The sequence below is a fragment of the Zunongwangia atlantica 22II14-10F7 genome, from assembly GCF_002094855.1.
GTDB classification, from domain to species: Bacteria; Bacteroidota; Bacteroidia; order Flavobacteriales; family Flavobacteriaceae; genus Zunongwangia; species Zunongwangia atlantica.
This window is the reverse complement of sequence record NZ_ARYN01000010.1, coordinates 57672-173014: the sequence shown is the minus strand read 5'-3', so window position 1 is coordinate 173014 and position 115343 is coordinate 57672. Positions and strand designations below refer to the sequence as shown.

108 protein-coding genes and 1 tRNA gene (2 of these 109 cut by a window edge) are annotated in these 115343 nt (G+C 35.2%); 67 read left to right on the top strand and 42 right to left on the bottom strand.

All coding sequences use genetic code 11. The annotated features are described in order from the left end of the window. Positions 1-607 carry the 3' portion of an N-acetylmuramoyl-L-alanine amidase gene (locus tag IIF7_RS12420; protein ID WP_084842018.1) on the top strand. It extends 338 nt beyond the left edge of the window, so 607 of the gene's 945 nt are visible here — the last part of the coding sequence; its start codon lies off the left edge, out of view; the stop codon is at positions 605-607. 659 nt (positions 608-1266) lie between these two features. Here the strand turns inward: IIF7_RS12420 and IIF7_RS12415 are convergent. From IIF7_RS12415 to IIF7_RS12390, 6 genes are all read right to left on the bottom strand, one after another. Next, entirely contained in the window at positions 1267-2475 is a 1209-nt protein-coding gene (locus IIF7_RS12415) for a C40 family peptidase (protein ID WP_084842017.1), read from the bottom strand. A 100-nt stretch (positions 2476-2575) separates the two neighbouring features. Next, positions 2576-3595: a dipeptide epimerase gene (locus IIF7_RS12410; protein ID WP_084842016.1), complete on the bottom strand. Its 1020-nt coding sequence runs from the start codon at positions 3593-3595 to the stop codon at positions 2576-2578. Between the two features lie 9 nt (positions 3596-3604). After that, on the bottom strand, positions 3605-5266 hold the full coding sequence (locus IIF7_RS12405) for a glycoside hydrolase family 10 protein (RefSeq protein WP_084842015.1): 1662 nt from the start codon (positions 5264-5266) through the stop codon (positions 3605-3607). 88 nt (positions 5267-5354) lie between these two features. Then, entirely contained in the window at positions 5355-6146 is a 792-nt protein-coding gene (locus tag IIF7_RS12400; RefSeq protein WP_084842014.1) for a DUF4397 domain-containing protein, read from the bottom strand. A gap of 10 nt (positions 6147-6156) precedes the next feature. Then, entirely contained in the window at positions 6157-7782 is a 1626-nt protein-coding gene (locus tag IIF7_RS12395; protein WP_084842013.1) for a SusD/RagB family nutrient-binding outer membrane lipoprotein, read from the bottom strand. An 11-nt stretch (positions 7783-7793) separates the two neighbouring features. Further along, positions 7794-10892 carry a SusC/RagA family TonB-linked outer membrane protein gene (locus IIF7_RS12390; RefSeq protein WP_084842012.1) on the bottom strand — a complete coding sequence of 1033 codons (3099 nt, stop codon included), beginning with the start codon at positions 10890-10892 and terminating at the stop codon, positions 7794-7796. A 254-nt stretch (positions 10893-11146) separates the two neighbouring features. Here IIF7_RS12390 and IIF7_RS12385 point away from each other — a divergent pair, with 254 nt between their 5' ends. Then, positions 11147-11902, top strand: coding sequence for a DeoR/GlpR family DNA-binding transcription regulator (locus IIF7_RS12385; protein ID WP_084842011.1), 756 nt, complete (start codon positions 11147-11149; stop codon positions 11900-11902). 104 nt (positions 11903-12006) lie between these two features. On the opposite strand, the gene murQ is transcribed toward IIF7_RS12385, so the two are convergent. From murQ to IIF7_RS12370, 3 genes are read right to left on the bottom strand one after another with little or no spacing between them, the layout of a single operon-like run. After that, positions 12007-12822, bottom strand: coding sequence for an N-acetylmuramic acid 6-phosphate etherase (gene murQ / locus IIF7_RS12380; RefSeq protein WP_084842010.1), 816 nt, complete (start codon positions 12820-12822; stop codon positions 12007-12009). A 29-nt stretch (positions 12823-12851) separates the two neighbouring features. After that, positions 12852-14393: a beta-N-acetylhexosaminidase gene (locus tag IIF7_RS12375; RefSeq protein ID WP_084842009.1), complete on the bottom strand. Its 1542-nt coding sequence runs from the start codon at positions 14391-14393 to the stop codon at positions 12852-12854. Positions 14394-14446: 53 nt separating this feature from the next. After that, positions 14447-15706, bottom strand: a complete 1260-nt coding sequence (locus IIF7_RS12370; protein WP_084842008.1) for a sugar MFS transporter — start codon at positions 15704-15706, stop codon at positions 14447-14449. 492 nt (positions 15707-16198) lie between these two features. Here IIF7_RS12370 and lepA point away from each other — a divergent pair, with 492 nt between their 5' ends. Then, on the top strand, positions 16199-17995 hold the full coding sequence (gene lepA / locus IIF7_RS12365; protein WP_084842007.1) for a translation elongation factor 4: 1797 nt from the start codon (positions 16199-16201) through the stop codon (positions 17993-17995). A gap of 84 nt (positions 17996-18079) precedes the next feature. Here the strand turns inward: lepA and IIF7_RS12360 are convergent, their stop codons facing one another. After that, positions 18080-18589: a lipocalin-like domain-containing protein gene (locus IIF7_RS12360; RefSeq protein WP_084842006.1), complete on the bottom strand. Its 510-nt coding sequence runs from the start codon at positions 18587-18589 to the stop codon at positions 18080-18082. Positions 18590-18796: 207 nt separating this feature from the next. Here IIF7_RS12360 and IIF7_RS12355 point away from each other — a divergent pair, with 207 nt between their 5' ends. Then, entirely contained in the window at positions 18797-19555 is a 759-nt protein-coding gene (locus IIF7_RS12355; RefSeq protein ID WP_084842005.1) for a YebC/PmpR family DNA-binding transcriptional regulator, read from the top strand. Between the two features lie 83 nt (positions 19556-19638). Here the strand turns inward: IIF7_RS12355 and IIF7_RS12350 are convergent, their stop codons facing one another. Further along, a complete protein-coding gene (locus IIF7_RS12350) occupies positions 19639-21516 on the bottom strand; it encodes a cation:proton antiporter (RefSeq protein ID WP_084842004.1) in 1878 nt (625 codons plus the stop codon). Positions 21517-21682: 166 nt separating this feature from the next. Between IIF7_RS12350 and IIF7_RS12345 the strand changes: the two genes are divergently transcribed. The 6 genes from IIF7_RS12345 (at position 21683) to IIF7_RS12320 (ending at position 29696) form a co-directional block, all read left to right on the top strand. Further along, on the top strand, positions 21683-22546 hold the full coding sequence (locus tag IIF7_RS12345) for an MBL fold metallo-hydrolase (RefSeq protein ID WP_084842003.1): 864 nt from the start codon (positions 21683-21685) through the stop codon (positions 22544-22546). 1 nt (position 22547) lies between these two features. Continuing rightward, positions 22548-24227 carry a S8 family peptidase gene (locus IIF7_RS12340; protein ID WP_176218950.1) on the top strand — a complete coding sequence of 560 codons (1680 nt, stop codon included), beginning with the start codon at positions 22548-22550 and terminating at the stop codon, positions 24225-24227. A 12-nt stretch (positions 24228-24239) separates the two neighbouring features. Continuing rightward, positions 24240-26111, top strand: coding sequence for a M1 family metallopeptidase (locus IIF7_RS12335; RefSeq protein WP_084842002.1), 1872 nt, complete (start codon positions 24240-24242; stop codon positions 26109-26111). 380 nt (positions 26112-26491) lie between these two features. Beyond that, positions 26492-27481 (top strand): 2-hydroxyacid dehydrogenase, encoded by a 990-nt coding sequence (locus IIF7_RS12330; RefSeq protein WP_084842001.1) that lies wholly within the window; start codon positions 26492-26494, stop codon positions 27479-27481. A gap of 37 nt (positions 27482-27518) precedes the next feature. After that, complete coding sequence (gene rnpA, locus IIF7_RS12325) at positions 27519-27926, top strand: ribonuclease P protein component (RefSeq protein WP_084842000.1); 408 nt, start codon at positions 27519-27521, stop codon at positions 27924-27926. A 132-nt stretch (positions 27927-28058) separates the two neighbouring features. Further along, a complete protein-coding gene (locus tag IIF7_RS12320; RefSeq protein ID WP_084841999.1) occupies positions 28059-29696 on the top strand; it encodes a S41 family peptidase in 1638 nt (545 codons plus the stop codon). Between the two features lie 3 nt (positions 29697-29699). Here IIF7_RS12320 and IIF7_RS12315 read toward each other — a convergent pair whose 3' ends face one another. Then, the gene (locus tag IIF7_RS12315) at positions 29700-30137 is read right to left on the bottom strand and encodes a GNAT family N-acetyltransferase (protein ID WP_084841998.1); all 438 of its coding nucleotides are present in this window, start codon (positions 30135-30137) and stop codon (positions 29700-29702) included. 68 nt (positions 30138-30205) lie between these two features. Continuing rightward, positions 30206-30640 (bottom strand): RpiB/LacA/LacB family sugar-phosphate isomerase, encoded by a 435-nt coding sequence (locus tag IIF7_RS12310; RefSeq protein WP_084841997.1) that lies wholly within the window; start codon positions 30638-30640, stop codon positions 30206-30208. Positions 30641-31857: 1217 nt separating this feature from the next. Between IIF7_RS12310 and rnr the strand changes: the two genes are divergently transcribed. The 3 genes from rnr to IIF7_RS12290 are packed head-to-tail and all read left to right on the top strand — an operon-like array spanning position 31858 to position 35487. Next, positions 31858-34062, top strand: a complete 2205-nt coding sequence (rnr, locus tag IIF7_RS12300) for a ribonuclease R (protein WP_084842039.1) — start codon at positions 31858-31860, stop codon at positions 34060-34062. Positions 34063-34077: 15 nt separating this feature from the next. Further along, positions 34078-34752 carry a head GIN domain-containing protein gene (locus IIF7_RS12295; RefSeq protein ID WP_084841995.1) on the top strand — a complete coding sequence of 225 codons (675 nt, stop codon included), beginning with the start codon at positions 34078-34080 and terminating at the stop codon, positions 34750-34752. Positions 34753-34782: 30 nt separating this feature from the next. After that, positions 34783-35487, top strand: a complete 705-nt coding sequence (locus IIF7_RS12290; protein ID WP_084841994.1) for a LysE family translocator — start codon at positions 34783-34785, stop codon at positions 35485-35487. A 193-nt stretch (positions 35488-35680) separates the two neighbouring features. Here the strand turns inward: IIF7_RS12290 and IIF7_RS12285 are convergent. Together IIF7_RS12285 and folB are read right to left on the bottom strand one after the other, a co-directional pair. Next, positions 35681-35751: transfer RNA gene (locus IIF7_RS12285), tRNA-Cys, on the bottom strand. Between the two features lie 55 nt (positions 35752-35806). Then, complete coding sequence (gene folB, locus IIF7_RS12280) at positions 35807-36163, bottom strand: dihydroneopterin aldolase (RefSeq protein WP_084841993.1); 357 nt, start codon at positions 36161-36163, stop codon at positions 35807-35809. A 416-nt stretch (positions 36164-36579) separates the two neighbouring features. Here folB and IIF7_RS12275 point away from each other — a divergent pair, with 416 nt between their 5' ends. The 4 genes from IIF7_RS12275 (at position 36580) to IIF7_RS12260 (ending at position 39356) form a co-directional block, all read left to right on the top strand. Next, positions 36580-38259: a glutamine--tRNA ligase/YqeY domain fusion protein gene (locus tag IIF7_RS12275; protein WP_084841992.1), complete on the top strand. Its 1680-nt coding sequence runs from the start codon at positions 36580-36582 to the stop codon at positions 38257-38259. Positions 38260-38389: 130 nt separating this feature from the next. Next, positions 38390-38764 carry a YtxH domain-containing protein gene (locus tag IIF7_RS12270; protein ID WP_084841991.1) on the top strand — a complete coding sequence of 125 codons (375 nt, stop codon included), beginning with the start codon at positions 38390-38392 and terminating at the stop codon, positions 38762-38764. Between the two features lie 5 nt (positions 38765-38769). Continuing rightward, positions 38770-39126, top strand: a complete 357-nt coding sequence (locus IIF7_RS12265) for a phage holin family protein (RefSeq protein ID WP_084841990.1) — start codon at positions 38770-38772, stop codon at positions 39124-39126. Next, positions 39126-39356, top strand: coding sequence for a DUF6327 family protein (locus IIF7_RS12260; RefSeq protein ID WP_084841989.1), 231 nt, complete (start codon positions 39126-39128; stop codon positions 39354-39356). The genes IIF7_RS12265 and IIF7_RS12260 overlap by 1 nt, the downstream gene beginning before the upstream one ends. A gap of 76 nt (positions 39357-39432) precedes the next feature. Here the strand turns inward: IIF7_RS12260 and gltX are convergent, their stop codons facing one another. Continuing rightward, entirely contained in the window at positions 39433-40950 is a 1518-nt protein-coding gene (gene gltX / locus IIF7_RS12255; protein WP_084841988.1) for a glutamate--tRNA ligase, read from the bottom strand. A 245-nt stretch (positions 40951-41195) separates the two neighbouring features. Between gltX and IIF7_RS12250 the strand changes: the two genes are divergently transcribed. From IIF7_RS12250 to IIF7_RS12225, 6 genes are all read left to right on the top strand, one after another. Continuing rightward, entirely contained in the window at positions 41196-44372 is a 3177-nt protein-coding gene (locus IIF7_RS12250) for a ring-infected erythrocyte surface antigen domain-containing protein (RefSeq protein WP_084841987.1), read from the top strand. Further along, on the top strand, positions 44365-44805 hold the full coding sequence (gene ybeY / locus IIF7_RS12245) for an rRNA maturation RNase YbeY (RefSeq protein WP_084841986.1): 441 nt from the start codon (positions 44365-44367) through the stop codon (positions 44803-44805). The genes IIF7_RS12250 and ybeY overlap by 8 nt, the downstream gene beginning before the upstream one ends. A gap of 15 nt (positions 44806-44820) precedes the next feature. Then, positions 44821-46692, top strand: a complete 1872-nt coding sequence (gene mnmG, locus IIF7_RS12240) for a tRNA uridine-5-carboxymethylaminomethyl(34) synthesis enzyme MnmG (RefSeq protein ID WP_084841985.1) — start codon at positions 44821-44823, stop codon at positions 46690-46692. A 35-nt stretch (positions 46693-46727) separates the two neighbouring features. Further along, positions 46728-47285 carry a hypothetical protein gene (locus IIF7_RS12235; RefSeq protein WP_084841984.1) on the top strand — a complete coding sequence of 186 codons (558 nt, stop codon included), beginning with the start codon at positions 46728-46730 and terminating at the stop codon, positions 47283-47285. Next, complete coding sequence (locus tag IIF7_RS12230) at positions 47286-48113, top strand: class I SAM-dependent methyltransferase (RefSeq protein ID WP_084841983.1); 828 nt, start codon at positions 47286-47288, stop codon at positions 48111-48113. 298 nt (positions 48114-48411) lie between these two features. Next, positions 48412-48978: an OmpH family outer membrane protein gene (locus tag IIF7_RS12225; protein ID WP_084841982.1), complete on the top strand. Its 567-nt coding sequence runs from the start codon at positions 48412-48414 to the stop codon at positions 48976-48978. An 82-nt stretch (positions 48979-49060) separates the two neighbouring features. Here the strand turns inward: IIF7_RS12225 and IIF7_RS12220 are convergent, their stop codons facing one another. Then, positions 49061-49459 (bottom strand): DoxX family membrane protein, encoded by a 399-nt coding sequence (locus IIF7_RS12220; RefSeq protein ID WP_084841981.1) that lies wholly within the window; start codon positions 49457-49459, stop codon positions 49061-49063. A gap of 3 nt (positions 49460-49462) precedes the next feature. Then, on the bottom strand, positions 49463-50617 hold the full coding sequence (locus tag IIF7_RS12215; protein ID WP_084841980.1) for a DNA polymerase III subunit: 1155 nt from the start codon (positions 50615-50617) through the stop codon (positions 49463-49465). A 69-nt stretch (positions 50618-50686) separates the two neighbouring features. Here IIF7_RS12215 and IIF7_RS12210 point away from each other — a divergent pair, with 69 nt between their 5' ends. The 3 genes from IIF7_RS12210 to IIF7_RS12200 all read left to right on the top strand — a co-directional run bounded on the left by IIF7_RS12210 (position 50687) and on the right by IIF7_RS12200 (position 54660). After that, complete coding sequence (locus IIF7_RS12210; protein WP_084841979.1) at positions 50687-51871, top strand: phosphoglycerate kinase; 1185 nt, start codon at positions 50687-50689, stop codon at positions 51869-51871. A 177-nt stretch (positions 51872-52048) separates the two neighbouring features. Continuing rightward, complete coding sequence (locus tag IIF7_RS12205; protein ID WP_084841978.1) at positions 52049-53647, top strand: lytic transglycosylase domain-containing protein; 1599 nt, start codon at positions 52049-52051, stop codon at positions 53645-53647. Between the two features lie 29 nt (positions 53648-53676). Continuing rightward, entirely contained in the window at positions 53677-54660 is a 984-nt protein-coding gene (locus IIF7_RS12200) for a DUF4837 family protein (protein ID WP_084841977.1), read from the top strand. 77 nt (positions 54661-54737) lie between these two features. On the opposite strand, the gene tatA is transcribed toward IIF7_RS12200, so the two are convergent. Then, complete coding sequence (tatA, locus tag IIF7_RS12195) at positions 54738-54950, bottom strand: twin-arginine translocase TatA/TatE family subunit (RefSeq protein ID WP_084841976.1); 213 nt, start codon at positions 54948-54950, stop codon at positions 54738-54740. A gap of 276 nt (positions 54951-55226) precedes the next feature. On the opposite strand from tatA, the gene IIF7_RS12190 reads away from it, so the two are divergent. The 5 genes from IIF7_RS12190 to IIF7_RS12170 all read left to right on the top strand — a co-directional run bounded on the left by IIF7_RS12190 (position 55227) and on the right by IIF7_RS12170 (position 61127). Then, positions 55227-56096, top strand: coding sequence for a M23 family metallopeptidase (locus IIF7_RS12190; RefSeq protein ID WP_084841975.1), 870 nt, complete (start codon positions 55227-55229; stop codon positions 56094-56096). Between the two features lie 3 nt (positions 56097-56099). Next, positions 56100-57599 (top strand): GH3 auxin-responsive promoter family protein, encoded by a 1500-nt coding sequence (locus IIF7_RS12185; RefSeq protein ID WP_084841974.1) that lies wholly within the window; start codon positions 56100-56102, stop codon positions 57597-57599. A gap of 65 nt (positions 57600-57664) precedes the next feature. Next, positions 57665-59290 carry a DUF6909 family protein gene (locus IIF7_RS12180; protein ID WP_245801626.1) on the top strand — a complete coding sequence of 542 codons (1626 nt, stop codon included), beginning with the start codon at positions 57665-57667 and terminating at the stop codon, positions 59288-59290. A 70-nt stretch (positions 59291-59360) separates the two neighbouring features. Further along, entirely contained in the window at positions 59361-60350 is a 990-nt protein-coding gene (locus IIF7_RS12175; protein WP_084841972.1) for a UDP-glucuronic acid decarboxylase family protein, read from the top strand. A 3-nt stretch (positions 60351-60353) separates the two neighbouring features. Further along, positions 60354-61127, top strand: a complete 774-nt coding sequence (locus IIF7_RS12170; protein WP_084841971.1) for a glycosyltransferase family 2 protein — start codon at positions 60354-60356, stop codon at positions 61125-61127. On the opposite strand, the gene IIF7_RS12165 is transcribed toward IIF7_RS12170, so the two are convergent. Next, complete coding sequence (locus IIF7_RS12165; RefSeq protein WP_084841970.1) at positions 61116-62426, bottom strand: phenylacetate--CoA ligase family protein; 1311 nt, start codon at positions 62424-62426, stop codon at positions 61116-61118. The two genes, IIF7_RS12170 and IIF7_RS12165, sit on opposite strands and share 12 nt — an antisense overlap. An 88-nt stretch (positions 62427-62514) precedes the next feature. On the opposite strand from IIF7_RS12165, the gene purD reads away from it, so the two are divergent. Continuing rightward, a complete protein-coding gene (gene purD / locus IIF7_RS12160) occupies positions 62515-63789 on the top strand; it encodes a phosphoribosylamine--glycine ligase (protein ID WP_084841969.1) in 1275 nt (424 codons plus the stop codon). A 2-nt stretch (positions 63790-63791) separates the two neighbouring features. Here the strand turns inward: purD and IIF7_RS12155 are convergent, their stop codons facing one another. Then, a complete protein-coding gene (locus tag IIF7_RS12155; RefSeq protein WP_084841968.1) occupies positions 63792-64016 on the bottom strand; it encodes a DUF6341 family protein in 225 nt (74 codons plus the stop codon). 46 nt (positions 64017-64062) lie between these two features. Between IIF7_RS12155 and IIF7_RS12150 the strand changes: the two genes are divergently transcribed. The 3 genes from IIF7_RS12150 (at position 64063) to IIF7_RS12140 (ending at position 66859) form a co-directional block, all read left to right on the top strand. Next, positions 64063-64992, top strand: a complete 930-nt coding sequence (locus tag IIF7_RS12150; protein WP_084841967.1) for a DUF6427 family protein — start codon at positions 64063-64065, stop codon at positions 64990-64992. 180 nt (positions 64993-65172) lie between these two features. After that, complete coding sequence (locus tag IIF7_RS12145) at positions 65173-65778, top strand: DUF4254 domain-containing protein (protein ID WP_084841966.1); 606 nt, start codon at positions 65173-65175, stop codon at positions 65776-65778. A 7-nt stretch (positions 65779-65785) separates the two neighbouring features. Beyond that, positions 65786-66859 (top strand): glycosyltransferase family 9 protein, encoded by a 1074-nt coding sequence (locus IIF7_RS12140; protein WP_084841965.1) that lies wholly within the window; start codon positions 65786-65788, stop codon positions 66857-66859. Positions 66860-66925: 66 nt separating this feature from the next. Here the strand turns inward: IIF7_RS12140 and IIF7_RS12135 are convergent, their stop codons facing one another. Next, a complete protein-coding gene (locus IIF7_RS12135) occupies positions 66926-67972 on the bottom strand; it encodes a ferredoxin--NADP reductase (RefSeq protein WP_084841964.1) in 1047 nt (348 codons plus the stop codon). A gap of 92 nt (positions 67973-68064) precedes the next feature. Here IIF7_RS12135 and IIF7_RS12130 point away from each other — a divergent pair, with 92 nt between their 5' ends. From IIF7_RS12130 to IIF7_RS12030, 21 genes are all read left to right on the top strand, one after another. Further along, complete coding sequence (locus tag IIF7_RS12130; protein WP_245801625.1) at positions 68065-69549, top strand: DUF5687 family protein; 1485 nt, start codon at positions 68065-68067, stop codon at positions 69547-69549. A 78-nt stretch (positions 69550-69627) separates the two neighbouring features. Continuing rightward, positions 69628-70395: an ABC transporter ATP-binding protein gene (locus IIF7_RS12125; RefSeq protein ID WP_084841963.1), complete on the top strand. Its 768-nt coding sequence runs from the start codon at positions 69628-69630 to the stop codon at positions 70393-70395. Between the two features lie 118 nt (positions 70396-70513). Beyond that, positions 70514-73045 (top strand): type IX secretion system periplasmic lipoprotein PorW/SprE, encoded by a 2532-nt coding sequence (gene porW, locus IIF7_RS12120; RefSeq protein ID WP_084841962.1) that lies wholly within the window; start codon positions 70514-70516, stop codon positions 73043-73045. A 17-nt stretch (positions 73046-73062) separates the two neighbouring features. Continuing rightward, a complete protein-coding gene (locus IIF7_RS12115; RefSeq protein WP_084841961.1) occupies positions 73063-73458 on the top strand; it encodes a bactofilin family protein in 396 nt (131 codons plus the stop codon). Continuing rightward, positions 73439-73657 carry an AtpZ/AtpI family protein gene (locus tag IIF7_RS12110; protein ID WP_084841960.1) on the top strand — a complete coding sequence of 73 codons (219 nt, stop codon included), beginning with the start codon at positions 73439-73441 and terminating at the stop codon, positions 73655-73657. Before IIF7_RS12115 ends, IIF7_RS12110 begins: the two co-directional genes overlap by 20 nt. After that, positions 73658-74044, top strand: a complete 387-nt coding sequence (locus IIF7_RS12105) for a hypothetical protein (RefSeq protein ID WP_084841959.1) — start codon at positions 73658-73660, stop codon at positions 74042-74044. It abuts the gene before it with no gap. Between the two features lie 132 nt (positions 74045-74176). Then, positions 74177-75259 carry a F0F1 ATP synthase subunit A gene (atpB, locus tag IIF7_RS12100; protein ID WP_084841958.1) on the top strand — a complete coding sequence of 361 codons (1083 nt, stop codon included), beginning with the start codon at positions 74177-74179 and terminating at the stop codon, positions 75257-75259. Positions 75260-75283: 24 nt separating this feature from the next. Further along, the gene (gene atpE, locus IIF7_RS12095; RefSeq protein WP_084841957.1) at positions 75284-75505 is read left to right on the top strand and encodes an ATP synthase F0 subunit C; all 222 of its coding nucleotides are present in this window, start codon (positions 75284-75286) and stop codon (positions 75503-75505) included. A gap of 68 nt (positions 75506-75573) precedes the next feature. Beyond that, on the top strand, positions 75574-76068 hold the full coding sequence (locus IIF7_RS12090; RefSeq protein ID WP_084841956.1) for a F0F1 ATP synthase subunit B: 495 nt from the start codon (positions 75574-75576) through the stop codon (positions 76066-76068). 9 nt (positions 76069-76077) lie between these two features. Next, positions 76078-76635 carry an ATP synthase F1 subunit delta gene (atpH, locus tag IIF7_RS12085; RefSeq protein WP_084841955.1) on the top strand — a complete coding sequence of 186 codons (558 nt, stop codon included), beginning with the start codon at positions 76078-76080 and terminating at the stop codon, positions 76633-76635. 44 nt (positions 76636-76679) lie between these two features. Next, complete coding sequence (atpA, locus tag IIF7_RS12080) at positions 76680-78260, top strand: F0F1 ATP synthase subunit alpha (protein ID WP_084841954.1); 1581 nt, start codon at positions 76680-76682, stop codon at positions 78258-78260. 81 nt (positions 78261-78341) lie between these two features. Continuing rightward, positions 78342-79202 carry an ATP synthase F1 subunit gamma gene (gene atpG / locus IIF7_RS12075; protein ID WP_084841953.1) on the top strand — a complete coding sequence of 287 codons (861 nt, stop codon included), beginning with the start codon at positions 78342-78344 and terminating at the stop codon, positions 79200-79202. 156 nt (positions 79203-79358) lie between these two features. Further along, complete coding sequence (locus IIF7_RS12070) at positions 79359-79799, top strand: hypothetical protein (protein ID WP_084841952.1); 441 nt, start codon at positions 79359-79361, stop codon at positions 79797-79799. A gap of 27 nt (positions 79800-79826) precedes the next feature. Then, positions 79827-81293, top strand: coding sequence for an oligosaccharide flippase family protein (locus tag IIF7_RS12065; protein ID WP_084841951.1), 1467 nt, complete (start codon positions 79827-79829; stop codon positions 81291-81293). Then, positions 81290-81724, top strand: coding sequence for a dUTP diphosphatase (dut, locus tag IIF7_RS12060; protein ID WP_084841950.1), 435 nt, complete (start codon positions 81290-81292; stop codon positions 81722-81724). Before IIF7_RS12065 ends, dut begins: the two co-directional genes overlap by 4 nt. 47 nt (positions 81725-81771) lie before the next feature. Beyond that, positions 81772-82782, top strand: coding sequence for a sugar phosphate nucleotidyltransferase (locus IIF7_RS12055; protein WP_084841949.1), 1011 nt, complete (start codon positions 81772-81774; stop codon positions 82780-82782). Between the two features lie 26 nt (positions 82783-82808). Beyond that, the gene (locus tag IIF7_RS12050; RefSeq protein WP_245801624.1) at positions 82809-84194 is read left to right on the top strand and encodes a tetratricopeptide repeat protein; all 1386 of its coding nucleotides are present in this window, start codon (positions 82809-82811) and stop codon (positions 84192-84194) included. Next, positions 84191-84961: a DUF4292 domain-containing protein gene (locus IIF7_RS12045; protein ID WP_084841948.1), complete on the top strand. Its 771-nt coding sequence runs from the start codon at positions 84191-84193 to the stop codon at positions 84959-84961. Before IIF7_RS12050 ends, IIF7_RS12045 begins: the two co-directional genes overlap by 4 nt. Next, positions 84958-86175 carry a murein hydrolase activator EnvC family protein gene (locus tag IIF7_RS12040; RefSeq protein ID WP_084841947.1) on the top strand — a complete coding sequence of 406 codons (1218 nt, stop codon included), beginning with the start codon at positions 84958-84960 and terminating at the stop codon, positions 86173-86175. The genes IIF7_RS12045 and IIF7_RS12040 overlap by 4 nt, the downstream gene beginning before the upstream one ends. 60 nt (positions 86176-86235) lie before the next feature. Beyond that, on the top strand, positions 86236-86928 hold the full coding sequence (locus IIF7_RS12035; protein ID WP_084841946.1) for a hypothetical protein: 693 nt from the start codon (positions 86236-86238) through the stop codon (positions 86926-86928). 49 nt (positions 86929-86977) lie between these two features. After that, complete coding sequence (locus IIF7_RS12030; protein ID WP_084841945.1) at positions 86978-87616, top strand: hypothetical protein; 639 nt, start codon at positions 86978-86980, stop codon at positions 87614-87616. A gap of 2 nt (positions 87617-87618) precedes the next feature. On the opposite strand, the gene IIF7_RS12025 is transcribed toward IIF7_RS12030, so the two are convergent. Together IIF7_RS12025 and IIF7_RS12020 are read right to left on the bottom strand one after the other, a co-directional pair. Continuing rightward, entirely contained in the window at positions 87619-88131 is a 513-nt protein-coding gene (locus tag IIF7_RS12025; RefSeq protein WP_084841944.1) for an acyl-CoA thioesterase, read from the bottom strand. Positions 88132-88188: 57 nt separating this feature from the next. Further along, positions 88189-89124 (bottom strand): HU domain-containing protein, encoded by a 936-nt coding sequence (locus IIF7_RS12020; RefSeq protein ID WP_084841943.1) that lies wholly within the window; start codon positions 89122-89124, stop codon positions 88189-88191. 97 nt (positions 89125-89221) lie between these two features. Here IIF7_RS12020 and dprA point away from each other — a divergent pair, with 97 nt between their 5' ends. Continuing rightward, positions 89222-90322 (top strand): DNA-processing protein DprA, encoded by a 1101-nt coding sequence (gene dprA, locus IIF7_RS12015; protein ID WP_084841942.1) that lies wholly within the window; start codon positions 89222-89224, stop codon positions 90320-90322. A 7-nt stretch (positions 90323-90329) separates the two neighbouring features. Here dprA and trpS read toward each other — a convergent pair whose 3' ends face one another. Beyond that, positions 90330-91298, bottom strand: a complete 969-nt coding sequence (gene trpS, locus IIF7_RS12010; RefSeq protein ID WP_084841941.1) for a tryptophan--tRNA ligase — start codon at positions 91296-91298, stop codon at positions 90330-90332. A 75-nt stretch (positions 91299-91373) separates the two neighbouring features. On the opposite strand from trpS, the gene IIF7_RS12005 reads away from it, so the two are divergent. After that, a complete protein-coding gene (locus IIF7_RS12005) occupies positions 91374-92114 on the top strand; it encodes a lysophospholipid acyltransferase family protein (RefSeq protein WP_176218948.1) in 741 nt (246 codons plus the stop codon). 201 nt (positions 92115-92315) lie between these two features. Here IIF7_RS12005 and IIF7_RS12000 read toward each other — a convergent pair whose 3' ends face one another. The 6 genes from IIF7_RS12000 to recA form a co-directional block, all read right to left on the bottom strand. Next, a complete protein-coding gene (locus IIF7_RS12000; RefSeq protein WP_084841940.1) occupies positions 92316-93803 on the bottom strand; it encodes a hypothetical protein in 1488 nt (495 codons plus the stop codon). After that, positions 93800-94342 carry an RNA polymerase sigma factor gene (locus tag IIF7_RS11995; RefSeq protein WP_084841939.1) on the bottom strand — a complete coding sequence of 181 codons (543 nt, stop codon included), beginning with the start codon at positions 94340-94342 and terminating at the stop codon, positions 93800-93802. The genes IIF7_RS12000 and IIF7_RS11995 overlap by 4 nt, the downstream gene beginning before the upstream one ends. Before the next feature lie 71 nt (positions 94343-94413). Continuing rightward, entirely contained in the window at positions 94414-94869 is a 456-nt protein-coding gene (locus IIF7_RS11990) for a hypothetical protein (protein ID WP_084841938.1), read from the bottom strand. A 133-nt stretch (positions 94870-95002) separates the two neighbouring features. Beyond that, entirely contained in the window at positions 95003-95476 is a 474-nt protein-coding gene (locus IIF7_RS11985; RefSeq protein ID WP_084841937.1) for a hypothetical protein, read from the bottom strand. Positions 95477-95630: 154 nt separating this feature from the next. Then, entirely contained in the window at positions 95631-96122 is a 492-nt protein-coding gene (locus tag IIF7_RS11980) for a hypothetical protein (RefSeq protein ID WP_084841936.1), read from the bottom strand. Positions 96123-96238: 116 nt separating this feature from the next. Further along, complete coding sequence (gene recA / locus IIF7_RS11975; RefSeq protein WP_084841935.1) at positions 96239-97258, bottom strand: recombinase RecA; 1020 nt, start codon at positions 97256-97258, stop codon at positions 96239-96241. 309 nt (positions 97259-97567) lie between these two features. On the opposite strand from recA, the gene IIF7_RS11970 reads away from it, so the two are divergent. The 9 genes from IIF7_RS11970 (at position 97568) to IIF7_RS11930 (ending at position 106294) form a co-directional block, all read left to right on the top strand. Next, on the top strand, positions 97568-98809 hold the full coding sequence (locus tag IIF7_RS11970) for a peptidase U32 family protein (protein ID WP_084841934.1): 1242 nt from the start codon (positions 97568-97570) through the stop codon (positions 98807-98809). Continuing rightward, positions 98809-99039 (top strand): ferredoxin, encoded by a 231-nt coding sequence (locus IIF7_RS11965; RefSeq protein ID WP_084841933.1) that lies wholly within the window; start codon positions 98809-98811, stop codon positions 99037-99039. The genes IIF7_RS11970 and IIF7_RS11965 overlap by 1 nt, the downstream gene beginning before the upstream one ends. A 30-nt stretch (positions 99040-99069) precedes the next feature. Beyond that, positions 99070-100101: an oxygen-dependent tRNA uridine(34) hydroxylase TrhO gene (gene trhO / locus IIF7_RS11960; protein WP_084841932.1), complete on the top strand. Its 1032-nt coding sequence runs from the start codon at positions 99070-99072 to the stop codon at positions 100099-100101. A 216-nt stretch (positions 100102-100317) separates the two neighbouring features. Beyond that, entirely contained in the window at positions 100318-101487 is a 1170-nt protein-coding gene (locus tag IIF7_RS11955; protein WP_084841931.1) for a PSP1 domain-containing protein, read from the top strand. Then, positions 101477-101968, top strand: a complete 492-nt coding sequence (locus IIF7_RS11950; protein ID WP_084841930.1) for a gliding motility lipoprotein GldH — start codon at positions 101477-101479, stop codon at positions 101966-101968. The genes IIF7_RS11955 and IIF7_RS11950 overlap by 11 nt, the downstream gene beginning before the upstream one ends. A 5-nt stretch (positions 101969-101973) precedes the next feature. Then, a complete protein-coding gene (locus IIF7_RS11945; RefSeq protein WP_084841929.1) occupies positions 101974-104295 on the top strand; it encodes a penicillin-binding protein 1A in 2322 nt (773 codons plus the stop codon). A gap of 202 nt (positions 104296-104497) precedes the next feature. Continuing rightward, entirely contained in the window at positions 104498-105199 is a 702-nt protein-coding gene (locus tag IIF7_RS11940) for a CoA transferase subunit A (protein WP_084841928.1), read from the top strand. 40 nt (positions 105200-105239) lie between these two features. Beyond that, the gene (locus tag IIF7_RS11935) at positions 105240-105596 is read left to right on the top strand and encodes a four helix bundle protein (RefSeq protein WP_084841927.1); all 357 of its coding nucleotides are present in this window, start codon (positions 105240-105242) and stop codon (positions 105594-105596) included. A 44-nt stretch (positions 105597-105640) separates the two neighbouring features. After that, a complete protein-coding gene (locus IIF7_RS11930) occupies positions 105641-106294 on the top strand; it encodes a CoA transferase subunit B (protein ID WP_084841926.1) in 654 nt (217 codons plus the stop codon). Here IIF7_RS11930 and IIF7_RS11925 read toward each other — a convergent pair. The 11 genes from IIF7_RS11925 to hemF form a co-directional block, all read right to left on the bottom strand. Continuing rightward, positions 106289-107011: a 3'-5' exonuclease gene (locus IIF7_RS11925; protein WP_084841925.1), complete on the bottom strand. Its 723-nt coding sequence runs from the start codon at positions 107009-107011 to the stop codon at positions 106289-106291. The two genes, IIF7_RS11930 and IIF7_RS11925, sit on opposite strands and share 6 nt — an antisense overlap. Positions 107012-107115: 104 nt before the next feature. Beyond that, positions 107116-108828, bottom strand: a complete 1713-nt coding sequence (locus tag IIF7_RS11920; protein WP_084841924.1) for a DUF4153 domain-containing protein — start codon at positions 108826-108828, stop codon at positions 107116-107118. Continuing rightward, positions 108828-109976: a serine hydrolase domain-containing protein gene (locus IIF7_RS11915; RefSeq protein WP_084841923.1), complete on the bottom strand. Its 1149-nt coding sequence runs from the start codon at positions 109974-109976 to the stop codon at positions 108828-108830. The genes IIF7_RS11920 and IIF7_RS11915 overlap by 1 nt, the downstream gene beginning before the upstream one ends. A gap of 66 nt (positions 109977-110042) precedes the next feature. Next, on the bottom strand, positions 110043-110522 hold the full coding sequence (locus IIF7_RS11910; RefSeq protein WP_084841922.1) for a methylated-DNA--[protein]-cysteine S-methyltransferase: 480 nt from the start codon (positions 110520-110522) through the stop codon (positions 110043-110045). After that, positions 110470-111609 (bottom strand): CNNM domain-containing protein, encoded by a 1140-nt coding sequence (locus IIF7_RS11905; protein WP_084841921.1) that lies wholly within the window; start codon positions 111607-111609, stop codon positions 110470-110472. The genes IIF7_RS11910 and IIF7_RS11905 overlap by 53 nt, the downstream gene beginning before the upstream one ends. Positions 111610-111748: 139 nt before the next feature. Then, positions 111749-112231, bottom strand: a complete 483-nt coding sequence (locus tag IIF7_RS11900) for a hypothetical protein (protein WP_084841920.1) — start codon at positions 112229-112231, stop codon at positions 111749-111751. Between the two features lie 106 nt (positions 112232-112337). After that, the gene (locus tag IIF7_RS11895) at positions 112338-112691 is read right to left on the bottom strand and encodes a hypothetical protein (protein ID WP_139801319.1); all 354 of its coding nucleotides are present in this window, start codon (positions 112689-112691) and stop codon (positions 112338-112340) included. A gap of 241 nt (positions 112692-112932) precedes the next feature. Further along, on the bottom strand, positions 112933-113919 hold the full coding sequence (hemB, locus tag IIF7_RS11890; protein WP_084841918.1) for a porphobilinogen synthase: 987 nt from the start codon (positions 113917-113919) through the stop codon (positions 112933-112935). Positions 113920-113976: 57 nt separating this feature from the next. After that, positions 113977-114339: a four helix bundle protein gene (locus tag IIF7_RS11885; protein WP_084841917.1), complete on the bottom strand. Its 363-nt coding sequence runs from the start codon at positions 114337-114339 to the stop codon at positions 113977-113979. Positions 114340-114354: 15 nt separating this feature from the next. After that, positions 114355-115062 carry a hypothetical protein gene (locus IIF7_RS11880; RefSeq protein WP_084841916.1) on the bottom strand — a complete coding sequence of 236 codons (708 nt, stop codon included), beginning with the start codon at positions 115060-115062 and terminating at the stop codon, positions 114355-114357. Continuing rightward, positions 115053-115343 carry the end of an oxygen-dependent coproporphyrinogen oxidase gene (gene hemF / locus IIF7_RS11875; protein ID WP_084841915.1) on the bottom strand. The gene runs 612 nt beyond the window's last position, so 291 of the gene's 903 nt are visible here — the last part of the coding sequence; its start codon lies off the right edge, out of view; it ends in the stop codon at positions 115053-115055. The genes IIF7_RS11880 and hemF overlap by 10 nt, the downstream gene beginning before the upstream one ends.

Genomic DNA, 115343 nt, shown 5'->3' with positions numbered 1-115343 from the left:
TCATATGCTGAATAATTATTATCGCGCATGGCATGGCGGTATTGGCCAGTGGGGACACACTACAGATCTTAACTCTTCTTCTATTGGAATCGAACTGGATAATAATGGTAAAGAAGTCTTTTCTGAAGCTCAAATTTCAAGTCTGCTTGATGTTTTAAAACAATTAAAAGAGGACTATAAGATCCCTGCGGAAAACTTTATAGGACATCTTGATATTGCTCCTGGAAGAAAAGTAGATCCAAGTGCCGATTTCCCTTGGAAACGTTTAGCTGAAGAAGGCTACGGAATTTGGTATGATGAAGATAGTATCGAAAACATACAATATGAGCATGAGTTTTTTACAGAAAATCCGCTAAAAATCGATAATATCGACCCTGTTTTTAAACGGCGAATTGCCTTAATGGACAGGTATTTATTTCCCAACCTAATCCCGGACGATTTTAATATCGCAGAAGCACTAAGAATTATAGGTTACAACATCGACGATCTAGATGCCGCGATCAAAAGCTTTCAAATTCATTTCCTTCAGGAGAAAGAGAACGTAGAGGGTATTTTAAATGCTGACGAGATCAAAATTCTGTATAATTTATACCGAAAATCGCTTTAATTAGAAGTTAGAATTTAGATCGCTTCGCTGTTAGATGTAAGATTTATTTTGAACGCTTAATGTTCAATAAAATATATTGTCACTTCGAGTGATTTTAGTGAAGTGATAACGAAACTAAAAGTGTATCGAGAAGTGGATTGAAGTTAGAATTTAGATCCCTTACGCTATTAGAATATAGAGTCTAGAAAATAGACACCAGAATCAGGAGTAAGGATTTTGTAGCGCTTGTCATTTCGATCCTGCCAGCCGGCAGGCGGGTGAAGCGTAGCGAAACGGAGAAATCTATTTTATCAATTGAGATTTCTCGACTCCATTTCATTACGCTCGAAATGACAAATAACTGCAAATAAAAAAGACCAAAAATCAGGAGTCAAGATTATATAATTTAGAAGTTAATTTTTGCAGAAAGCTGACCGCTGATCGCTAACAAATAAAAACTGTTCACTGTAAACTTTTCGTCATCTCGACCAAGCCTAGCCCACAAGCAGGCGTAGTGGAGAGATCTGTTTCGAAACGTAAATAAGATTGAGATTTCTCCGTTTCGCTCCGCTCCAGTCGAAATGACAAATCGCTGTTGACAAAAAATCAGAAGTCAAATTTATACAATCTCAGCATCAATACTGCTAAAAGCTGTAAACTGTAAACCGTCAACTAAAAATCTACTCCGTAAAAATATCCTGTTCTTTTAAATACTGTAATCCTTTGTCTTTTTCGTTTAAGATTCGTTTAGATCGCAGGTAACGATTATAGTTGTATTCGTCGAAATCTTCAGCGGTGGTGTCCATCGTGCTTATGTGCACATCACCCATCGAATGAATAAATTTTTGATCGCCAATCCACATTCCAACATGAACAACTCGCTCTTTTGTAGAATCTGTAGCTGGTCTTCCGAAGAATAATAAATCTCCGGCAACAAGATTTTCAAAGTTCCTAGTAGAATCCACTAAAACTCCGGTGTGTACCTGTTGTGAAGCATCACGCGGAATCACCATTCCGTTTAAAAAGTAAACTGTTTTGGTAAAACCACTACAATCTACTCCTTTTGGCGAAGTTCCTCCCCATAAATATGGTAACCCCATTAATTTTTCACCTGTTGAAATTAGCGATTCTCCATCCACTTCTAAATCGGCTAACCAGGTTTTATAAGGTTTTGCGTCAGATTTTGGAACATAAGCAGTCCGGCCATCGGGATAAGAAATCTCGTAGAAATTTCCGTTTTCAGCAGTAAGTTCTAAAATATTACCGGCAACAAGATCTGAAACCACCTCAGCATCATTTTTAGCCGATTTTAGCGATTTTCCATAGGGATTTAAATAGATCAACTTTTCTTTAGATTTCCAGTCAGAAAACGCTTCTTTGGTCATATTCTGAATACCACCGTAATCTACCCAGGCTAGGTAACCATCTGGCGACTGAATATAATACCAACTTCCCTCCTTTTTATAAACTTTCACCGGCATCCCCAAAGTAGCTTGTGTCACTAACTGCGAAGCATGGCGTGGTTCTTCACGAAGATTCGCTACTGAAATTTTGATTACTCCCATCGTTTGATCTTCTAAACCTTCAGCATCAGGTAAAGTTTCGATATTCGACGTGAATTTTATTCCTTTTTGATTGAGTGTTTTTTCTAAATCTTCAGCAGCTTCAGGCATATTGGTTTCGCCTTCGATCGTAAACCCATCAGCATTTTTTTCAGCTTCAAAATCGAATAACGCCACTCTGCCATCAGGTGCATAAACATTTTCTAAACTATCGATAATAACTTGCGCTTCGTTCTTTTCTTCGGAAGCTGTTTCCGTTTTTTCATTACAGCTTAGCAAAACCGCGGTTAAAGCCAATGTCCAAAAACTATATTTTTTTATCTTCATTTTAAATATCATTAATCAATTCAATACTAAATCTCAAACCCTATAGGATGAGATCCTGAATCAAGCCCGCCTGCCGGCCGGACAGGTTCAGGATGACGTATTATTCAAATTTAAACAATTTTACACCGGTACCATTTTCTGTAGGATAAATCACTTTTTCTGAAGTAATTTTCACTCCGGTTGAAGTATCATTTTTCAACAACAAAGCACCGTCCATATCTACAAAATCGAGCATAGGAGCAAGTTGTGCAATCGCCGAAATCCCAACGGTCGATTCGGTCATACATCCCACCATCGTTTTTAAACCAAGAGATTTTGCTTTTGCGATCATTCGTAATGCCGGGGTAATTCCGCCACATTTGGTGAGTTTTATATTTACACCATGAAAACGATCGGTACACTTTTCAACATCGCTTTCTACAATGCAACTTTCGTCGGCAATCACCGGTAAACCTGATTTTTCATAAAGTATTTTTTGACCATCAAGATCATCTACCGGAAGCGGCTGCTCTAAAAATTCAACATTTAGTTCTTTTAAAATATGGCTGTTTTCGATCGCTTGTTTTGCATTCCACGCTACATTCGCATCGATCCTAAAAACAGAATTTGTATGTTTTCGAAGCTCTTTTATAATTTCGATATCATGATCTGTTCCTAACTTGATCTTATATAACGGCCACGGAAAATCCTTAATCTTACGAATCATTTCTTCTGTTGAAGCAATTCCTATCGTGTAACTGGTTTGAGGCGCTTCAGAAGGATCCAAATTCCACAATTTATAGAGCGGTTTTTGCTTTCTTTTTCCATAGAGATCGTGCAAGGCCATGTCTAAAGCACAAAGAGCGAAAGTTTCAGTCCTTAATTCAGGATAAAGCTTTTCCCAGATCACTTCGGGAGGTTCTTCAATATGATTTTCGACGATATTCTCTACTTTTTTCAACGACTCGATCATCCCTTCTACCGTTACTCCATAATACGAAGTTGCGGCTGCTTCGCCAAAACCGGTAAAACCATTATGAGATACAGAAACCACCAAACTTGGCTGCACATCACGCGAAGCATGACTAATCCTAAAGGTATCCTTTAACTGCAGCTGATATTGGTGATATTCGATCTTCATTTTATCGATTTATTCCAGAATAATTTCTTTAAAATCACTTTGATTCCCGGTGCGATCTACCGCTGTAATCCCGATTTTCGATAATTTCACCTTCTTTTCTCCAACCAAGTAAGAAAGCGTGGTTTTAAGCTCAGAAAGCTGATCGTTATTCAGAATCTTAAAATCCCATTTACTGCCTTCGTACTGAAAATATAACACCCATCTAAAAACATCATTTTCACTTGGATGTTCCCAAGAGATTCGTAGCGTATTTCCATCAAGATTAGTTGAAACTTCAGGTGATTTTGGTGCTTTATTATCCATCCAAGGGCTTGGTGGCACCAAAGCCGGTTTTCTGAAATAGTTTTCGGCTAAAGCTTTTTCAGCTTCTTTATCGTTCATCAACGCTTTAAGATTCCACAATACAGCCCCGGGATCTTTAGCTAACATTCCGCGAGTGATTAAAATCTGATTGAACAATTCATTTTCGTAACCTTCTTCTTCGATCAAACCGGCATTAATTCCCGGCCAAACATGTCGGTTTTTAGTATTTTCTTCTTCCCACCAGTTTAATAAAACCGGGAAACTTTGCGGAGTTTGATCGGTCTTCCAATACAACTGTGGCGTTAGATAATCTACCCAGCCTTCGTTTAGCCATTTTTTAGCGTCGGCGTATAACTTTTCGTATTGATCGTAACCGGCGATAGATTGCGGATAACCGGGACGCCAAATCCCAAACGGACTAATCCCGAATTTCACAAAATCCTTCTCTTTTTTAACCAATTTCGCCACACGTTCGATAAAATCATCTACGTTTTTACGACGCCAGTCTCCCCTGCTCAATTTTCCACCTTCAGCTTTATAGCTATTCCAGCTTTGATCGTCTGGGAAATCTTTACCGCCATTATAAGAATCGTAAGGATAAAAATAATCGTCGAAATGAATTCCATCTACATCATATCTTTGTACCAAATCTTCGACAACTGCTGCCGTACGATCCTGAACATCTTTACGAGCAGGATCCATCCAGTACATTCCGTTTTGAAGTTTTACCACCATCTCTGGATTTTCTTTCACTACGGAAGCTTCGCTAATTTCGCCACCGGTGGTGTGATACGCCCGATACGGGTTTAACCAAACATGCAGTTCCATCCCTCGTTTATGTGCTTCGTTGATCCAAAAAGTTAGTGGATCGTAAAAAGGTTGTGGCGCTTTTCCCTGCTGCCCGGTGATGTAATAAGACCAGGATTCTATATCGCTTTGATACAAAGCATCGGCCTGCGGACGCACCTGAAAGATCACCGCATTATAGTTATGATTCGCTAAAAAATCTAACAATTTTATGGCTTCACTTTGTTGCTGAGCGGTTGACAAACCAGAGCGTGACGGCCAGTTAATATTGGCTACAGTTGCAATCCATGCCGCACGAAATTCGGCTACATCGATTGGTGGTTCGCTTTTTAAAATTTCTTCTTCTACCTCAACTTTTTTTGGTAATTCTTCCGGGCTAACTTCAGCAGGTATTGTGGTGTCAACTTCAGTTTCTTTATCTTCTTTAGGAATTTGCGTTTCTACAACTTCCGGCTGATTCTCTGGCTGAGAAGTTTGAACCGTTTGCTGCGTTTTACAGGAGAAAAGGAGGAGAGAAAATGTTGCTAATACTGCTGCTGAGTAGGGTTTTCTAGTTTTCATAAAATTAAATAGACATCTCACAATATTAAACAAAAGAAAGAGATATAGAAATGAATCTATTCTCTTTCTTGCACAAACTAAACTGAAATTATCTATCTCTCCAATAGTCGATATGACTTGAGCTTGGATCTTCTGAATATGTACCTCTTATCTGTGTGGTATAAACTCTACCCAGACTTGCCAGGGTTAAACCATGCTGAATAAAAGACTCTGATTCCTCTGGATCATAATCTGTTCCTGAAGGAAATACCTTAAAAGTATAACTTCCCGGTTCTAACTCTGTATAATCCCCGGCGCTCATATAAGTAATTCCCTGTCCCAGAGAAATTACCTGGGCATCTTCAGCAGGAGAATTTTCTGTTTCTGGTACTGCAGCTCTTATTGCATAAACATCTACGCTAAAAGGAATATTTGCCATTGTATTTACAAATCTCCAGTAAATTAGATCGTGATTAGGTTCAGGTAAATTATCCTCTATAAAGGCTATTTCGTAATTATCTGCAATTCCTACTAAATATGCTGAATAATAATTTTGAGCTTCAGTTGTGATACTTGTTGAAGCCAGATCTTGATCATCTAAAGTTCTTACCTGCAAATCTCCACTTCCAGATGGAATCACTGCATAAGCATTACTTGGATAAACTGATGTATAATCTAAAGCCTGTTCTTCGTCTTCACTAGAACTATTTGCTGCAGTAATTTTTTCATCATTTAAAAAGAAACCGGCATCTGGAGCGTCTTCAGCATGAAAAAAGAATTTTACATAACTCATTTCTCCAGCTACTGGTTCTGTCACTTCGGGAATAGCATTTTCTTCGCATCCAAGGACTAATGATGCTAAAAATGCTATGACTAAAAATCTTGCTGATGTTTTTCTCATAATATTTCTTTTATTCGATGATACTAAACCAGGTTTCGTAGGTATGATAATCTTCCTCGAAAGCATTCAATTCTTCCAAAGCTTCCTGATTCCACATATATTCTGAATTATATCTTGGTCTTGCTCTATAAGCAGGCTCGCCATTATTTGCTTCATATAAAGGATCTGGTAGGGCAAATCCCTGATAAATTGCTTCGCTCTCGTCTTCTACTCCTACATCATAGTGATATCTTCTCATATCAGACCAGGTTTCAAAGAATCCCCATCCCCAGGTTGAGATATATTTTTGAAGCATGATCTTAGATAAAGTTAATCCTGAAGGTGTATCTGGAAATATTACATCGCTGCTTTCCATCAATGCTCTTCTTTGATCGTAAACAGCCTGATCTGGTGCGTAAGATCTGGCAAAGTCTAAATGTGAATTAACACCTTCTTCATAGGCCTCTAAAGCTAATCCCATATCGCCATCTAAATAAGCTGCCTCAGATTTTATGAACTGCAATTGAGAATACGTCATTAGTGGAAACTCAGCTTCATTATTAAAGAAATAAATTTGTGGTGAAGGATTGCTTCCTCTATAACCTTCTTCATTCCAAAAGTTTTTAGGAACCATATCTGCTTCAGCCGTTGTCCATTCGTTAATACCCACATCTGGAGAAATTCCGCGATACATCCCATCTGGCGATGTAGCTAGCATTGATGTAATTCTAGGGTCATTTAAGTATTCTTCTTCAGCAGTAAAAACAGGATCCTGACCTAATAGAGTGGGATCCTGAAAAGCAGGATTACTTCCATTTAATAAGCTAAGGATAAATTTTGTTTGCCTATAATATCCAATATTGCCTCTTAACGGGCCAAAAAAATTGGTATTAGAACTTACGGTTCCCTGAAAACCAATCATCGCATTATCGTCGTTACCGGCCAATGCCTGATCTACATATCCTATTACTTCCTGAGGATCGTAAGAACTCTTGTTCGTTAAACGGTGGGCATTAATAGCCAATAAACCATACGCCAGTTTTTTCCATTTTTCTTTATCTCCCTGAAAAATTAAATCTGCTTCTGTTAATCCAGAATCTTCAGGAGATAGTCCATCTGTTCTATCTAAACTTTCTATACCCAACAAAAGTAATCGCTGAATTTCTTCGTAAGCTACAGATTGATCGTCGTAATCAAAAGTTCTTCTATCTGGATCAAAAGCCTGTGTAACAATAACAGGACCATGATAATCTGTAAGCATTTGCCATCCAAAAGCTCTTAAGATATATCCAACGCCAACAAATCCATACTTCTTATTAAGTTCTCCACTTCTAATCATGTCTGAAAGATTGTATCCCATACTCCAGTATACCGCTCTCCATAATTGAGCATAAGAATCTGATAACGGATTAGAATGTAAATTCAATGAGTATGCATTTCCAGATGTGTATGCCCAGTTTTGAGTATAAAAACCTGTAAATCTTCCATCCCATTGTATTGCTACTACAAACTCGGATTCTATTTGAGGAAGAAAAAGTTCTGGCTGTAAAAGCGCATCTGGCCCATTGGGATTGGTATTTACATCTAAATACTCTTCACAACTAATGGTACAAGTACCTATTAATAAAAGTAATGCTATATATATTCTATTTTTCATCTTTTCTTGTTTTAAAATCCTGCTCTTATACCAATATTGTAACCTCTTGGTAAAGGAAAGTTACCGTAATCTAAACCTACACCACCGGCTCCTCCTACCGCAGCAGAGTTTCCGTTTCCTACTGGATCTAACCCAGAATAATTGGTTACTAAGAATAAATCTGTTCCGGTTAAGAACACACTTGCACTTTTAAACACATTTGTTTTCTCTAATAATTTTGAAGGGAAGTTATAAGAGAATGTTACGTCACGTAATCTCATCCAATTAATATCTTTTTCTATAAAACTTTGATATGGATATATTGAAGACCAGTAACTTGAATTTCTTGAAAGGTCAATTGGAATATTATTTTGTGTAGGATTGGCACTATTTTCAAGACCATCCCTTAAAACCCCGTCTACGATTCTTGGAGTTTCCCTGTCTAATGTTCTTTTACTTAAACCACGTGTAGTTAAGTAATATTCGGTTGCATTATACACATCACCTCCTACTCTAAAATCTAATAAGAAATCTAATGCGAATTCTTTATATCTAAAGGTATTTGAAAGACCTATTTTAAAATCTGGATTTCGATCTCCTACGACCACCCACTCTTCTGTATTTAAAATTGGTAAACCAGAAGATGGATTAACTAAGACTTCACCAGCTTCATTTCTTTCATAGTCATAACCCGTAAATGTAGTTAATGGCCCACCTACTCTAGATCCAACTCTTACGTTACCATAAAGCCAAGTATCTGAATTATAAAATTCCTGAACATCTGCCGGCAGACTTACTAACTCACTCCAGTTTTTCGTAAAGTTTGCTCTAATATCCCAGGAAAAATCTTTGTTAAGTATTGGTGTTCCGTTCAATTGAATCTCTACACCTTCATTTTTTATTTCTCCAGCGTTAAATGTCATTAAAACAAAACCAGTAGCGTAACTTAACCTTAGATTTTGTACAATTTGATCTTCAGATTTCTTATTAAAATAAGTAGCATCTAAACTTAATCTGTTATTAAAAAATTTAAGCTCGGTACCAAATTCATAAGAAGTAGTCATTTCTGGCATTAAATTTAAACTAGGCCCTGTAAACCCATATCTAAAACCACCTCCCGTAGTTTGTGCTGGTTCGTAGTAAGGTCTTATGCTATAAGGGCGGGCATCTTTACCTACCTGTGCTATAGATCCTCTTAATTTACCATAAGTTAAAACATCGCTGTCTTTAAACATATCCAGTTCAGAGAAGATAAAACTTAAACCAGCAGAAGGATAAAAGAAAGAATTATTTTGTACTGGTAATGTAGAACTCCAGTCATTTCTACCGGTTAAGGTTAAATACAACATATCGTTATATCCAATATTTAAACTTCCAAAAGCTCCTACTAATCTTCTTTCGGTTAAATTATTAAAAGCTCGGTGCGTTTCAAGATCTGTATTATTTATAGACCAAAGATCTGGTGCCTGGAAATCCTGACCGCTGGCTGCCGCACTAAATGTATTATAATCGTATACCGCACTTCCCAGTTTAAAATCTATGCTAATATCCTGATCAAAAATTGTTGGTGTATGGAATTGCGCATAATATTGATACGTTAAGTTTCTTGTAGTTATAAGTGACTGATCGAACAAGCCACCATAATCCAAACCAGTATTAGATTCAGGATGTCTTACAATCGTATTTTTTTGAGTAAAATAATCTACCCCAACCTGGCCTACAAGTCTAAACCAATCTGTAGGCTCTGCAGTAATACGAGTATTCAATTTATAACGATCTACCAAAGAGCTAAATTGATTGCTATTTACATTGAAAAAAGCATTCTCTACAGCATCTGCATATTCAGCATAATTTCGGCGATCACCACCTTCAGTTAAATAATTACTTGCATCATCTGTTGATGGCCATAGTAACAAATGTAAAAGAGGACCTCCTCCACCTCTAAAGGCCTGTTCATTATCAGATCTTGTATAATCAAAAGTAACATCTGCGGTTAGAAAATCTAAAAAGTTAGCGGTTACTGCCGAAGATAAATTTAGCTTCTCTAAACTTGTATTTGGTACAAAACCCTGGGCATCTGTATTTGATGCTGAAATTCTATACTGTGTTTGTTCAGATCCTCCTGAAAGTGAAATATTATGTTTTTGTGTAAATGCATCCTGAAAAAAGTTCCCTATGTTATCGTAAAACTGCGTTCCTTCAGGATATTCAGCTCCAAAATAATACAAACTTTCATCAGCATCACTGGTAAATCCATTAGCTCCCCTACCATATTTTTGCTGAATTTCCGGATATTTTACAATACGGTCTAACCTAAAACTATTACTATAATCTAGCTTACTAACCCCTGCTTTCCCTCTCTTTGTAGTAATTACTACTGCTCCAGAAGCTGCTTCGATTCCGTATAAAGCTGAAGCTTCAGGGCCTTTAAGTATAGTAATATTTTCTATATCTTCAGGATTAATATCTGCTCCCCTATTGGTAAAATCAACTCCTCTGTCATTTAAAGCTGTACCACTATTTAATGATGAAGCAAATACGCCTGTAGAAGTTGTAGAGTTACTAATTGGTAAACCATCTACAACAAATAATGGCTGGTTACTACCACTTAATGAACTTATCCCTCTAATTACCATCGATGTTGAAGCACCTGGAAGTCCGGAAGTCGAGTTGATTTCTACACCAGGAACTCTACCTGCCAATGCGTTTATAAAATTTTCTCTTTGTGTTTGGGCAACGGTTTCCCCTTTAACTTCGGTTACAGCATACCCAAGAGCTTTCTTCTCTTGTTTTATACCAAGTGCAGTTACCACTACCTCATCTAAGCTTTCTCTATCAACAGCCATGGTGACGTTAAATTCTCTTCTATTACCTACACTAAGTTCTTGTGTTGTAAAACCTACAGAAGAAAAAACCAGTATAACATCACTATCTGGAATGGATAGCGCAAAGTTCCCATCAAAATCTGTTACAGTTCCTAAAGATGAATCTTTAACTCGTACCGTAACACCTGGAAGCGGAATTTGATCCCCATCCATTACTTTTCCTGATATCCCGATCTCCTGAGCCCAACTGGTAGCTGAAATAAGCAAAAGCAAAAAGAAGACTGGTCTACGAAGTTGTCCTTTCATAAAATTACGTTAACAATTGGTTAGATAACAAACTTATATTTTAAAAATCTTAAATGCAATATTTAATTGCATAAAATTCAATATTTTAAAACTTTAGTACTATAATTTATTTACAAATGCCGTTTTTTATTGCAAAAATTATATATTTACACATACCAGAAATCTCCAATAAATTCACTAAAAAGGCATTTTTTTAACTTATTATTTAGGATATACTATATTTATATACTTTAGAAATATCCCGAAATACCAATATGAAAAAAAAAGAACGACACGAGATTATTTTAAATGAAGTTCATTTACATAACAGAGTACTGCTAAGCGACTTAACAAATATTCTTAACGTATCTATGGATACTGTAAGAAGAGATCTTGTAGAACTGGATAAGGAAAAACAGCTAAAAAAGGTACATGGTGGTGCGGTATCTAACGGTTTCAATATACATTCCGATCAAAACAGGGAGATTTATGAGTATGAAAACAAGTCGATAATCGCTAAAAAAGGCATTTCTCTTTTAAATCATGGTGATGTTGTACTTATAACGGGGGGCTCTACAAATTTAGAACTGGCAAAATTATTACCCAAAAAGATGAATCTTACTTTCTTTACACCCAGTCTCCCCATGGCGGTAGAATTGCTTAATAATTCGTCGATGTTAAACGAAGTTCATTTAATTGGCGGTAAGCTCTCTAAAGGATCTCAATTAGCCACTGGCGGAAATTCTATTAATACTTTATCTGAAATTACTGCAGATATTTGCTTTCTAGGAACCGGTTACATGGATTTGGAAAAAGGAATTACTGAAATTGACTGGGAAATTGCTCAAATGAAGAAAGCAATGGTCAATTCTTCAAAAAAGATTGTTTCCCTGAGTATTTCTAAAAAATTAGATACCATTAACCGCTATAAAATCTGTGATCTTACACAGGTAGACACTATGGTTACAGAGCTAGATCCTTCAGATAAAAGTCTTGAAAAATATCAAAAAGCTGGTTTAAAATTACTCTAAACTATAATCTGATATTCGATATTATTTGAACGCTTTTTTATAATTGATTACACTCTTTAAAGGAAGACCCAAGAGTAATTATTTCAAAATAAGACAAGATATTTTTAATCTAGATTATCGAGTAGAACATTTCTAACGCTACCGTGTTTCAATAAAAGCTCTTTAGCTTCAGCCTCTGGTACATTAAGTTCGTCCATAATCATTTGCGTGCCGCGCCCAACCAGCTTTTTGTTAGAAAGCTGCATATCTACCATTCGGTTGCCTTTAACTTTACCCAGTTTGATCATAACACTGGTAGAAATCATATTTAAAACCATCTTTTGGGCACTTCCGGCTTTCATTCTTGTACTACCGGTCACAAATTCAGGGCCTGTTACCACTTCAATAGGAAATTCTGAAGCTTCGCCTAATGGGCTACCGCTACTGCAAGCAACGCATCCGGTTGATATTCCATGTTTTCTGGCTTCGTTTATTCCACCGATAACATAAGGAGTTGTGCCTGATGCTGCGATTCCTACAAGCGTATCAATTGCTGAAATTTGATATTTCTGAAGATCTTTCCAGGCTTGTAAAGTATCATCTTCGGCATTTTCAACCGCATTTCTAAGAGCAGTATCACCGCCTGCGATCAAACCAATCACCATATCTGGAGTTACGCCAAAAGTTGGTGGACATTCTGAAGCATCTAAAACTCCCAATCTACCACTTGTGCCAGCACCAATGTAAAATAACCGACCTCCTTTTTGCATATTTTCAACAATTACATCTACCAGTTTTTCTATAGCGGGTAGCTGCTTTTGTACATTTTCAGCAATTGTTTGATCTTCTTTATTGATGTTCGACAGCAATTCTGCCGTGCTCATCTTTTCAAGATCATTATATTTTGACTGCTTTTCGGTATCGGGTTGTTTACTCTCCATCAGATAATATTAGCTCTCGCAATTTCCGATTATTTTTCTACTGTAGAAAATACTCCTTTAATTTTTGTTGCATTCCACTGCACATCTGGGGTTTTATAAAAGTTGATTCCCAGATAATCCAATCGTTTACCGTGCGTTCCCAAACGTTTTGTAAATTCAGAATAATCTTTCTTTTTCGGAGAAGACCAGCCAACTTCAGCAACAGCGATACTTCTTGGCCAAAGACGGTCGTCTGCAGTAGCATCGCTATGTACAAGCTCTGTCCAAACCGCACCTTCAACGCCTATAGCATTCTCATTTTCAGAAACAAAATCGTAAACGTTCTTTAAGGAAACCCCGTCTTTTTTACACCAGCTATACGTATTTGGCTGATTTGGAATATTCCCGTGATCTAAGTAAAAACTTTTACAAATAGATTCGATAATTCTGGTATCTACAACACTTTTGGTGGTTCCCGTCCAGCGCTGACTAATAAACGAATCGTCTACTTTAGCCTGGGTAACTTCTTCCCAACCAATAGCAGTTTTGCCGTTTTCACGAACAATTTTTTCAGCCTTTACTACAAATTCTTTGTAATGCTCATCTTCAATTTCATCGCCTCCAATATGCAAATAAGGGCCATCAGTAATTTCAGCAAGCTCGGCAATCACATCACTTACAAAATCGTAAACTACTGGTTTTTCCATACAAAACTTGCTCCACCCTACTTCTACACCGTGATAAGGTTCTGGTGGAGTTGCACGTTTAGGATCAAGATTCTCGAAATTATCACAGCTTAATTCTGGATATCCCTGCAAAGCAGCATAAGTGTGTCCCGGCATATCAACTTCAGGAATAATAATTACATTACGCTCTTTTGCATAGGCCTGTAATTCTTTAAATTCAGCCTGAGTTAAATAACCGGCACGACCATTTTTTACAGCAGACTGCCCTCCTATTTCGGTTAATTTTGGCCATTTTTTAATCTCAATTCTCCACCCCTGATCGTCACTTAAATGAATATGAAAACGATTCAATTTATAAAGGGCCATACGATCTACATGCTTTTTTAGATAATCTAAATCGAAAAAGCTTCTGGCAACATCGATCATGCTTCCACGCCATTCGTAAAAAGGCTTATCGGTAATACTAACCGCTGGAATACTAAATTCTGAAGTGATTTTACCATTTTCCACTTCAGCTGGAAACAGTTGACGAAGCGTTGTTATTCCGTAGAAAAGTCCGGCATTAGTAGCAGCTTCAATTTTAATTTTTTCTGAAGTTACCTTAAGCTGATAACCTTCATTTCCTAAAGAAGAAGAAAGATTTTTATCGATTTTCAATGAAACGATAGCTTCCTTTTCTGAAGCTTTTTCAAGCTCACTTCCTGTAGCATTCAATAGTGTTTTTAGCCATTTTAAACTTTTTTCAGCTTCAGCATCTGCATAAAGAGTTAGGCTAGATGAAAACTGAAATTCGCTATTTTTCCATTCAATTTTGGAAGGCTTCGGAATAATAGCGGGTTTATCCTGGGCGTAAGCACCCAAAAAGATGAATACTACAAAGAAAACAGAAAAGAAAGAACGTTTCATATTTATATTTTTAATCCCTCATTGAGAGTTTGATTCATTAATCCAAGATGGGCTTATCTAATCTTATGTCCCTTAACGGCAAAGAAAAGAATGTATAAATAACAAGGGATTACTACCCAATATGCCTGCTGAAGCCCGAAGCTATCTGCTAAAGAACCATAAGCCAAAGGAACGATCGCACCACCGGCAATAGCCATGATCAAAAATGAAGAAGCTATTTTGGTAAATCTTCCTAAACCGTCTAAAGCTAAAGGCCAGATTGCAGGAAAAACAACCGCATTTGCTAAACCAAGCATCGAAATACAAAGCACGGAAACAAAACCTTCAGTAAATATTGCCGCTAATCCTAAGATAATACCTAAGATTCCGGAAATTCGCAATGCTTTTGCCTGACTAATATATTTTGGAATAGTAACTGTCCCGATCAAATAACCAACGATCATTGCCGCTAGTGTATACGATGTAAATTGTAAAGCCGCTTCAGAAGCAATTCCCTGCCCATCTTTTGCATAAGTAATAACCGTATCCCCGGCAATAACCTCTACACCAACGTAAAGAAACATCGCTAAAGTTCCTAAAAGTAAATTAGGGAACTGGAAAACACTGGTTTTATTTTTATTGGCTTCCGCTAAACTTTCGTCTTCTTTATCGGTTTCAATTTCTGGTAAAGAAGAAAAATAAATTAGTACAGCCAAACCAACAAGAACAATTGCCATTACGATATATGGCATTTCTACTCTTGAAGAAAGCAAATCTAACTCGGCTTCACGCTCGGCTCCTGTTAAAGTGCTAAGCTTCGCTTCCACCTGATCCATATTTTTAAGTAAAATAGCACCAATGGTTAAAGGCGCTAAAATACCTGCCACCTTATTACAAATTCCCATAATACTAATACGCTTTGCAGCACTTTCTATTGGGCCTAAAACAGTGATATATGGATTCGCAGCAGATTGTAATAAAGCTAAACCTGTTCCCTGAACAAATAATCCTGTTAAGAATAACGCATAAGTTCTAGACGCTGCAGCAGGAATAAAAATTAATGCTCCAACGGCCATTACCAGCAATCCAAGGCCCATCCCTTTTTTAAAACCTGTTTTTTCTAAAACTTTAGCTGAAGGAATAGCCATTACAAAATACGAGATGTAAGAAGCAAAAGCTACAAAGAACGACTGGAAATTATTCAGCTCGTTAGCCGTTTTTAGATAAGGAATTAAAACTGAGTTTAGCCAGGTTACAAATCCAAAGATGAAAAATAACACCCCAATAATAATGATCGACCTGCTGGTTCCTGAAGTTTTCGAGTTAGTGCTCATAATATTTATTTACTCGTATTTTAAATTAGCATATTAAAAAAGCTTAAATTCAAATCATTAAATTTTCAAGAAAGCCTCTTTACAAAAAAAAGAAACTTTTTTATAAAACTTAAACACTTTATTAACTTTTTTTATAATTAAAAAGAACATAACTTAAATTTTTATTTAGAATTCTATATCTAAATCTGCAAATTCCATAATTTTTAAACAGGCTTTTAAAGTTTATAACAGGTATTTGAAATAAACTATATTTGCAGCCCAAAAATTTTATAACTATACTGTCCAAAATCGATATTTTAGGACTGTTTTTTATAAAATATTAGGATTGCGTTTATTCTATAAAAGCCAAAACAGCTTTAAATTATAGAAAAAATGCTTATTAAAATAAATGCCTCGAGGGGAAATAACCCCTTAATAAAGGATTAAAAATAAAGAGTTTAAAACTCAGCGACTAAAACCAACAGGTTTAAACTAATTAATGTTCACAATTGCATGAAACACATTCGTAATTTTTGTATCATCGCCCATATCGATCATGGTAAAAGTACACTAGCCGATAGACTTTTAGACTTTACAGGATCGGTAACAGAAAGAGAAAAGCAGGCACAGCTTTTAGATAATATGGATTTGGAGCGGGAGCGTGGTATCACTATTAAAAGTCATGCAATCCAAATGGATTATGTTCATGAAGGTGAACAGTATACACTAAATTTAATTGATACCCCGGGACACGTAGATTTCTCTTACGAAGTTTCCAGATCTATTGCCGCCTGCGAAGGCGCTTTACTTGTAGTAGATGCTGCACAAAGTATACAGGCACAAACAATTTCTAACCTTTATCTGGCTTTAGAAAACGATCTTGAAATTATTCCGGTTTTAAATAAAGTAGATCTTCCTAGCGCCAATCCTGAAGAAGTTACAGACGATATTGTAGATCTTTTAGGTTGTGACCCTGAAGATGTAATACCTGCAAGTGCAAAAACAGGAATTGGTATCGAAGAAATTTTACATGCTATTATTACCAAAATTCCTGCGCCAAGTGGTAAAGTTGATGCACCATTAAGAGCCCTGATTTTTGACTCTGTTTACAATCCGTTTCGTGGTGTAGAGACCTTCTTTAGGGTAATAAATGGTAGTATTAAAAAGAACCAGCACATTAAGTTTGTTGCAACAGGTAAAGATTATTCGGCAGATGAGGTTGGTACTTTAAAACTCATTCAGCATCCAAAACAGGAAATAAAAACTGGTGATGTAGGATATCTAATTACCGGAATTAAGGATGCCCGTGAAGTAAAAGTTGGGGACACTATTACAGATGCTAAAAATCCAACTACTGAAGCGGTTGCCGGGTTTGAAGATGTAAAACCAATGGTATTTGCAGGAATTTATCCTGTAGATACTGAAGATTACGAAGAACTTAGAGCTTCCATGGAAAAACTTCAGCTTAATGATGCTTCTTTGGTGTTTACTCCAGAGAGTTCTGCAGCATTAGGATTTGGTTTTAGATGTGGATTTTTAGGAATGCTTCATCTGGAAATTATTCAGGAGCGATTAGAACGTGAATTTGATATGACGGTAATTACTACTGTACCTAACGTGTCTTATCAAGCCTACACCAATAAGCATCCAGATGATATTATTTTAGTTAATAATCCTTCAGATTTACCAGAACCTTCAACTTTAAACAGGGTAGAAGAGCCATTTATTAAGGCAAGCATAATTACTAAAGCAGATTATGTTGGGCCAGTAATGTCTCTTTGTATTGAAAAACGAGGTGAGATCACCAACCAGTCTTACTTAACGACAGAGCGAGTAGAACTTTCTTTTGATATGCCATTAGCTGAAATTGTTTTCGACTTTTATGATCGCTTAAAAACAGTTTCTCGCGGTTATGCCTCTTTCGATTATTCTCCTATTGGCTTACGTACTTCTAAATTAGTTAAAGTTGACGTTTTACTGAACGGAAATAAAGTAGATGCACTTTCTGCTTTATTACACCAGGATAATGCTTACGATATTGGTAAGAAAATGTGTGAAAAACTGAAAGAACTAATCCCAAGACAGCAGTTTGATATTCCTATTCAGGCAGCGATAGGTGCTAAGATCATTTCCAGAGAAACCGTAAAAGCCCTTAGGAAAGACGTTACTGCAAAATGTTATGGTGGAGATATATCCCGTAAAAGAAAACTGTTAGAGAAGCAGAAAAAGGGTAAAAAACGTATGCGCCAGGTAGGCAACGTAGAGATACCTCAGGAAGCTTTTATGGCTGTTTTAAAACTAAACGATTAATAGCAGTTAAAAGCTCATTTTATATAAAAACCCTCATAGTTTTTAAGCTATGAGGGTTTTTAGTTTTTACTTATTTTATGCTTATTATTGCTTCTGAAGTGTGATCTCCATAACATCAACATTTGCAATACCTTCAAGACCGCCAGTTAAGGCTGCACTTCCTGAAACATTAAGGATCATTCTATTAGAACTCAATTCTATGATTTCAACCTCCTGTTCTTCAGATGCTGTTTCAAAATAAAGTATATCTTCAACTATAGAATAATTACCAGATACTGAAGAATATGGAACAGCTTCCTCTATAGTATATTCCTGGCCGTTCATGATCATTGTTAATTCTGCCGTATACGCTCCAGAAGATGTGAACGTACCATCATTATTAAAAACAAATATATAATCATCGAAACTCACGGACTGGCCTATAAATTGATAATTCATTTCACCAATATTTGCATCGCCCTCGTAATAAACATCTGAAACTTCCCAGGTTCCACTTAGATTATTAGACACCTTAGGATCATTGTCGTCATCGCTACCGCAGGAGCTCACCAGAAAACATACCAATAACATTGGCATTAAAAATAACTTCTTCATTCTTTGATTGATTTAGATTGAATTTTTCATTTACAAGATATCTAATTGGTAGCTTCAAAAAGCAGATTGCGATGTAAAAAGGGTATAAATCCCCTAATTTCTTATTGCATGCTCGATTTCTTAAATTTGTGAAAATTACTTCATTTTTAACCAAAATCGACTTAAATTGAAGTAAAACTGATTAAAAAATGCCAAAAAATAGAAAAAATGGCCGGACACAGTAAATGGGCAAATATAAAACACCGCAAAGGAGCACAGGATAAAAAACGTGCAAAGCAATTTACCCGAGCAATTAAAGAAATTAGTGTTGCTGTAAAAGAAGGTGGCGGGGCAGATCCTGAAGCTAATCCCAGTTTACGCAATGCAATTAGTAATGCAAAAGGGGTAAACATGCCCAAAGACACCATAGATCGTGCAATTAAAAAAGCAAGTGGGGCAGATGCCGATAATTACGAAACAGTAAGTTTTGAAGGTTATGGCCCTAACGGTGTTGCAATTTTTGTTGAATGTACCACAGATAATACCAATAGAACCGTAGCTTCTGTAAGATCGATTTTCACTAAAAATGGAGGTAGTTTAGGTACTAATGGTTCTTTAGAATTCTTATTTGATAAAAAAGGAGTTTTTGTTCTTGAAAAAGAAAAAATTGAAATGAATCTTGAAGAATTTGAACTAGAACTTATTGAAGGTGGTGCCACCAAAATTGAAAAAGAAGACGATTTAATAACGGTTTATACCGATTTTAATGATTTTGGATTAATGTCTTCTAAACTTGAAGAATTAAACATAGAGACAAAATCTTCTGAAGTGCAACGAATCCCTTTAAACACCGTTGAACTACCGGTAGAGGACGCTAAAAAGATCCTTAACCTCATCGAAAAGTTTGAAGACGACGAAGACGTTCAAAATGTGTATCATAATCTTGAAATTACAGATGAACTTATTAAAGCTATAGATGAAAATTAATTGTTCTTTAAAAAAAATATAAACCAAAAACGCCCAATTTTAATAGTTAAAATTGGGCGTTTTTTTATCTAATTTTAAATATTCTAATCTTCCTTTGTATTGGCTTTGGTATCTTCAGAATCTCCGGTATTCGATTTCTCTTCAACTTCCATTCGTTTCCCAAGATAAGTTAGTTTAAAACCTTCTTCAATATCTACATCTTTACTATTAGAAGGGATTATATTTAGATTTCCTTCTGTGTTTTTTACAAATAGAGGAATGATATCAGGATCTGTTTTAGAGATTTCAATTAAACCTTCGTAATGCTCCTTAGAATTCAATTCAATTTCGTGAATCGTAGGATATTTTCTGGCCAAATTGGTTAATTTTACATAATCATCGGTTTGCGAGAATAATCCTTCTTTTGGATTATTTTCTGGATCCTGCATTTCTTCAGGAGAAACCACTCTAAAAGATCCATTTTCGCCAAAATGCTTTTTAAATTTTTCTATCGCATTTTTATTAATCTCGCTGTTGCTGGTCATTGCCATTAAATAACCCACATCATTAAGCTCTATATTATTAATTAGATCTTCAGAATATACATTTTCTTCAATAGCATCTAATCCCATGCTTTTAGCTTTTCTAACGTTCATTCCGTTATTATCTACAAGTACAACATGTCTTCCATTATCTACTAGATATTCAGCAATAATTCTTGAAATTGAGGAAGCCCCAATAATTAAAATTCCTTCAGAATTCTTTAAAAATACGCCTATTAATTGTGCAAAGAAACGGGCAGTAGTTGCATTTAGCAGTACTGTCCCCAGAACGATCATAAATACAAGTGGTGTAATATATTCGGCGCCTTCGACACCTTGATTTGCTAATTCTAAACCAAATAACGAGGCGATACCGGCAGCAACAATTCCACGTGGTCCAACCCAGCTTATAAACAGCTTTTCGTTAAATTTTAAAGAAGAATTTATACTGCTTATAAAAACACCAAGTGGCCTTACCACAAAAACAATTACCGCAAATAACCAAATGGCTTTACTGGTAAATACCAGGTAAAGATCTTCCATATTGATATTTGCAGCCAACAGAATAAATAAAATAGAAATTAAGAGAACACTTAAGGATTCTTTAAAGTATAGAAGCTCCTTGATATTTGGAAGGTCGATATTTCCCATCACCATTCCCATTACCACTACGGCTAAAAGTCCGCTTTCGTGCGCAAACTGGTCAGACAATACAAAAACACCTAGCACCGCAGCCAGTGTAAGTACGTTTAACAAATAATGCGGAATGATATTTTTCTTGATACTATAGGCCAGGGCATGGGCAAAAGTGAATCCAAAAGTGAATCCAAAAAGCACAATCTTACCAAATTCAAGCAATACAGTTGAAGTATATTCTTTTCCTTTACCGGCACTAATAAACTCGAAAACCAAAACCGCAACCAGTGCACCAATAGGATCGATAAGGATACCTTCCCATTTTAGAATGGTAGAAACATCCTTTTTAAGCGGAATGTTTCGTAAAATTGGTGTAATTACAGTTGGCCCGGTAACGATAATTAACGAAGCAAATAAAAATGAAATTTGCCAGCTAAGATCAAAAATATAATGCGCTGCGATACCAGCACCAATAAAAGTAACGATTACTGCGACGGTAATTAGCTTTACAATTACAAAACCAACATTTAAAATTTCTCCTTTTTTAAGCGTTAATCCACCTTCAAAAAGTATAATCCCAATAGCGAGCGAAACAAAATAAAATAAACTTTCGCCGGGGAATAATCCAGATTCTCCATTCCAGATAGGTTCTATAAGTTTACCTCCATCGTCTGTAAACATTGTGGCAATTGGCCCTACTGATAGTCCAATTAAAATCAACGGAAGGATTGCAGGAATTTTAAATTTCCACGCCACCCACTGTGCCAATATTCCTAAAATTATAATACCTGCTAATTCTAACATTAATCTTTTCGTTTTTAAAAGCTAAAAATATTAAAAATAGTTTAGTTTGCTCCTAAGCTGGTCTTAAACTGAGATTATTTGTAATCTGGTGTTAAATAGAAGCAATAAAACGCTTTTGAGCATTTGATTTAATAATTTGCGATATATTGTGAAAATTTAATAATTTATGAAATTATACCCTATCGAAGCAGGTAATTTTAAGCTAGACGGCGGTGCCATGTTTGGCGTAGTTCCTAAAAGTATCTGGCAAAAGACCAATCCTGCAGATAGCAATAACATGATCGATATTGGCGCCCGTAGCCTTTTAATCGAAGATGGTAATCAATTAATTCTTATCGATACAGGTTTAGGCGATAAACAAAGTGACAAATTCTTTAGCTATTATTTTCAGTGGGGAGATGATTCTTTAGACAGCTCATTAAAGAAATATGGATTTCATCGCGACGATATTACCGATGTTTTTACTACCCATCTACATTTTGACCATTGCGGTGGCTGCGTGCAATGGAATAAAGACCGCACAGGTTACGAAACCGTATTTAAAAACGCTAAATACTGGAGCAATAAAGATCACTGGGAGTGGGCCACTAAACCAAATGCTCGCGAAAAAGCCTCTTTTTTAAAAGAAAATATCCTGCCTATTGAAGAAAGTGGGCAACTTCATTTTGTAGATCGAAAGGATAAAGAAAGTTTTACCAATGTACCAGATCTTGGATTTGGCGTGCTCTTTGTAGATGGACATACCGATAAACAAATGATTCCGCATATCGAGTATAAAGGAAAAAAACTGGTTTTTATGGCAGATCTTTTACCAACTGCGGGACATATTCCGTTGCCCTACGTGATGGGATACGATACCAGACCCTTACTTACTTTACCTGAAAAGAAAAGCTTTTTAGATAAAGCGGCAGATGAAGAAATGTATCTTTTTATGCAACATGATGCTCACAACGAAGTTATAACCGTAAAACACACCGAAAAAGGTGTGAGACATGATAAAACATACACGTTTAATGAATTATTTAACTAAAATGAGAATTCCATTTTATAAACCATTACTGGCTGCTACCTCAGCAGCCATTCTTGCGTCTTGTGGGAGTAGTGCTCCTGCAATAGTTTCAACCCCAATCGCTAATATTGATACCATTCCGCTTAAGATCACTGCACTTACAGATGCTCAGTTTAAAAACTGGCCAGAGGCAGATCTAGTTTACGATACAATTCCCGGAATGAGTGTTAATAGAGCTTATTCAGAAATAATTAAAGATCAAAAAGGTAAAAAAGTGATTGTTGGGGTGATCGATAGCGGTACAGACATCGAGCATGAAGATCTTAAAAACGTACTATGGACCAACGAAGATGAAATTCCCGGGAACGGAATTGATGATGATAACAATGGCTACATCGACGATGTTCACGGTTGGAACTTTTTAGGTGATGCTGTAGATGAAAACCTGGAATATGTTAGAATTTATAGAGAATTAAAACCTAAATACGAAGGTAAATCTGCAAGTACGGTTAGTGAAGCCAACCGCGAAGAATTCATTTTATACAAAGAAGCTGAACAAGAATATCGTAAAGAACTAAACGAAACTCAGCAAAATGTTTCTCAATATGAGCAAATAAAATCGCAGCTGGTAGCGGCGCATCAGGCGGTTTCTTCTCAATTAGGGAAAGAAGATTATACAATAGAAGAATTAAGAGCCATGCAGGCTACTGCGCAACCTTTAAGCCAGTATAAAGCCATGTTGCTTCAGATTCAGCAAAATGTAAACGAAAATATTCCAAAAGCGATCGAAGAACTGGATGGAGCAATTGATTATTATTCAGAAATGCTTGAAATCAATTTAAATCTAGAGCTTAACGGAAGAGAAATTGTTGGCGATAACCCAGATGATCTTAATGATCGTAACTACGGAAATAATAACGTAATGGGACCTGAAGCCGATAAAGAAAATATAAAACATGGTACCCACGTATCTGGGATTATCGCTGCACAACGAAATAACGGTATTGGAATGGACGGTGTTGCCCAAAATGTAGAGATCATGACCGTTAGAGCTGTTCCTAACGGCGATGAGTACGATAAAGACATTGCTCTTGCTATTAGATATGCAGTAGATAATGGTGCTAAAGTGATCAATACCAGTTTTGGGAAATATTTCTCTACTCATCCAGATTGGGTAAGAGATGCTATTAAATACGCAGCAGAAAAGGATGTTTTAATTGTAAATGCAGCAGGAAATGAAAGTTTAAACCTGGATGAAAAAATGGTTTATCCTAACGATCAAACACCAGATAATCCTTTAGAAATAAGCGATAATTTCTTAACAGTTGGTGCTTTAAATTATGATTATGGTTCTAAACTGGTAGCCGATTTTTCTAACTACGGAAAGAAAAATGTAGATGTTTTTGCTCCCGGAAATAAAATTTGGTCTACCACACCAAACAACGAATATGAATATTTACAGGGAACTTCTATGGCTTCACCAGAAGTTGCAGGAATCGCTGCAATGATTAGATCTTATTTTCCTAAATTAACCGCTCCACAGGTTAAAAAGATCATTATGGATAGTGGTTTACCGGTTCAGGCGAATGTAATTGTTGGCGGTGATCGATTAAACACAAAGGAATTTAGTGAACTTTCTACCTCTGGAAAGATTGCTAATTTATATAATGCATTAATTTTAGCCTCAAAAGTTTCTAAATAATAACCCACATTTATGAAAAAACTAATTTTTAGTCTGGCTCTATTGGCCACTGCATTTTCGCAGGCTCAAAATAATACCAGTTACTGGCAACAGCATGTAGACTACGATATGGACGTAGATATGAATGTTGAAAATTACCAATATACCGGTACACAGGAGTTGGTTTATACCAATAATTCTCCAGATACTTTAACCAAAGTTTACTACCATATGTTCTTTAACGCTTTCCAACCAGGAAGCGAAATGGATTCTCGTTTACAGGACATCCAGGATCCAGATGGAAGAATGGTAAATAATAAAGGAGATCGTCAAAATCCAGATTACGAAAGTAGAATTGCCAAACTTAATGAAGACGAAATTGGTTATTTAAGAGCCACTTCTTTAACTCAGGATGGGAAGAAAGTAGAGATGGAAGATGAAGAAACAATTCTTATCGTTCATCTTGCTGAACCAATTTTACCTGGAAAATCTACTACTTTTAAAATGGAATTTGAAGGTCAGGTACCTGTTCAGATTAGAAGATCTGGTAGAAATAACGCTGATGGTGTTGCACTTTCTATGACGCAATGGTATCCTAAATTAGCCGAATATGATTTTGAAGGCTGGCATGCAGATCCTTATATCGCCAGAGAGTTTCATGGCGTTTGGGGAGATTTTGATGTAACCATTAACATCGACAAAGATTATATTATTGGCGGGACAGGAGTTTTACAAAACCCTGAAGAAATTGGTTATGGTTACGAAGAAGAAGGAACTAAAGTTAAACGTAAAGGCAAAAAACTAGCCTGGAATTTTAAAGCTGAAAAAGTTCACGATTTTGCCTGGGCTGCAGATCCAGAATATATCCACGACAAATTGGAAACTGAAAGCGGAGTAACACTTCACTTTTTATACAAAGACGATCCAAAAGTAACAGATGCATGGCAAAAAATTCAGCCAGAAACTGCAAAACTACTAGCTTTCTTTAACGAGCATATTGGTCCTTATCCATGGCCACAATATTCAGTTATCCAAGGTGGTGACGGTGGTATGGAGTATGCGATGTGTACCCTAATTACCGGTGGTGAAAGTTATAATGGTCTACTAGGAACTACGGCACATGAGTTTGCACATTCCTGGTTTCAGCAATTATTAGGAACAAACGAATCTGAGCATCCTTGGATGGACGAAGGTTTTACTACTTATATTTCTGGATTAGCTCAAAAAACGATCAAAGGAACTTCAGGAAATCCAACAGCTGGATCGTATAGAGGTTACAACTATATTGCAACTTCTGGTATGGAACAACCACAAACTACGCATGGTGATCGTTACGATATCAATACTGCATATTCTATTGCAGCATACAGTAAAGGAGCGGTTTTCTTATCGCAACTTGGTTATATAATTGGTCAGGATAATTTAGCTGAAACTTTAAATCGTTATTATGATGAATGGAAATTTAAACATCCAACACCAAACGATTTTATAAGAATTGCTGAAAAAGTTTCTGGAGCCGAATTACACTGGTATTTAACAGATTGGACCGAAACTACCAACCAAATCGATTACGCGATAAATAGCGTTGAAGCGGCAGAAAACGGAACCAAAATCACCTTAGAAAGAAAAGCTTTAATGCCAATGCCTGTTGAAGTTACAGTAACTTTAAACGATGGTAGTAAAAAATTATACTATATGCCATTGCGCATGATGCGTTGGGAAAAACCAGCTGAAGGAGATGTAGAGCGTATTTTAAAAGAAGACTGGCCTTGGGCACTTCCAACTTACGAGCTGGAAATCGATGCTGCAAAAGCAGATATAAAATCGATCGAAATCGACGAATCTCAGCTTATGGCAGATGTTAACCGTAATAATAATACGTACGGACAGGTAGATTCAGAATAACAATATTTTTCTATTGAATAGAAAGTCCGGCAAATGCCGGACTTTTTTGTTTTAAAAAAGCTTCCATAATCCAGAACCTCGGGGTAATCCCATGAGATAATAGGAAATTGAATGTCCGCAATAGATCATAATGAGTTGTGGTCACCCTGAACTTGATTCAGGGTCTCATCACAATATATTTTTTTTCAACATAGTATGATATTCCGGATCAAGTCCGGAATGACGATCACAACGAATTATTACAAATTACGGATAATCAAATAGGAAAAGTTAAAAATAATTCGAGTCGATCCTGAGGAAATTAAACCATAAATAAGGGATTAAATTTTATTTAGTCGATCTATTTTATATTTTTAGAATACCAATCCAACCTCAAGAATATGAAATTAGCGTTTTTTAGCACCAAATCTTATGATAAAGAATTCTTTGATCCTTATCACAAACAAGAAATAGATCTTAAATATTTTGAAGTTAGATTATACAAAGACACTGCAGATCTTACCAAAGGTTACGATGGTGTTTGCGTTTTTGTCCACGACGATCTGGATGAAGAAACTTTAGCGATTTTAGCTGAAAACAAAGTTAAATTTGTGGTACTGCGCTGCGCCGGTTTTAATAATGTAAATCTGGCTGCAGCGGCTAAATATGATATAAAAGTGTATCGTGTACCGGCATATTCTCCAGAAGCCGTTGCAGAGCATGCGGTTGCACTTATTCTTACTTTAAATCGAAAAACACACAAAGCGTATAATCGTATTAGAGAAGGAAATTTTTCCTTGGAAAGATTACGCGGATTCAATCTTCATGGGAAAACTGTGGGTGTGATTGGGACCGGTAAAATAGGAAGCATTTTTGCAAAAAATATGACAGGTTTTGGCTGTAAGATTATCGCTTACGACAAGTTTGAAAATAAAGAAATCATAGAGCAGGGCGGTACTTATGTTTCTTTTGAAAAATTACTAGAACAATCTGATATTATTTCTTTACACTGCCCGCTAAATCCAGAAACCAAGCACATCATCAACAAAGAAAGCTTTAAATTAATGAAAGATGGTATGATGCTAATTAACACCAGCCGTGGCCCATTAATTAACACCGTAGATACGATCGAAGCACTTAAATCTGGTAAATTAGGTTATTTAGGTATCGATGTTTACGAGCAGGAAGAGCAATTGTTTTTTAAAGATCTTTCTGAAAGTGTGATCAAAGACGATATTATCGCGAGGTTAATTTCTTTCCCAAACGTTCTCATTACCGCACACCAGGGATTTTTAACCAAAGAAGCATTGCAGCAAATTGCTGAGGTCACCATACAGAACATCAAAGATTTTAAAGCGGAAAAAGAAACCAATAATCAGCTTAAGGTTTAGTTTGTAATTATCCATTTACAATACCTATTTTTGGGGCATGGAAGAAGGCTTCAAAAAACATGAAAAATTAAAGAGTAAAATTCTTATCGATAAGCTTTTTGCTGAAGGTATTTCGATAAAGAATTATCCGCTTAGATTGGTCTATATTCCTATCACTTCCCAGGATTCTGTGACAGTTTCAGCTAAAAATCGATATTTTAAGACTGGATTTTCTGTTCCGAAGAAATTTATAAAAACCGCTGTACAACGCAATCGCATCAAAAGACTGATGCGAGAATCTTTCAGAAAAAATAAGTATATTGTTATGACCGGGGCAAAACAGCAATATGCGTTGATGTTTATTTATCTTTCCCGCGAAGACATTTCTCAAATAAAGATGGAGCAGTTAATGCTTAACTTACTGGAACGCTTAAAACAAAAGGAAAAAATAAGCGTTTTAAAATAGTAAACTACCTGAGGGTAAAAACCTAAGGCTTTTTTTCGAAAATCGTCTTTATATCGAGGCTTGCCTCGGAGTATTTAATCTCGATTATCGAGTAAGATGAAGTTGGTATTCATCCTTAAATTATTAATGAAGATGAAAAAAAATCTCTATAAAAAAACACTAATCTTAGCTGTTAGCGGGGTGGTGTTATTCACAAGTTTCGGTTTTAAATCTGATTTCTTTGAGATCGCGAAACAAATTGAAATTTTTACCACGCTTTTTAAGGAAATCAACATGAATTATGTTGATGAAACCAGCCCGGCAGATCTTATGGATACCGCGATAAAATCGATGTTAACAGATCTGGATCCTTATACTAATTTTTGGAGTGAGCAAGATGTACAAAGCTCCAGAATTAATATGGAAGGAGAATATACCGGCATTGGTGCGGCTTTAAAACCAGATGAAGATATCCTGTTAATAACTGAAGTTTATAAAGATTACCCTGCAGATAAAGCCGGATTAAAACCTGGCGATAAAATCACTAAAATTGGGGATACCAAAGTTTCAGATTTTACTGAAGGTGCACAAACTTTATTAAACGGATCTTTAAATTCTGAAGTTAATATCACTTACCAAAGACAGGGAAAAACACAACAAACCAGCATTAAAAGAAGTTCGGTTGAATTAAAAGCGGTGCCGTTTTATAGTCTTTTAGAAGATAATAGCGGCTATGTGGTTTTAAGTAGATTTAACCAAAAAGCTTACGAAGAAACCAGCAGAGCGGTTAAAGATCTTAAAAGCCAGGGTGCAGATAAGATCATTCTTGATCTTCGAGGAAATCCCGGTGGTTTATTAAGCGAAGCGATAAACGTGAGTAATATTTTCTTAGAAAAAGGAGAACTTATTACCAGCACCAAATCGGTAATCGAGAAATATAATAAAGAATATTACACCCAAAAGGAGCCAATAGATACTAAAATTCCGTTAGTGGTTTTAGTGAATGGGCAAAGTGCTTCGGCTAGTGAGATCGTTTCAGGAGCTATTCAGGATCTGGATAGAGGAGTAGTGGTAGGTGCGCGTACTTTTGGAAAAGGATTGGTACAACGCCCAAAAGAGATCGCTTACGGTACGCAACTTAAAATTACTATCTCTCGCTATTATACACCAAGCGGACGCTGTATACAGGCTTTAGATTACCGTAAACGAGATGAAAATGGGGAAGCTGTTCGTACAAAGGTGGAAGATTATAATGCTTTTAAAACCAAAAACGGAAGAACAGTTTACGATGGCGGTGGAGTTTTACCTGATGTTCGCTTAGAATCTTCAGAATATAGTAGTATTACCAGAGCGCTTTTAGAGAAGAATGCTATTTTCAATTATGCCACCAATTACTATTATCAAAATAATGTTGAAGATCCCGTAACTTATGAATTTAGCGATGCCGATTTTAGTGATTTTAAAGACTATTTAAAAACTTCAGATTTTAACTATAAAACAGATACTGAACAGGAATTGGAGCAATTGTTAATAACTGCACAATCTGAAGGTTTTCAGCAAGATATCCTTGATAGTTATAAACAAATATCTACTGAGATCGATAAAAGCAAGGCTGAAGATCTAGATAATAAGAAAGAAGAAATTAAATCGGTTTTACAAGACCAGATCATTAAACATTATTTTTATCAGGAAGGTTTATATCAAAATCATGTAGCTAATAGCGAAGAAATAAAAAAAGCCAGGGAAGTTTTAAACAACCCTGGCCAGTATGCTAAAATTCTACAAAATTAAGCACTATTTTACCATAGCAATGTGTGGGATGCCGTCTTCAAGATATCCTTCACCAAGGCTGGTAAAGCCATGACTTTCATAGAATTTAATTAAATATTGTTGTGCTGAAAGTTTAATATTTTCAGTACCAAAATGATCTTTAATTGCTTTTATTGAAGCTTTCATGATCTGGTGACCATAAGCATATTTTCGTTGTTCCTGTTTTACAACAACGCGACCAATTGCGGCTTCTTCAAAATAAAATCCTTTATCAAAACAGCGTGTATAAGCTACAATTTCGCCATTTATATCACCAATAATGTGTAATGCTTTATCGTCTTTGCCATCGATATCCTGATATACGCAATCCTGTTCTACCACAAAAACTTCAGATCTCAATTGTAAGATTTGATATAACTCATTTAAGCTAAGCTCGTTGAATGTTTTAATACTAATGTTCATTATTAGGCTTTAAAAAATGAATCCCGATTTTATACAAAATCGGGATATATTATTTACTTGATTGTTAATTACTGGCACGGAATCTTATCGATCCTTGTTTGGTGTCTACCACCTTCAAATTCAGTATTTAAAAAAATCTTTACCATATCTACCGCCTGTTGTGTAGAAACAAAACGTGCAGGGATACTTAAAATGTTAGCATCATTATGCTCTCTTGATAATTTAGTGATCTCACCCGTCCAACACAATGCGCAACGTATTTTTTGATGTTTATTGGCCGTCATACTGGCACCATTACCGCTACCGCAAATGATAATTCCAAAATCTGCTTCTCCGTTTTCAACATCTTCTGCAACGGGATGAACAAAATCTGCATAATCTACGCTATCATCTGTATTTGTACCATAATTTTTTACTTCGATACCGGCTTCTTTTTCTAGATACAGTTGTATTAGGTTCTTATACTGCGTCCCGGCGTGGTCATTACCAATGGAGATTTTCATAATTCTAGTTTTATTAACTACTTACAAAGGTATAAAAAGTGCTTATTAACCTAAGAATATTGCATTGTTAATTACTTTTTAAATAGCCTTTATTTTCAGGTGTTTAGAATTGACAATAACTTGTGAATAACCTTTGATGAGAAAATAAAAACCTAATTTGCTTTATTCAGAAAAAATTACAAAGCCAACTATAGGAGCATATATCCAAATTATAAGTCGGTTATTTTTCTTCAAGTTTTCAGCAACTAACAACAGGTTATAAACAGCCTGTGAATTTTAAAATTTCAAGAATTTATATGTTAATTTAAAATTTAAGAATTGTTAAGTAAAGCTTAAAAACATAAGGCTTTCAAGTAGTTAAGAATATAAACACCTGTTGATAAGTTGTTATCAAATAATCACAAGTCAAATTCCAAATAAATCAAGCAAATTTTATTGTACAAATTAACACGCAATCATATATCATCATTTAAGTTTTAAAAAAAAGAAAAGAAAAATAATAGATATATATAATGTGAATAACTAAGAATGACTAAACGATTCTAAGATGATTATTCTTTCTAAAAGTTTGGTCTAATAAATTTTTTGCTTTAGTTAGATGTGATGGATGGATGTAAAGTTTAATGCCGCCAAGGCCAAAGGAAGATAAAGGAATAAGATCTATAACTGTTTCGTTCTTAAAATGATAAAGAATATTTTCGTTGTCTAAAAGATGTTTAACAACGTGACACTCGTGTGAATAAGTAAAACTTTCTAGGTAGATATAATCTTTCATGCACCTGATTAATAGGTACTTAAAGATACACTTTATTTCTTAATTATAGTGTGTGATTTTATGCTGAACGGGAGTATGATTAGGATCAAGTTCAGATCGCTGATTTAAAGAACTGTTGATGTAAGTAAAAAAGCCAATAACCCCAAGCAGAAAAATGAGGAAAAATAAGATGAAAAATCTTCTAGATTTGGTGGCTAACAACTTCATTACTCTAAAATTAGCTATAAAACTCCATTAAAATCGAACTGCAAAATTAAGAAATTATTAAGATAATTATAACATTTTTAACGCAGGAATTTGGTCTTTATTTTAGGCCTTAGACGTTAATTTTCATCTTTTCTTACTAAAACTCTTAGAACTTGTTTAGAATGCACTTAACAAAACTTTACATTCATTTTCATCTAAAATCAGTTATATACACTAATTTTACCTGTATATGGGAATGAAACGAAAGAAGAAAAACAATAAATCCAGTGGTAAACTGGGTAATCTTGATAAAAAGATCACCGATATTCTAAGAAAGGATGCCGGTAAAGCGTATAATTATAAACAAATAGCGGCAAAATTAGGTGTAGACGATCCTAGCAGCCGAAATCAAATTACCAAGAAATTAGCACAGTTAGCGGCTAAAAAAGAAATCAACCAGGTAGATCGTGGAAAGTTTATGGTAGAAAAAGGTGCGAATTATCACACCGGTATTTTAGATATGTCTACCAAAGGTTATGGATTTGTTATTGTGGATGAGTTTGAAGAAGATATTATGATTCCGCAACAAAACTTAAATTCAGCTTTTCATGGGGACGAGGTAGAAATTTATGTTTATAAACACCGAAGAAGAAAAAAATCTGAAGGAGAAATAACTAAAATCATCAAACGTAAACGAAGCAGTTTTGTTGGTGTTTTACAGCTGAAGAAAGATTTTGGATTTGTAGTGATCGATGATCCAAAGATGTATACCGACTTTTTTGTTCAGAAAAACAAATTAGGAGAAGCACAGGATGGCGATAAGGTTTTGGTAGAATTTGATGACTGGCCAAAAAGAGCCGATTCACCTTTTGGAATTATTACCAGAGTCTTAGGAACTCCTGGACATCATAATACTGAAATTCATTCAATCTTAGCACAATATGGTTTACCAGCAGATTTTCCTGAAGAAGTAGAAGAATTTGCAAATAAGATCGATCTTTCGATTACTGAAGATGAAATAAAAAAGCGTCGTGATATGCGCGATGTTTTAACTTTTACAATCGACCCAAAGGACGCTAAGGATTTTGATGATGCCTTAAGTTTTAGAAAATTAGAAAACGGAAATATAGAACTTGGTGTTCATATCGCCGATGTTTCGCATTATTTACAACCAGATACGATTCTAGATGAAGAAGCTTACGAACGTGCAACTTCTGTTTATTTGGTAGATAGGGTAGTGCCAATGCTTCCTGAAATTTTGTCGAACGGAGCCTGTTCTTTAAGACCACATGAAGAAAAATATACTTTTTCTGCTGTTTTCGAATTGGATAAAAATGCAAAGGTAAAAGACCAGTGGTTTGGTAGAACGGTAACCTATTCTGATGCCAGATTCGCTTATGAAGAAGCGCAGCATATTATAGAAACCAAAGAAAATACGATCCCAGAAGATATTTCGATTCGTGAAGAAGGAGCTTATGAAGTAGATGATAATATCGTTGAAGCTGTTTTAGAATTAGATCGATTAGCAAAAAAAATGCGATCGGTAAGAATGCGAGATGGAGCCATTTCTTTTGATAAAGTTGAAGTGAAATTTCATCTGGATGAAGAAAACGAACCAGTAGGTGTATTCTTTAAAACTTCTAAAGATGCTAATAAGCTTATCGAAGAATTTATGCTGCTTGCCAATAAAAAAGTAGCCGAATTCATAGGAAAACAAAAACCGAAGAAAACTTTTGTGTATCGTTGCCATGACGAGCCAAATGAAGAAAAATTAGCATCCTTACAAACTGTTGTTGGGCGTTTTGGACATTCTCTTAATCTAACCGATAGAAAAAGCGTTACAAGCTCTCTAAATAGTCTTTTAAAAGATGTGCAGGGTAAAAAGGAACAAAACCTTGTAGATACACTTGCGATTAGAACGATGAGTAAAGCGTATTACGGTACAGAAAATATTGGGCATTACGGTTTAGCTTTCGACTATTACACACATTTTACCTCGCCAATTCGTCGTTACCCAGATGTTATGGTACATCGTTTGTTACAAAAATATCTGGACGGAGCAGATTCTGCCAGTGAAGATGTTTATGATGAAAAATGTCATCATAGCAGTGAGATGGAAAATCTTGCAGCAAATGCCGAGCGTGATTCGATAAAATACATGCAGGTTAAATTTATGCAGGATCACCAGGACGAAGAATTTTTGGGTGTGATCTCTGGAGTAACCGATTGGGGAATTTTTGTAGAAATTGAACAAAATAAATGCGAAGGAATGATTCGTTTACGTGATCTAACAGACGATCATTACGAATTTAACGAAGAGCATTATGCTGTTATTGGTAGAAAAACTAATAAGACCTATCAGTTAGGTGACGAGGTTTATGTAAAAGTAAAAAATGCCGATCTAGTAAAACGTCATTTAGATTTTACTATGTTGGGATTAAGAGAAGATTTTGAAAGATAGATTAATTTAAAAAGCATGAAAAAGATAATGATTATTGCATTTGTGGTTTTAGGATTAAACCTAAATGCACAGGAAACTAAACATGATCTTGCAGATTTTCAGAAGATATTTGTTTACGATGGTTTACCCGTAAAACTTGTTAGATCTAATGAGAATAAAGCGGTTGTAACTGGCGAGAGTAGGGAAGATGTAGAATTTGATGTAGAAAATGCTACTTTAAAAATAAAGTTAGGAATCGATAATATTTTTGATGAAGATGACGATACCCAGGTACTACTTTATTACAAAAGTATTGATGAGATTAGAGCTAAACAAAATGCTTCAATAATTATAGCCGATAAAATTAATGCTGAATTTTTCACGCTGGAAGCTCAGGAAGGTGGCGATATTACGGGTGAGTTTGAAGTTGATAATTTAATAGCGCTAATTAGAAGTGGTGGTGAATTAACACCTTCAGGAAAAGTAAATCACCAGGAAGTAAATATTAATACTGGCGGAAAATATTACGCTAAAAACCTGCAATCTGAGTATCTAAACGTAGATATTAAAGCAGGTGGTGTGGCCGATGTAACTGTAACTGGAAAAGTAACTGCTAAGGTTAGAGCAGGAGGTACCGTAAATGTGTATGGCGATCCAGAAGAGATAGATAAAAGCACATTGTTTGGTGGTAAAGTGGTGAGAAAGAACTAATCTTTTATTTTTGCATTCTAAATACAGCTTATGCTACATGATATTTTAGCAGCCATGCCATTAGGCTTATTTTTGGCTTTTATGTTGGGACCAGTTTTTTTCGTATTACTGGAAACCGCAGCAATAAAAGGCTTTAGGGCTGCTATATCTTTTGATTTAGGTGTAATAATTGCAGATACAGTTTTCCTTTTCATTGCATATTTAAGTACTACCAAACTGCTTGAACGTATAAAAGACGATCCAGCATTATTCATTTTTGGTGGTGTGATTCTTACTACCTATGGTGTGATGACTTTTATTCAGACAAAAAAATCATTACCGCAGGAAGAAGAAAGTCCGGATATTAGAAAGCTAGGAAAAAGTGATTATCTGGGATTAGCTTTAAAAGGTTTTTTACTGAATTTTATTAATGTGGGAGTACTTGGCTTTTGGCTTGGTTTAATCATTGTTTTTGGACCTAGATTAGAAATGCAAAGCGATCGAATTTTAGTGTTTTTTAGTACAGTTTTAGTGACCTACCTTATTGTTGATGTTTTTAAAATCTTACTGGCTAAAAAACTTAATAGAAAGCTTACGCCTAAACGAATTTATTTAATGAAGAAAGGAATTAGTATTATGCTAATTGTTTTTGGAATTGTTTTGATCTCTCAAGGAGCTTTTCCTGGTGAAGTAAACGAAATTAGAGAACAAATAGATAATATTACCCCGGGTGATGGGATAGGTCTTTTCGAGTAAATTTTTTCCTGGGTTCGCCCTAATATTCCTTATTCTTTATACTGAGGTTGAAAAAAAATAATGCTGAAAATCGATAATTTTAGTAACTATTTTTGGAGATTTCTTTGAATATACCTGAAGTATATAATCTAATTTACTTAGAAATATGAAATAAAAAAAGGCTTTCCAAAAATCTGGAAAGCCTTTTTTGTTGAGGCATCGAGCGGATTCGAACCGCTGTACATGGTTTTGCAGACCACTGCCTAGCCACTCGGCCACGATGCCCTTTTAATTAGGGAACGCAAATGTAATAAAAATTTTAAGTTCTAAAACTAAAATTTTATCTGGATTTACTTAGCGTTACACTAACCATTTCTACATTACCTCCAATTGGCGGGTTAATTTTTGATACTGAAACCTTTACCTTTTGTACCATTAAAATTTCTTGCAACACGCGATTATTAATACGCTGCGCTACACTCTCTAAAAGTTTAGATCTTATGGCCATTTCTTCTTTAACGATTTTGTTTAAATGAACATAATCGATGGTGTCTACTAACTCGTCTGATGTAGCCGAATTAGATAGATCGCCTTTTACTTTAAGATCTACGCGATAATCGCTTCCTATTTTTCCTTCTTCAACCAGGCAGCCATGATAAGCAAATACCCTAATGTTCTTCAGTTTAATACTTCCCACAAATAAGTTTTTGGCAAAGATAGGACTGTTTTAATTCTTTAAAATTATTTATGCTGAATTGTTTTCTTCCGTAGTAATTTTCATTTTAAGATTCGATATATAATTCTGCTTAAGATAACTTTATGCGATGCATTAATTTTTGATAACTTTGTAACTTATTTTATTGGCACCGCCAAAGGGTATAATACCTAGAGGCTTGTCTTGAAATTAAAAATTATTTCCAAGGAATGCTTTGTAGGCTTGCCTCGAGGTAATTTACTTGGTTCGAGATTTGATCTGATAGTTCATTTTATCAGGATTCAAATCTTAATTTAAAGAAAAGAGCAATTTATTTTGTCCTTAAAATTGGATGAAATTTTATAGATTTTGAACTAAATATTTATTCATATCCTGTAATTGGGATGCTGATTTAACGTATGGCTGAAGAAAAAAAATCACTCAATTTTATTGAGCAAATTATAGAAGAAGATTTAAAAGCAGATTATAAAAAGGAAAATTTAATGTTTCGTTTTCCGCCAGAACCTAATGGTTATCTGCATATAGGGCACGCTTCTTCGATTTGTTTAAATTTTGGTTTGGGAGAGAAATATGAAGCTCCTGTAAATCTAAGATTTGATGATACCAATCCAATCAAAGAAGAAAGAGAGTTTGTTGATGCGATTAAAAGAGATGTAGCTTGGCTTGGTTACGAATGGGCTAAAGAATGTTATGCATCAGATTATTTTCAGCAATTGTATGATTGGGCTGTTGAAATGATTAAGAATGGCGATGCGTATGTAGATAGCCAGACCTCTGAAGCAATTGCAGAGCAAAAGGGAACACCAACACAACCAGGAAGTGAAAGTCCTTATAGAAACAGAAGTGTTGAAGAAAATCTGGAACTTTTTGAGCAAATGAAGAATGGAGAAACGGCAGAAGGTGCTCATGTTCTTCGTGCTAAAATAGACATGGCCAGCGGAAATATGCTAATGCGCGATCCTATTATGTATCGTTGTGTGCATAAACCACATCATCGTACAGAAAGTGAATGGAAAATTTATCCAATGTACGATTGGGCACATGGTGAAAGTGATTTTATAGAACAGGTTTCACATTCGTTTTGTACACTAGAATTTTTACCGCATAGAGAATTATATAACTGGTTTATTGCAAAGGTGAGTAAAGAGGGAGAATTTATCCCTAAACAGCGTGAATTTGCACGTAGAAATCTTAGTCATACCGTTGTGAGTAAACGTAAATTGGCACAATTAGTAGAAAAGGGAATTGTACAATCCTGGGATGATCCAAGAATGCCAACAATTTCTGGCTTAAGACGAAGAGGATATACTCCAGAAGCTATTAAAAATTTTGCTGATTCTATTGGAGTTGGGAAACGTGAAAATATGATCGATGTTTCTCACTTAGAATTTTGTGCTCGTGAAGATCTAAATAAGAAAGCACCACGAGTGATGGGTGTTTTAGATCCAGTAAAATTGGTGATCACTAATTATCCTGAAGGAGAAGAAGAATGGCTTGAAGCTGAAAATAATCCTGAAGATGAAGCTGCAGGAACAAGACAGGTTCCGTTTAGCCGAGAGTTATATATCGAAAGAGAGGATTTTAAAGAAAGTGCAAATCGTAAATTCTTTAGATTAACACTTGGTAAAGAGGTACGTCTTAAAAACGCCTACATCATAAAAGGCGAGGATGTTGTAAAAGACGAAGAAGGAAATATTTTAGAAATACACTGTACTTACGATCCTAAGAGTAAAAGCGGTAGCGGTACAGAGGAATCTTTAAGAAAGGTAAAGGGAACATTGCATTGGGTATCTATTAAACATGCTTTAAAAGCAGAGGTACGTCTTTACGATCGTTTGTTTACTGAAGAAGCTCCAGATGGAGTAAAAGACAGAGATTTTCTGGAATTTGTAAATCCAGATTCATTAAATGTAATTACCGGTTATGTAGAGCCTAGTTTAAGTTCTGCTGAAGAATTAGATAAATTTCAATTTCAAAGAATTGGATATTTCTGTATAGATAAAGACAGTACAAAAGAACATTTAGTGTTCAATAAAACTGTAGGCCTAAGAGATAGTTGGGCTAAATTACAGAAGTAATAGTTGCATAAGTTCTTGTTTAAGAATATTTTAGTATAGCCAAAATACATATTAACCGGTTATTAACAAGGGATAACCGGTTGATACTGTATATTTGAGAGAAAGTATAAATCCAAAACTTTATTTTATTATGGCAAATACAGGAAGCACATTGTTAGCATTGGTAACCGGCGCAGCTATTGGAGCAGGAATCGGTTTATTATATGCTCCCGATAAAGGTGAAAAAACAAGAAAGAAACTTAAAAAAGATGCTTTAGATGCGCAAGATCGCTTTTCTAAAAAGTATAATGAAACAGCATCTAATTTAACTGAAAAAGCAAAAAAAGCGAAGTTAGATTTCGAAGAAAGATTAGAAGAAACACTTTCTAATGCCAGCCATAAAGCTGATGATATTTTATCTGCAATGGAATCTAAATTGGAAGAGTTAAGAAAGCAAAACGCTAAATTGCAAAAGGAAGTCAAGAAAGAAGAAGCTGAGACAAAAGCGAATAAAGTAGTGGTTTAATTTTTATGGCGTTTGAAAAACTCACTAATAGTATTGACGAACTTAACGATAATGTAAAGGCATTTGCACACTCTAATGCCGAGTATTATAAACTTTTAATTTTTAAGCAATCTTCAAAATCTGCCATTTTACTGGTTATGTTTTTGATCGTTGCTTTTGCGCTTAGTACAGCGGTAGCATTTATTTCTATAGGTGTGGCCTTTGCAATAAGTGCTGCTTTAGAACAGCCTTCAGCGGGATTTTTTATTGTTGGGGCATTTTATTTGATTTTGATTGTTCTGTTCGTAATCTTTGGCAAAAAACCACTAACCAAGTTTATGCTGAAGAAGTTTTCACGTGAAATTTTTAATGAAGACAATTAATGAAACAGTATTCAAGTTTTGAAGAAATAGATAGAGATTTAAAAATTTTAAAACTTCAAACGCAAATCGATAAAGAAGAAATTAAACTTACAATAGAAGAAGTAAAAGATTCGCTTTCTCCAATTCGTGTAGTTGGAAATGCTGTTGGAGCAATTATGCAAAAAGCAATCGTTTTAAAGGCTGTAGCGAAGATTTTTGGAGTAAAACGAGTAGTTACTTCATCTAAATAGAGAAACGCTCTAAAAAGATATTAAAAAAGGCTTCTAAAAATAGAAGCCTTTTATTTTTGTCTAAAATCGCCTAATTTTAGCTTAGTGTCTTAATAGCTTGTTGAATTCTTGAAATTGTTTCCTGTTTTCCTATTGCTTCAGAAATTTCAAAAAGATCTGCTCCCTGTAAAGAACCTACTAAAGAAATTCTATAAGGTTGCATAATTTTCCCAAAACCAATTTCTTTACTGGTGATCCATGATTTTACTTTTTCAGAAATTAGTTCAGCTTTAAAATCTTCAACATTTTCTAAAACTTCAATAAGCTCTGTCATTAAAGGGTTAGTATCTTCTTTCCAGGCTTTTTTGGTATTTTTAGGATCGTAAGAAGTAGGGGAGGTGAAGAAATAAAATCCCTGTTCCCAAATATCTTCGATAAAAACTGCTCTTTCTTTTACCAATGCTACTACATGTTTTGTGTAGTCTTTGGTAGCTTCAATTTCTTTATGCTTTAAAATTTCTAAAAATTCTTCAGCAATAAAATCATTATCGGCTTCTTGTAAATAATGTTGCTGGAACCATTTTGTTTTTTCAGGATCAAATTTTGCTCCACCTTTATGTACTCTTTTAAGATCAAAAGCTTCAGCTAATTCTTCTAAAGAAAAGAATTCCTGTTCAGTTCCTGGATTCCAACCTAAGAAAGCTAACATATTAGTAACCGCTTCAGGAAAATATCCATCTTCACGATATCCAGCTGAAATTTCATTGGTTTTTGGATCTTTCCATTCTAGCGGAAATACTGGGAAACCTAATTTATCACCATCGCGTTTACTTAATTTTCCTTTTCCCTGTGGTTTTAGAATAAGTGGTAAATGGGCAAATTTTGGAGCATCCCATCCAAAAGCACGATATAACATAAAGTGTAATGCTAAAGAAGGTAACCATTCTTCACCACGAATTACGTGAGAGATCTTCATTAAATGATCATCTACAATATTCGCTAAATGATAGGTAGGCATCCCGTCACTTTTATACAAAACTTTATCGTCTAATATATTGGTGTCGATCTCCATGTTTCCTCTAATTTCATCTGAAATTTTTAGGATTTCGTCTTGTGGAGATTTAAAACGTACAACATAATGTTCGCCGTTTTCAATTCTTTTTTTAACCTCTTCTTCTGTTAAGGCTAATGAATTATCTAGTTTTTCACGATTATGCCAGTTGTAGATAAAAGTTTTACCCTCAGCTTCGTGAGATTTTCTTTGATTGTCTAAATCTTCAGCACTATCAAAAGCGTAGTAAGCATCGCCGCTTGCAATAAGTTTATCGGCATAAGCTTTATAAAGACTTTTGCGTTCGCTTTGGCGATATGGGCCGCAATCTTTTTCTTTTCCTGGTCCTTCATCATAAGGAATATTACACCAGTTTAAAGAATCGATAATATATTGTTCAGCTCCTTCAACATATCTATTTTGATCGGTATCTTCAATTCTTAAAATAAAGTCACCGCCATGCTTTTTAGCAAACAAATAGTTGTATAAAGCTGTTCTTACTCCGCCAATGTGTAAAGGCCCTGTTGGGCTAGGTGCAAATCTTACGCGTACGTTAGAAGACATATTTGGTTTTATTTTTGTGGCAAAGATACAACCTAAATAATGCAATCCTAAAATATGTGATGTTTGGATTTTGGTAATTTTCGAAATTTTAACCGACTGTTATTTATGCTGAATATTACTTACATTTAGGCAAATCAATAGGATAGAGAATTTGAGTAGTGTTGGCTAAAAGAATAATCTTCTAGTTTCTTATTTTCTAGTACTTGAAGTTAATCCCAAATTAGGGAAAATGAAGACAGAATTTTATGGCAGAATTTGAAGCGATTAAAAATCAATTACAATCATTTATCAGGAAATATCAATTAAATTTTTTGATAAAAGGGGTTGCGTTATTTGTTTTAATTGGATTGGTATTTCTATTGCTTCTTTTATCATTTGAAAATTATATCTGGTTTGATTCTGGCATTAGATTTTTTCTATTTCTCTCTTTTGTTATTATAGAATCTGCCTTATTAATATTTTTTGTTGGTCTGCCACTTTTAAAAGTTTTGGATCTAAAACGTGCAATTTCAGATAAGGAGGCTGCCATTTTAATTGGTAATTATTTTCCTGAAATTGATGATAGATTACTTAATCTTATCGAGTTGAAATCTCAAAATAACTCTGAATTTTTAGAAGCAGCAATTCGCCAAAAATCATCTGAACTTAAATTTTATAATTTTAAAAATGCTGTCAATTTTGTCCAATATCGCAATTATATGTTGGCGGCTTTTATTCCTGTTTTGCTAATTATTTCTTTTGTGATTAGTGGAAAGGGCGAGTGGTTGTTTAGTTCGTTTAATAGGATTAAGAATTATGATCAGGTTTATGAAAAGCCAGCACCTTTTAGTTTTGTTTTAAATACTGAAGATCTTCATGTGATAGAAGGTGAAGATTATCTTTTAGAAGTGAATGTTATTGGTGAAGAAATTCCGCAGCAATTAAAAATCGTTGTTGAAGATGCAGAATATTTTATGAAGGCACTAGCACCAGGTCGTTTTTCTTATGTTTTCAGAAATGTAGCTGAAAATCAACAATTTAGGTTAAAATCAACTAATATAAGCTCTAAAACTTATAATTTGGATCTTATTCCCGTTCCTGAATTAGTAAGTTTTACTATTGATATTAATTATCCTGAATATTTAAATCGAGAGAGTGAGCAAATCTCAGGTGATGGGAATTTAAGCATTCCTGAAGGTACATCTTTGCAATGGAATTTTAAGCATCATAACACAGATCATGTAAATCTACAATTTAAAGATAGCCTTTTAAAAGTGGATAAGTCTTTTGTAAAAGTTTTTACCGAATCAAGCAATTATAGTTTGTCAACTTCTAATTCATTTTTGGATAATTACCAGGAACTTTATTTTCAGATTGAAGTTATTAAAGATAGAGCGCCGCAGATACAGGTAGAGGAGAAGTTGGATTCTTTGGATACTTCACAAAAATTTTATGGGGGAAAAGTAAGTGATGATTATGGTATTTCAAGGTTATTATTGCGCTATCGAAAAATAGGTTCTGAGAAATTTGATTCAAAATCAATCAAAATCAATAATGCTAATATTAGTCAATTTTACACTTCTTTTCCTGGAGAATTAGAATTGGAAGAAGGTAGTAATTATGAATATTATTTTCAGGTTTTTGATAACGATGAGGTTAATGGATCTAAGTCGGCTTCTTCTCAATATTTTACTTTTTATGAAAAGACTTCAGAAGAAATAGAAGATGAAAATTTAGATTTTCAGGAAAATAATATTGATAATTTATCGGAAGAGTTTGATAAATTTCAGCAAGAAGAAGATTTGAACAACTTACTTAATGATCAATTAGAGAATAAGGAGTTTGATTATGAGCAGCGACAAAAGTTAGAATCTTTTATTAAATCTCAGGAGCGTGAAAATGCTTTAATGGAAAAATTTACAAAGAATATTCAAGAGAAATTGGAGGAATCTAATCCTGAAGATAAGGATGCAGAAAATTTAAAAAACCGACTAGAAAATAGCCAAAGTAAGCTTGAAGATAATAAAAAGCTTTTGGAAGAATTAAAAAAATATTCTGATAAAATACAGAATGAAAATTTGCAGCAAAAGCTTGAAAAGTTGTCTAAGAATAAAAATTCTTCTAAGCGTAGTTTGGAGCAACTTGTAGAATTGACCAAGCAATATTATGTAGAGCAAAAATATAATCAGTTAGTTGAGAAGTTGAAGAGGTTAGGGGAGGAGCAGGAGAATTTGGATAACTCTGAAAACTCTCAAGAGGAAATCAATGCTAAGTTTGGAAAAATACAAGATGATTTAGATGAACTTCAGGAAAAAAATAATGATCTAAAACGTCCAAAATCACTTGAAAGAAATCAAGATTCTGAGGAAAGTATTAAGCAGGATTTGGAGGAATTGAATTCTGATAGTAAGGATATGGATCAGGATCAAAAGAAAAAGAAGCAGCAAAATACTGGTAAAAAAATGAAGGAACTTGCTGAAGAAATGAGTAGTAATTCTGGTTCTTTAGAAATGCAGGTTTTGCAAGCTGATATAGAAACTTTAAGGAAGGTTTTGGATAACTTGGTGATATTTTCTTTTGAGCAGGAGCAGTTAATGAATGATTTTTCAAGTATTCAGGCTGATAGTCCTGAATACTCTAAACATTTAAAAGAACAATATTTATTAAAGGAGAACTTTGAGCACGTAGATGATAGTTTATTTACGTTGGGATTAAACAATGAATTTATAGCTGATAAGGTTTTTGAATTGTTAGAGGATGTATCGTTTAATTTGAATAATAGTTTAGAAGAACTTGCTGAAGTTAGGGTTTCGAAATCCTTGGCTTCACAACAATATACAATTACCGGTGCCAATGATTTGGCTGTGATGCTTAGTGGAATTTTGAATAATATGAATGATCAAATGAATTCTTCTGGTTCGGGTGGTGGCGACAGTAATGGTCCGCAGTTACCAGATATTATGGAGCAGCAGCAAGAATTGGGTATAGATATTCAAGAAGAAATGGAGAAGGGTCAAAACGGTAATCAAGAACAAAATGGAGAAGGGCAGCAATCCAAATTATTTGAAATTTATAAAAGACAGGAAGAAATAAGAAAAAACTTAGAGAATGTCTTAAAGGAAAACGGGATGGATCTGAACGATTTAAATAAGGATTATGACCAGCTAGAGAATGATATTTTGAACAATGATTTGAACCAGAATTCTCTAAATAATTTGGAAAGAATTAATCAAAAGATGTTAGATCTAAATCAATCTTTAAATGAAAAAGGGGAGCGAGAAGAAAGAGAAAGTGAAACCAATCGGCGTCAATTTGATAATCAATCTACTAAAGAAATTATAGACATAAAAGATTATTTTAATAGCATTGAAATATTAGATAGACAAACATTACCTTTGCGGCCGAATTTAAAGCAAAGGATTAATACGTATTTTAATGAATAATCAAGACGGTATTATTAATTTTTATTCTGAAAATGATTTCATTTTAAAAGATGAGGATGTATATAAAAATTGGATTAATCGTGTAATTTCTTCTGAAGGAAAACGACTGGGAGAGATAAGTTACATTTTCTGTGACGATGATTATTTATTAGATATTAATCAACGATTTTTAGATCACGATACGTATACCGATATCATAAGTTTTGATGATTCTATGGGAAATCTTTTAAACGGAGATATTTATATAAGTACTGAACGTGTACATGAAAATGCGCTTGAATTTAATGAGGATTTCGAAACTGAATTAAAGCGGGTTATTATTCATGGCATTTTGCATTACTGTGGTTATAAAGATAAATCTGAAGAAGATGCTGCTTTAATGCGTGAAAAGGAGAGTGAAAAAATTAAATTGTTCCACGTGGAACAATCTTAAAATTTATAGGATTTTATGTTCAATAAGGAGTATGATGTAATTGTAGTTGGAGCTGGGCATGCTGGAAGTGAAGCTGCGGCTGCGGCTGCAAATATGGGATGTAGCACTTTACTAGTTACAATGAATTTGCAGAACATCGCGCAAATGAGTTGTAATCCTGCTATGGGCGGAATCGCAAAAGGACAAATTGTTCGTGAGATCGACGCCATGGGTGGATATAGTGGATTAGTAAGTGATACTAGTGCTATTCAGTTTAAAATGCTTAACAAATCTAAAGGTCCTGCCATGTGGAGTCCGCGTGTGCAAAGTGACCGTATGCGTTTTGCTGAAGATTGGAGACTTCGATTAGAACAAACTCCTAATCTTGATTTTTATCAGGAAATGGTTCATGGTTTAATTATCGAGAATCATAAAATTAAAGGTGTTCGTACTTCACTAGGAATTGAGATTAGAGCTAAATCTGTTGTTTGTACTAATGGTACTTTTTTAAACGGATTAATTCATATTGGAGATAAACAACGTGGTGGAGGTAGAGCAGGGGAAGCCGCTGCAACCGGAATTACAAAAGATCTTATCGATTCAGGTTTTGAGGCCGGAAGAATGAAAACCGGAACGCCGCCTAGAGTTGATGGTAGATCTTTAGATTATTCGAAAATGGTAGAACAACCAGGTGATGATGTTCCGGGTAAATTTTCTTATTCAGATGAAACAAAACCATTAAGTAGACAGCGTTCTTGTTATATGACATATACCTCAAACGAGGTGCATGATATTTTACGTTCTGGTTTTGATCGTTCACCAATGTTTAATGGTAGAATTAAAAGTTTAGGTCCGCGTTATTGTCCTTCGATTGAAGATAAAATAAATCGTTTCGCAGATAAAGATCGTCACCAGCTTTTTGTTGAACCCGAAGGTTGGAATACAGTTGAAGTTTATGTAAACGGATTTTCAACTTCGCTTCCAGAAGATGTTCAATTTAATGCATTAAGATCTGTAGCTGGTTTTGAAAACGTAAAGTTTTTTAGACCTGGTTACGCAATAGAATATGATTATTTTCCACCAACACAGTTGCAGCATACTTTAGAAACTAAATTGGTGGACGGCTTATATTTTGCCGGTCAGATAAACGGAACTACGGGTTACGAAGAAGCAGCTTGCCAGGGAATGATGGCAGGAATAAATGCGGCTTTAAAAGTTCAGGAAAAAGATCCTTTTATCCTGCAAAGAAATGAAGCTTATATTGGTGTGCTTATCGACGATTTAATTACGAAAGGAACAGAAGAGCCTTATCGTATGTTTACTTCTAGAGCTGAATATAGAACTTTGCTTAGACAGGATAATGCCGATTTTAGATTAACTGAACGTTCTTATCATTTAGGTTTAGCTTCTGAAAAAAGAATGCGTAAAATGGAAGAGAAGAAAGAAAAGTCTTTGGCTTTTGTTTCTTTTTTGAAGGATACTAGTGTTGTTCCTGAAGATGCAAATCCTGTTTTAGCCTATTATAATTCTTCCCCGATGAAGCAATCTGATAAGATTTTTAAGATCTTTTCTAGACCAAACATTGCTATGGAAGATGTTCGGAAATTCCCAGGAGTAGAAGAGTTCATTGCAGAGAATAATTTAGATACTGAAATGTTAGAGCAAACCGAAATTCAGGTGAAATATTCGGGCTATATTCAAAAGGAAAAGAATAATGCAGATAAATTGAATCGTTTAGAGGATGTAAAAATTCCTAAGAACTTTGATTATTCTAAAATAAAATCAATGTCTTTTGAAGCTCGCGAAAAGTTAAATAAAATTCAGCCTACAAATGTTTCGCAGGCGTCTAGAATAAGTGGTGTTAGTCCTAATGACATTTCCGTTTTATTAGTTTACATGGGACGTTAATTTTTGAACGTTCCACGTGGAACATCTAGTTTTCTATGTTTCGATATTGTTTAATTTTAGTACTAATTTTTTGTTTAGCGGGATGCCGAATAACAACACATTCGGTTCCTAATATTGAAGGTTCTAGAATTGTGGAGACAGAAAATGGGCAGAATTATTATCTATTTCAAACAACACTTCAACGGCCAATCGCCAAAAGCTGGTTTAAAAATTATTTAGATTTAAATAGGGAAGATGATTTAATTAGATCTGAAGTTGTTCTTTTTCCTGAATTAGAAAAAGAATTTTTAGTGACGATTAGCGTTAAAGATGATCGAGAAATTTATACCGATATTCCTGTTGCAGAAAAAATACTCGATGGTTTGTTAGGAAATGATGATGATGATAATAATTATGAAGAATCTGATCTTGAAAAGAAGAAAGAGACAAATCAAGGTTCGATAAAATTCTTCGTGAATATTACAATTTCAGATAAAGAAGGGAACGATCATATTTCAACTTCATCTTTATATTCGAGCAGGGTTAGAAATTTTCTTCAGCAATTAGAAAATGACTTTTTCGAATATCAGAAAAATTATAAAGCATTACCTTAAGTGGAAGACTCAACAATTTATTGCAAAGATTATTTAGTAAGTGGCGAAGAGTATCGATTAGAAAAATGGAAGCATTACGATATTTTAAAAACTCAACCCGTTCCAGAAAATCTTGCGGCTTATTACAAAAGTGAAGATTATATTTCTCATACAGATTCGTCAAAATCTTTTACCGATAAATTATACAATATTGTAAAGGCTTATATGCTTCAGAAAAAAGTAGGCTGGATATTAAAGGAAAAATCTAGCGGAAAACTTTTGGACATTGGAGCAGGTACTGGAGATTTTTTAAATGCGGCTTCTCGTTATTTTGAAGTAAATGGAGTAGAGCCAAGTGAAATTGCCAGAGAAAATGCTAAAAAGAAGAATCTGAATTTAAAATCTAATCTAGCAGAAATTTCTGATACTTACGATGTAATTAGTATGTGGCATGTTTTAGAACATGTGCCAAATCTTAATCATCAAATTGAAGAATTTCATCGATTACTAAAAGATGACGGAATTTTAGTTATTGCGGTTCCTAATTATAAAAGTAAAGATGCTGAAATTTATAAAGAGCACTGGGCGGCTTTTGATGTTCCTCGACATTTATGGCATTTTTCAAAAATTGGAATTCAGACATTATTTCTAGAAAATGGATTTCAGCTTTATAATTCTACCGGATTGAAATTTGATTCTTATTATGTAAGTATGCTTTCAGAAAAACATCGCGCGGGAAAGCAAAATCTATTGGCGGCGTTTAAAAATGGTTTAAAATCAAATTTGGCTGCTGCTAATACCGGCGAATATAGTTCGATGGTTTATTTCTTTAAAAAATCACCTAAATAATCGAAATAAGCGTTTTTAAGAGTGTTTTTTAGTTGTAGGTAATAAAATCTACGCTATAATTTTAAAACGTTCTTAAATCTGTTTATAAACAGCTCTTTTTAATAAATTATTCTTATTGAATTTAATGTTAACATAATTATACGCTATTATATGTAATTTCACTAAGAATCCGTGGTTTTTACTAGAATTATAAAATTTCAGCCCAGACCATTTCTTAGGTTTTAATTTACGTTATTAAACAAAAGCACCTCACTTAAAATACTTTTTTTACATTTGCTGCCGACTAAAAATTTAAAAGATGAAAAAATTAATCGCGATAGGAGCAGTAGCAATTTCATTAATTTCTTGTAATCAGGAAAAAACAGCTTATGTAGATACTACAAAAGTGATTCAGGATTATAAAGAATTAAAAGATGTTGAAGCAAAATTTGAAGCTCGTAGAGATTCTTTAACTCAGTTAATCACCGGGCCACAACAACAATTTCAGCAAGAAGTTCAGGAATATCAGCAAAGCATGAATTCTATGTCTGCTGCGCAAAGACAGGCTAAAGAGCAGGAGCTACAGCAAAAAGGTCAGCGTTTACAACAACAAAGTCAAATGATTGGTCAGCAATTAAGAAATGAAAGTGATACGGCTATCGACGAGGTTGTTGAAAAAGTGAAAGATTTTGTAGCAGAATACGGAAAAGAAAATGGATACACTTATATCTTTGGAAGTAACGAATCTGCAAACATCATGTATGCTAAAGAAGGATTAGATATTACAGATGAAATTCTAAAGGAATTAAATGAGAGTTACGGTGGTGAACCAACAATCGAAGCTCCGGCTGAAGAAACTGAAACAGATACAACTTCAGCAAAATAATATATATTGAAATTATAGATTTTGAGGCCCGGTTTTTAGCCGGGCTTTTTTATTGTCGATAACCACGTAATTTATTGAATTATTATCCCAAAGCGAAGAATCCAAGGATTACTAGGATGAAATAAATAGTAATTCCGGCAGAACTTTGATAATCTTTGGCTACGCGTTGCCCAAACAGAAGCATCATTAGGCTTGCAGCACAACTTATTAGTGAAAACTGACTAAAATTGAAGCTACTAAAGCTAAAAATTCGGTTTATGATCGCTAAAATTAGTAAAATCACAGCGATCAATTCTATTAAAACCAAAATCGGTAAAAGAAAGACTATCTTTTTTGCCAAAAAGCTGTCTTTAAAATGAGACTCCATAAAAGATTTGGTGCCTTTATAATCACTTATTTTTTCGAAAAACGACATAAAAAAAGTGATAAGCAAAAAGACCAATATTAGCAGTAAAGCAATATTAAAATCGATTTTAGCCATTTTTTAAGCTGCTTTAATATGTAAAAATCTTGTAAGCCTGATTGAAAGATCGGTTAAAACGATTTTAGCATTTCCGTTTCTTTCAATGTGATAAATAGCATCTTCAATGGCTTTTGTAATGGGTAGAATATTGTTTCCGTGTACAAAAGGAGCAAATTTTTTAAGCTGGAATCCTTTGGTTTTTGGTGATAAGAACACAAGATTTTCGGCTTTATAATTCAGCATTAAGGCCTGTCTGAAAAAATCCAGGCAGTACAACAAAAAGCTCTTCTGTTTTTCACGACCCATTGTAGCAATTTCTTCACTCCAGCTAATAAGTTCCAGAACGGTTGCTTTATTTCCTTTGGCTTTAAATGCGGTTCGTACCCAATCGATAAACCACTGCTCAAATTGGTCGTCTGCTGTATCTTTTTGTAGAAGATGTAATGCTCTTGTGTAACTTCCGTTAGATTGATGTGCGATTAAGCTGGCTTCCTGGATATCTAAATTTTTAGATGCAATCAATTTTTCTGCAATATCAGCTTCGGCTAATGGCGGAAACTTAAGGGTTTGGCATCGCGATTTTATGGTTTGTATAATTTGCTCTTCGTCTTCAGCAATAAGAATAAAAATGGTCTTATTTGGCGGTTCTTCGATAAGCTTTAAAAGTTTGTTCGCAGCAGCCGTATTCATACGATCTGCCATCCAGATTATCATTACTTTTAAGCCACCTTCATAAGCTTTTAAGGACAAAGATTTCACGATATCCTGGGCTTCGTCTACCCCAATTTGTCCCTGTTTATTTTCAATACCAATATGCTCGTACCAATCAGTTAAACTTCCGTAGGGATTATGCTGAATAAAACTACGCCAGTCTTCCATAAAATTCGCTGAAACCGGATGACTTTTAATCGTTTGATTTGTCGCTACCGGAAAAGCAAAATGAAGATCTGGGTGTGAAATATTGGTAAACTTCAAATTACAGGAAGCATTTCCATGCTCGTTCTCACCACCCTGGTTTTTACAAAGCAGGTATTGCGCATAGGCAATTGCCATTGGCAAAGTACCACTGCCGCTATTTCCAACAAATAATTGGGCGTGTGCAATACGGCTATTATCTGCAGTAGTGGTTAGATGATTTTTAATATGTGGGAGTCCTACAATTTCTTTAAAAAGCATGAGCAAATATAAAGCTTATATGCGGTTTTATATCTTCGGAAAAAATTATATTTGTAATAAACCGAAATTATGAAAACAGTAGACTATTTTAATTTTAAAGATAAACAAGCTTTAATTCGTGTAGATTTTAATGTACCGCTTAACGAAGACCTTAAGGTAACCGATGCTAACCGTATTGAAGCTGCTAAACCAACCATAGTTAAGATTTTAGAAGATGGTGGTAGCGTTGTTTTAATGTCACATTTAGGAAGACCAAAAGGAAATGAAGCAAAATTCTCTTTAAAAAACATCGTTAGTAAAGTTTCTGAAGTTATTGGTGTCGAGCCAAAATTTGTTGAAGACTGCGTAGGGGCAGATGTTAAAAAGGCTGCAGATGAATTAGAATCTGGAGAAATTCTTTTACTTGAAAATTTACGTTTTCACGATGAAGAAACTGCCGGAGACGAAGCTTTTGCGAAGCAACTTTCAGAACTTGGAGATATTTATGTGAATGATGCCTTTGGTACTGCGCATAGAGCACATGCCTCTACTACAATTGTAGCTCAATTTTTTGAAGATAAATGCTTTGGTTATTTATTAGCAAAAGAGATTAAAAGTTTAGATAAAGTATTAAATAGTACAGAAAAACCGGTAACTGCAGTTTTAGGAGGAGCAAAGGTTTCTTCAAAAATTACAGTTATAGAAAACATTCTTGATGCTGTAGATCACCTAATTATTGGTGGTGGTATGACTTATACTTTTATCAAAGCACAGGGAGGAAAAATAGGAAATTCTCTTGTTGAAGAAGATAAGCAGGAATTAGCTCTAGAAATTTTAAAGAAAGCCAAAGAAAAAGGAGTGCAGGTACATCTTCCTGTAGATTCTATAATTGCAGATAGTTTTTCAGATCAGGCTAGCACTCAAGTAGAATCTGTGGATAGTATTCCTGATGGATGGATGGGATTAGATGTAGGTCCTGAAACTTTAAAGAATTTTGAAAAAGTAATCGCAGATTCTAAAATAATCCTTTGGAATGGCCCGTTAGGAGTATTTGAAATGGAAACTTTTGCTAAAGGAACAATCGAGCTTGGTAAAGCGATTGCTGAAGCTACTAAAAATGGAGCTTTCTCTTTAGTTGGAGGAGGAGACTCTGTAGCAGCTGTAAAACAATTTGGCTTTGATGATAAAGTTAGTTATGTTTCTACCGGAGGTGGAGCAATGCTAGAAATGCTTGAAGGTAAATCTTTACCGGGTATCGCAGCGATTAGCGAATAAACCTTTATCGAAATACCAATTTTCGATAAAATAAGGTATACTTTTTGATCAAAATTTTAACTAATTTTAAGAACCTCGAAACGAACTTTCGAGGTTCTTAGTTAGAAATCAAGATTAAAAATTTTCAAACATTAATTTAAATCCTAAAATAGTAGGTAAACAGGTTCTAAAAGAGATATGAAGAAGCAGGTATGTTTATTACTGGGATTATTTGCAGTGTTTGCTGTAAGTGCCCAGGAGAAAGAAAAATCTAAAAAACAGGTCGAAAAAGCTAATTTTAGAGTTCAGATTTTTCAAAAAGTAGATAGTACAGAAATCATACTTGCAGATCCCGATCCTGAGTTTAAAGATAAACTTCCAATATCTGCTGTAATTAGAGATTCTTCTAAAGTTTGTCTAATAGATATGCCACACGCCGCCAGAATAGATTCGGTTTGGCGAGCAGAACTTACCAATTCAGATCTATACGAAACCATTCAAAAATCCATAGCAGAGCAGGATTATGATGAAGTGGTTTTTGATGAATTACCTACAGATACTTTAAAAGCCAGACTGGCCAGATTAAATGCCAGGACACCTTTTAATATCGAATATAATCCAAGTTTGGAAAGCGTTATTAAAATGTATTTAAAACGCAATAAGCAGGCTATGGAACGTTTAATGGCGCTAAGTGATTATTACTTCCCAATGTTCGAGCAGGAATTAGATAAATATGATATTCCGCTAGAAATAAAATATCTCGCCATTGTAGAATCTGCTTTAAATCCAAGAGCAAAATCCAGAGTTGGCGCTACCGGATTATGGCAATTTATGTTTACTACGGGTAAAATGCACGATCTTAACGTGAGTAGTTATGTCGACGAGCGTATGGATCCTGTAAAAGCTACTGAAGCTGCTGCAAAATATCTTTCTACACTTTATAAAGTTTTTGGAGATTGGGATTTGGTACTGGCATCGTATAATTCTGGTCCTGGTAATGTTTCAAAAGCAATAAGAAGAAGTGGTGGTTCTACAGATTATTGGAGTATGCGACGCTATTTACCAAGAGAAACTGCGGGATATGTTCCAGCTTTTTTAGCCACCTTGTATATTTTTGAATATGCAGATGAGCATAACTTTCAGCCTAAAAGACCAGAGATTCCTTATTTTCAAACCGATACTATTCAGGTTAAGGAATTGCTTACCTTCGATCATATTGCTAAAGTTACAGGTACTAATAAAGAATTACTTCAATTTTTAAACCCAAGTTATAAATTAGATATTATCCCGTTTGTAGAGGATAAAAATTATGTGGTTAGATTACCAAGAACAAAAACAGGAGCTTTTGTAAATAATGAATCTGCTATTTATCAATACGCTGAACAGGAGATCGCAAACAGGGAAGAACCTTTACCAAAGTACGTTGAAACCGAAGATCGAATTAGATATAGAGTAAGAAGCGGAGATTATTTGGGAAGAATTGCAGAAAAATATGGCGTAGGTGTAAGCAGCATAAAACGCTGGAATAATTTAAGAGGAAATAATATTAGAGTAGGGCAATACTTAACGATATATCCCAGAAAACCAGTATCTAACACGCAAAGTGCTACGGCTTTCAGTAGTGCAAAAACTACCACAAAAGGAAATACAAAACTATATACAGTACAGCAGGGAGATTCATTATGGAGTATTTCTAAAAAGTTTCCTGGCGTTACGGTACAGAATTTGAGGGCATGGAATGATATGAGCAGTACACGCCTTAAACCAGGAATGAAAATTAAGGTGTCTAAAGGCTAATAACCAAACTTAAATTCAAAACTAATAAAATGAAAAAATTAGTATTTCTTGCGCTTTCGTTTCTAATAATAGTTTCCTGTAAAGATAAATCTGATAAGCCGGCCAAACTTATTTTAGCAGATTCTTCTGGGAATATCAATCAACTTTCTGTGGTAATGGATAATGGTCTTTGGGAAGGGCAGGTAGGTGATGCCTTAAGAGATAATCTTGCTGCGCCGGTAGAAGGTTTACCACAAGAAGAACCTTTATTCAGTTTAAGTCAGATTCCGCCTGAAACCTTTTCTGGTTTTGTGCGCCGTAGCCGTATATTTTTAAAAGTTGAAAAAGGAAATGATAGTCTTGCTATTATTAGAGATCAATTTGCTACACCGCAAACAGGGATTGTTATTACCGGCCAAAATCAGCAGCAAATAATAGATAGAATTAATGCTTCTTCAGATAGTATTATTGATGTTTTAAAAGCTACTGAAATTAAAGAAAAGCAGCGCAGAATTGGTAAATCACCAAAATCTGATGAAGAGTTGGAAGAAACTTTTGGCGTATCTATGAAGTTTCCAACAGCTTATCGTTATGCTGCCCAGGAAGATAATTTTATATGGATAAGAAAAGAGATTCCTAAGGGTTTAATGGAAATACTGGTATATGAAGTACCACTAAAAACAATAGATAACGATTCGAGCGTCATTGCTAACATTGTGAAAATGCGAGATAGTATTGGTGAAAAATATATCCCTGGCCCAGTAGAAGGAAGTTATATGATTACTGAAGAAGCTTACGCGCCTTACTTATTTGAGACCAAAATAGATGGACATTTTGCTTATGAAACTCGCGGAACATGGGAAGTTAATAATGCATATATGGCAGGGCCTTTTGTAAACTACGCTATTAAAGACGAAGAAAATAACAGATATATAATTGCTGAAGGATTTATTTTTAGACCAGCAAGCAGCAAAAGAGATCATGTATTTGAGTTAGATGCGATCTTAAAAACTTTAAAATTTGCTTCAAAATAGTCGAATTTCAATATAGATAAAGATAAAAAAAATCCCATTCGATTAAGAATGGGATTTTTTAATACTATTTTTTAGAACTACTTGGTGTCTTCAACTTTTTTAGCATCTGAAGCTGAACTTTTAGTAGTATCATCATCATCCTTAGATGCATCTTTAAACTCCTTAATTCCGCTTCCTAATCCTCTCATCAATTCAGGAATTTTTCGACCTCCAAATATTAGTAAAACCACGATTACAATAAGTACAATCTGTGGTGCTCCTATAGCCAATGGTAACATAAATGCATTCATAACTCGATATTTATAATTACAAACTTAACAAGAATAAACCAATATATACGTTAATAAGGGCAAAATATATGCAATTTGTTAATTATAATGCTATTACCAGCTTTAATTGCTAATGTGAATTTTTAGGAAGGATTACCAGAATATAAGCCTATTATTAATTTTAAAATAATAGTAATTTCCCTAGAATTAAGTTACAAAATGTGCAAATTTAGATTATCGATTAAAACCGGGCGGTAAGCATAATTTTTCCAGTATCTTTGTTTAAGGTTTTTATGTATGTCGAAAAAGAAAAAAAATAAGAAAAAATTTACCAGAAAACTTCTTCATAAATACCGAATGGTAATTTTAAATGAGGATACTTTTGAAGAGAGATATTCATTAAAATTAACCCGTTTAAATGTATTTGTTCTGGTAACTACAAGTGCTATTTTATTAGTAGCAGCAACTACTTTTATTATCGCTTTTACACCATTAAGAGAATATATTCCTGGATATTCTTCGCCGCAATTAAAAGAAGAAGCCGCACAATTAGCATATAAAACAGATTCTTTACAAAATGTTTTAAAGCTTAATAATCAGTTTTTAGGATCTATAAAGGGAGTTTTGTCTGGAGATTTACAAACTTCTGATTTAAACCGTGATTCTATTGCTAAATTCTCTCAGGATAATCTGGAAGTTGAGGTGATTCCACCTTCTAGAGCTGATAGTTTACTAAGAGAAGAAGTTGCCTTAGAGGATAAGTATAACATTTTGCCGGGCGCTACAGATAATATCGATTTTTCTTTATTTCCGCCGGTAAAAGGAACGATTACAGAGGGATATGATGCTGAAGAAAAGCATTATGCGGTAGATGTGGTAATTCCTAAGAATTCACCCGTAAAATCTGTTGCAGATGGACGTGTTATTTTTGCTGAATGGACCACAGAAACCGGTTATGTAATTATCGTAAAACATGATTACGGATTAATTTCTGTATATAAGCACAACGCCTCATTAACTAAAGAGCAGGGAGATTTTGTAAAAGCTGGCGAAGTGGTGGCGACTGCTGGAAATACTGGAGAATACACCACTGGACCACATTTACATTTTGAATTGTGGAACGAAGGAAACCCTGTAAACCCAACCGATTATATTGATTTTGAATAGTCTATGTCTTTAAAATCTTTTGCAGCTAAAATATTCGCTAAAACCATTAGAAAGAAAATTGATAGCTGGGCTTCAAATCCTATTGAAGCGCAGCAGAAAATCTTTGATCAATTAATTTCTAAGGCTAAAATCACCAATTTTGGAAAAGATCATAATTTTGGTGCTATAAAAACGCATGCCGATTTTGTCCAAAATGTACCGGTAAGAGACTACGAAGCGCTTCGTAATTACGTAGATAAGATGGTAGCCGGGGAAGAAGATATTCTGTGGCCGGGAAAACCTTTGTATTATGCGAAAACATCGGGAACTACCAGTGGCGCAAAATATATCCCAATTACCAAAGAAAGTATGCCTACGCATATTGAAGCGGCACGAAATGCGATTCTTTGTTATATTGCTGAAACCGGAAATGCAAAGTTTGTAGATGGTAAAATGATCTTTTTACAGGGAAGTCCAGAGCTTACTGAGAAAAACGGAGTAAAATTAGGACGATTGTCGGGTATCGTAGCACATTATGTACCTGGATATCTTCAAAAGAACAGAATGCCAAGTTGGGAAACCAATTGTATCGAAGATTGGGAAACTAAAGTTGACGCAATTGTAGAGGAAACCCGAGATTTGAATATGACCGTGATAAGCGGAATACCAAGTTGGGTGCAAATGTATTTTGAAAAATTAAAGCGCAAAACCGGGAAAAAAGTAGGTGATATTTTTAAGAATTTCGACCTGTTTATTTATGGCGGAGTAAACTACGAACCCTATCGCTCTAAATTTGAGAATCTTATTGGTCGTAAAGTAGATAGCATCGAATTATATCCCGCTTCAGAAGGTTTTTTTGCTTTTCAGGATAGTCAGAAAGCAAAGGGTATGTTACTTCAGCTAAATAGCGGTATTTTTTACGAGTTTATTAAGGCCGAATCTTTTTTTGATGAAGATCCAAAACGAATAACGATTGCTGAGGTAGAGCTTGGCGTAAATTATGTAATGATTATTAGTACTACCGCAGGACTTTGGGCGTATAATGTTGGCGATACCATTCAGTTTACCAGTTTAAAGCCTTATCGGGTGATGGTTTCGGGAAGGATTAAGCATTATATTTCAGCGTTTGGGGAGCATGTTATTGCCAAAGAAGTAGAGGAAGCCATGCAGGTTGCTTCTGAAAAAACAGGAGCCAGAATTAACGAATTTACGGTTGCACCACAGGTAAATCCTTCCGCAGAAGAATTACCATATCACGAGTGGTTTATAGAGTTTGAAAAAGAACCCGAAAATTTATCGAATTTCAGGAATATTCTGGATAAATCACTTCAGCAGCAAAACTCCTATTATTTCGATTTAATTGAAGGAAATATTTTGCAACCGGTAAAAATCACCAAAGTTCCAAAAGACGGATTTCAGGCGTATATGAAATCGATTGGCAAGTTGGGCGGACAAAATAAATTGCCAAGATTATCGAACGATCGTAAAATTGCAGATGCTTTAGAAGCATTAATAAAAAAATAAACAATTTGAAGTTGAAAACAGAAGGAAGAACGAGAGCGCAGGAAAGTACCAATGCGATAGAACGTATGTATATTACCATGAGACACCTTTTTAACAGAGGTTTTTACAAACCAATGGGTGTTTCTGGAGAAACTTTAAGAGAAGGATTATTGGCATTAAGACCAGAAATTTATGGATCTGTTGCTGAGGATAAAGCCGAGCTTAGCGGGTTATTGTATGTTTTAGAGCGTCTTCCTATTGGGATAGAACAATGTCGTTATATCAATCTAACCAGTGACGAAGGCTATGGTGATTCGCATTTTCAGCCCATTGTTCCTCCAAAACGTCGTAGAAACTGTTACAGAATAGACGAAGAACAAATGAATATCGAGATTACCAGAGGACGATCTGAAATCTATGATATTCTTACGCATTTAACCTTCCTTTTTATCGAATCTCATAAGATTATGAGACGAGTAGTGATCGACGAGGATGGAAGTGTAAACAGAGACTGGAAAAAACTGGAAGCTGTAGTACTTTCTGATAAAGAAATCGATAAATCTGAGCGTGAAGTTGCGTTAACGCACACAGCCAATATTTTAGGCCGTACTTTTTACGAAGTTTCTACCATTTATCCTAAGTTTTCTACTCCTGGTAATCCAGAGCAGTTTTTGCATATCATTTACTGGATGGGAAAACTTGCGATTGAAGAAACGGTTAATAATGATAAGAGGATCATCACTTTTAGTCCGATTCTTAGAGAGCGTTTAGGGCACCATATTCATGGAGAAGTTTGGGCAGATAAGATTAAAAAATATCTGGTAGAAGAAGAGTTATTGCAACGCCCAATCCATATTATTAGTGCTAATATGCATAGTGTGATGAACACATTATACGCGCCATTAGCTTTAAAGGCTGAAATTAAAAAGAAAGATATTCTTCAGGTTTACGAAATGCTAAGTGATTCTTCAAACGGGCAGGTTCGCCAAAAGGTTTCAAAATTAGCGCTTTCAGGAGGAATGAAGTTTATAGAAGATTCCAGTGGAACCAATATCGATGTTCAGGTTTTTGATACGGCTAAGTTAGAAGAAGGCTTCAGAAATAAAGAATTCAAATCTCTAAAGGAAGAAGAAAAGCCAGTAATAATCGTGATGGATTATGCTTTTGGAGAGCAGGCTTACGAAACAATGGACGAGCTTCTAAAACCATATATTATTGACGAGGAAGAGATTAAAATGAATGTGAAATCGGTTTCTATTATGGGGAAAGCCGGTATTTTAGAAGGAGGAAAAGGAGATATTATGATCCCTTCCGCACATATTTTTGAAGGAACAGCAGATAATTATCCTTTTAAAAATGAACTTACCAAAGATGATCTTGAAGGGCACGGTATAAAAGTAGTTGATGGTAGTATGATCACCGTTTTGGGAACTTCCTTACAAAACCGTGATATTCTTAAGTTTTTCCATGATTCTACGTGGAATGTAAGTGGTTTGGAAATGGAAGGAGCGCACTATCAAAAAGCAATTCAGGCGGCTAGTAAGCTACGAAAGAGTATTGCAGAAGATGTGCAGGTACGATATGCTTATTATGCCTCAGATAATCCATTAGAAACCGGAAGTACTTTAGCTTCAGGAGGTTTAGGAACTACAGGTGTAAAACCAACTTATTTAATTACTGAAAAAATACTGGAGCAAATCTTTAATTCTTAAAGTTCTTGTAGTAAATTTAAGATTAGATGTTTTCTAAATGATTTTTTTAAAATCGATTAATAATATTTAAATGGGCAAAACTGTATTAATTACAGGAGCAGCGGGATTTTTAGGTTCGCATTTGTGTGATAGATTTATCAAAGAAGGCTTTAGGGTGATAGGAATGGATAATCTTATTACAGGCGATATTCGTAATATAGAGCACCTTTTTAAAAATAAAGACTTTGAATTTTATAATCACGATGTAACCAAGTTTATTCATGTCCCCGGAAAGTTGGATTATATACTTCATTTTGCATCGCCTGCCAGCCCAATCGATTATTTAAAAATTCCTATCCAAACTTTAAAAGTAGGATCTTTAGGAACACATCATTGTTTAGGTTTAGCAAAGGAAAAAGGAGCCAGAATACTTATCGCTTCAACTTCAGAAATTTATGGAGATCCTTTAGTACATCCGCAATCTGAAGATTACTATGGCAATGTAAGCACTATCGGGCCACGTGGAGTTTATGATGAAGCAAAGCGATTTCAGGAATCCTTAACTATGGCCTATCATAGGTTTCACGGTTTAGAAACCAGAATTGTGAGAATCTTTAATACTTACGGGCCAAGAATGCGATTAAATGATGGTAGAGTAATACCTGCATTTATTGGTCAGGCTCTTAGAGGAGAAGATTTAACTGTTTTTGGAGATGGTTTGCAAACTCGTTCTTTTTGTTATGTAGACGATCAGGTAGAAGGGATATACAGGTTACTTTTTAGTGATTATGTAGAGCCTATAAATATTGGTAATCCAGATGAATTAACGATTAAAGACTTTGCTGAAGAAGTTATTAAGCTAACCGGTACAAAGCAAAAAATTGTTTATAAAGATTTACCAAAAGACGATCCTTTACAGCGCCAACCAGATATTACCAGAGCTAAAGAAATTTTGGGATGGGAGCCAAAAGTATCTAGGGAAGAAGGGATGAAAATCACTTATAACTACTTCAATAATCTATCTAAAGAAGATTTATTGAAGAAAGAGCATAAAGATTTTACTAAGCATAATAGAAAGTAAATAATGCAAAATCCTTTGGTTTCTGTGATTATGCCTGCCTATAATTCTAATGAATTTATTTCGCAGGCAATAGAATCTGTGATTGCTCAGCACTATAAAAACTGGGAACTTATTATTGTAGATGATGCTTCAAAAGATGCTACGGTAAATACCGTTCGTAATTATGTAAATAAAGATGCTCGCATCAAAATATTTAGAAATGAAATTAATTATGGTGCGGGTTATACCAGAAATAAGGCGGTTAAAGAAGCTACAGGAGAGTTTATAGCTTTTTTAGACGCGGATGATCTATGGAAACCAGAAAAGCTCTCTCAGCAGCTTAATTTTTGTAAAGAGAACAATGCTAAGATTGTATTTAGTAGCTATGATCGGATTAGTGAGAACGGAAAAGCTTTAAACGAAGTTATCGAAGCTTTACCTTTTGTAAACTATTCAAAACAGATAAAAAGCAACTATATAGGTAATCTTACCGGCATGTATAATGCGGCTAAAATTGGCAAAGTGTATCATCCTGAAATACGAAAAAGACAGGATTGGGCAATGTGGCTCGAGGTTATTAGAAAAGGCGGAACAGCCCACGGTATGGAAGAATCGCTTGCTTTATACCGAATAAGAAAAGGTTCTGTTTCTGAAAATAAATTAGAAATGCTTTCTTATAATTTTAAAATCTATAATAAAGTTTTAGGATTTGGAAAACTTAAAAGTATGTATTGGATTTTGGTCTTTTTAGGAGAACATTTTTTTGTGAAATCTAGGCAGTTAAAATCACTCGATTAAGGAAGTAAACTGCTTCAATTTTCCATTTTTACTTCGGGTAAGACTTTGTTTTCTTTTAAAATTAACTTTCAGGTTTTTACCAACATATTTTTCAACTGCTTCAGCGATTTTGGTCGTTTCTTCAGTATTAAAATCGGTATCTCGTACGTATTCAATCTCAAAAGAATCCATTTTGGTTTGGGTGACTACAAATTCTTTAGTACTTCCTGTATCGTCGATAATCGTTTTAGTTACGTAGTAAAATGTAAGTCCGGGAACTACTTTTCCATCAGCAAGTTTTGCCACATCACTGGTACGTCCAATCAAAGATTCTAAAATTGGCTTTTTTGGCGTACTTTTTTTAGAGATAATCCCAATATCTCCAATGGCATAACGAATAATAGGATGTGCTTTATTAAAAAGTGAAGTGATTACCACCCTTCCTTCTTCACCGGGAGGTAAAGTTTTATTGTTTTTATCTACAATTTCGATAAAAAGATCCCTGGAGTTTAAGCACCATTCTTCTTCTGGATTCTCAAAAGCAATAAGGCCTACTTCACTGGCACCATATTCGTTTACAACGGGTACACCAATAGCTTCTTCGATTATTTTCTTGTCCTTATCAAATAAACGTTCAGAAGTTACAATACAAAGTTTTAGGCTGGGACAAATATCTTTAAGAACGATTTCCTTTTTCTTCAGAAATTTAGAAAAAAGCAGGATGGCACTTGTATAACCATTTAAATAATCGAATTTACTGTTTTTAAAACGATCAAGAAAACTTTGCAATTTCGCTTCGCTAAGATCAAATATACTAAAGCGTCTTCTAAGGCTTATTCGGTCTTTGATACGCTCCTGTAAATTGCCATAAAAGTCTAACGGAATACCATAAAATCTTGCTTGTAGCGATTTATTAAGATCGATACCATGCCAGTTATAATGATCATTAAAACCTTCCCAGGCCATTGCGTGGCAAAGTTTATCTTTCGCAAAAGTAAAGGGATGGCCACTACTTCCAGAAGTTTTGCCAACATAGCTATTCTTTAAATTGAAGCCGTAGCTAAGACGCTGTTCTAAAGGTTGTTGTAAATCGGTTTTGGTCATAATAGGAATATCTTCCCAATTTTTAACCGAATTATTACCAATAAAGCTTTTATAAAAATTGTTATTAGTTAAATGATAATCAACAATTTCCTTTTTCTTTGTTTCAATAAAATTTTGGTATTGGCTTTCTGAAATATGGTCGATTTCGTCCAACATTTTACGAGCCCTGTTTACAGGGAATTTATTGAGCTGAAGCGAAAGTTTAAACCAATCCAAAACTTATTAATGCTTTTTTATTCAATTTTATTGGTGCTTCAATTTACAAACAATTATTTTTGAAGCCCAAAATAAATATTTCTTATAAATGAAAATCTTAATACTAGGTTCGGGCGGTAGAGAGCATACTTTTGCTTACAAAATTGCACAAAGTCCAAAATGTGAAAAACTGTATATAGCTCCCGGGAATGCCGGAACTTCAAATGTAGGGAAAAATGTGAGCCTAAATGTAGGAGATTTTTCCGGTATTAAAGATTTTATTCTAGAAAATAATATAGACATGCTGGTTGTAGGGCCAGAAGATCCTCTTGTTAAGGGGATTACAGATTTTTGTAAGGCCGAGCCAGAGTTGAAAGAACTTTTAATCGTTGGTCCTTCAAAACGTGGAGCATTACTCGAAGGAAGTAAAGAGCGCGCTAAAGAGTTTATGGCGATGCATAATATCCCAACAGCTGCTTACGAAAGTTTTACTGTAGAGAGTCTGGAAGCTGGTAAAGCCTTTTTAGAAACTTTAAAAGCTCCTTACGTTCTTAAAGCAGATGGTCTTGCTGCAGGTAAAGGCGTTTTAATTTTAAATGATCTTGCTGAAGCTAAAGCCGAATTGGAAAATATGCTGAAAAATCAAAAATTTGGAGAAGCCAGCGCAAAGGTGGTGATCGAAGAGTTTTTAGATGGTATAGAGCTAAGTGTTTTTGTTTTAACCGATGGTAAAAATTACAAGATCTTACCAACCGCTAAAGATTATAAGAGAATTGGTGAAGGAGACACTGGATTAAATACAGGTGGAATGGGAGCTATTTCTCCGGTTCCGTTTGCCGATGCTGAGTTTATGCAGAAAATAGAAGAGCGTATCGTTAAACCTACGGTAGACGGTCTTGCTGAAGAAAATATCGACTATAAAGGTTTCGTTTTTATCGGATTGATAAAAGTAGGAGAAGAGCCTTATGTGATCGAATATAATGTAAGGATGGGAGATCCTGAAACCGAAGTTGTTTTACCAAGAGTAAAATCTGATCTGGTTGAGGTCTTAGCAAAAGCTGCTCAGGGAAAACTTGATGAGGTAGATCTAGAAATCGATGAAAGAACGGCTACTACCGTAATGATGGTTTCTGGTGGTTATCCAGAAGCTTACGAAAAAGGTAAAGAAATAACCGGAATCGAAAATGTAGAAGATGCATTAGTATTTCATGCCGGTACGACAACAAAAGATGGTAAAGTTGTTACCAATGGAGGTCGTGTAATTGCAGTGACTGCTTTTGGAGAAGATTACAAAGAGGCACTAAAAAAATCTTATCAAAATGTAGAAAAACTACAATTTGATAAGATGTATTTTAGAAAAGATCTAGGATTCGACCTTGCTTAGGATTATCCTAAGTAAGGTTTAGATCTTGTGTTTTCGTCATCAGCGTCTTGGAAAATCTTAAGTTGTTTACACCAGTAAGCAAAAGCGATCATTCCAATGATAATAAATACAAAGTTGATGGCGTTAGCACCCCACCAAGAGTCAAGTTCTAGGGAACGTAACCAATCAAGAGGTTTAAGAAGAACCTCTTCAAACAACCAGGAAATCCCTTCAAATAATTCAGTCATCGTTTAACATTGTTAGTTTAACACTACAAAAATAGAAAAAAGAGCAATGCTAACAAGCTTTTTTGCCAAATCAAAGCCAATTAATATTACGCTTGTCCTCGTATTGCTTTCTGGATTTTTTATTGCTGCTAATTTTCAGAATTGGTTTTTAGACTTTGAAATCCTGAAATTCTTTAAAATCCTGGGTGTTTTTTTAGCACTAATGTTAGCCCTTTTTTTACTGAATTTTATTGCGAAAAAGAACGATCTTACTCAGCGTAGCGCTTATAAAATTCTGCTATTTTCAGTGTTTTGCGCATCATTTTTTCCGTTGCTGAAAGATTATAATGTGATCATTTCAGCAACACTTATTCTATTGGCTTTACGCCGAATTATAAGCTTAAAATCACAAATTACGGTTGAAAAAAAGATTTTTGATGCTGCTTTTTGGATCTGTATTGCTTCCTTATTCTATTTTTGGTCGATCCTTTTTTTATTGATCGTTTTGGGAGGAATTGTAATTTATTCACCACGACCTAAAAACTGGTTAATACCTATAACTTCAGCGGTTTGTGTGTACTTGATCTACTGTTCGATACATCTATTAATTTATGATCAATTTTATCTAATTTCAGATTGGTATCAGCCGTATAATTTCGATTTTTCAAATTATCAGTCTTTTAAATTTCTTACGCCAATAAGTATAATTTTGGCACTTACGCTATGGTCTTTAGTGTATTATTTTTCCATTATTCAAAAGGCAGGAGTAAGTTTAAGACCTTCTTTAAATCTTATTTTGTTTACATTAATTATTGGTGTTTCAGTAGGCATTTTCGCTCCAAGTAAGAATGGGAGCGAGCTTATTTTCTTTTTTATTCCACTTAGTATTATCGTTTCAAATTATTTTGATACCGGCCGGGATAAGATCTTTAGGGAAATACTTTTATTAATATTGATTTTGATGCCTTTTGGGGTACTTTTTATTCAGAATAAATAGTTTCATTCAAAATGAAATTCAGCAATTGTTAACTATAGAAGAACCAAAGACCATGTTTAGCAGTTCTAGATTTTGTAATACCTTTGCAGTTCAATTTAAAATATTCAATAAAAACGTCGAATCTTGAAATTTTCAGATTTTAGTGGCGTTTAAACTATTCAGTTTTAAAAAATCGATATAATGTTTACAGATAAAGCAAATAAGATCTTTCAGGAAGTGATCAAAAAATATCACGTAATTGATAGCGTAGATCAGCCTTTTACAAATCCTTACGATAGCGAATCGCAGCTTATCGAACATCTTTTATATAGAAAATGTTGGATAGATACGGTGCAATGGCACTATGAGGATATTGTTAGAGATCCTAATATCGATCCTGTTGCTGGTTTAAAACTGAAACGTCTTATCGATGCTTCTAACCAGGATCGTACAGATACTGTTGAATATATCGATAGTTATTTCCTTGAAAAATATAAAGCGGTTGAGCCTAAAGAAAATGCAACGATCAATACGGAAAGTCCTGCGTGGGGAGTAGATCGATTATCAATTTTAGCGCTTAAAATTTATCATATGCATGAAGAAGCGACTCGTGAAGATGCTTCAGCAGATCATAAAGAAAAATGCCAGGCAAAACTTGATATTTTGTTAGAGCAGCGAGTAGATCTTTCTTCAGCCATAGATCAGCTTTTAAAAGATATCGAGAATGGGGATAAATACATGAAAGTCTATAAGCAGATGAAAATGTATAACGACGACGAACTTAACCCGGTTCTTAGAAATAAATAAGAAAATTATGAGCACTTCATATCAACATATTCCAGATGAGAATAGAGAGAAAAGTGCTCATATTCTTGCTATTCGCTTATCGGCAATGGGCGATGTTGCCATGACGGTTCCTGTGATTAGGACTTTCATGGCGATGTATCCTAATTGTAGGATCACTTTTCTTACCCGTCCTTTTTTTGCCCCTATGTTTAAGGGAATTCCTAATGTAGAGATTTATGAAGCCGACATTAATGGCGAGCATAACGGTGTTATGGGATTGGGAAGACTGGCGCGAGAATTAAGGAATCACGAGATCGAAATGGTGGCCGATCTTCATAATGTACTTCGTACTAATGTATTGAAATCTGTTTTTTATCTCTTCGGAATTCCAGTAAAACAAATTGATAAGGGCAGGGCAGAGAAGAAGAAACTTACCCGTGAAGATCACAAAGTTTTTAAAGAATTAAAAAGTACTCATCAGCGCTATGCAGATGTGTTTGCAGACTTAGGTTTTCCTATAGATTTTAACTACCATATTTTTCCTGAAAAGCAGCAAATTCCGACTAAAATACATGAAATTGTAGCCCATTCTCCTAAAAAATGGTTAGGAATTGCTCCGTTTGCACAGCATAATTCTAAGGCTTATCCGGCAGATCTAATGGAAAAGGTTTTAGAAAAACTGAATAAGCAGAACGATATCCAGATCTTTCTTTTTGGCGGCGGAAATGCAGAAACCAAAAAGCTACAATCATGGGAGAAACAATTTGAGAACTGTTTAAGTGTTGCCGGACTTTTATCTTTTGAAGAAGAACTGGCTTTAATCTCCAATCTTGATACAATGCTATCTATGGATAGTGGGAACGGGCACATGGCAGCAATGTATGGAATTCCGGTGGTGAGTATTTGGGGAGTAACACATCCTTATGCCGGTTTTAGACCTTTTCTACAGCCTTTTGAAAATTCATTGATCCCAGATTTAGAAAAGTTTCCAAAAATTCCAACTTCGGTTTATGGAAATAAATATCCTGAAGGTTACGAATTTGCTATAAGAACCGTAACTCCAGATAAAGTAGTAGAGAAGATTAATTCAGTGATAAACTAAAAAATAAAAGGCTTTCTGAAATACTGAAAGCCTTTTTTAAATAATATAATATCCTGTTTTTAGATCCTAAACGTCGTCGTAATCTACTTTTATGGTAGGTGTAAGTGGATGCGCCTGGCAGGTTAAGATCAAACCTTCTTCAATCTCGTCGTCTGTAAGGATTTGATTTTTACGCATTTCAGCTCTACCTTCAGTAATTCTGGCGATACAACTACTACAAATTCCGCCTTGGCAGGAATAAGGAACATCAAGATCGTGTTCTAAAGCCGCATCTAAAATTACATCGGTTTGATCCATCACAAAGCTGGTTTCTTCATCATCAACCAAAACGGTGATTTGCGTTTGGCCTTCAAGATCGGCTTCAACTTCACCGGTATCATCGCTGGTAAACAATTCGTAAAAGATATTTTCTTCAGCAATACCATTGTTACTCAGCACTTCGCTTACATGATTGATCATTTCTTCTGGTCCGCATAAATAAACCGCATCAAAAGAATGATCTTTAAATTTATTCTTCATCACAAAATTAACCGTACTGGTTTCAATTCGGCCAAAATGTGCATTATCTTCTCTGGATCTACTAAATACAAACTCAACAAAAAGTCGATCTGGATAACTTGCCTGCAGTTCTAAAAGCTCTTTAAAAAAGATTGTATTTTCTGGAGATTTGTTCCCGTAGGTAAGAATAAATCTACTGTGAGTTTCTTCAGAAAGTACTGTTTTTATTATTGATAGCACAGGAGTGATCCCACTACCAGCAGCAAAAGCGGCATAGGTTTTAGCTTTAGAAGAAGGTTCTAAAACAAATTTACCTTCAGGAGTATGAACATCTAAAATATCACCTGCCTGAAGCTTATTATTGGCAACTACAGAAAATTTACCGCCGTCTACCTCCTTAACCGTTACTTTAAATTCTCCTGAATTTGGAGCTGAACACAGCGAGTATGCTCTACGTAGTTCTTTACCATCAACATCTGCTTTTATGGTAATATATTGCCCGGCCGTAAATTTGTATTCCTGTTGAAGATCTGAAGGAATCTCGAACGAAATACTCACAGCCTGAGGCGTTTCCCTAATTATTTCTTTTATTTTTAGTTTATGAAATGTTCCCATCAAAAATAATTTGTGGGCAAAAATACAAAGTATCAGCTTTTAGAGTGTAACAAAATACTAAATTTAGCTACAAGTAAGTAAAGCATTTTTTTATGGTAGGGAAATTACTCAGTTTAGAGTGGAAATCATTTACGCGTAGCGCGAGCTTTGGTAAAAGTCTTGGTTTAAAGATTTTCATGATCTTTTTAGCAGTTTATTTTGCTGTCATGTTTCTTTTTGTAGGAATAGGACTTTATCCAATATTAAAGGAAATATATCCAGATAACGATCCTATTTTAAAATTGAACGAATTTATTTTAGGCTGGCTGGCTTTCGAATTGATCTTTCGATTTTTTATGCAAAGTCTTCCGGTGGTACAAATAAGACCTTTGTTACTTCAGAATATTAAGAAAAAGAAGGTTGTTAATTTTGTGTTGCTAAAATCGCTATTCTCATTCTATAATATTTTACCTCTTTTAATTTATGTGCCATTTGCCGTAGTGATTGCATTAAAAACAGATTACACCGCAGTTTCTATGATTGGCTGGGCGATTAGTGTATTATTCTTAAGTTTTTCGATCAATTTTTTCAATTTTCTGATTAAAAAGAAGTTTGCTGAAGATCTAAAATCCTTTTTTCCTGCGATTATTGTTATTTTGGTCTTAGCAGGTTTAGAGTATTTCGAAATTGTACCGGTTAGTGAGAAGTTTGGGGTCTTCTTAAATTATGTTCTAGAAATGCCCTATTTGGCCATTTTACCCATAATTCTTTGCTTAGTTTTCTTTGTTTGGGTTAGAAATACCCTTAAAAAGAAATTTTACTTAGACGCTGGTTTAAAAACAAAGCAAAAAGAAGTAAAATCTCAGGATTTCGAGTGGTTAAAGAGATTTGGAGACCTGGCAACATTTCTTCAACTGGATATGAAGTTAATTTGGCGAAATAAGCGCCCAAAAACAACCGTTTATATGTCGATTATCTTCCTTTTATACGGTTTAATGTTCTTTACCAATTCGGTTTACGAAGGAATGCCGGTAATGTTTGTTTTTGCAGGTATTTTTATATCAGGAATATTCATGATTAATTTTGGCCAATTTGTGCCTAGTTGGGATGCTGCTTATTACCAGATGATGATGTCGCAAAATATCCCAATGCGAAAGTACTTAGCTTCTAAAGCGGCGCTGATTAGTTTTAGTATAATTATTCTAACCATTTTAAGTACGCCTTATGCCTATTTTGGATGGAATGTTCTACTTATAATTTTTACCTGTGCTTTATATAATCTTGGTATCAATGTGCCATTATTAATGTTTACAGGATCTTTTAATAAAAAACGAATCGATCTGGAGAAAAGTCCGTTTATGAACTACCAGGGAACTGGTGCTGCGCAATGGTTGGTGGCGATTCCGTTATTGGCCGTTCCGTTAGGGATCTTTTATCTGTTCTATAAACTCTTCAGTTTTAATATTGGCCTTTTAGTGATAGGAATTTTAGGAGTAATTGGTATACTTCTAAGAAATTATTTAATGGATAAAATTACTATTCAGTATAAAAAGAATAAATACGCCATGATTCATGGTTACAAACAAACCGGAGATTAAGCAATCTTTTTAATAAAAAGAAACCTTAGCATTTCACCTTAACTACCTAAATCTCGAATATCGAGGAAACAACATATTATGATCACAGCAACTAATCTTTCTAAAGTATATAACGGAACCAAGGTTTTAGATATCGACCATTTAGAAATTCCGCAGGGACAAAATTTTGGACTTGTAGGGAATAACGGTGCCGGAAAAACCACTTTTTTCAGCATGCTTTTAGATTTAATAAGGCCAACTTCAGGAAATATCTTTAACCAGGATATTACAGTGAACGAAAGTGAAGATTGGAAAACCTTTACGGCTTCGTTTATCGACGAAAGTTTTTTGATTGGATATCTTACTGCTGAAGAATACTTTTATTTTGTTGGAGAACTTCGTAATCAAAATCGCGCCGATATTGATACTTTTTTGGCACAATTTGAAGAATTCTTTAATGGAGAAATCATAGGCCGTAAAAAATACCTTCGAGATTTATCGAAAGGTAACCAGAAAAAAGTAGGGATCGTTGCTGCGTTAATTGGCGAGCCTAAAGTGGTTATTTTAGACGAACCTTTTGCCAATCTAGATCCTACAACTCAAATTAGATTAAAGAAAATTATCAAAGACCTTTCTAAAATTTCTGGCACTACGGTATTGGTTTCCAGTCACGATCTTATTCATGTTACTGAAGTTTGTGAACGTATCGTGGTTTTAGATAAAGGCGTTATTGTAAGAGATATTAAAACTTCTGAAGCTACTTTAAAAGAGTTGGAAACTTATTTTTCTGGTGAACAAATTCCTGAAGATTTTAAAGAAACCACTGAAGTGACGACCGAAGCAGAAAAAGCTGATAATCCCGAGTAATTACAGTCTGGTTTTTTCTTATTTAAAGCGCAAATCTTTGTATTTGTAAAAAGAAACTTATTTTTACATACTAAATCCTGCGTAACAGAGTTATGATGCTAATAAGAAAGGCTTGGTTTTGAGGAGTTTTACACGTTTTGTTTTTGTTTTTTTTCTAATTGGTGGCATACTTTCCTGCTCCCGAAAGAAAGATACTTTTGTTAGTCGAAGCTGGCATTCGGTTACTGCTGAATATAATACACTTTATAACGGAAATCTTGCTCTTGAAGCGGGGCGAAATGAAATAAACCAGAATTATAGAGATAATTATTGGGATTTACTACCTATAGAGCGAATGCAAATCGACGAAGAAATCCTGCTTCCCGATAGCGTTCGAAATCAAAATTTTGGTGTAGCTGAAGAAAAGGCAGCAAAAGCGATTCAGCGACATTCAATGTTAATTGCCGGGGACGAAGAAAACCCTCAAATCGATGAAGCTTACATGCTTTTGGGAAAAGCCAGATATTTCGATCAACGTTTTATTCCGGCATTAGAAGCTTTCAACTATATTTTACAAAGATATCCTGCCAGCAATAGTATTAGAAATGCGCAGATTTGGCGTGAGAAAACTAATATTCGTTTAGATAATAACAGGGTTGCCATTAGGAACTTAAAAAGGATCATCGAAAATGCCCAATTTGAGGATCAGGAATATGCAGATGCTAAAGCAGCTATAGCACAGGCTTATATAAATCTTCAATATCCAGATAGTGCATTGGCTCCGTTAACTACTGCGGCAAATTTTACGAAGAAAAATGAAGAAAAAGGGCGTTATTTTTTCATTTTAGGTCAGTTATATAATCTACTGAATCAACCAGAAAATGCTAATCTTGCTTTTGATGAGGTTATCGAGCTTAATCGGAAGTCCCCGCGAATCTATATGATCAATGCCTATATCCAGAAGGCAAGAAATTTCAATCCTGAAGAAAATGACGATCAGCAACTAAAAGATTTGCTTATAAGTCTTGAAGAAGATCGCGAAAATCGGCCATTCTTAGATAAAATTTACTTTCAATTTGGCGAATATTACAATCAGCGTGATTCTATAGATACCGCCATATTTTATTATAATAAATCCCTTAAAAGCCGGGTAAGCAGTGATCCTTATTTGCGATCTATAAACTATGAGATTTTAGCGAATATTAATTTTGATCGATCTGATTATCCAAGAGCCGCTAAATATTTTGATAGTACGCTTGCTGAAATGAACTCTAGCTTAAGAGAATATAGAACCATAGAAAAAAAGCGAAAGAATCTTGACGATGTGATTTTTTACCAGGCTATTGCAGATAAAAATGATAGTATCCTAGATTTAACAAAATTACCCAAAGAAGAGCAAATTGCTTTTTACACCAGTTATACTGATAAGTTAAAAGAAGATTACCAAAAACAAATAGAGGCAGGAGAAACCGAAGAAGCTTTAGCTTTAAATACGGCAGGCCCCGGAGTTCCAAATATTGGTGTGCCTAACGAAGAGAATACCAACAAATTCTACTTTTATAACGACAATCTTATCGCAAGGGGAGAACAGGAATTTTTAAGAGTTTGGGGAAATCGTAAACTCGCAGATAACTGGCGATGGGCGGCATCTGGAAATTCAGGTGCAATTGCAACGACTGAAGATGGGGCAGAATTCGATTTTACCAGTGATCCTAGATTTGATCCTTTAACTTATGTAGCGCTTCTACCAACAGATGGTAAAGTGATAGACAGTTTATACTTAGAGCGCAATTATGCCTATTATCAACTGGGTTTAATTTATAATGAGAAATTTAGTGAATATCAGCTATCAGTTAATCGATTAGAAGAGGTTTTGGCTAGTAATCCTGAAGATCGATTAATTCTTCCTTCAAAATATAATCTTTATAAAGCCTACGGAAATCTAAATATGCTGGATAAGCAGGAAGAAATGAAGAATGATATTATTTCGAATTATCCAGATTCTCAATACGCAATTTTTATTCAGAATCCGCAAAGTTTAGCAAATGGAGAAAGCTTATCGCAAGTAAGTTACGAGAATACCTTTAAATTATTCGAAAATCAACAATTTACAGCCGTAATTTCTGAAAGTAATAAATTTATTCTTCGCTATTCTGGCGAAGAGATTGTGCCAAAGTTTGAGTTATTGAAGGCCATGGCCATAGGAAGATTAAAAGGATTGTCTGAATATCGCACGGCGCTAAGTTATGTTTCTTTAACGTACCCTCAATCTCCAGAAGGGCAGCGAGCAAAGCAAATGATAACTGAAAGCTTACCAAGATTAAGCAGACTTCAGTTACAGGAAGATAGTTTAGCCACAAATTATAAGCTTATTTACGAATTGGAAGCAACTAAAAAGGAAGAGGCTCAAGAACTTAAGCAAAAATTAGATTCAGCATTTGTAGATTTAAGTTATGCCAGGTTTTCAACTTCAATAGATCCTTATACTAAAGATCGCTTATTCGTGGTGGTACATGGTTTAGAAGATCGTCCAAGAGCTTTAGGTCTTGGAGAATTATTGCGTGAAAATGATGATTATAAAATTGAAAATGATTTTCTTGCAATCTCAACAAATAATTACCGAGTGATTCTTTTAAAAAAGAACCTCGAAACTTATAAAACAGATTATTAACTCTCACTCTTAATACTATGTTTTCAGAAAAAAAGAAAAGTACGTCCGGTAAAGAAGTTTTTAATGAGCAGAATAGAATTGCTGCAGGAACAAAAATTACCGGGGATATAACGGCAAAAGGCGCTTTTAGAATCGAAGGCTTTTTAAAAGGTACTTTAGTTACCAGCGGAAAAGTGGTAATTAGTAAAAATGGAAATATAGAAGGAACTTTAGAATGCGAAAATGCAGATATAGAAGGTTCTTTTAATGGCAAACTGAAAGTAAGCGGTATTTTAAGTTTAAAATCAACAGCCACGGTAGATGGAGAGGTAATAGCTGGTAAACTTGCTGTAGAACCTGGAGCAAATTTTAATGCTACCTGCCAGATGCGCGGCGCAATGAAATCGGTTAAAAATGAAAAACAATCAGCGTAACAAGTACCTGGTATTTGTAAATGTAGGTTTTCAGATGGCCATTATAATTGCCGGGGGTGTTTTTCTTGGTATTTGGTTAGACGAGAAATTTCCGAATAAATTTTCTGCATACACGATTTCAATATCTCTTTTGGGCGTTTTTATTGCCTTATTTCAGGTAATACGAAGCGTAAAAAATATAAGTAAAGACGAGGATTAGATGGGACGGCCATTTTTAAGTTTTCTAAAGGTATTTTTACCTTTTGCAATGATATTATTTGCAATTCAATTTTATATAGTTTCACATTTTGTAGAAGTACCCCTATACTACAGTACAGTTTCTAACTACGCATTTCATATTTTAGCAACACTATTTATTTATTCAATATTGTTATTTATTAACCATAATTTTAAGGATAAAACTGGCTTTACTTTTATGGGATTAGGCTTGTTAAAAATGTTGGCTGCAGTTTTATTTTTATTACCTGCCCTACTAGATGATGAGGTTTCAATTTTTGCTCAAGTTATTGCTTTTTTTATACCATATTTTATTTTTTTAATTTTTGAAACCACTTTTGCTGTTCGATTAATTAATCATAATAAATGATTGAATATCAATAAATTTTAAGATTCGATAAAATCTAAATAAAAAATTAAAAGGTGGACTTTCACATAAAAAATAAAAGTATACCTTTGCACCGAAATTTAGCGCCCATAATTTATAAGTAGACCAGGTATTATGATAGCACAAAAATCGTTAAAGATTATAGTGACATTTGCACTAGCCTTACTTCCGATTTTTTCTTTTGCATCAAAAGAAGAATCTTTAGCAGAAGCTGAAAAAGAATTTAATGCTACAGACATGATTCTTCATCACATTGGTGACGCACATGGATGGCATTTCTTTGGAGAAGGCGAAAATTCTTTCACATTACCACTTCCGGTGATTCTTTATACCGATAATGGTCTTGTAACATTTATGTCTAGTGAATTTCATCATGATACTGAAGGGCATCATGTAGTAGAAAAAAACGGAATGAGTTTCGTTAATCTTCACGAAAAAATTTATCAATTAGAAGAAGGCGCTCATGGGGTAGAATTTGATGAAGATCACCACCCTTTAAATGCAGAACGTCCTATCGATTTATCGATTACAAAAAACGTAGCGGCTATGTTTATAACCGTTATTATTATGTTGATTATTTTTAATCGACTTGCGTCTTTCCATAAGAAGAATAAAAACGCTCCAAAAGGCTTTAATAATGTTTTAGAAACTTTCGTTTTATTTGTTAGAGACGAGATTGCGAAGCCGCAAATTGGAGAGAAAAAATATATGAAGTTTATGCCATTTTTATTAACGGTATTTTTCTTCATTTGGATTACAAATATGATTGGATTATTACCAGGTGCGGCGAACGTAACAGGTAATATCGCTGTGACTATTTCATTAGGTTTATTTACCCTTGTTTTAATTTTAGTTAACGGTAGTAAGGATTACTGGAAACACACACTTTGGATGCCGGGTATCCCTACATTTGTGAAACCACTTCTTGCTGTAGTAGAATTAATGGGAGTATTTATTAAACCAATCGCACTTATGATTCGTTTATTTGCGAACATTACCGCAGGTCACATTATCATCTTAAGTTTAATAGGATTAATATTTATTCTTGAAAGCGTGGGAGTAGCTGGTGTATCAGTTCCTTTTGCACTTTTTATATCGATATTAGAATTGCTTGTTGCATTTTTACAGGCATTTATTTTTACCATGCTGTCTGCCCTGTTTATTGGGATGGCAGTAGAAGAACATGAACATCATTAACTTTTAATTTTAAATCTTTCAATTATGGAATTATTGTATGTAGGTCTTGCAGCTTTAGGTGCCGGTTTAGCAGTTATCGGTGCGGCTATGGGAGTTGGTAAAATTGGTGGATCTGCCATGGATGCTATCGCTCGCCAGCCAGAAGCTTCTGGAAAAATCCAGACAGCTATGATTATCGCTGCAGCTCTTGTAGAAGGTGTTGCTCTTTTTGGAGTAGTAGCAGCTTTACTTGGAGTTCTTAAATAATTGAATTCTTATTAATCCATTCGTAACGGTTGGTTACGAATGGATTTACTTTAAATTAAAAAAGCATTATGGAATTAATCACTCCTGAAATTGGTCTTATTTTTTGGCAAACTATAGTTTTCCTTGTACTTATTTTGTTATTAGCGAAATTTGCTTGGAAACCTATTCTTGGCGCTGTAAAGCAAAGAGAAGATTCTATCAATGAAGCTCTAACTTCAGCTGAAACTGCTAGAAAGGAATTACAAAATCTTAAGGCAGATAACGAGAAGTTAATGAAAGAAGCACGTGCTGAAAGGGATGCCATTCTTAAAGAAGCTCGTGAATTAAAAGAAAAAGTTTTGGCAAGCGCTACAGAAGAAGCACAAACCAAGGCAGATAAAATTGTAGCACAAGCTAAAGAAAGTATAGAGCAAGAGAAAAAAGCTGCTATGGCAGATATCAAATCTCAGGTTGCAAGCCTATCTTTAGAGATTGCTGAAAAAGTAGTTCGTAAAGAATTATCAAGTAAAGAAAAGCAGCACCAGTTAATCGACGAGATGCTTGGTAATGCTACTTTAAACTAAAACTTTGTGATGAAAGGAACCAGAGCAGCACAACGTTACGCAAAAGCCATCCTTAATTTAGCTAATGAGAAAAAAGTAGCTAAAGAAGTAAAGGATGATATGCTGAGTATTTCTAAGACGATCGCAGCTAGCGCAGACTTAAGAACTACCTTGGCAAGCCCGGTAATTAAACCTGCACTTAAAAATAAGGCTTTAAAAGCTATTTTTAAAGATGTAAATGGCTTAACTACTGGTGTTTTTAATTTGCTTGTAGAGAATAACCGTATCGATATTCTAGATATTGTTGCAAAACAATACTTGATATTATTCGATGGTTCAATACAAGTTCAAAATGCTGTTGTAACAACTGTAGTTCCTTTAACTAAGGAGCTTGAAGTTAAAATTCAGGCTAAAATAAAAGAGCTTACCGGTAGGGAAGCAACAATCAAGAATAAGATCGATGAAAGTATTCTTGGTGGATTTGTTTTAAGAGTTGGTGATTTGCAATACGATGCAAGTGTAGCCAATAACTTAAACAAATTGAGAACAGAATTTAAAACAGGCAACGCATACGTTTCTAAAATTTAATAAAAACCGCCCGTAGTTAACGAGGCATTTTATCTTAAATAATTATGGCAGAAGTAAATCCTGCTGAAGTATCAGCAATATTAAAGCAACAACTTTCTGGATTCGAGGCAAAGGCTTCTTTAGACGAGGTTGGTACCGTACTTACAGTTGGTGACGGTATTGCGAACGTTTATGGACTTTCTAATGCTCAATACGGAGAATTAGTACAATTTGAAAGTGGTCTAGAAGGAATGGTACTTAACCTTGAAGAAGATAATGTTGGGGTAGTACTTTTAGGACCTTCAAAAGAAGTTAAAGAAGGTTCTACCGTAAAAAGAACACAAAGAATTGCTTCTATCAAAGTTGGTGAAGGTATTGTTGGTAGAGTAGTAAACACTTTAGGAGAACCTATTGATGGTAAAGGTCCTATCGAAGGTGAAACTTTTGAAATGCCTTTAGAGCGTAAGGCACCTGGTGTTGTTTTCCGTGAGCCTGTAACAGAGCCTATGCAAACTGGTATTAAGTCTATCGATGCAATGGTACCTGTAGGAAGAGGGCAGCGTGAGCTTGTAATTGGTGACCGTCAAACAGGTAAAACTACTGTTTGTATCGATACCATTCTTAACCAGAAAGAATTTTATGATGCCGGTAAACCGGTGTATTGTATATATGTTGCTGTAGGGCAAAAAGCTTCTACAGTTGCTGGTATTGCTAAAGTTTTAGAAGATAAAGGAGCTTTAGCTTATACTACTATTGTAGCTGCAAATGCATCAGATCCTGCTCCTATGCAGGTATATGCTCCATTTGCTGGTGCTGCAATTGGTGAATATTTTAGAGATACAGGGCGTCCTGCTTTAATCGTTTATGATGATCTTTCTAAGCAGGCAGTTGCTTATCGTGAGGTTTCTCTTTTATTACGTCGTCCACCAGGACGTGAGGCGTATCCAGGAGACGTTTTCTTCCTTCACTCAAGATTATTAGAGCGTGCTGCTAAAGTTATCAATGATGATGATATCGCGAAGAACATGAACGATCTTCCAGATTCATTAAAAGATAAAGTAAAAGGAGGCGGTTCTTTAACGGCTCTTCCAATTATCGAAACTCAGGCTGGTGACGTTTCTGCATATATCCCAACAAACGTAATTTCGATTACAGATGGGCAGATTTTCTTAACGTCAGATTTATTTAACTCTGGTGTGCGTCCTGCAATTAACGTTGGTATCTCGGTATCTCGAGTAGGTGGTTCAGCTCAGATTAAATCTATGAAGAAGGTAGCAGGTACACTTAAGCTAGACCAGGCTCAGTTCCGTGAACTAGAAGCTTTTGCTAAATTCGGTTCAGATCTGGATGCTGCTACGATGAGTGTAATTGAAAAAGGTAAGCGTAACGTAGAGATCCTTAAGCAGGGACAAAACGATCCCTATCCAGTAGAAGATCAAATCGCTATTATTTTTGCTGGTTCTAAGAACTTACTAAGAGAAGTTCCCGTAGAAAAAGTAAGAGAGTTTGAAAGAGATTACATCGAATTCCTTAACACAAAGCATAGAGATGTAATGGATACTCTTAAAGCTGGTAAACTTACAGACGAAGTAACAGATACTTTGGCTGCAGTAGCAAAAGAGATTTCAGAGAAATATAAAGCATAAAAGTTTATAAGTGATGAGTGTGAATTTAAAATTTACACTCATCATTTAATATAGTATTTCGGCTAGTCCAATAGTAACAATATGGCAAACTTAAAAGAATTACGTAGCAGGATTACCTCGGTTTCTTCAACAATGCAAATTACCAGTGCCATGAAAATGGTATCTGCAGCAAAGTTGAGTAAAGCTCAGGATGCTATCGAATCTATGAGACCTTATTCTCAAAAGCTTTCGCAACTATTACAAGATCTTAGTGGAGCATTAGATGATGATAGTATCAGCAAGTATGCAGAGCAAAGAGAAGTGAATAAAGTACTTGTAGTTGCTATTTCTTCTAATAGAGGTTTGGCAGGTGCTTTTAACGCAAATATCATTAAAGGTGTTAAAAATGCTGTAGCAAATGAGTATGCAGATAAAGATGTTCATTTATACAGCATTGGTAAGAAAGCTAATGATATTCTGAAAAAAAGCTTTACAGTATATAAGGCAAATACGCATATTTTTGATGATCTTTCTTTTGAACATGTTTCTGTTATTGCTGAAGATTTAATGGAGCAGTTTTTAGAAGGGAATTACGATAAGATCGTATTGGTATACAACCACTTTAAAAATGCTGCTACACAAGCTGTTTTAACTGAACAATTTTTGCCAATTCCAAAATTCGAAACTGAAGAAGAAAAGCAACTTGATTATATTTTTGAGCCTTCTAAGCTGGAAATCGTGAAAGAATTAATTCCAAAGTCGCTTAAAATGCAACTATACAAGGCACTTAGAGATTCTTTCGCTTCAGAACATGGTGCACGTATGACGGCAATGCATAAAGCAACAGAGAATGCTACAGAGCTTAGAGACTCGCTTAAATTGTCTTACAACAAAGCAAGACAGGCTTCGATTACTAACGAAATTCTTGAAATTGTTGGGGGTGCTGAAGCACTTAATAACTAATAATCTCATTTTAGATATTATAAAAGCTCGGTTTTTACCGGGCTTTTTCATTTTAAAATACTTTCTAATAATTACCAATATTAGCTATTTCTGAAGCCTATTTTTATTTGGCACTTATTTTGTTTTCTTTATAGAAACAACCAAATCAATCAGGTTATGAAACATACTTATTTTATCCTTAGCATATTTTTCTTCTCTCTTTTTACCAATTGTGGAACTAATAAAAACCTGCAGGAAGAAGCTCCTGCACAATTTGAACAGGCTTTCTATACTACTACTGAGGGTGAAATGACATTTTATCTTCCGGTGACGGCGATTCAGAAAAACCGTGTAGAATTAAAGAATATCTACTTTAAAGGTTTAAAATCCCCAATTGTTCACAACCAGGATGGGCAAAATCGCTACACTGCGAGCTTCGGAATTCGCCAGTCAGATTATGTGATGAGTTCAGACCCTAGAGAAGAATACGGCAATAAAATGCCACAAAAACCAGAGAAAAGTCCGGTGAGTATCGAAAAAGATCAGGCTTTGCTGGAATACCAGGAGAACGGCGAGACTAAATATTACATAATTAGCGATATCGAAGAACGTAAATAGCTGGTTTTTTCTTAATTATTAGGATATTTGCAGGAAACCCTAAGCCTGTTGAGTACTTTAAAGCGATTTTTTCAGGATACAATTATTTATGGTATTGCTACTGTGGTGCCACGGTTACTAAATTTTGTTTTAGTACCCTTGCATACCGATGTGCTGGGTACAAAAGATTATTCAATAAATACAACATTTTACGTTTGGGCTGCTTTTTTTAATGTACTGCTTACTTATGGAATGGAGACCTCATTTTTTAGGTTTTTTAGCAGGGCAGAGGATAAAAAAAGTGTTTTTTCTACTGCATTTATCGCGTTAACAACTACAACCTTGCTCTTTTTTGGAGTAGGAATGGTTTTTCAGGATTCATTTATAAGATTGGTAGATTTAGATCCTTTCTTTTTCAACATCCTTTTTTCGGTTCTAATTTTAGATACTTTGGTCGTTGTTCCTTTTGCCTACTTAAGAGCTACCAATAGGCCAATTAGATTTGCATCGATCAAGCTGTTAAACATCTTTATTGTTTTTGCGATTAATATCTATTTTTTATGGATCGTACCTAAATTTCCTGCTTTTGCGCCGCAATACATTTTAGATCATTTTACACAAAAAGATATTTTAGGCTATATATTTCTTGCTAATCTGGCAGCAAGCGGAGTAACTTTTTTACTCTTACTGCCTTACTTTTTTAAGACTAAAATTCAGTTTAGTTTTTCACTTTTCAAGCAAATGTGGAAGTACGGCTGGCCAATTATGCTGGCAGGAATATCATTTATTATCAATGAAAATCTGGATAAGCTGCTACTAAAAGATATTCTTTCCGAAGAAATTATGGGGGCTTATTCTGGTTGCTATAAATTAGCCGTTTTTATGATGATTTTTATTCAGGCATTTAGAATGGGGGCTGAACCTTTCTTTTTTAATCATGCAAAAGAAAAAAATGCCAAACTCACTTATGCTAAGATCCTGGATTATTTTGTGATTTGTGGAAGCCTTATTTTACTTGTTTTGGTAAGTTTTATAGACATTTTTAAGCAATACTTAATTAGAAACGAGGATTACTGGATGGCGATGTCTATTGTTCCAGTAATTTTACTGGCTAACCTATTTTTGGGGATCTATCACAACCTTTCTATTTGGTACAAGCTAACCGATAAAACCAGAATGGGGATGTATATTTCCCTTTTTGGAGCTTTAGTCACCATTGTTTTAAATATTACACTTATTGGTAAATTTGGATTTATGGTGGCCGCCTGGGCAACATTGGCCGCTTATGGTAGTATGATGCTTATCTCTTATTTCTTCGGAAGAAAATACTACCACGTACCTTATAACGTTAAGAAAATAGGATTTTATTTATTGATTTCGGTGGCACTTTCGGCCGTAAGTTTTATATACTTCAGGCAAAATTATATAGTTGCCGCATTATTTGTTCTCATATTTGTGGGAATTACGTATTTTAAAGAACAAGAAGACATAAAGAAAATATTAAAACGATCATGACGATTAAAATCATAAACAAAAGTTCACACGATTTACCAAATTATGCTACAGAAGCTTCCGCAGGAATGGATCTTAGGGCTGAATTGGCAGAGCCAATTACTCTAAAACCACTAGAAAGAGCAATCGTAAAAACAGGATTGTTTATAGAACTTCCGGTAGGTTACGAAGCACAGGTGCGCCCAAGAAGTGGTTTGGCAGCAAAAAAAGGAATTACCGTTTTAAATGCTCCTGGAACAATCGATGCCGATTATCGTGGTGAGATTGGTGTAATTTTAGTGAATTTATCGAACGAAGATTTTACGATCGAAAATGGAGAACGTGTTGCGCAACTTGTGATCGCTAAGCACGAGCATATTAATTGGGAAGAAGTTGAAGTACTTACAGATAGCGTACGCGGAGCTGGCGGGTTTGGTAGTACAGGAACAAAGTAATTTCAGGTTTTTCTAAAAATATATTCTACAATCAAACAAACAAAAAGATGAAGATTATTGTACCCATGGCGGGAAGAGGTTCACGTCTTAGGCCACATACACTAACAACACCAAAACCTTTAATACCAATTGCAGGGAAGCCTATTGTACATCGACTTGTACAGGATATTGCAAAAGTTTTGGATGAAAAAATTACCGAAGTTGCTTTTGTAATTAGTGAAGATTTTGGAGAAAAAGTAGAAACCGATCTTAAAAATATCGCTGAAAGTCTGGGGGCTAAAGGGAGTATTTACTACCAGGATAAGCCATTAGGGACCGGTCACGCAATTATGTGTGCTAAAGATTCTTTAGAAGGTCCTGCCGTGATCGCCTATGCCGATACTTTGTTTAAAGCCGATTTTACTTTAGATAAAGATGCAGATAGTGTAATATGGGTAAAACAGGTAGAAAACCCGTCGGCTTATGGTGTGGTAAAGCTTAACGAGAATAGAGAAATTACCGAGCTTGTTGAAAAACCGGCAGAATTTGTTTCAGATCTTGCCGTGATTGGAATTTACTATTTTAAAAATGTTGCGATACTAAAAGATGAACTTCAAAAGGTTTTGGATAATAATATAGTTCATGGTGGCGAATATCAGATCAATGACGGAATTAAAGCCATGCAGGCAAGCGGACTCAAATTTGTGCCAGGAAAAGTAGACGAATGGATGGACTGCGGAAACAAAAATGTAACCGTAGAAACTAACGGCCGTATGCTAAAATTTTTACACCAGGACGGCGAAAAGCTAATTTCTGATAATGTAAAAATAAAAGATTCTGAAATTACCGAACCTTGCTTTATTGGTGAAAACGTAGAATTGATCAATGCTAAAATTGGCCCTAATGTTTCTATTGGAGCTGGTACAAAAATTGAAAATGCTATGATAAAAAATAGCCTTATTCAAACTTTTGCTGAAGTAAAAAATGCAAAACTGAATAATGCGATGATTGGGAATTTTGCTAAATTCAATGGTGAATTTACAGAAATTAGTATTGGTGATTATTCGGTATTGGAATAGTTATTGAACCCCAAACCCCAAAAACTTTGCTGAAACAAAACTTAATATTGGCCTTTTTTGGATACCTTTTTTTGGTACCGGGAAAGGCCTTTGCTATAATTCAGCAACCCGAAGATGAGAATAACGCCACTGTAAATAGCGATCTTGGTGAAGTAAATGACGATTTTCAGGAGTATTTTTTTGAAGCTTTAAAGCAACGTGGTATAGAAAACTACAGTAAATCTAACGAAGTACTGCGAAAATGTCTATCCATAGACGATTCTAAAGCCGTTGTTTACTACGAAATGGCTAAAAACTTTTATTCTCTGGAAGAATTTGAAAAAGCTCAGCCAAATTTTCAAAAAGCTCTCGATCTTAAACCAAAGGACGAGAATATTCTTAGGGATTATTACGAGAACCAAATTGCTTCGGTAGATTATTCAAGTGCCATAAAAATCCTTCGGGAATTAATAAAACTGGATAAAAAATATCGCGAAGACCTGGCAGATCTTTACATTTTAAGTGATCAATACGATAGTGCTTTATTATTAATCGATAGTTTAGATAACCAATTTGGGAAAAATGAATATCGTACACAGTTAAGACGCCAGATTTATGCAAGAACTAACAATACAGGAGCACAAATTGCCAGTTTAGAAAGTGCAATTGCAGATAACCCAGAGGAAGAACAAAATTATCTTAATCTTATTTATGTTTATAGTGACGAGGGAAAAGAAGAAGAAGCCTTTAAAACAGCACAGGATCTTTTAAAATCTAATCCCGGATCTAGTTTGGCGCACCTGGCATTATATAAGTTTTATTTGAATAAAAATAAGGTTGAAGAAGCCATGCAGTCTATGCAAATCGTTTTTAAAAGTGAAGAGATCGATGCGGCCTCAAAATATAAAGTTTTAAACGATTTTTTATTGTATGTAAATCAAAACCCAGAGCGCGAGGCCGAGCTTATGGAAGTAAGCCAAATGCTTTCTAATCTGGAAAATGAACCATCTTTATATCGAAAATTGGGAGAATATTATCTAAAATCAGATAATAAAGCAGATGCGTTACGTTATTTTGAAATGGGTTTAAAAGAAGATCCAACCAATTTCGAGATGATTAAGAATACACTTATTCTTAGAATCGATATGGAACGTTTTGAAAGCGCCAGAGCATTAGCTGCTGAAGCAAAGGATATTTTCCCGGCACAGCCTATTTTTTACCTTTTAAACGGAGTAGCCTTAAATAAACTTAAAAATTATTCTGAAGCGGTCGAAATTCTTACTTTTGGCTTAGAATTTTTGATAGAAAATCCACGAATGGAAGCCAATTTTTATCAGCAAATTGCTGTATCGTATGCAGGGATGGAGGATAAAGAACGAGCGAATGAGTATAATGCAAAAGCCATTAAAATTTTAAAAGAAGCCACTAAATGATCAAAAGAATAATAGCGGTTGTTTTACTAACCCTAAGTATAGCCGCCTGCGGAACCAAAAAAGCAGCGACTGGTTTCGAAGAGAGTAATGCGAAAGCAGCAGGTGTGATTAAAAATCACTACGATAATGCTACGCAATTTAATACGTTATCAGGAAAATTAAGAGCAACCTATCAGAATGCCGATAGAACCCAATCTGTAAATCTTAGCTTTAGAATGGAAAAAGATAAAGCTATTTGGATGAGTGCTAGTATTCTGGGGTTTCCTATGGCCAAAGTCTATATCACTCCGCAAAAAGTAAGCTATTACGAAAAAGTGGGAAAAACCTATTTTGATGGAGATTTTAGTTTGATAAGTGAATGGTTAGGAACACCTTTAGATTTTGAAAAACTTCAGAATTTATTATTGGGGCAGGCGATTTACGATCTTAGAACAGATGCATATACATTAAGTGAGTCTCCTAGAGGTTTTCAATTACTTCCGAAGAAAACTTCAGACGTAAAAAAAATGTTTATGCTGGATGCTGAAACTTATAAAGCTAAAGCACAGCAACTGGCGCAGGATTCCAAAAACAGAAGCGTTACGGTAACCTATGATGAATATCAAAATGTTTCTGGAAGGCTTTTCCCTGAAACGATTACCATAATTGCCAACGAGGCTGGCGAAAGCACCAATATCACATTGCAGTATCGTTCTTTAGAATTTGATGGTGATGTAAGTTTTCCTTTTAGTATTCCTTCTGGTTACGACGAAATTTCTGTAGAATGAAATCAGGCTTTTTAAAATACTTTTTTGTGATCGCTACTTTTTTAGTGGTGACTAATTCATTTTCTCAAAACACTCGTGAAGCTTTAGAGAAAAAACGAATTGAACTCCGCAATGAAATTCGGCGTATTTCAGAATTAAGAAGCAGCAACAAAAAGAAAGAAAAGTCGATTTTAAATGAAGTTCAGGATTTAAATCAGCAAATAAAAAGTACCGAGAATTTAATAAAAGTAACTAATCAGCAGGCTAATCTTCTTACCAGGGAGATGAACGAGAATGAGGCAAAAATTGCTAAGTTCAGAAAAGAATTAGAAGAATTAAAAGACGATTATGCAAAGACGATTAAAAAATCTTATCGTAGCAAATCGCAACAAAGCCGCATAATGTTCTTACTTTCTTCAGAGAGCTTTTTACAGGCCTATAAACGGCTTCAATATTTAAAACAATATACAGACTACCGCAAAGAGCAGGGTGAGCAAATAAAGACGCGCACAATAGATTTACAGCGTTTAAATAAACGGCTTGCTAATCAAAAGGAAGAAAAAGATAAATTAATTGCTGAAAACAGGGCAACCAGAGCCAGACTTGAAGAAAATAAAAAGTCGCAACAGGAATTAATGAAAACGATAACTGCTAAAGAAGGACAGTTTGCTTCACAAATTAAAAAAGCACAGCAGGAAATCGATGAAATTGAGCGTAAAATTGATGCAATGATTAAAGCATCTATCGCAGAAGCCAATAAAAAATCGGGTTCAACAAAACGTGACGCTTTTGAGCTTACTCCTGAAGCTAAAGCCTTAGCCAAAGATTTTGCCAGTAACAAAGGGAAACTGCCTTGGCCTGTTTCATCTGGGACTATAAGCATGAAATTTGGTAAGCAACCCCACCCTGTAGTTAGAAATATTCCGATTAATAACAGCGGAATTAATATTGATACTGATAAAGGAGGAAAAGCAAAAGCTGTTTTTGAGGGAACAGTTAGTGAAGTTCAGATCTTAAAAGGAGCAAATAAAGCGGTAATGCTAAGACATGGGGATTATATCACGATTTATGATAATCTGGAAGATGTGTACGTACGTAAGGGTGATTATGTAAGTACAGGGCAGGATCTGGGCGTGATCGCCACGAGTAAGAGTTCTGGAAAAACCACAATTCATTTTCTTATTTTTCAAAACACCAAAAAGTATAATCCAGAAAGTTGGATCTTAAGTCGCTAGTTTATAGCTTGTAACGCAACCTTTTTTGTATTTTGCATCTTTAGGATGTAAATCATCAATATGAAAAAAATATACGTTGCGGTTATTGCTGTACTTTCCCTGTCGTTTTCATCTTGTTATAATGATGATGTTTTGATTACCGAAAATAAAAGAATGGCCGTTTATGCCACGCTTTTGGATTCTAATAATCTTGCTTTGCAGGATATTCCCGTAAATGTAACCACTAATTTTTCAGATAGTTATAATATTTTGGGAGCTTCCAGCAGTAAAGCTTTGGGTAAAGTAGATTTTATTTCGTTGATATCTTATAATAGGGGGATTGTGGTTAATTTTAATCCTTCATCTTCAGAAAATCATAATTCAAATTTCACATCCCTAAGTTATGTAGATCCAAGAGAAATTATGGATAGAGCTGAAAAGCTTGATCTAGAACTTGTTCAACTGGGGGCTATTCAGGATGTGAATATTAGCATAGATAGATTGCCCGAAACCGATAGTGTAGAATTTCAAATACAGTATTACAATACCAGGCAGTTTATAAGTTTAGATGAAGAAAACAATCCTATAGGAAAGTATCAAAATACATCAAATACTTACGAAAGATTGGATGAAGAAATGACTTCTTTTCAAAATTCATATCGCTTGCCGGTTGGATCGCCAATTAAGATTTTTTATACGGTAAACGATGAAGCTGAAAAAGACACAACAATTACTGTAAATTCAGCAAACAGCATTATTGATTTAGAATTTTAAATTGAAAATTATATCCCGATTTTATCGATTTTCAGCATAAATTTTTCAGATGAAGAAATTATTACTTTTAGTCTTTATATTGAGTATTTCTGTAGGAAATTCACAAACTGAAATTCAGCCAAATCCACATAAAAACTGGTATGAGCCTGAAGATTCAGAAACTGTATTTTTTGGCTTATCTTTCTATTTTCCCAATGGTATTGGGGACTCAAGTTTAGGAAATGATTATTCGTTTGATGCGGGAATTCAGTTTGAAGTAAATGTTTTTATCACTCCGCAATTTGTTGCCGGAGTTTATGGAAAATGGCATGAAGGCGAAGTGACCAATATTGAAAAAATTGGAAATATAAGTGATAGCAATTTTAGCGAGTATGGGCTTAGTCTAGGTTATTATCAGGCAATTAATCGACAATTTAATTACATGATCACTGCGGGTATAGGTGCTGTTACTTTAAATAATACGGTACCTTTTTCTCCAGATTCTTTTCGAGAGAATGGTACCAGTTATAAAGTTAAAGGAGAATTAGGCTATCGCTTTAATCAAACTATAGCTATTTTCGCTAAAGTCTCTCCATATTATTTAAATCTTGATATCGAGAATGATGCTTATGATTCATATTTAAATAAGCATTTTCTAATAGACCTTGGTTTTGGATTACGCGTACATTTACACAATCCAAACGGATAAGCTTAGTCTTTAAACAGTGCCTTTAATTCTGTGGCATCGTTTGGTTTTAGTTTTCCGGCAAGTACAAGGCTAAGTTGCTTTCTTCTTAGGGCTGCGGCAAAACGATCTTTTTCCAGATCTGTTTCTGGTTCTAAAGGAGGAACAGGCACTGGTGCTCCGGTTTCATCTACGGCAACAAAGGTGTAAATCGCTTCGTTTGCTTTGCTTCTAAGACCACTTTCACGATCTTCTACCCAAACGTCTATAAATATTTCCATAGACGATTTAAACGCACGAGAAACAGCGGCTTCAACCGTTACAACACTTCCTAGCGGAATAGCTTTATTAAAGGCAACATGATTTACAGAAGCAGTAACTACGATACGGCGACTATGTCTTCTGGCAGCAATACTGGCAGCACGATCCATACGAGCTAACAATTCGCCTCCAAATAAGTTATTTAGCGGATTGGTCTCACTTGGTAAAACAAGATCGGTTAATGTAGTTCTAGAATCTTTTGGGTACTTAGAATTCATATTTGCCAATTTTTGGCAATAATAGTGAGCTTTTAGCTAAATATCACTAAAAAAAGATTAAAGTTCCTGTACCAGTAACCAGGCAGCTTGATTTTCCCTTTTCAGTTTATTTAATGCGTTTACCGCATCTCGTCTGGTTTTATGGCTAGAAAAAACAACCTGATGAAGTCCGTATTTATTAGCGCCTATTAGTCGGGCTTTATAACCTTCTTCTTTGAGTTCTTCCATCTTTTTCTCGGCATTTTCTTCTACTCTAAACGCTCCCGCAACAAGGTGAAAATTACCAGGTTGTTTTTCTACGTTAAAAGTAATGGCCGGTAGTGGATTGTCGATCACAAAAGTAGCTTCCTGAATTTGTTGTTGTAACTGGTTTTCAGCTTCCTGTTGTTCAGCAATATTATGTTCAGCCACCTGATTGCTATAAATATTTAAACCAGCAACACCAGATAAACCAATAGCAAGAATTCCTACTGCGGCGTATTTAAGAAATGCAGCTTTGCGGCTTCTACGCTCAGGAGTGAAGTGAATTGGTGCTTTTTCTTCGATCTTCTGAACCTGAGATTTGTAAACTTCACGCTGAATTTTTGCTGAATGAACCACATCCAGTCCGAAAGAATCAGCCAGGTAATTTACTTTATTAAAAGGCTCGAATTGAAGCGTATAATCTTCAGAAACAGTGAATTCACCAACATTGGCGATTTCAGCTTTATCATTTTCTTTTAGAGAATTTTCCAGCTGATGTACAAAATCGGAAATCTTATTTAACGCTGTTGTATAGTTAATATTTTCAGCATCTGCGATGTAATTGGCTAACAATCCGTCGTTTTTAACTAATTGACGGTTAAAGGATACAGTCTTTTTTGGTGGGTAAAGATTATTGGTTTCTGCATCGATAAAAGCAGATTCTCTTTGAGATAAAAATGCACCAAATCCCGGTACGATAACGCATTCGTAGCGGTAAAGTAAATCCTGTATGTAGTTAGCTATTTTCATAATTGCAAAAATAAGAGGAATGTGAAGTATATAAAAATAGGGAAACAAATTTTATTAACAAATCTTTTTTTGTGTAATTTTAGTCGAAAGCGATGGGATGAATAGTAATGATCTAAGATATGTACTGGCCTTGCAAAGAGCTTCTAATCTGGGCGATAGAACAGCGAAGAAACTAATAGCAAGATTAGGGAGTGCTGAGGCAATTTTTAAAGAAAAGCGACAAAATTTATTGAAAATCGAGGGTATAGGCGAGCTTAAACTGAAAGGCCTGCTGGATCCAGCGAACTTTGAAGCGGCAGAAAAGGAGCTCGAATTTATCGAAAATGAGCAATTAGAAACTCATTATTTTTTAGATGAAAATTATCCTGAAAAATTAAAGCATTGTCACGATTCGCCCATTTTGCTGTTTTCTAAAGGAACTATTAAACTTCAAAATCGCCGACTTATAAGTATTGTAGGTACCCGAAAGATCACAAGTGCCGGGAAAGCATTTGTAGAAGAGTTTATAGAAGAATTGAGTCCGCTAGATCCTGTAATTGTTTCGGGTTTTGCGTACGGAGTAGATATCGCGGCCCATCGGGCTGCTATGACTCATAATCTGCAAACAATTGGATGTTTGGCGCATGGTTTAGATCAAGTTTACCCAAAAGTGCACGCAAAATATGTTGATGAGGTTTTAAAAAATGGTGGCTTTTTTAGCGATTTTTGGAGTAGCGATTCATTTGATCGCAATAACTTTTTGAAACGAAACCGAATTATTGCAGGTTTAAGTGAAGCTACCGTAGTGATTGAAAGTGCAGAGAAGGGCGGAAGTTTAGTAACTGCAGATATCGCAAATTCTTATAATCGTGAAGTTTTTGCGGTGCCGGGAAGACCGGGCGATAAATATAGTAAAGGCTGTAATGCACTTATTAAATCGAACAATGCCCATTTGTTAAGTAGTGCAGCCGATTTGGTGTATATGTTGGGTTGGAAGCTCGATGAAGAAATTAAACCCGTACAGCAACAATTATTTATCGATTTGGATGAAGAAGAGCAACTTATTTACGACCAGCTAAAAGAAAAAGGGAAATCACAATTAGACACGATAGCACTTTATTGCAATTTCCCAACTTTTAAAACCGCTTCAATTTTATTGAATATGGAACTCAAAGGTGTAATTAGGCCTTTGCCCGGTAAATTATTTGAAGCAATTTAGATCGTAATTAATATCCTAATTTTTCACGAACACGCTTTAAAACATCATTCGCTACAGCAGTTGCTTTTTCTTTACCAACCGCTAAAGCTTTATCTACTTCTTCAAGATTATTGATGTAGTATTCGTATTTCTCACGTGGCTCGGCAAAAGTTTCTTTTACTAACTCAAAAAGTGCCTGTTTTGCATGGCCGTAACCAAATCCGCCAGCTTCGTATTTTTGGCGTAGATCTGCGGTTTGAGCCTCAGATCCTAATAATTTATAAATATTGAAAACATTACAGGTATCTGGGTTTTTAGGTTCTTCAAGCGGAGTGCTATCGGTTTGGATACCCATAATTTGCTTTCTCAGTTTTTTATCGGTCTGAAAAATATTAATGGTATTTTCTTTCGATTTACTCATTTTAGAACCATCTGTCCCGGGAACATACATGGTGTTTTCTTCAACCTTGGATTCTGGTATTACAAAGGTATCTCCCATTTTTGCGTGAAAACGAGAAGCAACATCTCTGGTAATTTCTAAATGTTGTAGCTGGTCTTTCCCTACCGGAACAATTTCAGCATCATATAAAAGAATATCTGCTGCCATAAGCATTGGATATGTAAAAAGCCCGGCATTTACATCTTCTAAACGATCTGCTTTATCTTTAAACGAATGTGCTAACGTAAGTCTTTGATACGGGAAAAAGCAGCTTAAGTACCAGGTAAGTTCACTGGTTTGTGGGATATCACTTTGTCTGTAAAAAACGGTTTTTTCGATATCAAGACCGCAGGCAAGCCAGGTCGCCGCAACAGAGTAGGTGTTATTTCTTAAAGTTTCTGCATCTTTAATTTGGGTTAAAGAATGCATATCTGCTATAAATATAAAAGAATCATTCTCTGGACTATTCGCCATTTTAATAGCAGGCATAATCGCCCCCAGTAAATTTCCTAAATGAGGAGTTCCTGTACTTTGTACTCCCGTTAGTATTCTAGACATGTAGTTATTAAATTTTTATACAAAGGTACTTTTTTTGTGGAATTCGCTTAATTGTATTTACTACTTTTGGCATCTATGCGATTTTTTAAAAATATTGCTATTGCGGTATGGAGAATATGGTTCTACGTTTTGCTCGTAGTGCCTATTATTCTTATGTTACCTATCCTGATTGTTTTTACTTCAGCTGAACGGTTTTATCCTCAATTTTTCTTTTGTGCCAGGATGTGGGGGAAATTCATCATTTTCGGAATGGGTTTTTACCGCCGTACAAAAGGTAGCCATAAGCTGGATAAAGATGGTAGTTATATGTTTGTGGCCAATCATTATTCGATGCTGGACATCATGTTAATGTTGGCAACCGTTAACCATCCTTTTGTGTTTGTAGGGAAAAAAGAACTGGCTAAAATTCCCATTTTTGGGTTTTTCTATCGCAAAACCTGCATTTTGGTAGATCGTAAAAGTCAGCAAAGTCGCCAGGCAGTTTTTAATGAAGCTGAAAGACGATTAAAACAGGGAAATAGTATTTGTATTTTTCCTGAAGGTGGTGTTCCAGATGACGAAAATATTATTTTAGACGAATTTAAAGAAGGTGCTTTTAAATTGGCTATCGATCACCAGATTCCAATTGCTCCGTTAACTTTTCACGATACCAAAAAGCGTTTTTCATATACTTTTTTATCGGGCAGTCCAGGGAAATTACGTGTTACCATTCACGACTTTATTCCTACTGAAGGTAAAACTCAGGAAGAGCGTAAAGAATTGAAGCAACAAACCCATCAAATTATTCTGGACGAGCTAAAACATCCTAGCTTATAATATCCAATTTCAGCATTTGGTTCGCTTGAATTTTTTGAATATCATGAGTATCCGTATCAAGCTTGCCTTCGTTTTGCAGGTTTGGAATGACGAAAACGGCAAACTATTACAACTCACAGATCGTCAAACATAATTTTCAGGCTTCATTGATATTTCAACAAAAATGAAAATGGAATTAGAAAAGCGATTTCGACTTTCGAATTAAAATTCAAAACTAAAACCCGTATAAATTCCGAAGAAATAAGGATTAACGCCGCTAGTGTTGCTAAAACTGTTTAATTGATATTTAAAGGTAGGCTCTAAATTCAGTTTAAACTTATCGTTTAACTGATAATCTACACCCATCCCAATATTTGTAGTAAAACTTAGGCTTTCTAAATTATTGGATTCACCAAGTTCGATGCTACCGTTTTGGCCATTTACGCTAACCGAATTTTCATCTAAAAACAAACTACTGGCACCACCAATTACTTTTAGCCCAACTTTTTTGTCGATCAAATTGTATTCAATTTCTACCGGAACTTCGATATACCCAAAATTCTGATTCAAAGAACCATTTTCTCTAGGCATATTAACCATAGATGCAAAACCATTTTCTAAATAGTCATTATTTACATCGGCTGGTGAGCTAGAGGCATTATTTCTAGCAATATTAATATTTTCACCTCCTGTACCGTAATTAATTGTAGACAGGCTGCTAGAAGCTACCGCATAATTGTAAGCAATATCGCGCGTTTGGTAATTCATGCTCACTTTGTTTATTCCTGAGCGAATTTTTATTTTTTCTGAAACTGCATAAGCAACTTTAACTCCGTATGCCATAGTTACTTCACTGTTGGTTTGATTACCTGCAAAAGAAGGATCTATAGGGTTACCGCTACCTAAATTATCGTAATAAACGGGTGCTGCAAAGGGTGAAATACTCACTTTGCCTACTTTAGAAGCTATTTTTGTTTCTTCTGAAGTTGATTGGTCTTTTTTAGCTTCTTCAAAAATCGCGACAGCGTTTTCATAATCTTCATCTGCCTTTGTTTTGGTAGAATCTACCGCCGCAATTTGAGAATCTTCTGTTTTTTTAGCTGAATTTTCTCCTGAAGAGTTTATGCCATTCTCTATCTCTTGATTTTCGATATTTTTATCACTCTTTTTATTTTCAAGAATGGCTAATCCCTGGTCGTTATTTGACTGATTAGATGCGATATTCGATGAATTTCTGTTCGTTTTTTCTGAATCTGAATTTTTAGTAGAAGTATTAATTCCTGAAGCGTTTGAAGTATTCTGGCTGGCCACAGCACCAGCGTTATTAGAATAAGCTGCATTTTCTTTAGCTTCTTCAGCACTTTTATTAGAGGTTTTGGTTATTTCTTCTAATGTTTTATTGGCATTATTTAAAGGAGAATCCGCAGGCATTTCTATTGTAGGAAGTTGGGATTCTTCAATATCAAAAGTGATTTGGGGTTCAGTAAAATTTGCAGGGCTATTTTGTAAAAAATAAACACTGGCTAGGATTATAGCCAAAACAGCTGCAACACCACCCAGTTTGTACCAAAGTGGTAAGATTACAGGTTTTTTATCTTGTTTTTCCTGTAATTTTTCTGCGATATTTTTCCAGACGTCCTCTCTTGGAGTTTGCTCAAAATCTTTGAACTTCTCCTGAAAAAGTCGGTCTATATTCTTTTTCTCTTTCATAGGGTTTTTGCAGAAGAATTATGTTGATTACTCTCTATATTCTCTTTTAGTAAGCTGCGCGCTCTAGATAAATTAGATTTAGAAGTTCCTTCAGATATTTGTAGAATTTCGGCAATTTCTTTGTGGGAATAACCGTCTAAAACATACATGTTAAAAACTTCACGATAGCGTTGCGGCAGCTGTTGCACAATACTTAGTAGAAAATCCAACGGCAGCGAAGATTCTTCGTATTCTACCGTTGTTTCTTCTATTTGATCTTCGTTAGTTATGCTATATAATTTTTCCTTTCTGTATTTCTGTAATGTGGTGTTAATCATTATTCGTTTCATCCAACCTTCAAAAGAGCCCTGGTGTTTGTACTGCCCAATTTTGTCGAAAATGGTCAAAAAGCCATCTTGCAGGTTGTCTTCGGCCTGCGCATAGCTATCTGAATATTTTAGGCACAGGCCAAACATTTTACCGGCATATAAGCGGTAAAGTTCTTCCTGCGCCTTAATATCATTTTGCTTACATCTTTTTATGAGCTTTTCTAGCGTCAAAAAATTATTATGCTTGGTTTAGTTGGTTTACTCGTTAGTTGGTATTCAAAGCCTCATTGCCATGAGGTAGTTCACTCTTGTGTTGGTTCTTGGGTTTCTTCCGGTTCACCAACGGGAACAGTTATTTCTAAATATTGAGCTTCGTCATTTTCTTCGCCAGTCCAAAAATGAAAAACATATTCGGTATTTTCATCTCCGGTAATAACAATATCTCTTAGGTCTCTTTCCTGCTCTGTTGCATCATCGCAATTTGTTCTATCTGCATATCTTGCGGTTACTGCAAACACGTAAATGTGGCGTACATTACCATTAATTTCCCGGTCTATATCAAAGCCATAAAATTGTTCACAAGCATTATCTGGCAGGTAACTTATGGGAAAACTATAAACTTCGCCGGTTTCAAAATATTCGGGCATTTCGGCATCTGTAATTTCAGCAAGGCTAAGAGATAGGGACGCTCCATCATCGTCTATTGAGCATCCGGTTAGGGTAAAGATGCATGCTAAAATTAATAATAATCTTTTCATTAGGCTATAAAATATTTTAGTGTTTTGTATTCTTTAGATACACTAAAATCCAAAAGGTTGCGTGTTGTAAATAAAAAAAGCTGAAATTTTAAAATTTCAGCTTTTAAGAAAAAACTACGGTATTTTCATTAGCTTATTCTGTAGGTTCTTCGGTTTCTTCTGGTTCGCCCACTAAAACATCTATAGTTAAATATTCTGCGGTACCATCTTCATTTCTTCCGCTTAGAAAATTAAACCGGATAGTATCATATTGATCTGAGTTTATTGCAAAATCTTCTGTCCAATTCTCTGTTTCGGTTATACCATCGTCGGTGCAATTTGCGGTGTTGCTTGGATCAAAAGAAACGATAGCATTCACATAAAATTCTAATACAGAATTATCTTCTGGATCTTGTCTTGAACTATATTCGAAATTATGGAAGCTATTACAATCACTTCCAAGATCGTAAGTGATATCAATTTCATATTCCTGGTCTATAACAAAATATTCTGGCAAGGTAGCATCTAAAATTCCTACGGGGCTATAAGAAACGTTAGGTTCATCATCTCCTATACTACAGGAAAACAGACTAAGTGTTAAGATTAAAATTAGGGTAATTTTCTTCATTTTATTAATGGTTTATTTGTTATTAGATGGGCAACTTTATAAAAGGTTGCGTTTTTAAAATAAAAAAAGCTGAAATTTTGTACAATTTCAGCTTTTAGGATATTTGTTTTTTTGTTTATTGGCACCGCCAAAGGGTATAATAACTCGAGGTAGTTTACTCAGCAGGTGTTTCTTCAGGATCTTCTGCTTCTGGTTCTCCTACCGGAACATCTACCGTTAAAAATTCAGCTTCGTCATCTTCGTTTGCACCAGTTAAAAAACGAAAACGTATTGTTTCGTACTGGAAGTCCGAAGGTATTCCGAAATCTTCAAAAAGAGTTTTTGTTTCAGTTAATTCACCTTCTTCGGTACATTCAGTTACATTAGGGTCGTAAGAAGTTAAAACCTGAATATCATAAATTAAAACGCTTTCATCATCTTCATCTTCATGAGTGCCCCCATTAAAAGTATAAAATTCGTTGCAGGCATCTGGTAACTCATAAGTAACGGTAATATCGTACTCTTCATCTAAATCAAAAAAATCTGGTAAGGTTTCTCCGGTTACTTCTGCGTATTGATATGCGATACTTGGGCCATCATCATCACTACAACTAACAAAGCTCACTACTGTTAAGGCTAGGATTAAAATAAGACTAATTTTCTTCATTTTACTTTTGGGTTTTGTTTGTTGTTAGATGTAACTAAAAGGGATTGGTTGCGTAGAAAAAGCATAAAAAAATCCCCAATTTGGGGATTTTTTATAATTATATGATTTAAAGAAGTTTAAGCTTGCTCTTTTGCTACTTTGATGGCTTCTTTAATTTTTTCTTCTAACTCGTCCATTAAATCTGGATTGTCTTTTAGGATAGTTTTTACAGCATCACGACCCTGGCCTAACTTAGTGTCCTCGTAACTAAACCATGAACCACTTTTCTTAATGATCTCATAGTCTACCCCTATATCGATAATTTCACCAATTTTAGAAACACCTTCGCCATACATAATATCAAATTCAGCTGTTTTAAATGGCGGAGCTACTTTATTCTTCACAATTTTCACTCGGGTTTTATTACCCATCACTTCGCTGCTACTGTTTTTAATTTGTGTAGATCTTCTAATATCTAAACGTACAGAAGCATAGAATTTAAGCGCGTTACCACCAGTTGTTGTTTCAGGGTTTCCAAACATTACCCCAATTTTTTCACGAAGCTGGTTAATGAAGATTACCGTACAGTTAGTTTTGCTAATTGTTGAGGTTAATTTTCGAAGCGCCTGAGACATTAAACGAGCATGAAGCCCCATTTTAGAGTCTCCCATTTCTCCTTCGATCTCACTTTTTGGTGTTAAAGCCGCAACCGAGTCGATCACAATAATATCTATCGCCCCAGATCTAATAAGGTTATCTGCAATTTCTAAAGCCTGCTCCCCATTATCTGGCTGAGAAATAATTAAATTTTCTATATCAATGCCAAGTTTTTCAGCATAAAAACGATCAAAAGCATGCTCTGCATCAATAAAAGCGGCGATACCACCATCTTTTTGAGCTTCAGCAATTGCATGAAGGGTCAAGGTTGTTTTACCAGAAGATTCTGGCCCATAAATTTCAATAATTCGACCTCTTGGATAACCGCCTACACCTAAAGCAAGGTCTAAACCTAAAGAACCGGTAGAAATTGAAGGAATATCCTGCACCGCCTGATCTCCCATTTTCATTACAGTACCCTTACCGTAGGTTTTGTCCATCTTATCCAGGGTAAGTTTTAGTGCTTTTAGTTTTGCGTCTTTTTCTTTATCGTTACTCATTTTTGTTCTCCTGTTTTTTGCAAGTTGCTAAATTACTATAAGTTTTACTAGGTCACAATTTTAAATCCTTAGGATTATTCACAGTATAATTATTTCAGAAAAAATATATTCTGAAAACATCGATTTTGAAGTTGTAATCCCTCATTAAGAGTTTAATTCCCTAAGGCGTGCTTCGAAATTAAAAAAAGCTTTTCCTAATTCATGCCTTGCGGGCCTGTCTCCAGATTCTTGATTTAGAAATTTTGAGATTTCTTAAATGTAACCAATAATTGAAAGATATGTATCTTTGCACCCCATAATTTTATTAAAATGACGAGTACAGGAAAGATAGAACTTATGGCGCCAGCAGGGAATTTTGAGTCTTTGCAGGCGGCATTGGATAATGGTGCCGATTCGGTTTATTTTGGCGTAGAGCAACTAAATATGCGAGCCAGGGCAAGTATAAATTTCACAATAGACGATCTGCCAGAAATTGCCAGTCGTTGTGAAGCTAAGAACGTTCGTACCTACCTAACTTTAAATACAATAATTTACGATCACGATCTTTCTATCGTGAAAACATTGCTGGATAAAGCAAAGGCTGCAAATCTAACTGCGGTAATTGCTATGGATCAGGCAGTAATTGCTTATGCGAGACAGATAGGGATGGAAATTCATATTTCTACGCAAATTAATATTACCAATATCGAAACCGTTAAGTTTTATGCGCTGTTTGCAGATACAATGGTGTTAAGTAGGGAACTTAGTTTACGACAGGTAAAAAAGATTTGCGATCAGATCGAAAAAGAACAAATTAAAGGGCCTTCTGGAAATTTAGTTGAAATTGAAATTTTTGGACACGGTGCTTTGTGTATGGCAGTTTCAGGGAAATGTTACTTAAGCTTACACTCTCACAATTCCTCGGCTAATCGCGGTGCTTGTAAACAAAATTGCCGAAAGAAATATACAGTAATCGATCAGGAAAGTGGTTTTGAGGTCGAGCTGGATAACGAGTATATGATGTCTCCTAAAGATCTTTGCACTTTAGATTTTCTGGATCAGGTGATCGATGCCGGTACAAAGGTTTTAAAGATTGAAGGACGTGGTCGCGCACCAGAATATGTTGCGAAGGTGATAAAAACCTATCGTGAAGCGATCGATGCTTATTATGCTGAAGAATATTCTAAAGAGAAAGTAGAAGTCTGGATGGAAGAACTTAAAAAAGTCTATAATCGTGGATTTTGGAGTGGTTACTATTTAGGCCAAAAATTAGGGGAGTGGAGTGAAGGTTCAGGATCTCATGCCACGCAAAAGAAAGTTTATGTTGGTAAGGGAATGCATTATTTCCCTAAAGCCAATATTGGTGAATTTAAGATCGAAGCTTACGATATAAAATTAGGCGATACACTATTAATTACCGGTCCAACTACAGGAGCACAGGAAGTAGAACTTTCTGAAATGATGGTGAACGACGAGCAATTAGAAATGGCATCGAAAGGAGATTCTTGTACGATAAAATTACCCTTCAGAATAAGAAATTCAGATAAACTCTATAAAATCGTTAAGGCTTAATGGTAGTAGTAACATTGCAGCGAGAAAAATGTATTGGCTGTAACTATTGTGTAGAGATGGCACCTTCAGAATTTCAGATGTCTAAGAAAGATGGGAAGAGTGTTTTACTACATTCTAAAGAAAAAAAAGGCTTTTATACCCTTAAATCTCACGATGATAGTATCTTTGCCGAATGTTTGCAGGCTCAAAATGCCTGTCCGGTAAAAATAATTACCACTAAAAAACTGTAATATTTCTTTAATTCTTAAAATTAGTATAGCATGCAACTGTACAACAAACTAAGCGCTAAAGAAAGAGAAGCATTAATCGAGGAGGCCGGTGAAGACAGGCTAACGCTCTCTTTTTATGCCTACGCAAAAATAGGCAACCCCAATCTTTTTAGAGATCATCTTTTTGTTGCCTGGAATTCTATGGACGTTCTGGGAAGAATCTACGTGGCACATGAAGGTATCAATGCCCAGCTTTCTGTTCCTGCAAAAAGATTCAATGAGTTTAAAGAATTTATCGACGGAATCTATTTCTTAGAAGGATGTCGCCTAAACATTGCGATCGAACAGGATTCAAAATCTTTCCTGAAATTAAAAGTGAAAGTTCGTGATAAAATCGTGGCCGATGGTTTAAATGACGCCAGCTTCGATGTAACTAATAAAGGAATTCATGTAGATGCGGCTACTTTTAATCAGTTACTAGACGATCCTAATACCGTTTGTGTAGATATGAGAAACCACTACGAAAGTGAAATTGGTCATTTTCGTGGCGCAGTAACTCCAGATGTAGACACTTTTAGAGATTCTTTGCCTATTATCGAAAAGGATCTTGAAGAACATAAAGAGGATAAAAACCTGTTGATGTATTGTACCGGAGGTATTCGTTGTGAAAAAGCAAGTGCTTATTATAAGCATCGTGGTTTTCAGAATGTGTATCAATTAGAAGGCGGAATTATAGAATATGCTCGCCAGGTTAAAAATCAACAATTAGAGAATAAGTTTATTGGAAAGAATTTCGTTTTTGATCATCGTCGATCTGAACGAATTAGTGAAGATGTGATTGCACATTGTCACCAGTGTGGTAAACCATGTGATACCCATGTGAACTGTGCCAACGAGGCTTGTCATCTTCTTTTTATCCAATGTGAAGAGTGCGCTATGGAAATGAATAATTGCTGTAGCGAAGATTGTATGAAAGTAAATTCCCTTCCTTTTGAAGAGCAAAAACAGCTTAGAAGAGGAAAAGGAAATAGTAATAAAATATTTAAGAAAGGCCGCTCTGAAGTTTTAAAATATAAGAGTTAAGCCTGCGTTCTAAATGGTGATGCCAATTAATATTGGTATCTTTACTGTTTAAGAACTTATTTATAAACCTAAAGGAGCGTAATTAGAAAGCCGAATTTTTGAAATATACCTTTGAGGTCCCGGGATTTAGAAGTGAGATTGATGGTCGGGATATCGGGTTGTTTTTAAAAAAGAGATTCGGCTTTTTGGTACTCCTTATCAAGATATATAACATTTATGGCGTGTAGCAGTTGCTCTACCGGTAAAGACGGTAAGCCTAAAGGATGTAAAAGTAACGGAACCTGCGGAACAGATAGTTGTAATAAACTTACGGTTTTTGACTGGCTCTCTAATATGTCCCTTCCAAACGGAATAGAACCTTTTAATTGTGTTGAAGTACGTTTTAAGAACGGAAGAAAACATTTCTATAAAAATACCGAAAATCTTAGCCTAAGCATGGGTGATGTGGTAGCTACTGAAGCTTCACCGGGTCACGATGTTGGGATGGTTAGCCTTACCGGGGAACTGGTAAGAATCCAGATGAAAAAGAAAAAGGTTGCCCAGGATAGCGATGAGGTTTTAAAAATCTATCGCAAGGCAACCCAAAAAGATATCGACGTTTGGGAAGAAGCTCGTGCGAAGGAAGAGAAGATTAAAACCCGAGCGCGAGAAATCGCAATTCGATTAAATCTTAGTATGAAGATTAGCGATATCGAATTTCAGGGAGATGCTTCAAAAGCAACTTTTTATTATACGGCAGATGATCGTGTAGATTTCCGCCAGCTTATTAAAGAATTTGCGCGTGAGTTTAATACCCGTATAGAAATGCGCCAAATTGGTCTAAGGCAGGAAGCTGCAAGACTTGGTGGTATTGGTTCTTGTGGGCGTGAACTTTGCTGTTCTACCTGGTTAACAGATTTTAGGTCTGTAAGTACCAGTGCGGCAAGATATCAGCAATTATCGCTAAATCCACAAAAACTGGCCGGGCAATGTGGTAAATTAAAATGCTGTCTTAATTACGAATTAGATACCTATCTGGAATCTCTTAAAACTTTTCCGAAGTCTGATATCAAACTTCACACAAAGAAGGGAACCGCGGTATGCCAGAAAATCGATATTTTTAAAGGCTTTTTATGGTATGCCTACGAAGGTGAATGGATGACGTGGCATAAACTAACAGCAGATCAGGCTAATCAAATTATCGAATCGAACAAGAAAAGAGAAAGTATTGGTAGTCTTGAAGAGTTTGAAGTGGTACTTCAGATGGAAGAAGAGCAGCCAGACTTCAATAATGTTGTTGGGCAGGATAGCTTAACGAGATTCGATAAACCACACAATAAAAAGAAACGCAGAAATAAGAAAAGAAGAAAGAAAACTAAACCATCTTCCTCAAAAAATGCGAAATAACATTATTCCGATTTTGGCCATTTTTAGCCTGGTTTTTTGGAGCTGTGATTCCAAGCGGGTTTATGATGAATACAAATCTGTGAATCAATGGAATAAAGATTCGATTATTTCGTTTAATATTGGAGAATTAGATTCTTTAAAGGCTTATAACTTATTTATTAATGTTAGAAATAACAGCGATTATAAGTATAGTAACCTACATTTAATTACCGAAATTCAGTTTCCAAAAGGAAAGGTAATTAGTGATACTTTAGAATACGAAATGGCGTTACCTAATGGTGAATGGCTTGGTACAGGTTTTGGTGATTTAAAAGAAAGCAAACTTTGGTATAAAGAAGCTGTGAAATTTACAGAACCGGGAGAATATCAGGTAAATATTAGGCAGGCCATGAGAAAAAATGGCGATGTAAGCCAAATAGAAAATTTAGACGGAATCACAGATGTTGGTTTCAGAATAGAAAAAACTACACAGAATAATTAGAGCAAATGGCTGAATCTCGTAAAAAGCAAACTAAACCTAAGCAAAGCAATCGTAAATACATTATTGGTTTCTGGACACTTTTTGGTGTCGGAGTGCTTGCGGTTATCTTTTTCTTTCTAATGGCAGGATGGGGCGTATTTGGTAAAATGCCCACTTTTGAAGAATTAGAAAATCCTGAAACCAATCTTGCAACCGAGTTAATTTCTTCAGATGGAGAGACTCTTGGGAAATACTATCGTGAAAATCGTACTCCAATTAAATACGAAGATCTTCCGCAGCATTTAGTGCAGGCATTGGTAGCTACAGAGGACGAGCGTTTTTACAAACATGCCGGGATCGATGCTCGTGGTACTGTTCGTGCCGCAGTTTATTTAGGAGCTAAAGGTGGAGCGAGTACTATTACTCAGCAGTTGTCAAAACAGTTATTTACAGAAGACTTTTCTACAGATAATACTTTTGAGCGTGTGCTTCAGAAAATGAAAGAATGGGTTATTGCAACTCGTTTAGAAAGACAGTACACCAAGGAAGAGATTGTTACGATGTATTTGAATAAATACGACTTCCTTTACCAGGCGGTTGGGGTACGTTCAGCATCCCGAATTTATTTCGATAAAGAGCCTAAAGATCTAAAGCTAGAGGAATCTGCCGTTTTAGTAGCTATGCTAAAGAATTCTGCTCTATATAATCCAGTACGTCGCCCAGATTTGGTTGAAAACCGAAGAAATCAGGTTTTTGTACAGATGTATAAAAATGGTTTTCTAACCGAGCAGCAAAAAGATTCGTTGCAGCAAACAGAAATGAAGATCACTTTCTCTCCTGAAGGACATGATGACGGTATTGCGACTTATTTTAGAGAATATACGAGACAATTTTTATCAGATTGGATAGACGAAAATCCTAAGCCAGATGGTGAAAAATATAATTTATACCGCGACGGTTTAAAGGTTTACACCAGTATCGATTCTAAGATGCAGGAATATGCCGAAGATGCGGTAACAAAACACTTGGCTCACATTCAACAGGAATTTGATCGTCAGAATAAAAATAACAGAACAGCGCCATTTAGGGATATCGATCAAAGTATGATCAATAATATCATCGATGGTTCTATAAAAAGATCGGCCAGGTATAAGAAAATGAAGCAGGAAGGAAAATCTGAAGAAGAAATTTTAGCTTCTTTTGATGAGCCTCGCGAAATGCGTATTTTCTCTTGGAAAGGTGATATCGATACTACGATGACGCCAAGAGATTCTATTAGATATTATAAATCTTTCTTACAATCTGGATTAATGTCTATGGATCCAACAACCGGCGAAGTGAAAGCCTGGGTTGGTGGAACTAATTTTAAACATTTTAAATACGATCACGTAAAACAGGGGAAACGCCAGGTAGGTTCTACCTTTAAACCTTTTGTGTATGCCACTGCGATCGATCAGCTTAAAATGTCACCTTGTGATACTTTGCCTTTAAATAAATTTACCATTCCAAAAGGGAAATATGGTAATATCGAAGACTGGACACCAAGAAACTCAGGTAGTGGAGATGATGTGTATTCTGGTATGATGAGTTTAAAGGAAGCTTTGGCAAATTCAGTAAATACAGTTACAGCACGAGTAATTGATAAAACAACTCCGGGTAACGTAATTAATCTGATTTCAAAATTAGGAATAGATACTGAAGGTTTCCCTACCGGGCCGGCGATAGCTTTAGGAACGGCAGATATTAGTCTTTACGATATGGTTTCAGCTTACAGTACGTTTGCAAATAAAGGTGTTCGCGTAAAACCGGTACTAATCACTCGTATCGAAGATAAAAACGGAACCGTTTTATTCCAAAATGTGCCAGAAACTTATGATGTAATGAGCGAGGAAGCTGCTTACGTTACTGTAAATCTTATGGAAGGTGTAACTCGTTATGGATCTGGTGCTCGTTTAAGAGGAACGGGTAGAGAAGTGCGATTAGATTATCAAAGAGCGGTTACAGGGTATCCTTACGATTTTAAAAACCCCATTGCAGGAAAAACGGGAACCACGCAAAATCAAAGTGATGGTTGGTTTATGGGAATGGTACCAAACCTGGTAACGGGAGTTTGGGTAGGAGCAGAAGATCGTTCTGTTCATTTCCCTGGGATTACTTATGGACAGGGAGCTACAATGGCTTTGCCAGTTTGGGGGATGTATATGAAAAGCGTTTATGCTAACGAAGATTTAAATATTTCTCAAGACGAGTTCGAACGACCAGAGAACCTATCCATCTCGGTAGATTGCGATACTTACGGAAAATCAAATAATCCAGATAGCGGAGTAGTAGAAGAACTGGATTTCTAAAAAGATATCTAAAGGGTTTTTTCCCTTAGATTATTTACGACAACTAAAAGCTCAGATAGTATATCTATCTGGGCTTTTTTTATGTTTTCTTCGGAATTAAAATATATTCTCTAAATATCCAAAATCGATAATTTATTAAGGACTTTTTAAAATATTGCAATTATCTTGAAATTTCTCTATTTTTAAAGTAAAATAGTAATCGATGATTAGTAAAACGGTAAATAATGTTGCTGAAGCCTTAGAAGGTGTTCATGATGGGATGACGTTCATGCTTGGCGGTTTTGGATTAAGCGGAATTCCAGAGAATGCAATCTCAGAGTTAGTTCGTCTTAATATCAAAAAACTAACCTGTATTTCAAATAATGCCGGAGTTGATGATTTTGGACTCGGATTATTACTTCAGAAAAAACAGATTGATAAAATGGTGTCCTCATACGTAGGCGAAAATGCTGAATTTGAACGCCAAATGTTGAGTGAAGAGCTGGAGGTTGAATTAATTCCGCAGGGAACATTAGCTGCCAGATGCCAGGCAGCGCAACAGGGTTTTCCGGCAATATATACACCTGCCGGTTATGGAACCGAGGTTGCCATGGGAAAAGAAACCAGAGAATTTGATGGCAAAATGTACGTTTTGGAAGAAGCTTTTAAAGCCGATTTTGCTTTTATAAAAGCCTGGAAAGGGGATAAGGCTGGGAATTTAATTTTTAAAGGAACGGCAAGAAATTTTAACCCGGTGATGTGTGGCGCAGCAAAAGTAACCGTGGTTGAGGTGGAAGAACTGGTAGAACCCGGCGAATTAGATCCTAATTTTATACATATTCCGGGGATATTTGTACAACGAATTTTTGAAGGAAAAGATTACGAAAAACGAATTGAAAAAAGGACGGTGAGAACGTTAATGTGATGATGGGGTAATGCGAAAATATGCTAATGAGTTGAGGTGAATGGAGTACAAAAAAGAAAATATTATTTTAAATATATCCTTAGCGTTTGCATTGGGTATAATTGATTATTCCGAACAACTAAAAGAGCAAAAGCATTATGAGATTGCTTCTCAACTTATTAGAAGTGGAACCTCTATTGGCGCAAATATTTGGGAAGCTCAATCTTCGGAAAGCCGAAAAGATTTTGGTCATAAACTAAAAATAGCTGATAAGGAAGCAAAGGAAGTTGAGTACTGGCTTTTACTTTGTAAATCTTCCGAACATATTAAAAATTATGATAAAGAATTGGACGAAAAATTACTTTCAATTCAAAGGTTACTTAGTCGAATTATTTCAACAAATAAAAGCAGAGGATAATTTAATCGCCAAATTATCACATCATCAAATTAACACATTAAATTATGTTAGATAAAAACGGAATAGCACAGCGTATCGCTAAAGAGGTGAAAGATGGGTTTTATGTAAACCTTGGGATTGGAATTCCTACTTTGGTGGCCAATTTTGTGCGTGATGATATAGAAGTAGAATTTCAGAGTGAAAATGGGATCTTAGGTATGGGGCCATTTCCGATAGATGGAGAAGAAGATGCCGATTTGATTAATGCCGGGAAACAAACAATTACAGCACTACCGGGAGCCAGTTTCTTTGATTCGGCCTTAAGTTTTGGGATGATTCGCGGGAAGCATGTAGACCTTACGATCTTAGGCGCAATGGAAGTTGCTGAAAATGGAGATATCGCCAACTGGAAAATTCCGGGGAAAATGGTAAAAGGAATGGGCGGTGCGATGGATCTGGTGGCTTCCGCAGAAAATATCATCGTCGCCATGATGCATACCAATAAGGCTGGTAAATCTAAATTGCTTAAAAAATGTACACTGCCTTTAACCGGTGTGGGTTGCGTGACCAAAATTGTAACCAATCTAGCCGTGATCGAAGTAACCGAAGAAGGATTTAAGCTTTTAGAGAGAGCACCAGGTGTTAGTGTAGACGAAATAATAGCCGCTACGGAAGGAAAACTAATTGTTGAGGGAGAAATCCCAGAGATGAGTTTATAAGGAAACAGAGCTAATTTCTGAATCTTTTAAAAGTGCTTCCTGTTTTAGTCGCAGCACGATTTGAGCGATCGCAACAACATCACGTTCGCAATATTCGATAATTCTGGATACATTTTTTTCAGTATAAAAAACTTCGTAAACCTGCGAGCCATCAATGTCGTTCTTAGGTGACGGAATTCCCAGTACGTTGGTAAGCAGTTTTAGGGAGGTAAAATGCTTGTAATCGCCAAAACGCCAAAGTTCCATAGTGTCCAGATGCGGAATTTCCCATGGGCGCTTGCCAATACTGTTTAATTTCTCCGGAAGTTTAAGATTATGGACAATCATTCGGCGAGCGATAAACGGAAAATCAAATTCTTTACCATTGTGTGCGCAAAGAAGATGATAAGCCTTGCTGAAATGTTCGTTTAAAAGTGCGCTGAAATTGACCAAAACCGACTTTTCATCGCCAGAAAAACTTTTAAGCCGAAAATCACGAATTCCGTCTTTAAAACTTAAAAATCCTACTGAAATACATACAATCTTACCAAATTCGGCCCAAATGCCTGCTCTTGGATAAAATTCAGACGGAGAATATTCCTCTTTCCTGATGTATTTTGTTTTTTCGGCCCAAAGTTCCTGTTTTATTTCATCCAATTCCTCAAAAGAAGCATATTCTGGAACGGTTTCAATGTCCAAAAATAAAATATGCTCTAAATTGAGTTTTTGAAGTTGCATAAAGGCTGATTTTCAATATTCTGAAGATACAACTTTTATTGGCACCGCCAAAGGGTGTATACAATACCCCGAGGTAGTTTACTTATTTTGGATTGGGAAAGGGATTAATTCAATTTCATCAGAATTAATACTTTACAAGAATTAATTTCATATTCTTTATTGTTCTTGTTTCCATTTATGGAATTTATGATCAGTTTAAAATCTCCATTTTCATTATTGAAATAATATTCAAATTCTTCTGTTGGAACATTATTTAAGTTTTGATATTTGTTAATCTTATTTTTTAGGTCGTCTATAATAGAGTATCTAAAAAGTTCCTGACCAAATCTCGAAAACTTAATATAGCCATCTTCAACTTCAATGATGTTATTCTCTTTTGATTGATTAGCTAGTGAAAGCTCAACTATTTTTTCGAAACCAATTATATCGATTTCTCGATCCTTAGAATTTTTGTAGTAGAAATAGTTATTATTTCCAATTTCTATGATACTGCTATATTTATTCACTCCATAAATTGAATCTAAAATTAAATTTCCCGCATTATAGTAAGATGTGATATAGTCAGTTTTAAATCCAAGAGCATTATCTACAACATTTAATTTTCTACGATCTTTTAGATATCTCGATATATTAATAAACTGTTCAATTTCTTTTTCAGAAAGTTCTTCATTTTTTGTTTTCTGAATAAGATTTACTAATTCATTACTCTGTGCTTTAATCGAAACATTGAAAGCACTCCAAGGCCCAAATAAGCTCAAAAGAGCAAGAATGAAAAGACTAATAAATACGATTGATAATTGCTTCTTTTTGCTTAACAATATGTAAAGGCTTATCCCAAAAATCCAGAAAGATATAAGAAGTATAAAGTATCTGTTTTCAGTAAAATTATACTCGAATATTCTGGTTAGAATTGCCGTAAAAAGTAAAATTAACAATGGAAATAACGACAAATAAAAGAAGGGATAAAATTTATTGATAATTAAATTTTCATGTTTTTGTCTTATGGGGGCTATGATGATATGAATTATAAAACCGCTTATAGAAAGTATAGTTATCAGATATGAAACCCAACCTTCTGGGAGTTCCCAAGAGAATAGAATTTTTAACGAGTAAGCATAAACAATTATAAGATAAAGAAGGATGATGGGAATTAAAATATACTTTATCAATACATCTAATGCTTTCGAATATCTAATTTGCCGTGTATTATAAATATCCTTTGGGAAATCGGATAAATAGATGAACGTATTGATAATACCAAGACAAATAATTAAGAGATCTAAGTAAATCTCTTCATGGATGTCTACTGTAAATAAATTTTCAACAGCTAATAATGCGAGAGATAGGCCTAAATAAATAATTCCTGAAAATAAGGCACTTCTCGAAATTGCGGTAATAACTCTTTGTAAATAATTCCAATAATCTGAAATATTCCAGTACTTGATAAAAGGAGCGAAGAATATTAAAATGTGTCCAGCAACTAGTAATACAAACCATCTAGTGAAGGTAATATCTGTAGAGTTTTCATAATCAGGTAGGCTGCAATAGTAAAGGAACAAGCCAATTATTGTCGCAAATCTCAATAGGATAGTAACTAATTTATTGGAAAAGCTTTCATTTAAAAATTGAATTCCAATTAGCCAGCTTACGCCAAGGATTAAGACTAAAGTTTCTGCATAAAATTCTCTAAACAAATTTGAATCAGTCTCAATTAAAACAATCAAATAAGCGCAGCCGAATATTACCCAGATCAATGTTGTTGGAAAGCGCTTAAAGGCAATATTCATCTTAGTAGGAAGTTCTTTTAAATAGCTCATTATTTCGGGTTAATCAACTTATAAGCTTCATCAATATACCTGTAAAAATCTGGGCTATGTTTCTCTTCTCCATTACGTTTTAAAAGTCCCTGGCCTAATCGAACGATGATCAAATCATCTTCTGGAATCACTATAACGTATTGCCCTAAAATTCCGCGCATATAAAAGATTTCTTTGTCTTTGTAGTCGCTAAGCCAAAGTCCGTATCCGTAATATGGAGCATCTTTAAATGCCGGGTTTTTCATTTTCCGAACAAAAGAAGGATTAATAAGTCGTTGCCCGTTCCATTGCCCATTTTGTTTAAAAAGCTTGCCAAATTTTGCAAAATCTCGTGCGTTGCTGGCGATACAGCAATAGGCTTTTTCCATTCCGCTTTCTTCACTGTCTAGTTGCCAAAATGCGTCGCTCTGCATTCGCAAAGGTTGCCAAAAACTTTCGCTTAAATATTCAGAAAGTGTTTTTTCAGTTGCTTCTTCCAAAACCATCGCTAAAAGCTCGGTATTTCCGCTAAGATATTTGAACTTTTTACCGGGTGTTCCAGTTACTTCAAGATCTAGGATCACGTCCCGAATATTATCATCAAAATAGGCTTTTGCGGTTTGTCCAAAAGGATTGTAATAGCTCTCGTCCCAATTAAGTCCGGACGACATCGATGCTAAATCACCCACTGTTAACCGAATATCAAACTGCGGAAAAAAATGACTCACCGGCTCATCAATACTTGTGATATAACCGTCACGAATAGCTTTTCCTAAAAGCGCAACAACCACACTTTTTGCCATCGAGAACGAATTGGTTTTACTGTTAACCGAATAATGATCATAGTATTTTTCAAACCAAATACTGTCGTTTTTAATGATCAAAAAAGCAGCGGTATTTAGTTCTTTGTTTAGTTTTTCTAAAGAATCGGTCGCTTTAACCGAGTTGTAATTTGTGCTTTCTGGCCAGGGCTGTGGATGTAGACTATCTGCTTCAATTATGCGATTATCAAATTCAGGATAATCATCGATATACGCAGTTTTATGCCCTTTTAAATAAGTGACCTTAATTCCCTTCAGTATATAATCATAATCGAATATATAAAGTAGCGCGATGAGTAAGATTAAAATACCAAAAAAGTACTTTAGAAAGCTTAAAAATTTCTTCATAATCTAAAATTACGGATTCTGAAGAAATAAAACCTAGCTTAAACTTTAAATACTATCAAAATTCGTCTAAAATAAACTTTGCTGTGGTGAAGGGCTCTCTAATTCCAATAACCATTTTTTACGGTGTAATCCGCCGGCATAACCGGTAAGCGAACCATCACTACCAATTACACGATGACAGGGAACAACGATCCAAAGCGGATTTTTACCGTTAGCTGATGCGACTGCTCTTATCGCTTTTGGGTCACCGAGTTTTTTAGAAAGTTCCATATAAGAACTGGTTTTTCCAAAAGGAATTTCCAATAAGGCTTTCCATACTTTTTGCTGAAATTGTGTGCCCTTCGGGTTCAGTTTAAAATCGAAATTTTTCCGCTTTTTTTCAAAATATTCCCTTAACTGAGATTTTGCCTGAAGTATAGTATCTGGCAGATCTTCGTTTTCCTGAAATTCGATGTTTTGATCTTCAATTTTTATTTCAGCAACACCTTCATTATCACCCGTTATTTTGGCGATTCCCAGTGGTGTCTTCAGATAGGTGCTCTTCATCTTTTAAATCTTCAGGTTGTGCTTCTTCGCGACGTTGAATTAATCCTAAACGTTTTGCCCTGCGCTCCCAACTTTTTCGCGCAAGTTTTTGCATATCTTCAATATTATCGCTTTCATCCATAATTTCCAAACCAAGTAAGGTTTCAATAATATCCTCCATGGTTACCAGGCCAACAACATTCCCAAATTCGTCGGTAACTATAGAAATATGGGTACGTTTTCTAATAAAAATGTCAAAGAGATCTGGGATAGGAACTTCAGATGTGGTGACAAAAATTTCACGTTTTAAACTCTCTAATTTTGCCTTTCCATTCTGTTTAATCATCTCTTCCAACACATCGTCTTTAAGAATAAAGCCGGTAATATTATTCGACTTCTCCTTATAAACCGGGATTCTGGAAAATTTTAGGTTTTTATGGGAATGGTGAAAATCTTCTATACTCATCGATTCATCTTCTGTAATGGCTACTGAAAATGGTGTCATAATATCTTTTGCAACGACCGATTTAAAAACGAGCATATTTTTAATCACCGTACTTTCGTTTTCTTCAAAAACGCCTTCTTCTTCTGCGGCTTCGGTAATAGCGGCAAATTCTTCTCTACTCATTGTATTCACTTTTGCCGATTTGCCAATTAGTCTAGTAGTTAACATCAAAAGCCATAAAATACCGGTATATTTTAGTGGAGCGATCATAAATCTAAGGGAGGTTGCGGTAAAAGATCCCATTTTATCCCAATAGGTTGCGCCAAGCGTTTTTGGGATAATTTCAGAAAAGATTAAAATTCCCAGTGTTAATAATCCAGAAACAATACCTACTGCATTACTGCCATCACCATAGGTTTTTTCAGCCTGTACACCTACCAAAATAGAACCTACGGTATGTGCCACGGTGTTAATGGTTAAAATCGCAATTAGAGGTTTATCAATGTCTTTTTTAAAGTTTGCTAAAACCTCGGCATAATGCTTCCCTTCCTGCTTTTTTATTTTGATGTAAGATGGGGTAAAACTAAGCAGTGCTGCTTCTAAAATAGAACACATAAAAGAAAAAAATATAGAAGTTGCTGCAAAAATAAGGAGTAAACCCATTGGTTGTCTTATGATTTTAAGACAACTAAATTAACTATTAAAAAACTAAAATTTTTGAAAGAAATTATAAAATAAGAAAGCTGTTCTCTAAAATTTAAAGAACAGCTTTCTTTCAACAACTCAACCAATTAAAGATTTTCTATAAGCTTGCCTGGATAAGATTGTTCCAACGAGAAGCTGCGAACAACTGGGTTTCCATGTCGTAATTATCTGCGCCATCTTCATCGTAGAACAAAATTTCAGTAATGCGCTTGTGATTAGATTTAGAGAGTAATTCTATACTTACCTGGATGATTTTTGTTTTTCTTTTTTCATTTTCTGTAAAAGAAACACTGCGTTTAATAACACTGGTTTTGTTGACCTCAGATAGGTCTATAAGTTGATGTTGACTGGCATTTGCCGGTTCCAGAATTAAAAGTTTATGCTGAGTTTTATCTAATCCTAAAACTAACGAATTAGAAATTTCAGTATAATCCAGATTAATATTATGGTCTTTTGCAAGGTTTTGAAGTGCTTTTTTAGATTTCTTTTCTTTTAAGCCTTGACGATATAATGCGTAAAATATTGGGCCCATAAATAGTACAAACAGGCAAACACCAATGATTGTTGAAGATAATTCCATTTTTTATTGAATTTTAATAATTATAAATACACGCATGAGTCCCAATATATATTGGTTTTCGTGCTTGTTTTGCTGAAAAATCAGCACCAAATAATTATTAAATCAATTATGAAAAGAAGTGGAATGGAAATATTTGAGTCTCCAGCATGCTTTTTTGATCCTGCAGGAAATTCCATGAAATTATTAGTTTTTGCTGCGGAATTTTTCCGGATTCCAGCTGAAAACTGCTTCGAAAAAATACAGGTAAAAAGCCAGGATCTTCCTGGTCTGCCTGCACATTGTAATTTCCAGGTTCTTCAAATACAAAAGCTTTTGAAATATCAGACTGCTGAAAACGATGTGTGGTTTTTGCTGAATCCTGATAGACGTAAGCTGAAGTTTGCGGTTGTGAAATTCCCGCGGCGCTTAATAAAGCAATAAGCACCAAGGAAAAAGATATATGTATTTTGTTGAATTTCACGATGTAAATTTACTAAAAAACCGAATGTGGAAAATTAAAATATTGGTAAAAATATTAGCTTACAGCTTTTAGCTATTTTTCAAATCGATCTTATTAGTGGTTCATGAATAGGCGAAAAAAAGTAAATTCAATTCCAAATATTTAAATTTGAATAACAAAAAAACCTCACAGATTTTAAAAATCTGTGAGGTTTAAGTCTATTTTCTAATATCTAAAAGCGAAGCGTTCTAAGCTCTAAACACTATCTCTGAAGTAATTTCGTAGCGTACTTTGCAAAGTAAGTTGAAATAAAATCGGCTCCCGCTCTTTTAATCGCTGTTAGTTGTTCCATCACCACGGCATCGTGGTCCAACCATCCTTTTTCAGCAGCAGCCTTGATCATGGCATATTCTCCACTTACCTGGTAAACTGAAATTGGAACATTTACAGTATTTTTTAAATCTCTAACGATATCCAAATAGCATAATCCTGGTTTTACCATAACGATATCTGCACCTTCTTCAATATCCATCAAAGTCTCTCTGATTGCTTCATCGCGGTTAGAAGGATCCATTTGGTAAGTTTTTTTATCCTTAGGGATATCTTGAGCATCTACCGGAGCAGAATCCAGCGCATCTCTAAATGGGCCATAAAAAGCCGAAGCATATTTTGCGCTATAACTCATAATTCCTGTGTTGAAAAAGCTGTTTTCTTCAAGAATATTGCGCATAGCTAAGATCCGGCCATCCATCATATCACTTGGCGCAACAAAATCGGCACCAGCTTCAGCATGAGATAAGGCCATTTTCGCTAAAACTTCTACAGAAGGATCATTTAAAACCTTTCCGTTTTCGATAATTCCGTCATGACCATATTCGCTGTAAGGATCCAGCGCAACATCGGTCATCACGATCATTTCGGGATTGATTTCTTTAACCGTTTTGATAGCGCGTTGCATTAATCCGTTTGGATTTACAGCTTCAGTACCTCGATTATCTTTTAGTTTTTCTTCAACTTTTACAAAAAGTAACACCGATTTAATACCTAAACTCCATAATTCCTGTACTTCCTTTTTCAGTAAATCAAGGCTATAGCGATAATATCCAGGCATTGAGGCGATTTCCTGTTTAATTCCACTTCCTTCTACCACAAATAATGGTGCCTGAAAATCATCTGGAGTTACCAGGCTTTCTCTCACTAAGCTACGAATAGCTTCATTTGTACGTAATCTTCGGTTTCTTCTAAGCATAATTGTATAGTTAATAGTTTGCAGTTAACGGTTTACATTTACAGCTAATTGCAAACTTTAATGTATAGTTGAATTTATTTTTCGGATAAGCGAAGCGAGCATCTTCTTGATCTCAATAATCTTTGCTGATGCCGCTTCATATTTTTCCTGATTAATATATTTTAAATCTTTCGAGAGGAGTAGTAAGTATTCAAGTTCGTGAGCAGAGCCAGAAGAAATAAACAAGAATCTTACTAATTCTTTCTGAGTTTCTCTTCCGCATCCTTCGGCGATATTGGTTGGTATAGAAACTGCAGCTCGCTTAATCTGACTCACAAGATTGAATTTTTCAGATTCAGGAAAATATGCTGTAAGTGAATATATCTCAAGAACTAACTGATGAGACTTTTGCCAAACGGTATATTTTCTATAATCTATCATTGTAATTAATTAAAGTTAAAAAGCGAACAGCTTTTTACCGTAAACTGTCCACCGTAAACTGTCCACCGTAAACTGTCCACCGTAAACTGTCCACCGTAAACTGTCCACCGTAAACTGTCCACCGTAAACTGTCCACCGTAAACTGTCCACCGTAAACTGTCCACCGTAAACTGTCCACCGTAAACTGTCCACCGTAAACTGTCCACCGTAAACTGTCCACCGTAAACTGTCCACCGTAAACTGTCCACCGTAAACTGTCCACCGTAAACTGTCCACCGTAAACTGTCCACCGTAAACTGTCCACCGTAAACTGTCCACCGTAAACTGTCCACCGTAAACTGTCCACCGTAAACTGTCCACCGTAAACTGTCCACCGTAAACTGTCCACCGTAAACTGTCCACCGTAAACTGTCCACCGTAAACTGTCCACCGTAAACTGTCCACCGTAAACTGTCCACCGTAAACTGTCCACCGTAAACTGTCCACCGTAAACTGTCCACCGTAAACTGTCCACCGTAAACTGTCCACCGTAAACTGTCCACCGTAAACTGTCCACCGTAAACTGTCCACCGTAAACTGTCCACCGTAAACTGTCCACCGTAAACTGTCCACCGTAAACTGTCCACCGTAAACTGTCCACCGTAAACTGTCCACCGTAAACTGTCCACCGTAAACTGTCCACCGTAAACTGTCCACCGTAAACTGTCCACTTCCTACACCCACTCTCTCGGTTTTTCCAGAACTTCAATAAGCTTGGCTTCTTCGCTGCCGGATTTGGGATGGTGATCGTAAACCCATTGCACATGCGGTGGTAAACTCATTAAAATACTTTCAATTCGGCCATTGGTTTTTAAACCGAATAATGTTCCTTTATCATGTACCAAATTGAATTCTACATACCTACCGCGACGAACTTCCTGCCAGTCGCGCTGATCTTGGTTAAATTCAAGGTCTTTTCTTTTTTCAACGATCGGTACGTAAGCTTCCAAAAAGCTGTTGCCAAC

Bases quoted from the DNA above. Each gene is read 5' to 3' on its own strand.
- IIF7_RS12035 (WP_084841946.1), top strand. From the start codon at position 86,236: ATGAAAAAAATATACGTTGCGGTTATTGCTGTACTTTCCCTGTCGTTT.
- IIF7_RS12310 (WP_084841997.1), bottom strand. From the start codon at position 30,640: ATGAAAATCTCCATTGGTAATGACCACGCCGGGACGCAGTATAAGAAC.
- IIF7_RS12205 (WP_084841978.1), top strand. From the start codon at position 52,049: ATGAAGAAGCAGGTATGTTTATTACTGGGATTATTTGCAGTGTTTGCT.
- IIF7_RS12340 (WP_176218950.1), top strand. From the start codon at position 22,548: ATGAGAATTCCATTTTATAAACCATTACTGGCTGCTACCTCAGCAGCC.
- IIF7_RS12200 (WP_084841977.1), top strand. From the start codon at position 53,677: ATGAAAAAATTAGTATTTCTTGCGCTTTCGTTTCTAATAATAGTTTCC.
- IIF7_RS12360 (WP_084842006.1), bottom strand. From the start codon at position 18,589: ATGAAGAAGTTATTTTTAATGCCAATGTTATTGGTATGTTTTCTGGTG.
- IIF7_RS12125 (WP_084841963.1), top strand. From the start codon at position 69,628: ATGATCACAGCAACTAATCTTTCTAAAGTATATAACGGAACCAAGGTT.
- IIF7_RS12005 (WP_176218948.1), top strand. From the start codon at position 91,374: ATGCGATTTTTTAAAAATATTGCTATTGCGGTATGGAGAATATGGTTC.
- IIF7_RS11950 (WP_084841930.1), top strand. From the start codon at position 101,477: ATGCGAAATAACATTATTCCGATTTTGGCCATTTTTAGCCTGGTTTTT.
- IIF7_RS11910 (WP_084841922.1), bottom strand. From the start codon at position 110,522: ATGAAGAGCACCTATCTGAAGACACCACTGGGAATCGCCAAAATAACG.
- atpH (WP_084841955.1), top strand. From the start codon at position 76,078: ATGAAAGGAACCAGAGCAGCACAACGTTACGCAAAAGCCATCCTTAAT.
- IIF7_RS12180 (WP_245801626.1), top strand. From the start codon at position 57,665: ATGTATATTACCATGAGACACCTTTTTAACAGAGGTTTTTACAAACCA.
- IIF7_RS11920 (WP_084841924.1), bottom strand. From the start codon at position 108,828: ATGAGCTATTTAAAAGAACTTCCTACTAAGATGAATATTGCCTTTAAG.
- IIF7_RS12140 (WP_084841965.1), top strand. From the start codon at position 65,786: ATGAGCACTTCATATCAACATATTCCAGATGAGAATAGAGAGAAAAGT.
- IIF7_RS11945 (WP_084841929.1), top strand. From the start codon at position 101,974: ATGGCTGAATCTCGTAAAAAGCAAACTAAACCTAAGCAAAGCAATCGT.
- mnmG (WP_084841985.1), top strand. From the start codon at position 44,821: ATGTTCAATAAGGAGTATGATGTAATTGTAGTTGGAGCTGGGCATGCT.
- IIF7_RS12315 (WP_084841998.1), bottom strand. From the start codon at position 30,137: ATGAACATTAGTATTAAAACATTCAACGAGCTTAGCTTAAATGAGTTA.
- IIF7_RS12235 (WP_084841984.1), top strand. From the start codon at position 46,728: ATGTTTCGATATTGTTTAATTTTAGTACTAATTTTTTGTTTAGCGGGA.
- IIF7_RS12020 (WP_084841943.1), bottom strand. From the start codon at position 89,124: ATGAAAATAGCTAACTACATACAGGATTTACTTTACCGCTACGAATGC.
- tatA (WP_084841976.1), bottom strand. From the start codon at position 54,950: ATGAATGCATTTATGTTACCATTGGCTATAGGAGCACCACAGATTGTA.
- IIF7_RS12250 (WP_084841987.1), top strand. From the start codon at position 41,196: ATGGCAGAATTTGAAGCGATTAAAAATCAATTACAATCATTTATCAGG.
- IIF7_RS12390 (WP_084842012.1), bottom strand. From the start codon at position 10,892: ATGAAAGGACAACTTCGTAGACCAGTCTTCTTTTTGCTTTTGCTTATT.
- IIF7_RS12225 (WP_084841982.1), top strand. From the start codon at position 48,412: ATGAAAAAATTAATCGCGATAGGAGCAGTAGCAATTTCATTAATTTCT.
- IIF7_RS12370 (WP_084842008.1), bottom strand. From the start codon at position 15,706: ATGAGCACTAACTCGAAAACTTCAGGAACCAGCAGGTCGATCATTATT.
- IIF7_RS12070 (WP_084841952.1), top strand. From the start codon at position 79,359: ATGAAACATACTTATTTTATCCTTAGCATATTTTTCTTCTCTCTTTTT.
- IIF7_RS11930 (WP_084841926.1), top strand. From the start codon at position 105,641: ATGTTAGATAAAAACGGAATAGCACAGCGTATCGCTAAAGAGGTGAAA.
- IIF7_RS11900 (WP_084841920.1), bottom strand. From the start codon at position 112,231: ATGGAATTATCTTCAACAATCATTGGTGTTTGCCTGTTTGTACTATTT.
- IIF7_RS12110 (WP_084841960.1), top strand. From the start codon at position 73,439: ATGAAAAACAATCAGCGTAACAAGTACCTGGTATTTGTAAATGTAGGT.
- IIF7_RS12335 (WP_084842002.1), top strand. From the start codon at position 24,240: ATGAAAAAACTAATTTTTAGTCTGGCTCTATTGGCCACTGCATTTTCG.
- IIF7_RS11935 (WP_084841927.1), top strand. From the start codon at position 105,240: ATGGAGTACAAAAAAGAAAATATTATTTTAAATATATCCTTAGCGTTT.
- atpA (WP_084841954.1), top strand. From the start codon at position 76,680: ATGGCAGAAGTAAATCCTGCTGAAGTATCAGCAATATTAAAGCAACAA.
- IIF7_RS12295 (WP_084841995.1), top strand. From the start codon at position 34,078: ATGAAAAAGATAATGATTATTGCATTTGTGGTTTTAGGATTAAACCTA.
- recA (WP_084841935.1), bottom strand. From the start codon at position 97,258: ATGAGTAACGATAAAGAAAAAGACGCAAAACTAAAAGCACTAAAACTT.
- IIF7_RS12345 (WP_084842003.1), top strand. From the start codon at position 21,683: ATGAAATTATACCCTATCGAAGCAGGTAATTTTAAGCTAGACGGCGGT.
- IIF7_RS12185 (WP_084841974.1), top strand. From the start codon at position 56,100: ATGTCTTTAAAATCTTTTGCAGCTAAAATATTCGCTAAAACCATTAGA.
- IIF7_RS11980 (WP_084841936.1), bottom strand. From the start codon at position 96,122: ATGAAGAAAATTAGTCTTATTTTAATCCTAGCCTTAACAGTAGTGAGC.
- IIF7_RS12105 (WP_084841959.1), top strand. From the start codon at position 73,658: ATGGGACGGCCATTTTTAAGTTTTCTAAAGGTATTTTTACCTTTTGCA.
- ybeY (WP_084841986.1), top strand. From the start codon at position 44,365: ATGAATAATCAAGACGGTATTATTAATTTTTATTCTGAAAATGATTTC.
- IIF7_RS12030 (WP_084841945.1), top strand. From the start codon at position 86,978: ATGAAGAAATTATTACTTTTAGTCTTTATATTGAGTATTTCTGTAGGA.
- IIF7_RS11905 (WP_084841921.1), bottom strand. From the start codon at position 111,609: ATGGGTTTACTCCTTATTTTTGCAGCAACTTCTATATTTTTTTCTTTT.
- IIF7_RS12045 (WP_084841948.1), top strand. From the start codon at position 84,191: ATGATCAAAAGAATAATAGCGGTTGTTTTACTAACCCTAAGTATAGCC.
- IIF7_RS12145 (WP_084841966.1), top strand. From the start codon at position 65,173: ATGTTTACAGATAAAGCAAATAAGATCTTTCAGGAAGTGATCAAAAAA.
- IIF7_RS12040 (WP_084841947.1), top strand. From the start codon at position 84,958: ATGAAATCAGGCTTTTTAAAATACTTTTTTGTGATCGCTACTTTTTTA.
- IIF7_RS12385 (WP_084842011.1), top strand. From the start codon at position 11,147: ATGAAAAAAAAAGAACGACACGAGATTATTTTAAATGAAGTTCATTTA.
- IIF7_RS12410 (WP_084842016.1), bottom strand. From the start codon at position 3,595: ATGAAGATCGAATATCACCAATATCAGCTGCAGTTAAAGGATACCTTT.
- IIF7_RS12270 (WP_084841991.1), top strand. From the start codon at position 38,390: ATGGCAAATACAGGAAGCACATTGTTAGCATTGGTAACCGGCGCAGCT.
- IIF7_RS12395 (WP_084842013.1), bottom strand. From the start codon at position 7,782: ATGAAAAATAGAATATATATAGCATTACTTTTATTAATAGGTACTTGT.
- IIF7_RS12415 (WP_084842017.1), bottom strand. From the start codon at position 2,475: ATGAAGATAAAAAAATATAGTTTTTGGACATTGGCTTTAACCGCGGTT.
- IIF7_RS11985 (WP_084841937.1), bottom strand. From the start codon at position 95,476: ATGAAGAAAATTACCCTAATTTTAATCTTAACACTTAGTCTGTTTTCC.
- IIF7_RS12350 (WP_084842004.1), bottom strand. From the start codon at position 21,516: ATGTTAGAATTAGCAGGTATTATAATTTTAGGAATATTGGCACAGTGG.
- IIF7_RS12220 (WP_084841981.1), bottom strand. From the start codon at position 49,459: ATGGCTAAAATCGATTTTAATATTGCTTTACTGCTAATATTGGTCTTT.
- IIF7_RS11925 (WP_084841925.1), bottom strand. From the start codon at position 107,011: ATGCAACTTCAAAAACTCAATTTAGAGCATATTTTATTTTTGGACATT.
- murQ (WP_084842010.1), bottom strand. From the start codon at position 12,822: ATGGAGAGTAAACAACCCGATACCGAAAAGCAGTCAAAATATAATGAT.
- IIF7_RS12265 (WP_084841990.1), top strand. From the start codon at position 38,770: ATGGCGTTTGAAAAACTCACTAATAGTATTGACGAACTTAACGATAAT.
- IIF7_RS12175 (WP_084841972.1), top strand. From the start codon at position 59,361: ATGGGCAAAACTGTATTAATTACAGGAGCAGCGGGATTTTTAGGTTCG.
- IIF7_RS11955 (WP_084841931.1), top strand. From the start codon at position 100,318: ATGGCGTGTAGCAGTTGCTCTACCGGTAAAGACGGTAAGCCTAAAGGA.
- IIF7_RS12190 (WP_084841975.1), top strand. From the start codon at position 55,227: ATGTCGAAAAAGAAAAAAAATAAGAAAAAATTTACCAGAAAACTTCTT.
- IIF7_RS12115 (WP_084841961.1), top strand. From the start codon at position 73,063: ATGTTTTCAGAAAAAAAGAAAAGTACGTCCGGTAAAGAAGTTTTTAAT.
- IIF7_RS11885 (WP_084841917.1), bottom strand. From the start codon at position 114,339: ATGATAGATTATAGAAAATATACCGTTTGGCAAAAGTCTCATCAGTTA.
- IIF7_RS11940 (WP_084841928.1), top strand. From the start codon at position 104,498: ATGATTAGTAAAACGGTAAATAATGTTGCTGAAGCCTTAGAAGGTGTT.
- dprA (WP_084841942.1), top strand. From the start codon at position 89,222: ATGAATAGTAATGATCTAAGATATGTACTGGCCTTGCAAAGAGCTTCT.
- rnr (WP_084842039.1), top strand. From the start codon at position 31,858: ATGAAACGAAAGAAGAAAAACAATAAATCCAGTGGTAAACTGGGTAAT.
- IIF7_RS12170 (WP_084841971.1), top strand. From the start codon at position 60,354: ATGCAAAATCCTTTGGTTTCTGTGATTATGCCTGCCTATAATTCTAAT.
- rnpA (WP_084842000.1), top strand. From the start codon at position 27,519: ATGGAAGAAGGCTTCAAAAAACATGAAAAATTAAAGAGTAAAATTCTT.
- IIF7_RS12135 (WP_084841964.1), bottom strand. From the start codon at position 67,972: ATGGGAACATTTCATAAACTAAAAATAAAAGAAATAATTAGGGAAACG.
- atpE (WP_084841957.1), top strand. From the start codon at position 75,284: ATGGAATTATTGTATGTAGGTCTTGCAGCTTTAGGTGCCGGTTTAGCA.
- IIF7_RS12375 (WP_084842009.1), bottom strand. From the start codon at position 14,393: ATGAAACGTTCTTTCTTTTCTGTTTTCTTTGTAGTATTCATCTTTTTG.
- IIF7_RS12290 (WP_084841994.1), top strand. From the start codon at position 34,783: ATGCTACATGATATTTTAGCAGCCATGCCATTAGGCTTATTTTTGGCT.
- IIF7_RS12215 (WP_084841980.1), bottom strand. From the start codon at position 50,617: ATGCTTTTTAAAGAAATTGTAGGACTCCCACATATTAAAAATCATCTA.
- IIF7_RS12155 (WP_084841968.1), bottom strand. From the start codon at position 64,016: ATGACTGAATTATTTGAAGGGATTTCCTGGTTGTTTGAAGAGGTTCTT.
- atpG (WP_084841953.1), top strand. From the start codon at position 78,342: ATGGCAAACTTAAAAGAATTACGTAGCAGGATTACCTCGGTTTCTTCA.
- atpB (WP_084841958.1), top strand. From the start codon at position 74,177: ATGATAGCACAAAAATCGTTAAAGATTATAGTGACATTTGCACTAGCC.
- gltX (WP_084841988.1), bottom strand. From the start codon at position 40,950: ATGTCTTCTAACGTACGCGTAAGATTTGCACCTAGCCCAACAGGGCCT.
- IIF7_RS12400 (WP_084842014.1), bottom strand. From the start codon at position 6,146: ATGAGAAAAACATCAGCAAGATTTTTAGTCATAGCATTTTTAGCATCA.
- IIF7_RS12320 (WP_084841999.1), top strand. From the start codon at position 28,059: ATGAAAAAAAATCTCTATAAAAAAACACTAATCTTAGCTGTTAGCGGG.
- trpS (WP_084841941.1), bottom strand. From the start codon at position 91,298: ATGTCTAGAATACTAACGGGAGTACAAAGTACAGGAACTCCTCATTTA.
- IIF7_RS12090 (WP_084841956.1), top strand. From the start codon at position 75,574: ATGGAATTAATCACTCCTGAAATTGGTCTTATTTTTTGGCAAACTATA.
- IIF7_RS12130 (WP_245801625.1), top strand. From the start codon at position 68,065: ATGGTAGGGAAATTACTCAGTTTAGAGTGGAAATCATTTACGCGTAGC.
- IIF7_RS12025 (WP_084841944.1), bottom strand. From the start codon at position 88,131: ATGAATTCTAAGTACCCAAAAGATTCTAGAACTACATTAACCGATCTT.
- IIF7_RS12000 (WP_084841940.1), bottom strand. From the start codon at position 93,803: ATGAAAGAGAAAAAGAATATAGACCGACTTTTTCAGGAGAAGTTCAAA.
- trhO (WP_084841932.1), top strand. From the start codon at position 99,070: ATGCAACTGTACAACAAACTAAGCGCTAAAGAAAGAGAAGCATTAATC.
- IIF7_RS11915 (WP_084841923.1), bottom strand. From the start codon at position 109,976: ATGAAGAAATTTTTAAGCTTTCTAAAGTACTTTTTTGGTATTTTAATC.
- hemB (WP_084841918.1), bottom strand. From the start codon at position 113,919: ATGCTTAGAAGAAACCGAAGATTACGTACAAATGAAGCTATTCGTAGC.
- IIF7_RS12150 (WP_084841967.1), top strand. From the start codon at position 64,063: ATGCTAACAAGCTTTTTTGCCAAATCAAAGCCAATTAATATTACGCTT.
- IIF7_RS12405 (WP_084842015.1), bottom strand. From the start codon at position 5,266: ATGAAAACTAGAAAACCCTACTCAGCAGCAGTATTAGCAACATTTTCT.
- IIF7_RS12275 (WP_084841992.1), top strand. From the start codon at position 36,580: ATGGCTGAAGAAAAAAAATCACTCAATTTTATTGAGCAAATTATAGAA.
- IIF7_RS11990 (WP_084841938.1), bottom strand. From the start codon at position 94,869: ATGAAAAGATTATTATTAATTTTAGCATGCATCTTTACCCTAACCGGA.
- IIF7_RS12210 (WP_084841979.1), top strand. From the start codon at position 50,687: ATGAAAACAGTAGACTATTTTAATTTTAAAGATAAACAAGCTTTAATT.
- IIF7_RS12260 (WP_084841989.1), top strand. From the start codon at position 39,126: ATGAAACAGTATTCAAGTTTTGAAGAAATAGATAGAGATTTAAAAATT.
- dut (WP_084841950.1), top strand. From the start codon at position 81,290: ATGACGATTAAAATCATAAACAAAAGTTCACACGATTTACCAAATTAT.
- purD (WP_084841969.1), top strand. From the start codon at position 62,515: ATGAAAATCTTAATACTAGGTTCGGGCGGTAGAGAGCATACTTTTGCT.
- IIF7_RS12355 (WP_084842005.1), top strand. From the start codon at position 18,797: ATGGCCGGACACAGTAAATGGGCAAATATAAAACACCGCAAAGGAGCA.
- IIF7_RS12330 (WP_084842001.1), top strand. From the start codon at position 26,492: ATGAAATTAGCGTTTTTTAGCACCAAATCTTATGATAAAGAATTCTTT.
- lepA (WP_084842007.1), top strand. From the start codon at position 16,199: ATGAAACACATTCGTAATTTTTGTATCATCGCCCATATCGATCATGGT.
- IIF7_RS11970 (WP_084841934.1), top strand. From the start codon at position 97,568: ATGACGAGTACAGGAAAGATAGAACTTATGGCGCCAGCAGGGAATTTT.
- IIF7_RS11965 (WP_084841933.1), top strand. From the start codon at position 98,809: ATGGTAGTAGTAACATTGCAGCGAGAAAAATGTATTGGCTGTAACTAT.
- IIF7_RS12055 (WP_084841949.1), top strand. From the start codon at position 81,772: ATGAAGATTATTGTACCCATGGCGGGAAGAGGTTCACGTCTTAGGCCA.